This is a genomic window from Pseudomonas sp. Irchel s3h17 (genome assembly GCF_900187505.1).
Lineage (GTDB): Bacteria > Pseudomonadota > Gammaproteobacteria > Pseudomonadales > Pseudomonadaceae > Aquipseudomonas.
On record NZ_FYDL01000006.1, the window covers coordinates 113646 to 216592 of the forward strand.

General features: G+C 61.5%; 84 protein-coding genes and 1 pseudogene. 60 read left to right on the forward strand and 25 right to left on the reverse strand.

Translation table 11 applies throughout. The annotated features are described in order from the left end of the window. The first annotated feature begins 275 nt into the window (after positions 1-275). From mexE to CKW25_RS10225, 5 genes are all read left to right on the forward strand, one after another. A complete protein-coding gene (gene mexE / locus CKW25_RS10200) occupies positions 276-1529 on the forward strand; it encodes a multidrug efflux RND transporter periplasmic adaptor subunit MexE (protein WP_095079053.1) in 1254 nt (417 codons plus the stop codon). 15 nt (positions 1530-1544) lie between these two features. Next, on the forward strand, positions 1545-4724 hold the full coding sequence (locus tag CKW25_RS10205; protein ID WP_095079054.1) for an efflux RND transporter permease subunit: 3180 nt from the start codon (positions 1545-1547) through the stop codon (positions 4722-4724). Continuing rightward, a complete protein-coding gene (locus CKW25_RS10210) occupies positions 4721-6142 on the forward strand; it encodes an efflux transporter outer membrane subunit (RefSeq protein ID WP_095079055.1) in 1422 nt (473 codons plus the stop codon). The genes CKW25_RS10205 and CKW25_RS10210 overlap by 4 nt, the downstream gene beginning before the upstream one ends. Positions 6143-6811: 669 nt before the next feature. Beyond that, on the forward strand, positions 6812-7711 hold the full coding sequence (locus CKW25_RS10220; RefSeq protein WP_095079057.1) for a bestrophin family protein: 900 nt from the start codon (positions 6812-6814) through the stop codon (positions 7709-7711). 75 nt (positions 7712-7786) lie between these two features. Then, complete coding sequence (locus CKW25_RS10225) at positions 7787-8842, forward strand: tetratricopeptide repeat protein (protein WP_095079058.1); 1056 nt, start codon at positions 7787-7789, stop codon at positions 8840-8842. A 66-nt stretch (positions 8843-8908) separates the two neighbouring features. On the opposite strand, the gene CKW25_RS10230 is transcribed toward CKW25_RS10225, so the two are convergent. From CKW25_RS10230 to CKW25_RS10245, 4 genes are all read right to left on the reverse strand, one after another. Further along, positions 8909-9286, reverse strand: a complete 378-nt coding sequence (locus CKW25_RS10230) for a response regulator (protein WP_095079059.1) — start codon at positions 9284-9286, stop codon at positions 8909-8911. A gap of 78 nt (positions 9287-9364) precedes the next feature. Next, a complete protein-coding gene (locus CKW25_RS10235; protein WP_095079060.1) occupies positions 9365-10546 on the reverse strand; it encodes a hybrid sensor histidine kinase/response regulator in 1182 nt (393 codons plus the stop codon). Beyond that, the gene (locus CKW25_RS10240; RefSeq protein WP_095079061.1) at positions 10540-11394 is read right to left on the reverse strand and encodes a protein-glutamate O-methyltransferase CheR; all 855 of its coding nucleotides are present in this window, start codon (positions 11392-11394) and stop codon (positions 10540-10542) included. The genes CKW25_RS10235 and CKW25_RS10240 overlap by 7 nt, the downstream gene beginning before the upstream one ends. Beyond that, complete coding sequence (locus CKW25_RS10245) at positions 11367-14840, reverse strand: response regulator (protein ID WP_095079062.1); 3474 nt, start codon at positions 14838-14840, stop codon at positions 11367-11369. The genes CKW25_RS10240 and CKW25_RS10245 overlap by 28 nt, the downstream gene beginning before the upstream one ends. A gap of 261 nt (positions 14841-15101) precedes the next feature. Between CKW25_RS10245 and CKW25_RS10250 the strand changes: the two genes are divergently transcribed. Then, entirely contained in the window at positions 15102-15467 is a 366-nt protein-coding gene (locus tag CKW25_RS10250) for a response regulator (RefSeq protein ID WP_095079063.1), read from the forward strand. Between the two features lie 98 nt (positions 15468-15565). Next, positions 15566-16861 carry a glycosyltransferase gene (locus tag CKW25_RS10255; protein WP_095079064.1) on the forward strand — a complete coding sequence of 432 codons (1296 nt, stop codon included), beginning with the start codon at positions 15566-15568 and terminating at the stop codon, positions 16859-16861. Between the two features lie 140 nt (positions 16862-17001). Here the strand turns inward: CKW25_RS10255 and CKW25_RS10260 are convergent, their stop codons facing one another. Then, the gene (locus tag CKW25_RS10260; protein WP_095079065.1) at positions 17002-18303 is read right to left on the reverse strand and encodes an OprD family porin; all 1302 of its coding nucleotides are present in this window, start codon (positions 18301-18303) and stop codon (positions 17002-17004) included. Positions 18304-18634: 331 nt separating this feature from the next. Between CKW25_RS10260 and CKW25_RS10265 the strand changes: the two genes are divergently transcribed. The 3 genes from CKW25_RS10265 (at position 18635) to eco (ending at position 19978) form a co-directional block, all read left to right on the forward strand. After that, positions 18635-18898 carry a DUF2790 domain-containing protein gene (locus tag CKW25_RS10265; protein WP_095079066.1) on the forward strand — a complete coding sequence of 88 codons (264 nt, stop codon included), beginning with the start codon at positions 18635-18637 and terminating at the stop codon, positions 18896-18898. A gap of 91 nt (positions 18899-18989) precedes the next feature. Then, complete coding sequence (locus tag CKW25_RS10270; protein ID WP_095079238.1) at positions 18990-19388, forward strand: hypothetical protein; 399 nt, start codon at positions 18990-18992, stop codon at positions 19386-19388. Between the two features lie 110 nt (positions 19389-19498). Then, positions 19499-19978 carry a serine protease inhibitor ecotin gene (gene eco / locus CKW25_RS10275; RefSeq protein WP_095079067.1) on the forward strand — a complete coding sequence of 160 codons (480 nt, stop codon included), beginning with the start codon at positions 19499-19501 and terminating at the stop codon, positions 19976-19978. 14 nt (positions 19979-19992) lie between these two features. Here the strand turns inward: eco and ilvA are convergent. After that, positions 19993-21000 (reverse strand): annotated as a pseudogene (gene ilvA, locus CKW25_RS10280) (threonine ammonia-lyase, biosynthetic); the annotation flags it as partial. A 247-nt stretch (positions 21001-21247) separates the two neighbouring features. Between ilvA and CKW25_RS10285 the strand changes: the two are divergent. Next, entirely contained in the window at positions 21248-21583 is a 336-nt protein-coding gene (locus tag CKW25_RS10285; protein ID WP_095079069.1) for a DUF2834 domain-containing protein, read from the forward strand. A gap of 26 nt (positions 21584-21609) precedes the next feature. Here CKW25_RS10285 and CKW25_RS10290 read toward each other — a convergent pair whose 3' ends face one another. The 3 genes from CKW25_RS10290 to lpxO all read right to left on the reverse strand — a co-directional run bounded on the left by CKW25_RS10290 (position 21610) and on the right by lpxO (position 24251). After that, positions 21610-22755 carry a PQQ-dependent sugar dehydrogenase gene (locus CKW25_RS10290; protein WP_095079070.1) on the reverse strand — a complete coding sequence of 382 codons (1146 nt, stop codon included), beginning with the start codon at positions 22753-22755 and terminating at the stop codon, positions 21610-21612. A 50-nt stretch (positions 22756-22805) separates the two neighbouring features. Beyond that, positions 22806-23183: a hypothetical protein gene (locus tag CKW25_RS10295; RefSeq protein ID WP_095079071.1), complete on the reverse strand. Its 378-nt coding sequence runs from the start codon at positions 23181-23183 to the stop codon at positions 22806-22808. A gap of 168 nt (positions 23184-23351) precedes the next feature. Beyond that, positions 23352-24251: a lipid A hydroxylase LpxO gene (lpxO, locus tag CKW25_RS10300; RefSeq protein WP_095079072.1), complete on the reverse strand. Its 900-nt coding sequence runs from the start codon at positions 24249-24251 to the stop codon at positions 23352-23354. Positions 24252-24998: 747 nt separating this feature from the next. Here lpxO and CKW25_RS10310 point away from each other — a divergent pair. From CKW25_RS10310 to gltS, 6 genes are all read left to right on the forward strand, one after another. Beyond that, a complete protein-coding gene (locus CKW25_RS10310) occupies positions 24999-26102 on the forward strand; it encodes an AI-2E family transporter (protein WP_095079074.1) in 1104 nt (367 codons plus the stop codon). Between the two features lie 18 nt (positions 26103-26120). Beyond that, the gene (locus CKW25_RS10315) at positions 26121-27662 is read left to right on the forward strand and encodes an efflux transporter outer membrane subunit (protein WP_095079075.1); all 1542 of its coding nucleotides are present in this window, start codon (positions 26121-26123) and stop codon (positions 27660-27662) included. Further along, entirely contained in the window at positions 27655-28779 is a 1125-nt protein-coding gene (locus CKW25_RS10320) for an HlyD family secretion protein (protein WP_095079076.1), read from the forward strand. The genes CKW25_RS10315 and CKW25_RS10320 overlap by 8 nt, the downstream gene beginning before the upstream one ends. After that, on the forward strand, positions 28769-29791 hold the full coding sequence (locus CKW25_RS10325) for a DUF2955 domain-containing protein (RefSeq protein ID WP_095079077.1): 1023 nt from the start codon (positions 28769-28771) through the stop codon (positions 29789-29791). The genes CKW25_RS10320 and CKW25_RS10325 overlap by 11 nt, the downstream gene beginning before the upstream one ends. Positions 29792-29801: 10 nt before the next feature. Next, entirely contained in the window at positions 29802-30251 is a 450-nt protein-coding gene (locus CKW25_RS10330; protein ID WP_095079078.1) for a potassium channel family protein, read from the forward strand. Between the two features lie 179 nt (positions 30252-30430). Beyond that, positions 30431-31645 (forward strand): sodium/glutamate symporter, encoded by a 1215-nt coding sequence (gene gltS, locus CKW25_RS10335; RefSeq protein WP_095079079.1) that lies wholly within the window; start codon positions 30431-30433, stop codon positions 31643-31645. A 116-nt stretch (positions 31646-31761) separates the two neighbouring features. Here the strand turns inward: gltS and CKW25_RS10340 are convergent, their stop codons facing one another. Then, the gene (locus tag CKW25_RS10340) at positions 31762-32445 is read right to left on the reverse strand and encodes a helix-turn-helix domain-containing protein (protein WP_095079080.1); all 684 of its coding nucleotides are present in this window, start codon (positions 32443-32445) and stop codon (positions 31762-31764) included. 104 nt (positions 32446-32549) lie between these two features. On the opposite strand from CKW25_RS10340, the gene CKW25_RS10345 reads away from it, so the two are divergent. The 10 genes from CKW25_RS10345 (at position 32550) to CKW25_RS10390 (ending at position 45895) form a co-directional block, all read left to right on the forward strand. Then, on the forward strand, positions 32550-33491 hold the full coding sequence (locus tag CKW25_RS10345) for a carbon-nitrogen hydrolase family protein (protein WP_095079081.1): 942 nt from the start codon (positions 32550-32552) through the stop codon (positions 33489-33491). A gap of 72 nt (positions 33492-33563) precedes the next feature. Next, positions 33564-33998, forward strand: coding sequence for a GFA family protein (locus CKW25_RS10350; RefSeq protein ID WP_095079082.1), 435 nt, complete (start codon positions 33564-33566; stop codon positions 33996-33998). Between the two features lie 250 nt (positions 33999-34248). After that, complete coding sequence (locus tag CKW25_RS10355) at positions 34249-34614, forward strand: YcgJ family protein (protein WP_095079083.1); 366 nt, start codon at positions 34249-34251, stop codon at positions 34612-34614. Between the two features lie 296 nt (positions 34615-34910). Further along, a complete protein-coding gene (locus CKW25_RS10360) occupies positions 34911-35177 on the forward strand; it encodes a DUF1652 domain-containing protein (protein ID WP_095079084.1) in 267 nt (88 codons plus the stop codon). A gap of 201 nt (positions 35178-35378) precedes the next feature. Next, on the forward strand, positions 35379-37655 hold the full coding sequence (locus CKW25_RS10365; protein WP_095079085.1) for an EAL domain-containing protein: 2277 nt from the start codon (positions 35379-35381) through the stop codon (positions 37653-37655). Further along, a complete protein-coding gene (locus CKW25_RS10370; RefSeq protein WP_095079086.1) occupies positions 37652-39520 on the forward strand; it encodes a bifunctional diguanylate cyclase/phosphodiesterase in 1869 nt (622 codons plus the stop codon). Before CKW25_RS10365 ends, CKW25_RS10370 begins: the two co-directional genes overlap by 4 nt. A gap of 26 nt (positions 39521-39546) precedes the next feature. Continuing rightward, positions 39547-40500 carry a cytochrome-c peroxidase gene (locus CKW25_RS10375; RefSeq protein ID WP_095079087.1) on the forward strand — a complete coding sequence of 318 codons (954 nt, stop codon included), beginning with the start codon at positions 39547-39549 and terminating at the stop codon, positions 40498-40500. After that, positions 40497-42311, forward strand: a complete 1815-nt coding sequence (locus CKW25_RS10380; RefSeq protein ID WP_095079088.1) for a DAHL domain-containing protein — start codon at positions 40497-40499, stop codon at positions 42309-42311. The genes CKW25_RS10375 and CKW25_RS10380 overlap by 4 nt, the downstream gene beginning before the upstream one ends. Before the next feature lie 621 nt (positions 42312-42932). Further along, a complete protein-coding gene (locus CKW25_RS10385) occupies positions 42933-44522 on the forward strand; it encodes an ABC-F family ATPase (RefSeq protein ID WP_095079089.1) in 1590 nt (529 codons plus the stop codon). A gap of 170 nt (positions 44523-44692) precedes the next feature. Continuing rightward, positions 44693-45895, forward strand: a complete 1203-nt coding sequence (locus tag CKW25_RS10390; protein ID WP_095079090.1) for an MFS transporter — start codon at positions 44693-44695, stop codon at positions 45893-45895. 3 nt (positions 45896-45898) lie between these two features. On the opposite strand, the gene pssA is transcribed toward CKW25_RS10390, so the two are convergent. Beyond that, on the reverse strand, positions 45899-47242 hold the full coding sequence (pssA, locus tag CKW25_RS10395; RefSeq protein WP_095079091.1) for a CDP-diacylglycerol--serine O-phosphatidyltransferase: 1344 nt from the start codon (positions 47240-47242) through the stop codon (positions 45899-45901). A gap of 238 nt (positions 47243-47480) precedes the next feature. On the opposite strand from pssA, the gene CKW25_RS10400 reads away from it, so the two are divergent. The 9 genes from CKW25_RS10400 to CKW25_RS10440 all read left to right on the forward strand — a co-directional run bounded on the left by CKW25_RS10400 (position 47481) and on the right by CKW25_RS10440 (position 55481). Continuing rightward, a complete protein-coding gene (locus CKW25_RS10400) occupies positions 47481-48044 on the forward strand; it encodes a TetR/AcrR family transcriptional regulator (protein ID WP_095079092.1) in 564 nt (187 codons plus the stop codon). A 56-nt stretch (positions 48045-48100) separates the two neighbouring features. Further along, the gene (locus CKW25_RS10405) at positions 48101-48580 is read left to right on the forward strand and encodes a DUF1348 family protein (protein ID WP_095079093.1); all 480 of its coding nucleotides are present in this window, start codon (positions 48101-48103) and stop codon (positions 48578-48580) included. Positions 48581-48735: 155 nt separating this feature from the next. Next, complete coding sequence (locus CKW25_RS10410) at positions 48736-49410, forward strand: DUF3313 domain-containing protein (RefSeq protein ID WP_172736478.1); 675 nt, start codon at positions 48736-48738, stop codon at positions 49408-49410. 321 nt (positions 49411-49731) lie between these two features. After that, on the forward strand, positions 49732-50571 hold the full coding sequence (locus tag CKW25_RS10415) for a transcriptional regulator (protein ID WP_095079095.1): 840 nt from the start codon (positions 49732-49734) through the stop codon (positions 50569-50571). Next, positions 50568-51050, forward strand: coding sequence for a hypothetical protein (locus CKW25_RS10420; RefSeq protein WP_095079096.1), 483 nt, complete (start codon positions 50568-50570; stop codon positions 51048-51050). The genes CKW25_RS10415 and CKW25_RS10420 overlap by 4 nt, the downstream gene beginning before the upstream one ends. A 261-nt stretch (positions 51051-51311) precedes the next feature. After that, positions 51312-52949 (forward strand): EAL domain-containing protein, encoded by a 1638-nt coding sequence (locus CKW25_RS10425; protein WP_256577953.1) that lies wholly within the window; start codon positions 51312-51314, stop codon positions 52947-52949. A gap of 132 nt (positions 52950-53081) precedes the next feature. After that, complete coding sequence (locus tag CKW25_RS10430) at positions 53082-53588, forward strand: porin family protein (RefSeq protein ID WP_095079098.1); 507 nt, start codon at positions 53082-53084, stop codon at positions 53586-53588. Positions 53589-53655: 67 nt separating this feature from the next. After that, on the forward strand, positions 53656-54615 hold the full coding sequence (locus CKW25_RS10435) for a helix-turn-helix transcriptional regulator (protein ID WP_095079099.1): 960 nt from the start codon (positions 53656-53658) through the stop codon (positions 54613-54615). Positions 54616-54701: 86 nt separating this feature from the next. Further along, on the forward strand, positions 54702-55481 hold the full coding sequence (locus tag CKW25_RS10440; protein WP_095079100.1) for a TSUP family transporter: 780 nt from the start codon (positions 54702-54704) through the stop codon (positions 55479-55481). On the opposite strand, the gene nudC is transcribed toward CKW25_RS10440, so the two are convergent. The 4 genes from nudC to CKW25_RS10460 all read right to left on the reverse strand — a co-directional run bounded on the left by nudC (position 55449) and on the right by CKW25_RS10460 (position 60105). After that, positions 55449-56279: an NAD(+) diphosphatase gene (nudC, locus tag CKW25_RS10445; RefSeq protein WP_095079101.1), complete on the reverse strand. Its 831-nt coding sequence runs from the start codon at positions 56277-56279 to the stop codon at positions 55449-55451. The two genes, CKW25_RS10440 and nudC, sit on opposite strands and share 33 nt — an antisense overlap. Before the next feature lie 6 nt (positions 56280-56285). Then, positions 56286-57143, reverse strand: coding sequence for a crotonase/enoyl-CoA hydratase family protein (locus CKW25_RS10450; protein WP_095079102.1), 858 nt, complete (start codon positions 57141-57143; stop codon positions 56286-56288). A 160-nt stretch (positions 57144-57303) separates the two neighbouring features. Continuing rightward, positions 57304-58587 carry a Zn-dependent hydrolase gene (locus CKW25_RS10455; RefSeq protein ID WP_095079103.1) on the reverse strand — a complete coding sequence of 428 codons (1284 nt, stop codon included), beginning with the start codon at positions 58585-58587 and terminating at the stop codon, positions 57304-57306. Positions 58588-58617: 30 nt separating this feature from the next. Then, positions 58618-60105 (reverse strand): NCS1 family nucleobase:cation symporter-1, encoded by a 1488-nt coding sequence (locus CKW25_RS10460; RefSeq protein ID WP_095079104.1) that lies wholly within the window; start codon positions 60103-60105, stop codon positions 58618-58620. Between the two features lie 620 nt (positions 60106-60725). On the opposite strand from CKW25_RS10460, the gene hydA reads away from it, so the two are divergent. From hydA to CKW25_RS10480, 4 genes are all read left to right on the forward strand, one after another. Continuing rightward, positions 60726-62165 carry a dihydropyrimidinase gene (gene hydA, locus CKW25_RS10465; RefSeq protein ID WP_095079105.1) on the forward strand — a complete coding sequence of 480 codons (1440 nt, stop codon included), beginning with the start codon at positions 60726-60728 and terminating at the stop codon, positions 62163-62165. A 163-nt stretch (positions 62166-62328) separates the two neighbouring features. Then, complete coding sequence (locus tag CKW25_RS10470; RefSeq protein ID WP_172736480.1) at positions 62329-63696, forward strand: NAD(P)-dependent oxidoreductase; 1368 nt, start codon at positions 62329-62331, stop codon at positions 63694-63696. Further along, positions 63697-64971, forward strand: coding sequence for an NAD-dependent dihydropyrimidine dehydrogenase subunit PreA (preA, locus tag CKW25_RS10475; RefSeq protein WP_095079107.1), 1275 nt, complete (start codon positions 63697-63699; stop codon positions 64969-64971). It abuts the gene before it with no gap. A gap of 300 nt (positions 64972-65271) precedes the next feature. Beyond that, positions 65272-66255: an RHS repeat-associated core domain-containing protein gene (locus CKW25_RS10480; RefSeq protein ID WP_256577954.1), complete on the forward strand. Its 984-nt coding sequence runs from the start codon at positions 65272-65274 to the stop codon at positions 66253-66255. A 55-nt stretch (positions 66256-66310) separates the two neighbouring features. Here CKW25_RS10480 and CKW25_RS10485 read toward each other — a convergent pair whose 3' ends face one another. Both CKW25_RS10485 and CKW25_RS10490 read right to left on the reverse strand, forming a co-directional pair. Next, entirely contained in the window at positions 66311-66931 is a 621-nt protein-coding gene (locus tag CKW25_RS10485; RefSeq protein ID WP_095079109.1) for a TetR/AcrR family transcriptional regulator, read from the reverse strand. Between the two features lie 119 nt (positions 66932-67050). After that, a complete protein-coding gene (locus CKW25_RS10490) occupies positions 67051-67851 on the reverse strand; it encodes a sulfite exporter TauE/SafE family protein (RefSeq protein WP_095079110.1) in 801 nt (266 codons plus the stop codon). Positions 67852-68012: 161 nt separating this feature from the next. On the opposite strand from CKW25_RS10490, the gene CKW25_RS10495 reads away from it, so the two are divergent. Further along, the gene (locus CKW25_RS10495; protein ID WP_095079111.1) at positions 68013-68876 is read left to right on the forward strand and encodes an MBL fold metallo-hydrolase; all 864 of its coding nucleotides are present in this window, start codon (positions 68013-68015) and stop codon (positions 68874-68876) included. A gap of 30 nt (positions 68877-68906) precedes the next feature. On the opposite strand, the gene bkdR is transcribed toward CKW25_RS10495, so the two are convergent. After that, on the reverse strand, positions 68907-69395 hold the full coding sequence (bkdR, locus tag CKW25_RS10500; protein ID WP_095079112.1) for a Bkd operon transcriptional regulator BkdR: 489 nt from the start codon (positions 69393-69395) through the stop codon (positions 68907-68909). A 185-nt stretch (positions 69396-69580) separates the two neighbouring features. On the opposite strand from bkdR, the gene CKW25_RS10505 reads away from it, so the two are divergent. The 5 genes from CKW25_RS10505 (at position 69581) to CKW25_RS10530 (ending at position 75877) form a co-directional block, all read left to right on the forward strand. After that, positions 69581-70816 carry a 3-methyl-2-oxobutanoate dehydrogenase (2-methylpropanoyl-transferring) subunit alpha gene (locus CKW25_RS10505; RefSeq protein ID WP_095079113.1) on the forward strand — a complete coding sequence of 412 codons (1236 nt, stop codon included), beginning with the start codon at positions 69581-69583 and terminating at the stop codon, positions 70814-70816. Position 70817: 1 nt separating this feature from the next. Beyond that, positions 70818-71876 (forward strand): alpha-ketoacid dehydrogenase subunit beta, encoded by a 1059-nt coding sequence (locus CKW25_RS10510; protein WP_095079114.1) that lies wholly within the window; start codon positions 70818-70820, stop codon positions 71874-71876. After that, a complete protein-coding gene (locus tag CKW25_RS10515) occupies positions 71877-73160 on the forward strand; it encodes a dihydrolipoamide acetyltransferase family protein (protein WP_095079115.1) in 1284 nt (427 codons plus the stop codon). A gap of 3 nt (positions 73161-73163) precedes the next feature. Beyond that, entirely contained in the window at positions 73164-74549 is a 1386-nt protein-coding gene (gene lpdA, locus CKW25_RS10520) for a dihydrolipoyl dehydrogenase (RefSeq protein WP_095079116.1), read from the forward strand. Positions 74550-74857: 308 nt separating this feature from the next. Next, positions 74858-75877 carry a branched-chain amino acid aminotransferase gene (locus CKW25_RS10530; protein ID WP_095079117.1) on the forward strand — a complete coding sequence of 340 codons (1020 nt, stop codon included), beginning with the start codon at positions 74858-74860 and terminating at the stop codon, positions 75875-75877. A gap of 71 nt (positions 75878-75948) precedes the next feature. Here CKW25_RS10530 and CKW25_RS10535 read toward each other — a convergent pair whose 3' ends face one another. After that, positions 75949-76836, reverse strand: a complete 888-nt coding sequence (locus CKW25_RS10535) for a LysR substrate-binding domain-containing protein (protein ID WP_095079118.1) — start codon at positions 76834-76836, stop codon at positions 75949-75951. Between the two features lie 105 nt (positions 76837-76941). On the opposite strand from CKW25_RS10535, the gene CKW25_RS10540 reads away from it, so the two are divergent. Further along, on the forward strand, positions 76942-77550 hold the full coding sequence (locus tag CKW25_RS10540) for a LysE family translocator (protein ID WP_095079119.1): 609 nt from the start codon (positions 76942-76944) through the stop codon (positions 77548-77550). On the opposite strand, the gene CKW25_RS10545 is transcribed toward CKW25_RS10540, so the two are convergent. Further along, positions 77547-78320 (reverse strand): helix-turn-helix transcriptional regulator, encoded by a 774-nt coding sequence (locus tag CKW25_RS10545; RefSeq protein WP_095079120.1) that lies wholly within the window; start codon positions 78318-78320, stop codon positions 77547-77549. The genes CKW25_RS10540 and CKW25_RS10545 overlap by 4 nt on opposite strands. An 80-nt stretch (positions 78321-78400) precedes the next feature. Between CKW25_RS10545 and CKW25_RS10550 the strand changes: the two genes are divergently transcribed. Further along, entirely contained in the window at positions 78401-79534 is a 1134-nt protein-coding gene (locus tag CKW25_RS10550) for a cytochrome P450 (RefSeq protein WP_095079121.1), read from the forward strand. Between the two features lie 6 nt (positions 79535-79540). On the opposite strand, the gene CKW25_RS10555 is transcribed toward CKW25_RS10550, so the two are convergent. Together CKW25_RS10555 and CKW25_RS10560 are read right to left on the reverse strand one after the other, a co-directional pair. After that, entirely contained in the window at positions 79541-79879 is a 339-nt protein-coding gene (locus CKW25_RS10555; protein ID WP_095079122.1) for an FKBP-type peptidyl-prolyl cis-trans isomerase, read from the reverse strand. Continuing rightward, on the reverse strand, positions 79876-81120 hold the full coding sequence (locus CKW25_RS10560; RefSeq protein WP_371854965.1) for a diguanylate cyclase domain-containing protein: 1245 nt from the start codon (positions 81118-81120) through the stop codon (positions 79876-79878). Before CKW25_RS10560 ends, CKW25_RS10555 begins: the two co-directional genes overlap by 4 nt. A gap of 219 nt (positions 81121-81339) precedes the next feature. Between CKW25_RS10560 and CKW25_RS10565 the strand changes: the two genes are divergently transcribed. Together CKW25_RS10565 and CKW25_RS10570 are read left to right on the forward strand one after the other, a co-directional pair. Continuing rightward, positions 81340-83148, forward strand: a complete 1809-nt coding sequence (locus CKW25_RS10565) for a monovalent cation:proton antiporter-2 (CPA2) family protein (RefSeq protein WP_095079123.1) — start codon at positions 81340-81342, stop codon at positions 83146-83148. A gap of 18 nt (positions 83149-83166) precedes the next feature. Beyond that, positions 83167-84261, forward strand: a complete 1095-nt coding sequence (locus CKW25_RS10570) for a DNA alkylation repair protein (protein WP_095079124.1) — start codon at positions 83167-83169, stop codon at positions 84259-84261. 34 nt (positions 84262-84295) lie between these two features. Here the strand turns inward: CKW25_RS10570 and CKW25_RS10575 are convergent, their stop codons facing one another. Then, positions 84296-85192, reverse strand: a complete 897-nt coding sequence (locus CKW25_RS10575) for a LysR family transcriptional regulator (protein ID WP_095079125.1) — start codon at positions 85190-85192, stop codon at positions 84296-84298. Between the two features lie 133 nt (positions 85193-85325). On the opposite strand from CKW25_RS10575, the gene CKW25_RS10580 reads away from it, so the two are divergent. The 7 genes from CKW25_RS10580 to CKW25_RS10610 all read left to right on the forward strand — a co-directional run bounded on the left by CKW25_RS10580 (position 85326) and on the right by CKW25_RS10610 (position 94260). Further along, positions 85326-86972, forward strand: a complete 1647-nt coding sequence (locus tag CKW25_RS10580; RefSeq protein ID WP_095079126.1) for a GMC family oxidoreductase — start codon at positions 85326-85328, stop codon at positions 86970-86972. 97 nt (positions 86973-87069) lie between these two features. Further along, positions 87070-88692 (forward strand): MFS transporter, encoded by a 1623-nt coding sequence (locus CKW25_RS10585; RefSeq protein WP_095079127.1) that lies wholly within the window; start codon positions 87070-87072, stop codon positions 88690-88692. A 149-nt stretch (positions 88693-88841) separates the two neighbouring features. Continuing rightward, a complete protein-coding gene (locus tag CKW25_RS10590; RefSeq protein WP_095079128.1) occupies positions 88842-89060 on the forward strand; it encodes a DUF4287 domain-containing protein in 219 nt (72 codons plus the stop codon). Between the two features lie 596 nt (positions 89061-89656). Then, positions 89657-89947, forward strand: coding sequence for a hypothetical protein (locus tag CKW25_RS10595; RefSeq protein ID WP_095079129.1), 291 nt, complete (start codon positions 89657-89659; stop codon positions 89945-89947). Positions 89948-90231: 284 nt separating this feature from the next. After that, complete coding sequence (gene mgtA / locus CKW25_RS10600; protein ID WP_095079130.1) at positions 90232-92946, forward strand: magnesium-translocating P-type ATPase; 2715 nt, start codon at positions 90232-90234, stop codon at positions 92944-92946. 97 nt (positions 92947-93043) lie between these two features. Then, positions 93044-93397 carry a DUF2493 domain-containing protein gene (locus tag CKW25_RS10605; protein WP_095079131.1) on the forward strand — a complete coding sequence of 118 codons (354 nt, stop codon included), beginning with the start codon at positions 93044-93046 and terminating at the stop codon, positions 93395-93397. Positions 93398-93480: 83 nt separating this feature from the next. Next, positions 93481-94260 (forward strand): hypothetical protein, encoded by a 780-nt coding sequence (locus CKW25_RS10610; RefSeq protein WP_095079239.1) that lies wholly within the window; start codon positions 93481-93483, stop codon positions 94258-94260. 15 nt (positions 94261-94275) lie between these two features. On the opposite strand, the gene CKW25_RS10615 is transcribed toward CKW25_RS10610, so the two are convergent. Both CKW25_RS10615 and CKW25_RS10620 read right to left on the reverse strand, forming a co-directional pair. Beyond that, positions 94276-95679: a heavy metal sensor histidine kinase gene (locus CKW25_RS10615; protein WP_095079132.1), complete on the reverse strand. Its 1404-nt coding sequence runs from the start codon at positions 95677-95679 to the stop codon at positions 94276-94278. After that, positions 95676-96350 carry a heavy metal response regulator transcription factor gene (locus CKW25_RS10620; RefSeq protein WP_095079133.1) on the reverse strand — a complete coding sequence of 225 codons (675 nt, stop codon included), beginning with the start codon at positions 96348-96350 and terminating at the stop codon, positions 95676-95678. The genes CKW25_RS10615 and CKW25_RS10620 overlap by 4 nt, the downstream gene beginning before the upstream one ends. 557 nt (positions 96351-96907) lie before the next feature. Here CKW25_RS10620 and CKW25_RS10625 point away from each other — a divergent pair. The 3 genes from CKW25_RS10625 (at position 96908) to CKW25_RS10635 (ending at position 102582) form a co-directional block, all read left to right on the forward strand. Then, on the forward strand, positions 96908-98104 hold the full coding sequence (locus CKW25_RS10625; protein ID WP_143497297.1) for a TolC family protein: 1197 nt from the start codon (positions 96908-96910) through the stop codon (positions 98102-98104). Between the two features lie 78 nt (positions 98105-98182). After that, positions 98183-99385, forward strand: coding sequence for an efflux RND transporter periplasmic adaptor subunit (locus CKW25_RS10630; RefSeq protein WP_095079134.1), 1203 nt, complete (start codon positions 98183-98185; stop codon positions 99383-99385). A 26-nt stretch (positions 99386-99411) separates the two neighbouring features. After that, positions 99412-102582, forward strand: coding sequence for a CusA/CzcA family heavy metal efflux RND transporter (locus CKW25_RS10635; protein ID WP_095079135.1), 3171 nt, complete (start codon positions 99412-99414; stop codon positions 102580-102582). Positions 102583-102947: the final 365 nt, after the last annotated feature.

A 102947-nucleotide genomic window follows, 5' to 3' on the forward strand; every position in this document is an offset into this window, starting at 1 on the left:
GTGTTTTTCTGCGAGTTGCCTGCATTATCAACAATTCAAGAAAGACTTCTGTGGTGGGTTTGGGGCTGTTGCACAGCCCAGCGCGAGCAAGCTCGCTCGCCACGGGGCCTGCGTACGACGATCCCTCCCCCATAACTGCGCAACATGACCCTCCTAGACGGCTCGACTGCCGCTCATATCATTCCGAATGATAGTTACCTTTGCCTCATTCGATTCGTGAGATAGAGACTCGCGAAGCATCATCCGCCCATCTCAATACATTGGCGGATGCATCCATGGAACAGTCACTCAAACATTTGCGCTTGCCCTTGGCCGCCTTGGCCTTGCTGGTGATGAGCGCCTGCGGCAAGACGCCGGATTCGGCCGCCGCCATGCCTGCTGCCAAGGTCAGCGTGGCCAAGGTGCTGGAACAACCGGTCAACGAGTGGGACGAGTTCACCGGCCGCCTCGAAGCACCGGAAACCGTCGAGATCCGCCCACGGGTCTCGGGCCAGATCGATGAAGTGGCCTTCACCGAAGGCGCGCTGGTGAAACAGGGCGACCTGCTGTTCCAGATCGACCCGCGTCCGTTCCAGGCCGAGGTCCGCCGCCTCGAAGCCCTGGTCACCCAGGGCCGTGCCAATGCGACCCGCAGCGAAAACGAAGCCCGCCGTGGTGAACGCCTGCGCACCAGCAACGCGATTTCCGCGGAACTGGCCGACTCGCGCACCAGCGCCGCCCAGGAAGCACGGGCAGCGGTCGGTGCCGTCCAGGCGCAACTGGACCTGGCCAAACTGAACCTGAGTTTCACCCGGGTAACCGCGCCGATCAGTGGCCGCGTCAGCCGCGCCGAGATCACCGCCGGCAACCTGGTGACCGCCGATGTCACCCCACTCACCAGCGTGGTCTCCACCGACAAGGTCTACGCCTACTTCGACGCCGATGAGCGCGTGTACCTCAAGTACACCCAGCTCGCCCGCCAGGGCCAGCGCGGTCAAACCACCCCGGTTTACCTGGGCCTGTCCAATGAAGACGGCAACCCGCACCTGGGCCAGATGAACTTCATCGACAACCAGGTCAACCCCAAGACCGGCACCATCCGTGGCCGCGCGGTGTTCGATAACAGCAAGGGCGAATACACCCCTGGCCTTTACGCGCGCCTGAAACTGGTGGGCAGTGGCACCTATTCGGCAGTGTTGATCACGGACGAAGCGGTGGGCACGGACCTGGGCAAGAAGTTCGTGCTGGTGATGGACGCCGACAACACATCGGTCTACCGCGCCGTTGAGCTGGGGCCGAAGATCGAAGGCTTGCGCATTGTGCGCAGCGGCCTGAACAAGGACGACACGATCATCGTCAAGGGCCTGCAACGGGTGCGCCCGGGATCGCCGGTGACCCCTGAAGTGGTCCAGATGGCCAGCCAGGAAACCCTCGCGGCCCTTGCACAACAACGCCAGGCGCTTGAAGCCAGCAACCTGCCCCAAGTCGCGCCCGCCAAGGTTGCGCCGGGCACGGCTGTGAAACTCGCCGCTGCGACTCCACGCGGTTAAGGGATACAGACTCCGATGAATTTTTCCCAGTTCTTCATTTCACGGCCGATCTTCGCTGCGGTGCTATCGCTGCTGATCCTGATCGCCGGCAGCATCTCGCTGTTCCAACTGCCCATCAGCGAATACCCGGAAGTGGTACCACCGACAGTGGTGGTGCGTGCCAACTTCCCGGGGGCCAACCCCAAAGTCATCGGTGAAACCGTCGCCGCGCCCCTGGAGCAGGCCATCACCGGCGTCGAGAACATGCTGTACATGTCCTCGCAGTCCACCGCCGACGGCAAGATCACCCTGACCATCACCTTTGCCCTGGGCACCGACCTGGACAACGCCCAGGTGCAGGTGCAAAACCGCGTCACGCGCACCGAGCCCAAGCTGCCCGAAGAAGTGACCCGGATCGGCATCACCGTGGACAAGGCCTCGCCCGACCTGACCATGGTGGTGCACTTGACCTCGCCCGATAAACGCTACGACATGCTCTACCTGTCCAACTACGCCCTGCTCAACATCAAGGATGAGCTGGCGCGCCTGGGCGGCGTCGGCGATGTGCAACTGTTCGGCATGGGCGACTACTCGCTGCGGGTGTGGCTGGACCCGAACAAGACCGCTTCGCGCAACCTGACCGCCACCGATGTGGTCAATGCCATTCGCGAGCAGAACCGCCAGGTGGCCGCCGGTGCACTGGGTGCGCCACCGGCACCGAATGCCACCGCGTTCCAGCTCTCGGTCAACACCCAGGGGCGCCTGGTGTCCGAGGAAGAGTTCGAGAACATCATCATTCGTTCCGGCGACAACGGTGAGATCACTCGCCTGAAGGACATTGCCCGCGTCGAACTGGGCTCCAGCCAGTACGCCTTGCGCTCCCTGCTGAACAACCAGCCGGCGGTGGCGATCCCGATCTTCCAGCGCCCGGGCTCCAACGCCATCGAGATCTCCAACGAAGTGCGCGGCACGATGGCCGAGCTGAAGAAGAACTTCCCCGAAGGCATGGACTTCAGCATCGTCTATGACCCGACGATCTTCGTGCGCGGCTCCATCGAGGCAGTGGTGCACACCCTGTTCGAAGCGCTGATCCTGGTGGTGCTGGTGGTGATCCTGTTCCTGCAGACCTGGCGCGCCTCAATCATCCCGCTGGTGGCGGTGCCGGTATCGCTGATCGGTACCTTCGCCGTGATGCATATGTTCGGCTTCTCGCTCAACGCGCTGTCGCTGTTCGGCCTGGTGCTGGCCATCGGCATCGTGGTGGACGACGCCATCGTGGTGGTGGAGAACGTCGAGCGCAACATCGGCCTGGGGCTGACCCCGGTGGAAGCGACCAAGCGTGCCATGCGTGAAGTAACCGGCCCGATCATCGCCACGGCGCTGGTGCTGTGTGCGGTATTCATCCCGGCGGCGTTCATCTCCGGGTTGACCGGTCAGTTCTACAAACAGTTTGCCTTGACCATTGCCATCTCGACCGTGATCTCGGCGTTCAACTCGCTGACCCTGTCGCCAGCATTGGCGGCGGTGTTGCTCAAGAGCCATGACGCGCCGAAAGACCGTTTCTCCAAGGTCCTCGACACGCTCTTCGGCGGCTGGTTGTTCCGTCCGTTCAACCGCTTCTTCGACCGCGCCAGCCATGGCTATGTCGGCACTGTGACCCGCGTGATCCGCAGCAGCGGTATCGCCCTGCTGCTGTACGCCGGCCTGATGGTGCTGACGTTCTTCGGTTTCTCCAACACGCCGACCGGTTTCGTGCCGGCCCAGGACAAGCAATACCTGGTGGCGTTCGCCCAACTGCCGGACGCGGCGAGCCTGGACCGTACCGAAGAGGTGATCAAGCGCATGTCCGACATGGCGCTCAAGCAGCCGGGCGTGGAAAGCGCGGTGGCCTTCCCCGGCCTGTCGATCAACGGCTTCACCAACAGCCCCAACGCCGGCATCGTGTTCGTCACCCTCAAGCCCTTTGACGAGCGCAAGGACCCGAGCGAATCCGCCGGGGCCATCGCCGGGGCCTTGAACGGCCAGTACGCCGATATCCAGGAAGCCTACATGGCGATCTTCCCACCGCCGCCGGTACAGGGCCTGGGCACCATTGGCGGGTTCCGCCTGCAGATCGAAGACCGGGGCAACCTGGGCTATGAAGAGCTGTACAAGGAAACCATGAACATCATCAACAAGAGCCACAACGTGCCGGAACTGACCGGTTTGTTCACCAGCTACACGGTGAACGTGCCCCAGGTCGATGCCGCCATCGACCGTGAAAAGGCCAAGACCCACGGCGTGGCCGTCAGCGACATCTTCGACACCCTGCAGATCTACCTGGGGTCGCTGTATGCCAACGACTTCAACCGCTTCGGTCGCACCTATCAGGTCAACGTCCAGGCCGAGCAGCAGTTCCGCCTCGAGCCGGACCAGATCGGCCAGCTGAAAGTACGCAACAACAAGGGCGAGATGATCCCGCTGGCGACCTTCATCAAGGTCAGCGACACCTCGGGTCCCGACCGCGTGATGCACTACAACGGCTTTATCACCGCTGAAATCAACGGAGCCGCCGCCCCTGGCTACAGCTCGGGCCAGGCGGAGAAAGCCATCGAGAAGCTGCTCAAGGAGGAACTGCCCAACGGCATGACCTACGAATGGACCGACCTGACCTACCAGCAGATTCTGTCCGGCAACACCGCGTTGTTCGTGTTCCCGCTCTGCGTGCTGCTGGCGTTCCTGGTGCTGGCGGCCCAGTACGAGAGCTGGAGCCTGCCGCTGGCGGTGATCCTGATCGTGCCGATGACCCTGCTGTCGGCCATTACCGGGGTGATTGTGTCCGGTGGCGACAACAACATCTTCACCCAGATCGGCTTGATCGTACTGGTGGGCCTGGCGTGCAAGAACGCGATCCTGATCGTCGAGTTCGCCAAGGACAAGCAAGAAGAAGGCATGGACTCGCTCAGTGCGGTGCTGGAAGCCTGCCGCCTGCGTCTGCGGCCGATCCTGATGACCTCGTTCGCCTTCATCATGGGGGTGGTGCCCCTGGTGTTCTCCAGCGGCGCCGGTGCCGAAATGCGTCACGCCATGGGTGTGGCGGTGTTCTCCGGGATGCTCGGGGTGACCTTCTTCGGGCTGCTGCTGACGCCGGTGTTCTACGTATTGATCCGCCGTTATGTGGAGCGCAGCGACGCCCGCAAAGCGGCCCGTGCCCTGAAACTGGAGGCGCAACAATGAGCCTGAAAGCCTTCCTGCCAAGCCTGCTGGTGCTGGCCCTGAGTGCCTGCGCCGTCGGCCCGGACTACAAGACCCCGGAGACGGCAGCGGCCAACATCACGTCCGCGACCGTGGGGGCCAACGGCGAGCAGAACTTCGACCGCGCCCGCTTCGAAGGGATCTGGTGGCAGCAGTTCGAAGACCCGATCCTCAACCAGTTGGTGAACACCTCGCTGCAGGGCAACCGTGAGTTGCGGGTAGCCTTTGATCGCCTGCGGGCTGCCCGGGCGTTCCGTGATGATGTCAGCAATGACGCCATGCCGGTGGTCACCAGCCGGGTCAGCAGTGACTTGGCCAAGGGCCAGATTCCCGGCCAGACCACCGACCGGGTCAGCAGCGAACGTTATGACCTGGGCCTGGACATGGCCTGGGAGATCGACCTGTTCGGACGTATCCAGCGCAACCTGGAAGCGGCCGACGCCGACACCCAGGTGGCCGCGGCCGACCTGTACCAGCTGCAAGTCACGATGATTGCCGAACTGGTGGACGCCTACGGTCAACTGCGTGGCGCGCAATTGCGGGAGAAGATCGCCCTGGCCAACCTGCAGAACCAGCAGGAGTCGCGCAAGATCACCATCAGCCTGCGCGACGCCGGGGTCGGCGACCAGCTCGACGTGGTTCGCGCCGACGCACGCCTGGCGTCGGTCGAAGCCAGCGTGCCGCAGTTGCAGGAAGTGCAGATTCGTCAGCGCAACCGCATCGCTACCCTGCTGGGCGAGCGTCCGGACAAGCTCAGCGTCGACTTGAGCCCCGCCAGCTTGCCGGCGATCGCCAAGGCCCTGCCGATCGGTGATCCGGGCGAGTTGCTGCAGCGCCGTCCCGACATCCTCAGCGCCGAGCGCAAACTGGCCGCGGCCACGGCCCGGATCGGCGTGGCCAAGGCCGACCTGTTCCCACGGGTCAGCCTCAGCGGCTTCCTCGGTTTCACCGCAGGACGTGGCTCGCAGATCGGCTCATCCGCTGCCAACGCCTGGGCGCTGGGCCCCAGCATTACCTGGGCCGCCTTTGACCTGGGCAGCGTCCGTGCCCGCTTGCGGGCCGCCGATGCCAACGCCGACGGCGCCCTGGCCACCTACGAACAGCAAGTGTTGCTGGCCCTGGAAGAATCGGAAAACGCCTTCTCCGACTACGGCAAGCGCCAGCAACGCCTGATCTCGCTGATTCGCCAAAGCGAGTCGAGTCGCGCCGCCGCCGACCTGGCGGAAATTCGCTACCGCGAAGGCACCGCGGACTTCCTGGTGCTGCTCGACGCCCAACGCGAACGCCTGGCGGCCGAAGACTCGCAGGCCCAGGCCGAAGTCGACCTCTACCGCGGCATCGTCGCCATCTACAAAGCGTTGGGTGGTGGCTGGCAACCCGAAACCGTCGCCAGCAACTAAGCTTACAAGTGCTCCTTTGGTTGGCCGCAACCAACCAATTCTTTGCCCCGCGCCTCATTCGGTCGCGGGGTTTTTTTTGCTTCTTCACAGGGCTAAACGGCACATCGCGGAGGCCGCGATTGCGCATGGACCCTGCCTTTGTGGCGAGCGAGCTTGCTCGCGCTGGGCACGTAGTGGCCTTGGCGGGTGATTGCGCTCTTTCAGGCAAGGCGCGGCGATCTTTTTGGGGTTGCTGCGCAACCCAGCGCGAGCAAGCTCGCTCGCCACGAACAGTAAGTCGCAGCGGCTGCGATTGCGCATGGACACTGCCTTTGTGGCGAGCGAGCTTGCTCGCGCTGGGCCGGGCTGGCGCTCCAGCACGTAGTGTCCCTGGCCGGGTGATTGCGCTCTTTCAGGCAAGGCCTCGGCGACCTTTTTGGGGTTGCTGCGCAACCCAGCGCGAGCAAGCTCGCTCGCCACGAACAGTAAGTCGCAGCGGCTGCAATTGCGCATGGACACTGCCTTTGTGGGGGTCGATGTTGTTTGCCACATCAGTGTGAAGCTGATCACAGCTGTCTTCGTCATAGAGCCCATCGATCACTCCGTCAGCCAAAGCAATTGGACAGGCCAGGCACAGGCCACTAGCCTTTATCCGCTACGCCAGCACCTGACCGACTGAAGCCCCCCACCATGATCGTCCGCCCCAAACCCAACCTGATTGGCCTGCTGTTTTCCCTCAAGGGTTCGATTGCCAAGCGCATTGCCCTGCGCTGCCTGCTGGTGACGCTGCTGGCGTCGGTCATTGTGCTGGTGGAAACCTGGCACCCGGCCTACTTCTCCAGGGTCAATGTCACACCTTTCACCCTGCTGGGTTTGTCGCTGTCGATTTTCATGAGTTTCCGCAACAACGCCTGTTACGACCGTTGGTGGGAAGGTCGCAAGCAGCTGGGGCAGATGATCGTCGAACTGCGCTCGCTGATTCGGCAAACCCAAATGCTCAAGGACGACAGCCAGCGCGAACCGCTGCTCAGAGCGCTCTGCGGCTTTGCCCATGGCCTGGTCGCCCGCCTGCGACTGGAGGATGAAGCGGCCGCCATCCAGCCCTGGGCGGACACCACCCCGGACCGCCGGCACCCGAACCTCACCGACCGCCTGCTGCAACGCATCGGTGCGCGCTGCTTGCAGCTCGCCGAGGATGGACGAATCAGCGAATGGCGCTACACCCAACTGGAAAACCGGCTGGTCAGCCTGAGTCAGGTCCAGGCCGCCTGCGAACGGATCAAGTTCACACCGCTGCCGTTCCCCTACACCCTGTTACTGCATCGCACCATTTACCTGTTCTGCATCCTGCTGCCGTTCGCCATGGCCGGGCCGCTGGGCTGGCTGACACCGGTGATTACCGCCATCGTCAGCTACACCTTTTTCGGTCTCGACGAAATTGGTGACGACCTGGAGGACCCGTTCGGCTTCGATGAAAACGATCTACCCTGCAATGCCATCCTGCGCACCCTGGAACGCGAAGTGCTGGCCGCCCTGGGCGTTGACGATCTTCCACCGACACTGGCACCGGTCAATTACGTGTTGACCTGACCCCGGGTTTGACTCACGACGCCAGCTGACCGAAGCTTGCACCCTTGCACACGTTGTCAGCGCCCGGATTACTGCATGCCCAAGCCTCGCCGCTATTTGATCATCAGCCTGCTTGCCCTGTTTGCCATCACCGTCGCCTGGTTTTCCCTGCGCAATTCGGCCCCCCAGGTGCCTGAGACCATCAAGCGCGGCTACAGCGAAGCCCTGGAACGGGCGCGCAATGGCAAGCCCGGTGCGGCCCGAGTGCTTTATCAGCAACTGGCCCGCCCGGACATCTCGGACAAGCGGCGCGTCTGGCTGCATGCCGAACTGCCCAATTACCCGAGCCCTCAGGCGTTGAAGCTGGCGGATGCGGACTTGCTCAACCCATCGGTAGCGGTCCGCCAGGCCGCAATCAAGAGCATCGTCGGGCTGGTCCCCAGCGGTCAGCGCAGTCTGTTGCTCGGCCCGTTGCTCGACGACAGCGAGCAAGCCGTGCGTTTTGCTGCCGCCAACGCCTTGCTTGGCCTGTCGCCCGATGACCTGGGGTTATATTTCGGGCCCTTGCAGCAAGTCATCGATGAATATGAGCAGTCGCTGAAAAACCAGCCCGTCACCGCGCAAAGCCAGTACCAGCTGGCACGCCTGCACCTGCACAACGCCGAACTGAAGCAAGCGCAGCAGGCGCTCGATGCCACCTTGCGCCTGGACCCGGGGAATCTGCCGGCACTGGTGCTGCAGATCGACGTGCTGGATAAGCAGGGGCAAAGCGAAGCGGCCCAGCAGTTACTGGCCAGGCAGCTCAAGGCCCAACCCGATTCGGCTTACCTGCAGCACGCCCTGGGGATGTGGCTGCTGCATCACGGGCAGAACGAGTTCGCCCTGCTGGGGCTGTCCAGGGCTGTGGAGCTGGAACCCAATAACAAACAATATCGCTACGACCTGGCGACAACCCTGCATGAGGAGCAGGAGTTGGAGGCGGCGCAAAAACAGCTACAAGAGATCGTTCAGCGCCATCCCGCCGACCGCAAGGCCCGGGTACTGCTGATCAACTACTGGAAGGAAAGCGGCCAGCTGCAGAATGTCCAGGTATTGCTGGCACAGCTTGAGCAGATGAATCCGGACGACCCCGCCTTGCAGCAAGGCCTGTAATCGGCCGAGGTACAACGCAGGCGGCGGCACTCGATCAGGATCAAGTGCCGCCACATGGGGAGTGGTTCAGGACAGCATTTCCTGCATCAATTCCTGCAACTCGTCGAGGTCGAAGGGTTTGGCCAGGATCGGTGCCTTCTGCGCAATGGGACTGCCCGACTCGCGAATTTCCTGCGGATATCCACTGATGAAGATCACCTTCAGCTCCGGTCGCAGCTTCACCGCGGGCTCGGCGATTTGTACCCCCGAGATGCCACCAGGCAACCGGTAGTCGGTGATCATCATGTCCAGGTGGGGTTTGCTGGCCAGAATCGCGAAGGCCTCCTCGCCATCCACGGCCTGCAACACCCGATAACCCTCACCCGACAGATACGCGGCGAGCACCATCAGGATCGAAGGATCATCCTCGACAATCAGTACGACATCTTGTGCATCTTCACTCATGGGAAGCCTTTGTTCGGTCAATAGCTGCTATTACGACCCTGAGGTCATGCATAGGTTGCGTTTTTTTTGCCCGTCTTGCTACAGAGGCAAGCAAACACGGAACAACGCCCCTTGATCAATCTTGCTCTCGACACGGATGGTGCCACCGTGGGCCGTCACGATCTGCTCACAAATGAACAACCCCAAGCCAAGGCCGGCCACCCCATTCCTGGCACTCACCCGCTCGAACTGCTGGAAAATCCGCGCCTGGTTATCCTCGCTGATTCCCATCCCGCCGTCACGCACCTCGACCCGGGCCTGACCATCCCGAAGATAGACATGCACACTGATCGGCGCCTTGCCACCGTATCGCAAGGCATTGGTCAGCAAGTTGGACACCACCTGCTCGATTCGAAACTCATCCCAACGGCCTTCCACCGGCGGCCCGGCAACCAGCGTCACCGAAGCCTCGGCGGCTTCGATCTGGGGGGCGAAACTGTGCACCACCCTGCCCACCAGTTGCGCCAGGTCGAAACGACTCGGACGAATGGACAACTTACCCGTGCGAATCCTCGACACATCGAGCATGTCTTCGATCAAGTGGATCAGGCTGTTGATTTGCCGTTCATCGCGATCGACCATCGCGTGCATCTTGTCCAGGGTGAAGGCGGCAGCGTTGTCCCGGGCCAGGTGCATCTTGCGCAACTGGGTTTCCAGAATCAGCCCATTGAGAGGAGTGCGCACCTCATGGGCCACGATCGACATGAAGTCATCGCGCATGCGCACCGCACGCTCCAGTTCACCTTGTGTGGCTTGCAGTTGCTCGAGCAAGGTTTCCTGCTCGCGGCGGCTTTGCTCCAACGCCTCCAGCTGCAACTTCATCGCCTTGCGCTGACGGTACAGGTCGACAAACACCTTGACCTTGCTTTTCACCGCGCAGGTGTCCAGCGGCTTGTGCAGGAAATCCACGGCACCGCTTTCATAGCCTTTGAACGCGTAGTTCGTTTCCCGACCGGCCGCACTGACGAAGACAATCGGGATGTCCCGGGTCTTTTCGGTACCGCGCATCAACTCGGCCAACTCGAAACCATTCATACCCGGCATCTGCACATCGACAATGGCCAGGGCGAACTCGTGTTGCAGCAACAGCGACAGGGCTTCGTCGGCCGACTGCGCCGGGTAGACAGTATGCTGTTCACCGGCGATCAGTGCCTTGAGTGCCAGCAGGTTTTGCGGCAGGTCATCGACGATCAGCACGTTGGCCTGGATCTGACTCAGCATTTTCGGTAGATCCGTTCTGGTTTGACCAAGGGCTCGAACTGCTGGCCGTAGGCGGAGAACTCAAGGGTCTCCTTGCTACCCAGCGCCAGGAAGCCGCGATGGCACAGCGATTCATGAAACAAGCCAAAAGCCCGATCCTGCAGCTTTTTATTAAAATAAATCAATACATTACGACATGAAATGAACTGGACTTCGGAGAACACGCTGTCCGTTGCCAGGCTGTGATCGGCAAAGGTCACGTGCTCGCACAGGCTCTTGTCGAAAATCCCGTGGTCATAGGCGGCCGTGTAATAGTCGGCGAACGAGCGCCGGCCACCGGCCTGCTGATAATTCCGGGTGTAGGCGCGGATGTTGTCCCCGGAGAAGATCCCCCGCCGGGCCTTTTCCAGCGACCGCGGGTTGATGTCGGTCGCGTAGATGAGGGTGCGTTCCAGCAACCCCTCCTCGCGCAACAGAATCGCCAACGAATAGACCTCTTCCCCGGTGCTGCAACCGGCGATCCAGAGTTTGATCGAAGGGTAGGTCTTGAGCAGCGGCACCACTTCTTGGCGAATGGCCAGAAAGTGCGCCGGGTCACGAAACATCTCGCTGACCGGAATCGTCAGCAGTTGCAGCAACTGCATGAACGCGGCCGGGTCGTGCAGCACCCGCTCCTGCAAGGCCGAGATGGTCCTGCACTCGAACTGAGGCAGTGCGTGGTTGACCCGACGCTGAATCGACGCAGCGCAATAATCACGGAAATCGTAACTGTACTTGAGATAGATCGCTTCGATCAGCAACCGCAGTTCGATCTCGCAAGCGGTGCCTGAGCTGCGCTCCACTAAACTCTTTCCATCTTCGGTAGCCATACGCGAACCAGCGAGAACAGGCGATCCAGGTCAATGGGCTTGGCCAGGTAGTCATTGGCACCCGCTTGCATGCAGCGCGCCTGATCATCCTTCATCGCCTTGGCGGTCACGGCAATGATCGGCAGCTTGCGCCAGCGCGGCTCCTGGCGAATCCGGGCCGTGGCTTCAAGCCCGTCCATCTCCGGCATCATCACGTCCATCAGCACCAGGTCGATGTCCTCGACCGCATTGAGCTTTTCCAGCGCCTCGCGGCCATTGCGGCCAATGACCACGACGGCACCCTTTTGCTCCAGGGCACTGGTGAGGGCAAAGATGTTGCGCACGTCGTCATCCACCAGCAGCACCTTGCGACCCTCGAAGGCCCTGTCATGGCTGCGGGCAGTCTTGAGCATCCTTTGCCGCTCATGGGACAAGCGGGATTCGACTTTGTGCAGGAACAAGGTCACTTCATCCAGCAAGCGCTCGGGAGAACGCGCGCCCTTGATGATGATCGAGCGTGAATAGCGGAGCAGTTCCGCCTCTTCATCACGGGTCAGGTTGCGCCCGGTGTAGACGATGACCGGCGGGAACGAGCAGATGTCTTCGCTGGACATGCGCTTGAGCAGATCGTTGCCGAGCATGTCTGGCAGTTTCAGGTCGATGATCATGCAGTCGTAGAGGTTGTCGCGCAGCAGGTCCAGCGCGTCCTGGGCAAACCCCACGGCAGTGATCTCGATGTCATCGTCGCCGATCAGGCGGGCAATGCTGTCGCGTTGCAGGTCGTCGTCTTCAACCAGCAGCACCCGCTTGACCTTCTGCGTCAGCTTGGCCTCCAGGCGTGCAAACACGCCCTTGAGCTCTTCGCGGGAGGTCGGCTTGACGGCATAGCCGACCGCGCCCATCTGCATGGCGGCCTCGACGCGGTCCTCGACCGAGATCACATGGACCGGAATATGCCGGGTGTCGGCCTGTTCCTTGAGACGCTGCAACACGGTCAGGCCGGAGTGGTCCGGCAAGCGCATGTCCAGCAGGATCGCATCGGGCAGGTACTGTGTGGCCAGTTCATAGCCCTCGTCGGCACCATGGGCCACCAGGCATTGATACCCCAACTCATGCGCCAGGTCGTAGAGGATATGCGCAAAGTTGACCTCGTCCTCCACCACCAGAATGCACCGGCTGGCAAATGGCGCGTTGTCGCGGTCATCGGCGCAGCGTGGCGCCTGCGGTGCGCCATCCCGGGGTTTGGCGAGCGTCGCGGGTGCAGGCACTGCGGTCATCGATTGAGTCTGCCGCGCATCGTCCTCAACGTAACGCTCAGGCAGCACCAGGGTGAAGACACTGCCCTGTCCCGGCTCGCTGCTGACGCTGATCGATCCACCGAGCAAGGCCGCCAGGTCCCGCGAGATCGATAATCCCAACCCCGTGCCGCCGTAACGACGATTGGTGGTGCCGTCGGCCTGGCGGAACGCCTCGAAAACACTTTCAAGTTGATCGCTGGCGATACCGATCCCCGAATCGCGAACCACAAAACCGATCCTGGCGTCCGGCTGGTGGATGACGGTCAGGCTGACCGTGCCGGTTTCGGTGAACTTGATCGCGTTCGACAACAGGTTCTTGAGCACCTGCTCCAGGCGCTGGGGATCGGTGAACAGCATCGGCGCTGCATCCGCCTGCACGTGAGCCGTGAACACCAGTTGCTTGTCGGCGGCCAGGGGCACGAACATCCCGCGCAGGCCATCTACCAGCCGCGCGACACGGGTGTTCTGCGCCCGTATCTCCAGCTTGCCGGCCTCGACTCTGGAAATGTCGAGGATGTCATTGATCAGCTTCAGCAAGTCGTTGCCGGCCGAGTAGATCGACTCGGCGTACTGCACTTGCTCGGCACTGAGGTTCTCATGGGGGTTCTCGGCCAGCAGTTTGGCCAGGATCAATGAACTGTTCAGCGGTGTGCGCAGTTCATGGGACATGTTGGCCAGGAACTCGGACTTGTACTTGCTCGAGCGCTGCAGTTCTTCGGCACGCTCTTCGAGCTGCGCCTGGGCCTGGTGCAACTCGGTGTTTTTCAGGTCCAGGACATCGCGCTGCTCGGCCAGGGTGAGTGCCTGGTCTGCCAGTTGCTCGTTGGTCTGCTCAAGCTCGACCTGCTGGGTTTCCAGGTGGGCCTGGGACTCCTTGAGAATCCGCGACTGCTCCTCCAACTCTTCGTTGGCCGCCTTGAGTTCTTCCTGCTGCACCTGCAACTCTTCGTTGAGCTGCTGGGTCTCGGCCAGCACCTCCTGCAGGCGCTGGCGATAGCGCGCCGCCTCGAGCGAGGTGCCGATGTTGCCGGCAATCATCTCCAGCAGTTCGATATCGCGCTCGTCCAGGGCACGCAAAAAACCCAGCTCGATCACCCCGTTGACCTGGTCGTCGTTCGTGGCAGGCACCACGAGCACGCTGCGGGGCATCCCTTCGCCCAACCCGGAGCTGAATTTGAAATAGTCGCCCGGGACATCGTCCAGGCGGATCAAGCGACCTTGCCGGGCCGCCTGTCCGGCAAGGCCTTCGCCGTTGGCGATCGATTGTCCGCGCGCTTGCTGCTCACTGGAGAAACCATAACTGGCCACCCGGACAAGGCCGCCATGATCGTCCTTCACATACAGGGCCGCGACGACACTGCCCAGGTACTGGGCACAAAACTGCAGGATACTGCGACCCAACAGGTTCAGCGTCATCTGGCCGAGGACCTGCTCGGCCAGTTCGGTCTGCCCCTTGCGCAACCAGGCTTGCTGCTCCAGGCGCCGGGCGCTCTTTTGTTGCGCGGCGAGGTTGGCACTGTAGCTTTTCGAAAGGCTGACCAGGTCCCGGCGCCCGACGTAGGCCAGCAAGCCACTGATGCCGACGATGAACAGCACGTACAGGGAGATGCTCCAGATCGTCGTGCGACGAACCTCTTCGTTGCGTGTGGCGCGCAGCTGTTGCTCCATGCCGGTGACGTCTTCGTACTGTTTGCGGATTTCGTCGGTCAGGCGCTTGCCACGACCGACCTTCACCGCCGCGCGGTAGTCGCCGCTGCTACGTTGCAGGTCGATCATCGTTTGGGCATAGGCATTCCACTCGGTTTGCAATGCCTCGATCCGACGCAACCGGTCAAGCTGTACCGGGTTGTCCGCCGTCAGCTCCTGCAAGGTGTTGAGCGCCACGATGATCCGCGGCTTTGCCGTTTCATAGGGGTCAAGGAAATGCGCGTCACCGGTCAACAGATAGCCGCGCATGCCGGTTTCCAGGTCAACCGTCAGCTTCACTGCTTCGTTGGCGTTATTGATCACCCGGTCGGTCTGCTCGACCTTCTGCATGACCGACATCAGGTAGGTGATCAGGGAGACAAAGAACACGACGCTGAGGACACCCAGTCCCAGCGGCAAACTGACGTTACGACTCAGGAGTTTGCGAAAGCTTTGCTCATCAACCGAAGACGAAGCGTTCATTGAGAGGCCTTGGTGAACTGTCACAAGAGAAGGAGTTTGCCCCAAAAGCGAATGTGGGATCCATGTTTCTGACAGCCTAGCCAGCAATTGCCGGTATTGCCCTCTAATGATCCCGAGACGCGCAAGATCGCCGCCGATTCCTGTACATTAACAGCTTTGCTGTACAGCTTTGCGAACGTGTCGGGTAGCGCTAATCATTGATGAAGATGCCGGACATTGTGATGGCCCCGGTCACCGAACGCCCTTTCGAGAACAGCCCTTATGTCCGTCACCACCACCATCCTAGTCGTCGAAGACGACGCCATCGTACGCATGCTGATCGTCGATGTACTGGAGGAACTGGCGTTCAAGGTGCTTGCGGCCGAAGGCAGCACTGACGCCTTGATCCTGCTGGAAAACCAGGCGAATACGATCGACCTGCTGATGACCGATGTGGGTTTGCCGGAAATGGATGGCAAGGAACTGGCCATGCGCGCCCGCGAACTGCGCCCCAACCTCCCGGTTCTGTTTGCCAGTGGTTATGCCGCAAGCATTGAGGTGCCTGACGGCATGTCGGTGATCGGCAAGCCGTTCTCCATCGATCAACTGCGCGACAAAGTCAAAAGCCTGTTGGGCGACGCCTCCTAGAGGGCACTGTCGCCGCCCGGCCTGCAAATGCCTGGGCTGTGGTTTAATGGCGCCCCCGCACTTCCCTGCCCACCTGCCGCTTCAAGGAAATACCGCTCATGAGTCCGTCTCGCGCAACCAAGGTCCTGGTCATTGGTTACGTCTGGCCCGAACCGCGCTCATCCGCCGCCAGCGGTCACGTCATGCAAATCCTCGAAACCTTTCTCCGGCAGGGTTGGGACATTACCTTCAGCAGCCCCGCAGGCGTCGGCGAGCACAAGGCCGACCTGCTGTCGATGGGTATCAAGGAACAGCCCATCGAGCTCAACAACAGCAGCTTTGATGCCTTCGTCAGTCAATTGGCACCGGATATCGTGCTGTTCGACCAGTTCATGATGGAAGAACAGTTCGGCTGGCGCGTTGAAAAACACTGCCCTGATGCGCTGCGGGTCCTGGAAACCTCGGACCTGCAAAGCCTGCGTCACGCTCGCCACCAGCGTTTGAAAGACCGCCTGAAGGCCAGCGACGACCACAATGATTTTGCCTCGCTGTTTGCCCCTGCACTGGCGCAGGAGTTTGCCCTGATGGCCGACACTGAGCTGGCCAAGCGGGAAATTGCCGCACTGTTGCGCTGCGACCTCAACCTGATGATCTCGGAAGTGGAAATCCAGTTGCTGGTGGAGCATTTCTCGGTGCCACGCAGCAGTGTGCATTGGTGCCCATTGATGCTCGACCCGCCGACGCAAGCTTTCGTGCCATTTGAAGACCGTGCGCATTTCCTCAGCATCGGCAACTTCCGCCACGCACCGAACTGGGACGCCGTGCTCTGGATGAAAACCGCCATCTGGCCGCTGATCCGCCAACAGTTGCCCGGTGCGCAACTGCACATCTACGGTGCCTACACCCCACCCAAGGCCACGGCCTTGCACAACCCGGCACAGGGCTTTCATGTCATGAACTGGGCCGAAGACGCCCTGCAGGTCATGTCGGCCGCGCGCATCTGCCTCGCGCCCCTGCGCTTTGGCGCAGGGATCAAGGGCAAGATCTTCGATGCGATGCTCTGTGGTACACCGAACATCACCACGCCGACCGGCGCTGAAGGCATGTCCGGGGATATGCCGTGGGCCGGTGAGATTGCCGATAGTGCCGAGGCCATCGCCCAGGCGGCGGTGCGCCTGTACCAGGACAAGGCACTGTGGACCCGGGCCCAGGATGCCGGCGTACACCTGCTCGACGCCCGTTACCGGCAGAGCGTCCATGGCCCGGCGCTGATCGACCGGTTGCAGCACTGCCGTGACAACCTGCTGGCGCTGCGTCGGCAGAACTTTATCGGTGGCATGCTGCGTCATCATCAACACAAGAGCACGCAATACATGTCGCAGTGGATTGAAGAGAAAAACCGCAACACACGCTAACCACCTTCTCACCCGACCAGGCCCCGGCCCATGGTGAAATTGACCTCACTGGGCGTTCGCCTTTCTCGGGTTGGAGGGACGACAGAGCAGCACCAGGTCGGCCAGCGATAGCAATCGCTATTCACGCCGCTACCCCACGCTCACAGCAGCGAAAAGTTGTAGCTGACGATCAACCGGGTCTCATCCACATCCCGGGCGAACTGTTCGTAGTTGGTGCGGTAGGTCGCACTGCGCAGGCGCAGGCTCACATTCTTGAACGTCCCGCTTTGCACCACGTACTTGAGCTCGCTGTCGCGCTCCCATTCCTTGCCTTCCTGCTCGCTGCCGGCGACCTTGATGTGATCGCCGGTCACGTAGCGGGTCAGGAAGCTCAAGCCATTGATACCGATGGCCTTGAAGTCGTAGTCGTAACGCAACTGCCAGGAGCGCTCCTGGGCCGCTGCGAAGTCGTTGACCTGCACATAGTTGACCAGGTAGGGGTTGCTGCCATCCAGGTACGGCATCGAGTTATCGCCGATCATGCGCTGCCAGCCGGCACTGAAGGTGTGGCCGCTGATGGCATATCCCAGCATGCCGCTCAGGGCGCGGTTGTCGATGGAGCCGGCACGGGCCGCACCGCTGTCGGCACTGCTGAGCACCCGCAGGTCGCCCTTCAATGAGCCCGCCGCCAAGGGTTGATTGGCCAGGATGCCCAGGTAGTGCTGGCGATAGATGTCTTCCAGTTCGGCATACTGGTACTGGGCGCTCAGGCGGTCATTGAGCCTGTACTCCACGCCGTACAGATCGAAGTGATCGGCCGTCACGTTGCAGGCGTAGCGCTTGTTCTTGCAGTGCAGGCGAATGTCCTGGGCGTCCGTGGAATCCCGGGCGGTGTACCGGTTGAGGCGGGCACCGGTAAAGGTCAGGTTCTTCAGCTCCCTGGAGGTGAGCAGCGCACCGTTGAACATCGTCGGCAACAAACGACCGTCGTTGTACTTGAGCAGTGGCAGGTCCGGCAGCAGTGCGCCGTACTTCAATACGCTGCGGGACGCCCGGACCTTGGCGGTCAAACCCAGCTTGGCATATTGGTCTGCGGAACCGCGCGGGTCATTGCCCGACGACGGCAACAGGCCGCTGTTGCTGCTGTCGGCACTGGAGTCGAGCTTGAAGCCCAGCATCCCTAGCGCATCGACGCCAAACCCTACGGTGCCTTCGGTGTACCCCGACTGCAGATTGAGAATGAAGCCCTGGGCCGACTCTTCGCGCTTCGACGCGCCCTGTGGGTTGGAGGTGTGACCATCACGAAAGTCGCGATTGAAGTACACCGTGCGTGCCTCGACGGAGGCACTGCTGTCTTCAATGAAACCACTGGCCTGGCCCTGAGTGGAAAAACCGGCGCACAACAAAGCGGCGCCGACGCCCAGGACCGGGCACGACGTGATAAGGGGAAACGGGGGACGCATGACAAAAGCTCCAGCAGTGCATCTTTGCGACGGGACAATCGGCCAACACAAATAGCGTTCATCCAGCAAACCACTGCCTGCCGGAATGAAATGAAAAGTTACAAGGTGATCGCCAATGGTGGCATATGGCCCCGCCTCGCTACAGGCGACTTTAGTCTGAAACCACCGCCACCTATCCGGGCAGCCTCATCGCGCGTGCCGGTCATCTATGCTTAACCCTGCTACCCAACAGTGGCTGAACCGCGTTCGTGCCAGACATTCCGACACCCTGCGCGGCAGGGCCGGCATCTGCGGATGTCGTGCCAATCCTGGTCTGCTCCGGAGATGTGTCATGAACATGCGCACCCTGCTGGCTATTGCGGCCCTCACCTGCACCGGATACGCCGGGCTGGTACTGGCCGACACCACACCGTCCCAAGCCGTGTCCTATCACTACGGCATGCCGCTGCACGTGAACAAAGTGCTTTCAATGACCGAACCCACCACACCGGACTGCAAGGTGGTAACCGCCGAAATGACGTTCATCGACAACGCCGGCAAACAGGAGAGCATCCGTTATCAGAAGCTCTCGGAGGCCTGCAGTTACCAGAGCTGAGTGAAGCGGGTCACGACGACTATTGATGATGGGCGAGCGCCGGGCCAAAGGTTATGCTTTGGCCTGCCCTCCACTGCCGCAAGGATTCGCCATGCAGTTGTCATTTCGTACCCTCGCCACCCTTACTACCGCACTGTGTTTTGTCCTGGCGCTGATCTGGGGCTTGATCCCCGAGTTCATGCTGTCGATCTGGGGGGTTGCCTACGACAACACCGCCGGCTTGATGGCCAGGCGCGGGGCCATGTTGTTCGTGACCCTGGGCGTGATGTTCTTCATGGCGCGCCATGCACCGCCCTCCATAGCCCGCACCGCCATGAGCAGTGGTGTGGTCATCGGGCTGCTCGGTCTGGCAGTACTGGGCTTTAGCGAATGGCTCAACGGCCGCGCCGGTCCCGGCATCCTGCTGGCGGTAGTGGTCGAGATCGCGCTGGGCGCGGCCTTTCTCCAGACTCGGCGCGACTGCGTCGAACTCACGCAATCCGTTGATTGAACCGCCTGAACGCCTGACACTCAAGCCCGTCAATGCACCCGGTTTGCATTGGCAGGCCCATGGGGCAGAATGCTCGCGTTTTTTGAATCAACCACAAGCAAGGAGGCGTCATGCGCTCATCTACCCTTACCGCCACGACTGCACTGCTGATCGGCCTGTCCACCCAGGCCGTTGCGGCCAAACTTGAAGACGTTGCGCCCTTTCCCAAGGCTGAAAGTGGCTTTACCCGCCAGGTCATTCATCTTGCCCCGCAAGCCCGTGAGAACAATTACCAGGTCGAGATCCTCGCTGGCAAAACCCTCGACGTGGACTGCAATCAGCAACGTTTGGGCGGCATCCTCGAAGAGAAAAACCTCGAAGGCTGGGGCTATCCCTTCTATCGCATGGATAATGTCATCGGCCCGATGAGCACCCTGATGGCCTGCCCCGATGGCAAGCGCACGCAGGACTTCGTACCGGTGGTCGGCGATGGCTTCATGTTGCGTTACAACAGCAAGCTGCCGATCGTGCTCTACGTGCCCAAGGACATCGAAGTGCGCTACCGGATCTGGTCGGCCGCCGACAAGGTTGAAAAAGCGACTCACGAGTAAAGCGCCCCGTCTCCCCGCGCGCCGCTCAATGCAGCGCGCTCGGCCACGTGACGCAAGCTGTCGAAGTTGATATTGGCGCCTGAATCGATCGCCACCAGCGTCTGCCCCCGCACGCCCTGTTGCGCGACATACTGCTTGATGCCCGCCACGGCCAACGCGCCGGAAGGCTCGGTGATCGAGCGGGTGTCGTCATAGATGTTCCTGATCGCGGCGCACAGCTCATCATCGCTGACGGTCAACACCTGGTCGACGTAATCGCGACAGACCTGGAAGCCATACGCGCCGATCTGCGCGACCGCGACCCCGTCGGCAAAGGTCCCCACACTCGGCAGCACCACCCGCTCTCCCGCTTGCAACGCTGCCTGCAGACACGCGGAATGCTCGGACTCGACACCGATGATGCGGATATCCGGCCGCAGGTATTTGACATACGCGGCGATCCCGGCGATCAGGCCGCCTCCCCCCACCGGAACGAAAATCGCATCCAGCGGCCCCTGGTGTTGGCGCAGGATTTCCATGGCCACGGTGCCCTGGCCGGCGATCACATCCGGGTCGTCGAAGGGCGAAACGAAGGTGCGACCGGTTTGCCGGGCCAGGTTCAAGGCGTACTCCAGGGCGAACGGGAAACTGTCGCCATGCAACAGCGCATCCGCGCCACGGCTACGCACTCCGATGACCTTGAGCGCAGGGGTTGAGGTAGGCATGACGATGGTCGCCTCGATCCCCAGTTCCCGTGCCGCCAGCGCCACACCTTGCGCATGATTGCCGGCCGACGCCGTGATCACGCCACGGGCCTTTTGTTCGTCGCTGAGTTGCGCCAGCTTGTTGCAGGCACCCCGAATCTTGAAGGAAAAGGTCGGTTGCAGGTCTTCGCGCTTGAGCAGAATCTGGTTGCCCAACGCCTCGGACAATGCCGGCGCGACCTGCAACGGCGTGCGCACCGCCAGTTGGTAAACCGGGGCGGCGAGGATTTTTTTCACGTAATACTCAAGCAGGGCCTGAGCGGTCGTCGGGGTGTCCATCAACGTCTCCTGGTGGTGTTCAAGGCCCCCGGAGACAGAAAATGAAAACCCGCCTCAAGGGCGGGTTCGGTGCAGCCGTCAGCTAGCCCGCCAAATCAGGAATGGCGGTAATAATGCTTGGCTGGCAACGCAGTACAGTGAAAGTCATGACTGGAAATTAGCTGCGCGCCGATGGCAAGTCAATGGCCAGTTTTGTGTACGGTGGGTTAGTCTGCAAAAACCACTCATTGACCCAAGGAAGGCCTCCATGAAGTCTGTCGCGCTACCGTTGATTGCCCTGCTCGCCTTTGCCGGCTACACCCTCGCCGTGATGCTCCAGGCCGAACAGTCATTGATTGATTTCGGCATCGGCCTGATGTCCCGCCCGGACACGGCCCAGGTGGTGATCGACCTCTATCTGCTGGCCACGCTGGCGGGTGTATGGATGTACAAGGACGCTCGCGGCCGAGGACAGTCGGGGCGGTCCGTACTGCCGTACCTGCTGCTTACCGCCGTGTTCGTTTCCGCGGGGCCGCTGTTGTACCTGGTGGTGCGCGGCCTTCGCACCAGCAAGACCTGCCCGGCCGCTACGCAACAGGCGTGATGGACCGGCGGGGTTTGCACAATCACCTACAGACCAACCTTGTACAACGCCCCGTCCTCCTCATCCGTGAGCACATAGAGATAACCATCCGGCCCTTGGCGCACGTCGCGGATCCGGGCCTTGAGCTCGCCCAGCAAGCGCTCCTCATGCACCACCTTGTCGCCGTCCAGTTGCAGGCGAATCAACTCCCGGGTCACCAGGGCGCCAACGAACAGGGTGTGCTGCCAGGCCTGGAAGCGGTCCGCGTCGTAGAACGCCATGCCACTGATACCCGGCGACTGCTCCCAGACATGCAGAGGCCCCGCGGTACCCTCGGCGGTTGTGCCCCTGGCTTCGGGGATGGGCAATCCCGAGTAGTCGATACCGTGGGTCGCCGTGGGCCAACCGTAGTTCGCGCCTCGCACAATGAGGTTGATCTCATCGCCGCCCCTGGGGCCGTGCTCGTTTTCCCAGAGCTCGCCACTCCAGGGGTTCAGCGCCGCACCTTGCGGATTGCGCTGGCCATATGACCAGATTTCCGGGCGCACGCCGGCTTGACCGACAAAGGGGTTGTCCTTCGGCACCTGCCCGTCGGGATGGATTCGCACGACCTTGCCTTGCAGCTTGTCGAGGTCCTGGGCGGTCTCCCGGACATTGTTCTCGCCCAGGGTGATGAACAGGTATCCGTCGCGATCGAACACCAACCGCGAGCCGAAATGATTGCGGGTGGAAAGCTTGGGCTCCTGGCGGAAAATCACCCTGAAGTCGTTGAGCGTCGTCAGGTCCGCGGATAACCGGCCGCGCCCCACCGCCGTGCCGGCCTTGCCGTCCTCGCCACCGCCTTCGGCGTAGGACAGATAGACCATGCGATCGACCTTGAACTGCGGCGACAACACCACGTCGAGCAAGCCCCCCTGGCCTTTGGCCCAGACTTGGGGCACGCCACTGAGCGGTGCCGAACGCTTGCCGTCGGCACTGACCACTCGCAGGTCACCGGGCCGTTCGGTCACCAGCATGCCCTGCTGGTCTGGCAGGAACGCCAATGCCCAGGGATGCACCAGGCCCCGAGTGACTTGCGTGACCTTGAGGGTGCCCTGCTCACTCGGCATCTGTTGGGTTTGCGCGGCGAGCAGCGGCATCGAGGTCAGCAGCGCGCTGGCGCACAAGGTTGCCAGAAGCGATTTACGCAACATGTTCAGTTCCTTTTGAAATGGATGTTCGACATGCGGTGAGCCACCCCCTTTCAGCGGTTGCTGGTGTCCGGGTCTCTGCGGGGAGGTGCCGGGGAAACATAGGGCTTCACCGTCGGCGACGTAGCACCGGGCCGTGGATAGCCATTGCCGATGCCGCCGTTATCCAGGGTCGGCGGGCGGGGAACCGGTACGGTGTTGGGGGCGCGAATCGCCGGCATGGCGGGCTGGGTGCCCTGCATGCTGTTGGGGTTAACCCGGCGAATCGGACTGTTGTAGGGATTGTTTTGGGGGCGGCCCGGAAGGTTCTGCGCCAGCAGTACGGGATACCCCGCCACCTCGGCCCCGGTGTCGCCCCCTGCGCCCGCCAACGCCAGTGAACCCAGCAGGCCTGAGGTCAGCGCGGCGATACCCAAGACAAACCTGTTCATGGTGGAGGTCCTCCAATACATGCAGACACGTTGTTCGATACCACGCTACGCCCAGGGTTCGACGCTGTGAAGGAAATACTCCCAAAGAAGATGTAACACCAACGAACCCTGCCCTCGCAAACCGCCGTGTCTGGCGCCAACGATTCGACGCCAGGACACGGGATCGCCTCAGATCAGTACGATAATGGCCAGCACCCCACCGAATATCGCCCACTTTTCCAGGTAGTAGAGCGTGCGATTGCTCTTTTTCAACGCCTTGCCCCGCAGGCGTATCTTGTAGATCTTGCCGAATGCCCGATTCAAGCCACCGGTTCTGTCACCCGCATCGTTGGGGGCACCGGCAGCCGACATCACGGTGCGGCTGAACCAGCCATTGAACGCGGCCGCCCAGCGGTATTTCAGCGGGCGCTCGATGTCGCAGAACAGAATGATGCGGTTCTGCCCGGTGGTGTTCTCGGCATAGTGGATGTAGGTCTCGTCGAACATCACGGCCTCACCGTCGCGCCAGTGATAGCGCTCGCCGTCGACGTCGATGTAGCACCCTTCATCATTCGGCGTTTCCAGGCCCAGGTGGTAACGGTAACAGCCGGCATACGGATCCCGATGGCGAACCAGCCTGGAGCCCGGCGGCAACTCGGCGAACATCGCGGCCTTGATCGAGCCGATGCTTTGCACCAGCTCCGTGGTACGAGGGCACAACTTGGCGGCCGAGGGGTGACTGTCACCATACCACTTCAGATAGAAACGCTTCCAGCCGGTCTTGAAGAACGAGTTGAAGCCCACGTCGTCGTACTGATCCGAACGCTTGATCTCCCCGGCCCGCAGCAGGTTCTGTCCTTCGTCGCGGATTGCCTGCCAGTTGGCCTGCAAAGGGCTCAGGTCCGGAAAGTCAGCGGGGTCCAGATACGGCTTGTTGGGGAGCCTGGAACACAGATAGAGCAAGCAGTTGATCGGCGCCAGGAAGCTTGAGTGATCGCTTAGCTGGCGACCCAGCTTGTGTCGGACACGGCCACGCAGGTGCACATACGCGATGGATAAAACGTAGAGGGAAACAAGGATGAGTTTCACGGGAAATCGTCACACGTCAGAGAAATACCTGCTGCGCACCGCGGGTGCTGATCGGAACGCAACGTCTGAAATTCGATTGCCGGGGCTGAGCAAAAGGCCAGCTCAAGGCTCTCGGCCGGCATTTTAGCCATACTTTTTAACCCAGGGTTAACAGGCCGGTGTGAAAAACCTTACGGTTTTGTGTCGCCGGGGCGTCTGTTCGTCGCGACCGACACCGCGCGCTCCCGCCGCCTGCCCCCGATCATGGAAGATACTCTGCCGGCCTTCGATACGCTGGCCCGGCACCTGCCGACACCGCCTTGAGGCGCTCCGCGCGCCCTTTAAATAATTGTTTTTGATAAAGATTGATTGGGCATCGAGCGCGTTTGTCGCCCTAATGCGCGCCGAGGACGGTCAGCGGGGGAGCCAATGGAAGAGACACGGCTGTTCCGCCCGGGCGCTCTACGAGTACCGGCGGGTGCTGATCCTCCTCACTCCTTCTTTTCTTGAAATTTTTTGCCCTGCGCAAGCGAAAGCACACGCGGGGCATTTTTTTGTCGGTCTCGATGCCCATGGACGTGTTTGATGATTTGTGACGCCCCTCCCTTCCTGACAGTCCCACCATCGCTTCCTGACAAAGAGGTCGCGATCAAGCGACTGATCACTTATTCCGATTCCCGCACATATTCGCCATCCAGTACAAGCTGAGCGTCTATGCTGCATTTACCCACCTCACACCTTTGCTGACCGCCGTCGGAGGCCTTCCCCATGATCCCCTCGCCCATCACCGAGAAGACGTTGTCCCGGAACATGCTTGATGTACTGATTCGAGCAGGACTACTCACCATTCTGGCGATGTTCTGCTTCCGCATTTTCAGTCCGTTCCTGGATTTGATGATGTGGTCGATCATCCTGGCAATCACCCTCTACCCACTGCATATCAAGTTCAAGAACCGACTGGGTATCAGTAACGGACACACCGCCACCCTGCTCGTACTGATCGCCGTTGCCATCCTGATGGTACCGATCTATCTGCTGGGTACGTCCCTGGTGGACTCGGTGGAAAGCGCCATCGCCGTCGTCAAGAGCGATACCGTTCAGGTACCACCACCACCCGAGGCCCTTGCCGGCTGGCCACTGGTAGGCAAACCCCTGAATGCCCTGTGGATGCAGGCCTCCAATGACCTGCCCCTGCTGATTCAAAAGTACATCCCGGAAATCAAGAGCTTCAGCCTCTCGCTGCTGGGCAAGCTTGCCGGAGCCAGCATGGGCTTCCTGATTTTCATCTTCGCCCTGATCATCGCGGGCATCTTCATGGCCTATGGCCAAGCCGGTAGCCGGAGCGCGGTGAGCATTGTTTCGCGCATTTGCGGTCCTGACCGGGGCCCTAGCATCACCGTACTGTGCACCGCCACCATTCGCGCAGTGGCGCTGGGTGTGATCGGTATCGCCTTCATTCAAATGCTGCTGGTGGGTGCCGGCCTGATATTCAAGGGCATTCCCGGTGCAGGCCTGCTGGCCCTGGCGGTACTGCTGCTGGGTATCATGCAGTTGCCCGCGACCCTGATTACCATTCCGGTGATCATCTTCGCCTTCGCCACTGACGGTCCGACTACCGGGACCATTGTGTTCTCCATCTTTGTGTTTGTCGCAGGCCTGGTCGACAACGTGCTCAAGCCACTGCTGCTGGGACGTGGTGTCGATGTACCGATGCCGGTGGTGTTGATCGGCGCATTGGGCGGCATGGTTACCGGCGGCATCATCGGTCTGTTTATCGGCCCGGTCGTGCTGGCGGTTGCCTATCAACTGTTCTGGCAATGGGTCGGTGACCAACCCCAGGAGAAGGGGTCGAGCGACCAGACAAAGGCCTGACGCGACATGGCGCATAGCATGTCCCTATCCGGTCCCGGGCGATTACTGCTGATTGGCACACTTGGCCTCAGCGGTTGCATGCAGGTGGGACCGGACTTCAAGCCGCCGGCCGAGCCGTGGATGGAGCATTGGAACAGCCCGCCGATCGAGCGGGCCAGCCAACGCGCACAGAACCCGGACTTGCGCCAGTGGTGGCAGATATTCACCGACCCGGTGCTCGATCGCTTGATTGCCGAGTCGGACGCCCACAACTCGAACCTGAAGATTGCCGGCTTGCGGGTGATGGAGGCGCGCGCGCAACTGGGTATCACCCAAGCCGGGCGCTACCCGCAGGTGCAACAGGTCGGCGCCGACAGCCTGTATGTTGATCGCGACCAGTCGGCGGGCCGCAACCCGCAGGACAGTCACTACTGGCAATACAGCGCCGGCTACGATATTGGCTGGGAGATGGATTTCTGGGGGCGCTTCAGTCGCGCCATCGAGTCATCCGATGCCAGCTACTTCGCCGCCCAGGCCAACTATGAGGACGTCCTGGTGCTGTTGCGCGCACAAGTGGCCGACACCTACTTCGCCTTGCGCACCACCGAAGCCCGGCTGCGTGTAGCCCGCGAGAACGCGGACCAACAAAAGCGCAGCTTTGAAATCACCGAGAAACTGTTCCAGAGCGGGCAAAGTGCCGAGCTCGACGTGCAACAGGCCAAGACCCAGTACCTGGGTACCCTGAGCAGCATTCCCAGCCTGGAAGACCAGGCGTTGCGCGCCCGCAACGCGCTGGCCGTACTCATTGGCCAGCCGCCCAGCGCCCTGTCCATGCTGGTGACCAACACCGGCCTGATCCCGCTGGTTGACCGGGCGGTGCTGCAGGACGTGCCGGCCGAACTGCTGCTACGCCGACCGGACGTGCGCGCCGCCGAACTGAACGTCGCGGCCCAGTCAGCCCTGATTGGCGTGGCCGAGTCCGACTTCTATCCTTCGTTGTCGTTGCTGGGCAGCATTGCCTGGTCCGCCAACTCGCTGGGTGGCACCTCCAACAGTCTGGACCTGGTGGGCGGCCCCAGCTTGCGCTGGAATGTCTTCGACTTCGGGCAGATCAGCAACAACGTGCGGGTGCAGGATGCCCGCCTTCAACAATTGATCGAGGCCTATCGTGACAAAGTCCGCCAGGCCGCGCGCGAGGCCGACGATGCCGCCACCGGTTTGAACAAGGCACTTGAGCGCGAGCGCATCTTGCGCGAGTCGGCGCTGGCGGCCAAGCGTTCGCTGGTGCTGGCCAATGCCCTGTATCGGGAAGGCTACTCGGACTTCCAGCGGGTGCTGGACGCCCAGCGTGCCCTGCTGCAGCAAGAGGACAACTACCTGCTCAGCCGCGCCGATGCCGTGAGCAACCTGATTGCCCTGTACAAGTCGCTGGGTGGCGGTTGGTACAGCGCCCTGCCGAAAGTCGATCCCGGCACTCGCCAACTGATGGAAAAACGCACCGACTGGGGCGACATGCTGGATGAGTCCACCCCTGCACCACCGTCCCCTCTCGCGCCAAACAAGGTAAACGACCATGACTGAAGCCCCCCAGCCCGCCGCCAAGACACCCGAGCCGGTGGCCGATCCGGTGAACAAGGGCGTCAAATGGGTGTTGCTGCTGATTGTGCTGAGCCTGGCCTGGTACCTGCTGGCCGACCGCTTCACCCCCTATACGCAGCAGGCCCGCGTGGGGGCCTTTGTGATTCCGGTCGCCTCGGAGGTCTCGGGCCGGGTGATCCGGGTCAATGTCCGCAACAACCAGGACGTCAAGGCCGGCGATGTGCTGTTCGAGGTGGATCAGCAGCCGTACCAGATCGCCGTCGACCGCGCGCGCTCGGACCTTGACTCGACTCGTCGCCAGATTGCTGCCAGCACGGCCGGGATTGCCTCGGCACAAGCGTCCTTGCGCGCAGCCCAGGCCAACGAACTCAAGACCAAGCAGGACAACCAGCGCCTCGAGGGCCTGTATCGCCAGGACCCCGGGACAATCTCCGTACGCCTGCTGGAAGTTTCGCGGGCCAATCGTGAACAGGCGGTCAGCCAGGTCGCCGCCGCGCGGGCCGAAGTGCAACGCGCCCGCGAAACGGAAGGTGGCAGTGACGAAGACAACGCGATGCTGCGCAGCGCCACCTCGGCCCTGGAGAAAGCCCAGCTGGATCTGGCCAACACCCAGGTGCGCGCCAGTTCCGCCGGGTTGATCACCGACTTGCGCACCGATGTCGGGCAATTTGCCGCCGCCGGCAACCCGGTCATGACCCTCATCGCCATCCACGACGTATGGATCAGCGCCGACATGACCGAGAACAACCTGGGCCTGGTGGCCCCGGACACCCCGGTCTCGATTGTCCTCGACGCCCTGCCTGGCGAGGTCTTCGAAGGCCGGGTGCGGAGCATCGGCTATGGCGTGAGTGTCGGCCAGAGCACGCCCCCCGGCTCGCTGCCGACGGTGCAGAACAGCCGCGACTGGTTACGTCCGGCACAGCGCTTCCCGGTGATCATCGAGTTCGCCCCCGGCGCACTGGACCAGCTACGCGATCTGCGCGGCATACGTTCCGGCGGGCAGGCCGAAGTGATGGCCTTCCCTAGTCCCGGCAACCCGCTGAACCCGATTGGCCGTGCATTCCTGCGGTTCATGAGCTGGCTGTCCTATGTCTACTAAGCATGATCCTCGTGCCCAACGTACTCTGCGCCTGGCGACAGGCACGGCGTTGTGCCTGGCGATCAGCTTCGCGATGGGACTCTCGATCCCCTTCCTCGCGCCGGTGCTGTGCCTGCTGCTGGGCATGGCAAACCGGCCGCTATCCTTCAAGGCCGGGGTCGGCCTGGCACTGGCCGTGATGTTGACCACCGGCTGCGGTCTGCTGCTGATCCCGGTACTGGTTTACTACCCCGCGACCGGTGTCCTGTTGATCAGCCTGGGGTTGTTCCTGGCGTTCCGCCACGGCTTGCAAGGGGGCAACAACCTGATCGTCACCTTCCTGATGATTGGCTTGACCATGATTTCGGCAGCCGGTGTCGCCGATTTCGGGTCGGCGGTCGCGGTCATCGCCGCGCTGATCACTGGCTTGTCGCTTGCCGTGATGGCCGTAACGTTCAGCCATTGGCTGTTTCCCGAACCGGCCCAGCCCGCGCGACCACCCGCCACAGCCACCATGCCGCCCGAGGAAGTCAACCGAGTGGCGTTGCGCGCCACCTTGATCGTGATCCCTACCTTCCTGCTGGCCCTGATCGACCCGAGCAAATACCTGCCGATCATCCTCAAGGCGGTCAGCCTGGGGCAACAAAGCTCCACCACAAACACCCGCAACGCCGCTCACGAACTCCTGGGGTCTACCCTGCTCGGCGGCGTGCTGGCCATCGCGTTCTGGTGCGCGCTCAGCCTGTTCGTGCACTTATGGATGTTTTTCCTGTGGATGCTGCTGTTCGGCTTACTGGTCGGGCGCAAGCTGTATCGCCTGAGTCCGACGTTGCAGACCCCAGGCTTCTGGCTCAATACCCTGATCACCATGATCATCCTGCTGGGTCAATCGGTGCAGGACAGTGCCGCCGGCAAGGACGTCTACACCGCGTTTGCCATGCGTATGGGGCTGTTCATCGTCGTCACCCTCTATGCCTGCCTGATGGTCTACTGGCTCGAGCAACGCCGACCCGCTCCCAAACGCGCCCACTGAGGAAATTGCAATGCTGCACAATCTGCTGGCCGGTATACCCGTGATGTTGCTCTGCCTGCTGCTGCAAGGCGTTTTCGTGACCGTCTGCCTGCGCCAATACGTGAGAATCCGTGAAGACCATGCCGGACGGATCTCGCAATGGATGAACATGGTCCTGTTGTCGACCGCGATGCTGCTGATGCTGATCGGCAACTTTGTGCAAATCGGCATCTGGGCCGCGCTGTTCATGCTGATCGGCGAATTCGATGATTACACCACTGCCGTGTATCACTCAGGCGTCAACTTCGCGACCCTGGGTTACGGCGACATGGTCATGTCCCCGCCCTGGCGCCTGTTGGGCCCCATGGAAGCGGCCAACGGCATCCTGATGTTTGGCGTCTCGACCGCCGTGATGACCGCGGCGGTCATGGACGTGATCAAGCACACCGTGCAAAGCCTGGAAAAACGCTCCGGGCGCTAACTGATGTGGCAGCACCCGCTGGACGATACAACCTGTCTGTTGCATAGACGGGTTGAATCCACAGCCAGAAACGGGCTGCACCACGTCCCGCCACTACCTGCACTTTCATTGATAAATGTCTGGGTATTGTTCGGCCGGGTCTGAATAATACTTTTTTCAGGCTCTTAAATAGGCTACTGATGACCGCCCAGCTTTTTCCTGTTCATGGTCTCGTGAGCTTCACGCTCGCCATCGTGCTGCTGTTTCTTGGCAAGACCATCGTCCAGCACACCACCTTGCTGCGCCAATACTGTATTCCCGAATCGGTCGTCGGTGGCTTCATCTGCGCAGCGGTAACTACCCTGCTCTACTACGGTCTCAACATCCAGATCGAATTCGAGCTGCAGGTACGCGACACACTGCTGCTGTATTTTTTTGCCGGCATCGGCCTCAAATCGGATGTACGCCAACTGATCAAGGGCGGGCGCCCGCTGCTGATCCTGGTCGTGCTCGCCGGCGTGTTCATCGTCCTGCAAAACCTCCTGGGCATGAGTGTGGCCGAGGCGTTCGGGCTGGATCCCAAGGCGGGCCTGATGGTGGGTTCGATCGCCCTCACGGGAGGCGTTGGCACCACGCTGGCCTGGGCGCCGCTGTTCGTCGAAAAGCTGGGCATCCAGAACGCGCATGAACTGGGAATCGCCAGCAACACCATTGGCCTGATTGCCGCTTGCGTGATCGGTGGCCCTATCGCCAACCGTTTGATCCGCCGTTATCAGCTAACGCCTTCAAAGGATCTCGCACTGGAAGTCGGCATTCTCGAGACACAGCCGAGTAAGCCATTGGATTACTACGATGTGCTCTGGGCCTGGATGTGGCTCAACCTGACCCTGATGCTCGGCTACGGACTCAACCTGCTGCTGGTCAAGGCCGGGGTCACTCTCCCCAACTTCGTCAGCTGCCTGTTCGCGGGCATCGTCATTCACCACCTCGTGTTGGCCCTGATCGGCGAACAGCGCCTGAAAACCTGGAGCGGCGCCAGCCAGGGCTTGTCGCTGATCTCCGATATCTGCCTGGGGATGTTTCTGACCATGGCCCTGATGGGCCTCCAGTTATGGCAACTCAGTGGCGCGCTGATGTTTATCCTGTGCACATTGACCCTGCAGATCACATTGAGCATTGCCTATACGCTACTGGTGGTCTTCCGCTTCATGGGCCGTGATTACGAAGCCAGCGTGATCGCCTCGGGATTCGGAGGCATTACCCTCGGCTCCACGGCGACCGCCATCGTCAACATGACGACCGTGACCCAGAAGTACGGTGCGGCTAACCAGGCCTTCCTCATCGTACCGTTGGTGTGCGGCTTTTTCATTGACCTGCTCAACGCCTTGATCATCGGCCTGTTCAGTGGCCTTTAGCGTCTGTCCAGGCGGTATCGAACGGCTGCGGCCAAACGTGCCTCGGTAGAATCCGGGGGGCTGATGGCCGTGTTTGTCGACCGTGGGTGATGGATTCGCGACGGCCGCCGCCAGGGCTAGGGTACGGCGCCGCGAGTACCGGCGAACGTGCTCGTGCCAAGCCAGCGCCAGAGGTTTTGCGCATCCTGCGCGGCACCGTCTACACGCAGCTCTCGCGATTGAAGCACCTCCTGCGGTGTGCGGTCGCCAGTCCACACCTCGGTCAACGCCCGCACGCTAGAGTCCACGACAAGCGTCAGGTCGCGTCCGGGGTCGTCGCGGCACAGGTCTGCCACGCCCTGCTCGACCACCAGCCACCACGCTTGCTCGCCGGGCCGCGCGTCGCGGAACCTGAAGTGGATGACCACCGGTCGGGACGGGAACGCCTCAATGTGCGCAAATCGGCGCACGTCCCACATGAGCAGGCCCGCGTCGAGTTCGTCGTCGCGAAGGCGACTGCCGATCCAGCGCGCCCCCCAATGGCCGAGCGCCATGATAATGGGGCGCAAATCCTCGCCCGCCTCGGTCAGGCTGTACTCCCAGACTTTGCCGGCGGCCGTGCGGTGCACGACACCGATACCTTCCAGATGGCGCAGCCGCTGTGCCAGCAGGCTGGTGGACATCCGTGGTACGCCTCGGTGCAGTTCATTGAAGCGCTTGCTACCGCACAGCAGCTCGCGCACGACCAAAGGTGTCCAGCGCTCGCACAGTGCTTCAGCACCGCGTGCGACCGTGCAGAACTGACCGTAGCTATCTTCCATCGCCAGGACTCCACCACTCCAACGCTTCAGATTCTGAACTAGCCTCGCGACCTCGTCACGCGCACGCTGAGACCTTCGAAAGCCAACCGCCACAGGAGAACGCCATGACGATGATCGCCATCATCCAGCGCCCGCCAGTGCTGCTCGATCGCAGCGCGACAATCGCCCGGGCCGTGCAATCGGTCGCCGAGGCCGCGGCTGCGGGAGCCTCGCTGATCGTTTTGCCCGAACAGTTCATTCCAGGTTACCCGTCATGGATCTGGCGGCTGGCGGCGGGAAGGGACGGAACTGTAATGGGCCAGTTGCATGCGCGGCTACTGGCCAACGCCGTCGATATCGCGAACGGTGACCTCAGCCAATTGTGCGAAGCCGCCAGGGTTCACGCCGTGACAATCGTATGCGGCATGAATGAATGCGAGCGGTGTCATGGCGGCGGCACGCTCTACAACACTGTAGTCGTTATCGGCGCGAACGGCGAAGTGCTCAACCGACACCGCAAGCTGATGCCAACCAATCCCGAGCGCATGGTGCATGGCTTCGGTGATGCAAGCGGGTTGCGCACGGTCGATACGCCGGTCGGCCGCGTTGGTGCGCTCATCTGCTGGGAAAACTACATGCCGCTGGCACGCTATGCACTGTATGCCCAAGGGGTGGAGATCTACGTCGCACCCACGTACGACAGTGGCGATGGCTGGATCAGCACGATGCGCCACATTGCACTCGAAGGCCGCTGTTGGGTGATCGGCAGCGGCACGTTGCTGCGCGGCAGCGACATCCCCGACGACTTCCCGGCGCGTACGCAGCTGTTTCCCGATCCGGACGAATGGATCAACGACGGCGACTCGGTGGTGGTCGATCCCCAAGGCCGGATCACAGCCGGCCCGTTACACCGGGAGGCAGGCATCCTGTATGCGGACATCGACGTCACACTCGTGGCGCCAGCGCGACGGACACTCGACGTCACCGGGCACTACGCGCGCCCTGATATTTTCGAACTGCAGGTGCGGCGCACACCGGCGACAGCGGTGCACTACATTGACGAGTGAAGGTGGGCAACGTTCAGACGATCCATGCCACGTCCAGTGGCATGGCCTGACAATGGGTCAAGGAGTCATTCCATGAGTATTGAACAGTCTTACAAGGGCAGCTGTTTCTGCGGCGCAGTCGAGTTCACAGTCAGCGGCGAGCCGGCCGCGATGGGCTACTGCCATTGCGAGTCGTGTCGGCATTGGTCGGCAGGGCCGGTCAATGCCTTCACGCTATGGAAACCCGAGGCGGTGCAAGTGACTCGGGGTGCCGACAACATTGGCACCTACAACAAGACGCCGCAGAGTTACCGCAAGTGGTGCAAGACGTGCGGCGGGCACCTCTTCACCGATCACCCGGGGATGGGGCTCATCGACGTGTATGCCGCAGTCATCCCGGATCTCGCGTACTCACCAGGCGTTCACGTCCATTATCAGGAGACTGTGCTGCGCATCAAGGATGGATTGCCCAAGCTGAAGGATGTCCCCAGTGAATTAGGGGGATCGGGCATCAGCGTGGACGAATAGCGCTAGCAAGGTAAGCGTGCGGCGAGCACACCGCCCTGCTCCCAACGCCAAGGACGATGGTGTCCGCGCGATTCAGGTGGACACCCCGTCCGGGCTTGGCGGAGCCGGCTGGATGACTTTGCCCGACGCATACAGTTGCTGGCCTGAAGGGACACTCGTGTTAGCGTTGGCTGTAAAACTCGAATCAGAGGTAGACGATCCCAGTCACATTGTGGACCCTATGCACCCGATCAGGAGGCTTAGCCAGCGTATGAACAAACCGTATCTCTCGATTTCCCTATCCCTGTTGTTGGCTGCGAGCGTGATGCCGACCGCTCACGCCAAACAACCAGCCGCCAACCAGTCGCCGACGCCAGGCGTGCTCTGCGACCGCTATGTATGCGCCGACGACAAAGGGATTTCCCACGAACTGACAGAAAAGTATCTCGGCAAGAAAGCCGCCGCGAACACGCTGTTCGCAATGCCCGACGTCGACCTGACCGAGTTCACGTTTGCCAACGGGATTTTCTGCGACGTGAAGGAGCGGCTATGCCGGGAGGATCGCTACTATGGCGCGAACGGAAAGCGCTCAGGGGCCATCTCCAAGAAATACACCAAACTGCTGTTCGGCGAATAACCGTAGGGGAAAAAACCTGGAGGCGTGCCAGCTGAAGTCGTGGATGACGTGTTAGCCAAGTGGGCCGAGATCCTCGAAGACGGCACCAGCGGGTATCTCGGCGGTTGATCAACATGTGCAACATTGCCAGGCGCGAGAACTAAACGATCTAATCCTTCGGGCCGCTCAGGTGCATACTGAGTGATGGGCTCTTGGCCAATGAGTTTAGGGAGTCCACCACGTATCTACTTTCCAGGAGCTTGCACCTTCCTTTCTGACAAAAGTCACTTGGCTGACTCCCGTCGAGGCAAGTCACCATGTTATCGACTTTAGAACTACGTCACCTGGTAGAGCAAAGCTTCCTCCCGACCCGCTGCGAATGCATGGTTGACCCAACGGCAGCATTGACCGTACGTTTTTTTCAAGGTACCTCGAATCAAGAAATGCTCGTTGTCACCGGAATCTCGATTGCCCCGCTCAACAACGGTTTTGCCATCGCGAGCCTGATCGCGGATCTTCGTAAGGAGCTCGAACGTGCCGGCTCAGCCCCGCTGTACCTGGCACATTATTCTGCCAACACGTAGATCGCAACGCAGCCAGATCCCTCCCTCCTCCTACCCTGCGATGACTTGCAGTACTTCGGCATGAGTTCGACACCCATCGATTAGCGCTTATAGCAGAGCCTGACTATGCTCAAGCCCTGAATGGATTGCGTACCCGATAGGCAGGAAGGGAAACCAGATGAGCCTATACCTTGAATCCCCGCGTTTGGCTGGAGTACGGCGATGATGCCGTCGACGCACCGCACCAACCGGCGAATCCTGATTGTTGACGACACTGCGGCGATCCACGAAGACTTCCGCAAGATTCTTGCGCCCGGTGAGAAAACCGAAGATACCCTCAGCAGTGCCGAAGCCACCCTCTTCGGCGCCCCTGTGAGTTCCGCGCTGGAGCATTTTGTCCTGGACTCGGCATTCCAAGGCCAGGAAGCGCTAGCCAAGGTGCAAGCCGCGCTGGATTGCGAGCAGCCCTATGCCATGGCCTTCATCGACATGCGTATGCCTCCCGGCTGGGACGGTCTGGAAACCATAGAACGGCTGTGGCAGGTCGACCCCAAACTGCAAATCGCGCTGTGCACAGCCCATTCCGACTATTCCTGGGAAGATATCGCTGAGCGCCTGGAGCTGAGCGACAGCTTGCTGATCTTGAAAAAACCCTTCGATGCCATCGAAATTCGGCAGATGGCCAGCGCACTGACCGTCAAATGGCAAATGACCGAAGACGCAGCGCTAAAGCGGGACCAACTGGAAAAGGCGGTCGAGGAGCGTACCCGAGAGTTGGCCGACGCCAACATCATCGTCCAGAACAGCCCCACCATCCTCTATCGCTTGCGGGGCGAGCCTTCGTTCGCGCTGATGTACATTTCCCACAACATCACCAAGTTCGGCCATATGGCGGCGCAGTTGGTGGCCTCGACCGACTGGGCTCAGGCACTGATACACCCGGACGACCAGGCCAAAGTCGAGAATGCCATGCTCCGCGCCCTGGATCGTGATGTCGCAGGAGCGTCGATCGAATTCCGCATGCGCATCGGTGATGGCACCTTTCGCTGGGTGGAAAACCGCTATGTCCCCGTACGCAACGACCAGGGCCAACTGGTCGAAGTGGAAGGGATCATCCTCGATATCACCGAGCGAAGGCTGGCCGAAGAAAAAATCGCCCTGCTGGCACGCACGGACGCACTGACCGGACTGGCCAACCGAGCGACCCTGATCGAACGCCTGCACCAGGCCTTCGCCGCGGCCCGAAGAGGTGCTGCGCCCTTTGCGATGTTTTACCTGGACCTGGACCACTTCAAACGCGTCAACGACACCCTCGGTCATCCTGTCGGCGACTTACTGTTGCAGGGGGTGGCCCGACGTATCAGTTCCTGCACCCGGGAAAACGACGTGGTAGCGCGCCTGGGCGGCGATGAATTCGCGATCCTGCAACTGGAGGTCGGTGAGGCCACGAACTGCGCTGCGCTGGCGGTGAAAATCCTCGACACCCTGATGCTCCCCTTCTCACTAGAAGGCAACGAGATGCGGATCTCAGTGAGCATCGGCATCAGCCTCTACAACCCACAGACTCTGAGCGCCGACAGCCTGCTAGCGCAGTCGGACATGGCGCTGTATCGCTCCAAAGACAAAGGACGTAATCAGTTCCACTTCCACAGCGAGGAGATTAACCAGGAAGTGACGGAGCGAGTGGCCCTGACCAATGACCTGAAACTGGCCTTGGAACGTAATGAACTGCACCTGCATTACCTCCCCGAGGTCGACCTCGGCACCGGCAAGATCCTCGGCATGGCCACCCAGGTGCGTTGGCTCCATCCCCAGCGCGGCTGGCTCGAGGCCAAAGACTTTGTGCCCGCTGCCGAGAAGACCGGAATCGTCGTTGCCCTCGGTCACTGGCAGCTGGACCAAGCCTGCCAGCAGATGCGCGCCTGGCGCGACCAGAACATGGCGCCTCCGCTGATTGCGATCCACTTGTCCCTGGTCCAGCTCAAGACCGGCCCGGAACTCATTTACGACGTTTTGCGCACCACCGCGCGCTGGAACCTGTGCCCGTGGGACCTGAGATTCGATGTGACCGAGGGCACGCTAGCCCAGACCAAGTGGACCCACAACGATATCCTGCCCCGGCTTTGCGAGCTGGGCGTGAAGATCGCCATCGATGATTTCGGCACCGAGTATTCATCGTTCGATTACCTCAAGACCTACAGGGTCAACCATCTGAAGCTAACCCAACGCTTTCTCGACAGCGCCAGCAGCAACTCGGACAACGCCATGACGCTGCGGGCCATTCTCAATTTCGCCAGCGAGGCAGGCATCGGGGTCACTGCAGAAGGAGTGGAAACCCAAGAGCAGCGCGGCACCCTGATGTCCAGCGGCACACAGCTGGGGCATTCCGTCGGTATGGCAGTCGACAGCGACCAGGCTGGCGAACTACTCAAGGTCAAGTCTGCTGCTGTGGACGACAGCACCTGGTCGGCGGATTCAACGTCGGAGAATCTCAGGTGAACCCCCTTTGCGTAGCAACCAATCGACGTATCCTGATCATCGACGATACGCCGGCGATCCATCAGGACTTTCGAAAGATTCTCAGCCCCGAAGATGATGGACTCCTGAGCAGCACAGAAGCCCTGCTGTTCGAGGCTACCCGTATACCCCATCTGAACTTTCAGCTTGACTCCGCCTATCAGGGTGAAGAAGCCGTGGAACTGGTCAGACGGGCCCAGGCGGAAAGCAGGCCGTATGCATTAGCGTTTATCGACATGCGCATGCCACCGGGCTGGGACGGCCTGCAGACTATCGAGCATCTCTGGAAAGCCGACCCTCAACTGCAGATCGCCTTATGCACGGCATTCTCCGATTACTCCTGGGAAGCCATGACCGAACGCATCACATTCGGTGATCAGTTGTTAATCCTGAAAAAGCCATTCGACAGTCTGGAGATCCGCCAGATGGCCAGCGCCCTGACCTGCAAATGGCAGTTGGCGCAGGACGCAGCCAGCAAGATGCGCTACCTGGAGCAAACCATCGAAGAACGGGTTCGGGAGCTGCTGAGCGTGTCACGACTACTGCATTACGATGTGCTCACTGAACTACCCAACAGTACGTTGCTGGGCGATCGCTTGACCCAAAGCCTGTCCCAGTCCCGTCGCCACGACCGAAAGGTAGCGGTGATTTTCATTGGCCTGGACCGTTTCAAACGCATCAACAATGCACTCGGGCACCCGGCGGGAGACACAATGCTCAAGCACGTAGCGCACAGTCTGGCGAGCGCCGTGCGCGAGTCCGACTCGGTGTTTCGCTACGGTTCGGATGAGTTCGTGGTGATTCTGGGCGACATCCTTCATCCACAGCAAACCAGGGTTGTTGCCGAAAAACTGCTGGCGGCCATCAGCACGCCTCATTCCGTGGCGGGTCACGACCTGACGGTTACCGCCAGCCTGGGCATCAGCGTCTACCCCGACGACGGCTTCGATGCGGTAACGCTGATCAAAAACGCCGAGACCGCCATGCGCAGTGTCAAGGATTGCGGCTCCAACGACTTCAGTTTTTTCATCGAAGACATGAACCTGCGTGCCCGGCAGCAGCAGACCCTGGAAACCGCCCTGCGCCTGGCATTGCAACGTGAAGAGTTCGTCCTGCACTACCAACCCAAACTGGATCTGGCCCGGGGCACCGTGGTCGGTGCCGAAGCGCTGGTACGCTGGAACCGGCCCGGCCATGGCAGGGTGTACCCCTCGGACTTCATCACGATGGCCGAAGACTGCGGACTGATCGTCGCGTTGAGCCAATGGGTGTTAAGAAGTGCCTGCCTGCAATCGCAGACCTGGCAGAAACAGGGCCTGCCCCCCATCTGCATGTCGGTGAACGTGTCGGCCATCGACTTTCGTCAACGCGACTTCGTCGAGCGCGTCACCCGCACTTTGACCGAGACCGGACTCGACCCAACGCTACTCGAACTGGAAATTACCGAAAGTGTACTGATGCAGAACGTTGACGCCACCATCTCCACGCTCCAGGCGATCAAGCAGTTGGGGATACGGCTGGCCATCGACGACTTTGGTACCGGCTACTCGAGCTTGAGCTATCTACAGAAGTTTCCGGTCGATGTGCTGAAGATCGATCAGTCGTTTGTGCGCGACCTGAGCACCGACAGCAACGACGCTAAACTGGTCAGCAGCATCATCGACCTCGGAAAGAGCCTGAACCTGAGCATCATCGCCGAAGGTGTGGAGACTGCCGAACAACTCGACTTTCTCAAGCGCCATCACTGCGAGGAAGGTCAAGGCTTCTACTTCAGCAAAGCCGTGGAACCCGAGGCATTCGCCCGCTTCCTAGTTGGATCTCTACAACATGATCCGCCCCGCTCATGAAGTTGTCCTTGGTAAGGATACCGGCCATGTTTTCACTCGCATTGCTCCTTTCAGCCGGCCTGCTGCTCGCTGCGGGTGCCGAAGCTGCACCACTGGAAGGGCCGCTGAAACCTCTACCCGCGGTGCCGACGCTAAACAGTAAACGGGTCGAACTGGGACGCCAGCTGTTCAACGACCCTCGCTTGTCGGTTAACAACAGTCTGTCCTGTTCCAGCTGCCATAACCTGAACCTTGGTGGTAGCGACGACAAACCACTGTCGCTCGGCTTTGACGGCAATCCCCTGGAGGTCAATACGCCGAGCGTATTCAATGCCAGCTTGAACTTCCGTCAGTTCTGGGACGGCCGGGTCGAGACCCTGGAAGAACAGGTACATATCGTAGTGCAGAGCCCCACTGAAATGGGCAGCGACTGGAGCGCTGTGGTGCAGAGCATCGCTAGCGATCCGACCTATCGCACGGCGTTCGCTGATGCCTACCCCGACGCCGTGACCAAGGCCAACATCAAGAACGCCCTGGCCGATTACGAACGCACCCTGCTCAGCGCCAACTCACGCTTCGACCAGTACCTGGCGGGAAACACCGAGGTCCTGACCATAGAGGAAAAGTACGGTTATCAGCGCTTCCAGGACTACGGCTGCATCGCTTGCCACCAGGGGGTGAACATCGGCGGCAACATGTTCCAGAAGTTCGGTGTGTTTGGTGATTACTTCAAGACCCGGGGCAACCCTACCGAGGCCGACCAGGGTCGGTTCAACGTCACGGGAGAGGAAGAGGACCGCAATGTGTTCAAGGTGCCGAGCCTGCGTAACGTCGCCGTCACTGCACCGTACTTCCACGATGGCTCGGAACAGACCCTTGAGGGGGCCGTGGCGGTAATGTTCAAGTACCAGTTGGGGCGCACTCCATCCGAGAAAGACAAGGATCTACTCGTCAAATTCCTCAAGACTCTGACCGGCGAATGGGAAGGCAAGCCGCTATGAACGTATCCCGTCGCACTAGCCTGGTAATGCTGGCAGGCGTCGCTCTCGTGTTGGTGTCGACTCTACTATTTCTGTACCTCAGTTCGAGATCGGGACAGACCGTCACCTACACAAAGTCCCGGGACCTGATCCGCCAGATCATGCAACAGAACGCGCAGTGGGAGAGCGAAATCCTCAAGGCGCGAGTCGCTATCAGCCACAACTACGACCCGCTGGTATCCCCCCTGGTCGAAATAACGCAACTGTGGCGAACCTTCGACTCGCTGGTGTCGCAAAACAGGCTCAACCAATCGCCGATGTGGCGTTCCACGCTGGACGCCTACCTGAACGCCATGAAGGAAAAGACCCGGGTTGTGGAACAGTTCAAATCCCACAATGCCGTGCTACGCAACTCCTTGGCCTTCCTGCCAGCCGCTGAAGACGACATCCAGGCGCAACTGGCCCGGATGACCGACGCTGACAAACTGCAAATACAGAATACCGCCACCGACATTTACCACCTGTTGCTCAGCAGCATGGAATTCGCCCAGGTCACCTCCGCAGACCGGGCCGCAGACATCCTGGTGGGTCTAAACACACTTCAAGTGGACAAGGAACGACTGCCGCCGGAACTTCGCGAGCCTATCGACATTCTCGGCAACCACATTTCGCTGATCCTGCGCGAACAACCCAAAGTCAACAGCTTGCTTGACGAGATAGACGTGATACCGGTCGCCGAGCGCTTGGATGACATCACCAACATGCTCAACCGCGACCAGCAGGAAGCCGAAGCCAGCGACCAGAAATACCATCTTTCTCTGCTGCTGTTTTCAGCGCTGCTGGTGCTACTGCTCATCTGGCTGGCCATTCACCTGATCCGCAGCTTTACCGAAATTAATCGGATGAACCGAGCCCTGGTGGCCGTCAACGACGAACTCGAACAACGAGTCGAAGAACGTACTCGCCAACTCAAAGACACCCAGGGCGAACTGCTCGACACCGCTCGCCGGGCCGGCATGGCGGAAATTGCTACCAACGTCTTGCACAACGTCGGGAACGTCCTCAACAGCGTGAACATCTCCGCCGAGCTGGTCAGCCGCAAGTTGCGAAACAGCAAAGCCCAGGGACTGGGTAAGGCGATGCATCTGATCAACGAACGCCAGCAGGACTTGGGTAGTTTTCTCACCGAGGATGAAAAGGGGAAATTGCTGCCCGGTTACCTGAACCAACTGGTCGAGGCTATCAATCATGAACAGCAAGGCATGGCAGAGGAGCTGACGCAACTGAGCAAAAGCGTCGATCACATCAAGGACATTGTCGCCACCCAACAATCCTACGCAGGCGCCAGCAATTTCTTGGAGTCCCTGTCGATCAGCGAGTTGCTCGAAGACGCGTTGCGCATGAATTTCGGCGCCCTCACCCGCCATAATGTGACGGTGCTCAAGGAGTACGCCGATATCCCACGGATCATGGGCGACAAGCACCGTCTGCTGCTGATCCTCATCAATCTGATCAGCAACGCCAAGTACGCCATGTCCAATGTGTCCAATCACGAGCGGATCATGACCTTGGGTGCGACCATCATCGACGGCGAGACCTTGCAGATTAGCGTACGCGACAAAGGCGAAGGCATCGCCCCGAAGGATATGACCCGCATCTTTGCCCACGGTTTCACCACCCGCAAGGAAGGCCATGGGTTTGGCCTGCACAGCTGTGCGCTGGCGACCATCGAGATGAACGGCCACCTGAACGCCTACAGCGACGGGCCGGGGAAAGGCGCGCTGTTCGTCCTGCAAGTTCCCCTGATAGCCGCCGAAGGTGAAACTCCATGAAACGGCGCATACTGCTGATCGACGGTACCTTCACGATCCACGACGACTTTCGTAAGATCCCGACGCCCACGATCGGCGACAGCACCGATCCGGGCTCGCTCCATCTTGTGCACGTGGCGGGTTGCAGTGAGCCTGGAAAAAAGGACTGCCCACGTCTGCCGCGGGATAGCCTGGGGGGGAATGGTGCAGTGTGCAAACACTGGCGACGATCGTTTTGTTCTGCTCAACGAACGAGCAGAACAACGTCCTGAAGGTCACCAATCAGTACGTAGAACGTCGGAAAAAGGGACAGGAAGGTCCTTGCCCCCCCCTTTTATCTTTCCGCCATCCAGGAACAGCGAGTCCATCATGCAGACGTCAGATCTGCACAAGCAGTGACGACCGGCCCTCCAGGCGCCCGGTATCCCTTGTCGGTCGCCGTACAACTGCGGTCGTACTTATGCGACAATATGCTCAATGTCCAACATGAACCTCGCCTTCATCGCTCAGCAACTTGGCCACAGCGTCCAGATGTTGCTGTCGACGTATGCGCGTTGGCTGAAACCGGAAAGGCTCCAGAGTGGTATCGAGTCGGTATCAGGCAAACACGTGCAGCCCGCAACCCATTGATAGGTAAAGTAATTGATCTCCACAGCTAACATCACGATGCAGTTCGGCGCCAAGCCGTTGTTCGAGAACGTTTCGGTCAAATTTGGCGCAGGTAACCGCTACGGCCTGATCGGCGCCAACGGTTGCGGCAAGTCGACCTTTATGAAAATCCTCGGCGACGACCTCGACCCGTCCGGCGGCCAGGTGATGCTCGAGCCGAACGTGCGTCTGGGTAAATTGCGCCAGGACCAGTTCGCCTACGAAGAATTCACCGTGATCGACACCGTGATCATGGGTCACGAGGAGCTGTGGAAGGTCAAGGCCGAGCGCGACCGCATCTACTCGCTGCCGGAAATGACCGAAGCAGACGGCATGGCCGTCGCCGAGCTGGAAACCGAGTTCGCCGAGATGGACGGCTACACCGCCGAATCCCGCGCCGGCGAACTGCTGCTGGGCCTGGGTATCGGTATCGAGCAGCACAACGGCCCGATGAGCGAAGTTTCGCCAGGCTGGAAACTGCGCGTGCTGCTGGCCCAGGCCCTGTTCTCCGATCCGGAAGTGCTGTTGCTCGACGAACCGACCAACCACCTGGACATCAATACTATCCGCTGGCTGGAAAACATTCTGACCCAGCGCAACAGCCTGATGATCATCATCTCCCACGATAGACACTTCCTGAACAGCGTCTGCACCCACATGGCTGACCTGGACTACGGCGAGTTGCGCCTGTTCCCGGGCAACTATGACGAGTACATGACCGTGGCGACCCAGTCCCGCGAGCAACTGCTGTCGGACAACGCCAAGAAGAAAGCACAGATCAGCGAGTTGCAATCGTTCGTCAGCCGCTTCTCGGCCAACGCCTCGAAAGCCAAGCAGGCTACTTCCCGTGCCAAGCAGATCGACAAGATCCAGCTGGCCGAGGTCAAGCCTTCCAGTCGCGTCAGCCCGTTCATCCGTTTCGATCAGACCAAAAAGCTGCACCGTCAGGCAGTCATCGTCGAGCGCATGGCCAAAGGCTTTGATGGCAAGACCCTGTTCAAGGACTTCAGCTTCACCGTTGAAGCCGGCGAGCGCGTGGCGATCATCGGCCCGAACGGTATCGGTAAAACCACCCTGCTGCGCACCCTGGTCAACGAACTGAGCCCGGATGCCGGCACAGTGAAATGGACCGAAGCCGCGGAGCTGGGCTATTACGCCCAGGATCACGCATCCGACTTCGAAGACGAGTCCAATCTGTTTGACTGGATGGGCCGCTGGACCAAGGAAGGCGAACAAGTGGTTCGCGGTACCCTGGGCCGCATGCTGTTCTCAAACGACGAAATCCTCAAGTCGGTCAAGGTCATCTCCGGTGGTGAGCAAGGCCGCATGCTGTTCGGCAAGCTGATCCTGCAAAAGCCAAACGTGCTGATCATGGACGAACCGACCAACCACCTGGACATGGAATCCATCGAAGCGTTGAACCTGGCGCTGGAGAACTACCCGGGCACGCTGATCTTCGTCAGCCACGACCGTGAGTTCGTATCGTCCCTGGCCACTCGAATCATCGAGTTGAGCCCAAGCGGCGTAACCGACTTCAGCGGCACCTACGACGACTACCTGCGCAGCCAGGGCGTGGCGTTCTAAGAACAGCCACACGCCTCAAGCTGCAAGCTCCAAATAAAAGCCCTGTCTTCGTGACGGGGCTTTTGCGCTTCTGGAGCCGGGATATATTATCAGTCACACGAATAAAACTTTGTCTCGGACCGTTATGCCTATAACGTTTCAGATCGCACACCTTTCATGGAAGATTTCACATGCCTACCCCATCGGCCACCTCCGATGCGCCGCTAACCGACTCAGCCTTCGACCTGCGCCCGCTGATGTTCGCCAACATGGCCTGCACCATGGCGATGATGGCGTTCGTTTCGCTGATCGGCCCCATCTCGCGGATACTCGGGCTGGCCACCTGGCAAGCCGGCGCGGCGGTGACCGTGTCCGGGGTGCTGTGGATGGTCCTGGCCCGGCCGTGGGGCCAGCTCAGCGATCGCCTGGGCCGTCGCCATATCCTGTTGCTCGGCACCGCCGGGTTCACCCTCGCCTACTGGGCGCTGTGCCTGTTCATCGATGTTTCGCTGCGCCTGCTGCCCTCGGCGCTGCTGGGGTTCATCGGCTTGATGCTGGGGCGCGGCATCATCGGGGTGTTCTACGCGGCGATTCCGGTGGGTGGCAATGCACTGATCGCCGACAACGTCGAACCTCAGCACCGAGGTCGCTCCATGGCCGCGCTGGGGGCGGCCAACGCCTGCGGGCTGGTGATGGGACCGGCCATTGCCGCGCTGCTGTCACGCTACAGCCTGAGCTTGCCGTTCTACGCCATGGCGCTGCTGCCACTGCTGGCCTTTCTGGTCCTGCGCTACAAGCTCAAGGGCCAGGAACTGCATCTCAAGCACGCGTCCCGCACCGTTCGCCTGAATGATCCACGCCTGCGCCGGCCCATGGCGGTGGCGTTTGTCGCGATGCTCTGCGTGTCGATCGCCCAGATCACCGTGGGCTTCTACGCCATCGACAAGCTGGGCATGGGGCCGGCCGATGCCGCACAAACCGCCGGCATCGCCCTGACCATGGTCGGCCTGGCGTTGATTTGCTCGCAGTTGATCGTGCGCCGGCTGGACTGGTCGCCCCTGCGCTTGATCCGCGTGGGGTCGGTGATTGCCGGCACTGGATTTGCCGGCAGCATGTTCGCCGACACAGCCTGGGGATTATGGCTGTGCTTCTTCGTTTCGGCCGGCGGCATGGGCTGGATATTTCCGTCCTTCGCCGCCCTGGCCGCCAATGCGGTGGACGCCTCGGAACAAGGCGCCACGGCCGGCAGCATCGGTGCCGCCCAAGGGTTTGGCGTGGTGATCGGTCCCCTGGCGGGCACCTTGATCTATGCCCTGGAGCCACGCCTGCCCTATCTGGTGGCCGCGGGGTTGTTGCTGCTGGTCGCCGTGTGGCCCGCCAGCAAACCCCGCTGATCCTTAAAGGATACGGTAAAGCAGGCGCTCGATGCGTACCCGGCTGACTCGCCGCAGAAACTTGCTCACCGCCGGGGGATACTCCGGCAGCGTCTCCAGGTGCTGATAGTTTTCGATACGGCGGGTGTGGCGGAAAATCTCTGCCAGCTCGCCGCGCCGGGGCTCGCTCAACTCACCCTTGGGATCGTCGATCAGCAACGCGTTTTCCAGGTCCAGGCGGAACGCGCGCGGATTCAGGTTGTTACCCGTCAACAGGGTGTAGCGCTCGTCGACCCACATGCCCTTGAGGTGGTAGGTGTTTTCACCGTCGCGCCACAGATGCAAGTTGAGCGCACCGCTGTCGATTTCGCGCTGATGACGTTTGGCGAAACGCCGCAGGCTGATCTCGTAGAGATACGGCAATGCCGCGATCACCTTGAATGGTTCGCTCGGCGGGATGTAGAAGTCGTTGGCAGTCTTGTCGCCAACGATGATGTCGACCTTCACCCCACGCGCCAGCGCCCGGTTGATTTCCCGGGTCACCGGCAAGGGCAGGTTGAAATACGGCGTGCAGATCGTCAGTTGATACCGGGCACTGGCGATCAACTCGCAGATCACCCGGCTCAATGGGTTGTTCTTGCCGACCCCGAGCAACGGGCTGACGGACAGTTCGTCCTTGTTCAATACACCCTGGGCAGTGTCGTAGGTCGCGTGCTTGAGGCGACTGCGCAAGTCGCCGATATCGTTGCGCAGGCTGCGCGTGGTCGGCAGGTCGGGCACGTCCAACCGATGCACGGCCCTGGAGGCGATCAGGCCATGTTGCACCAGGTGCTGCATGGAGTCGGCCAGCGCCTGGTTGCGCAGCAGGTGATAACGGTCGAAACGGTACTTGTCGAACTTGTGCAGGTAGACGTTATTCAGGCTGGCGCCGCTGTAGATCACGCAGTCGTCGATCACAAAGCCCTTGAGGTGCAACACACCGAACAGCTCGCGGGTCTGCACCGGTACGCCATACACCGGCACTTCACTGCTGTGCTCGCGGGTTTGCTGCTGGTACCAGGCCGAGTTCCCCGGCTGCTTGCCGGCACCGATCAAACCCCGTTGTGCCCGCAACCAGTCGACCACCACCACCACGTCCAATTCCGGGCGGGCAGCTTTGGCCGCGTGCAAGGCATCAAGGATTTCCTGGCCGGCTTCATCGTGTTGCAGGTAAAGCGCAACGATGTAGATACGATGGGTCGCCTGGGCGATCTGCTCCAGCAGGCACCGACGGAACTCGGCCGCGCCGTTGAGAATGGAGACGGCATCGGCGGCCAGCGGAAAACTGCGCAGTCTGGGCAACAGGGAGCGTTTGAAAAGCGACGGCATAGGGCTCGCAAATGGGTCTAATCCGAAGAACCCGTGAGCTTACACCATGTGCGACGAACGGGCTTGCTCCCGTGGCCCGGATAGACGCCGAAATTACGCAAAATGTGATATTCGATTCACAGCACCGCCCGCTCTCAAGCCCCGTCTTGCAGACTCGCGGAGGCCTCCATCCCGCGCCACCATCGACACTTTTAGAATTTATCTTGACCAAGGAGAACGATCATTCTACTTTCGCAACATGAACGAGATAACTAGCCACGACACACGCGACATCATTCTGGACGTCACCGAAAAGTTGATCTACAAAAGTGGCATCGCCGCCACGGGCATGGATCTTCTGGTGAAAACCGCCGGTGTTTCCAGAAAAAGTATCTACCGCTACTTCGCCAACAAGGACGAGCTGGTCGTCGCCGCCCTGCTACGCCGTGATGAGCGCTGGATGCACGGGTTCATCCGGCAAGTGAACCGGGCCCCAACCCCGGGACTGCGCTTGCTCAACCTGTTCAGCGTGCTGAAGGACTGGTTTGCCAGTGACGGTTTTCGTGGCTGCGCCTTCATCAATACCAGCGGTGAAACTGGCGACCCGCAGGATCCGGTACGTCTCGTGGCGAAGGCACACAAACAGAAACTGCTCGCCTACCTGGGCGAGCTGTGCACCGAACATGGCGTACAGGATCCGCAGGCCATGGCCCCGCAGCTGCTGATTCTGATCGATGGTGCCATTACCGTTGCGCTTGTCATGGGGGATCACAGTGCTGCCGATAATGCGCAATGCATGGCGCGAAAGTTATTGGACCTGTGACACTTCAAACAAGAGCAACTTGCCGTTTGAACATCCACCTCCCCCGGAGACTTTAAATGTCATCTGATGCCCAAGTTCGCCCTCCCTTGCCGCCATTCACTCGCCAATCGGCCATTGAAAAGATCCGCCTGGCCGAAGACGGCTGGAACTCTCGGGACCCACAGCGGGTTTCACTGGCCTATACCCTGGACACAAAGTGGCGTAACCGCGCCGAGTTCGCCAACAACCGCGAAGAGGCCAAGGGCTTCCTCACCCGCAAATGGGCGAGGGAACTGGAATACCGATTGATCAAGGAACTCTGGGCCTTCACCGGCAACCGCATCGCAGTGCGTTACGCCTATGAATGGCACGACGACTCCGGCAACTGGTATCGCTCATACGGCAATGAAAACTGGGAGTTCGACGAACATGGACTGATGTCCAACCGTCACGCCTGCATCAACGATCTGCCCATCCAGGAATGCGAGCGCAAGTTCCACTGGCCCCTGGGCCGGCGCCCGGATGACCATCCTGGATTGACCGAACTGGGCCTCTAGGCCCCCCGGGGTGCAGGCCCGCGCCCGATACCTGTACCGGTCCGCCCGGCGCGGGATTGGGTTACGCCCCTGGGCTCGCAGTTTTCGGATAGCGCGGCCCGCCAGGGCCGCGCACCCTATTGCCCCTTCAGTCAAAATCCATGGGTCATTCAGTGATGCGCTTCTCCCGCCTGTTTGCAGCGGTACTTCTTGTCGGCATGGCCGGTTGCACCACCATGCCGGCCCCTGAAACACGGCATTCCGGTTTTCTGAATGACTACAGCCGCCTGACCAAGGATCCGCAATGGCCCCAGAGCGAGTACTGGGTCAAGCCGTCGCTTGAGATCAAGCAGTCCTACCAGAAACGGATTTACCTGGAGTCGCCGCGCCTTTACGTCACCGGCAAAGACCTTGACCAGACCATGAAAAGTCCAGCCGACACGGCTGCGATGCTCAACTACCTGAAGCAGGCGATTCTCTACCAGTTCCTGACCTCGGGCTATGAAGTCACCACCCGGCCCGAGCCCGATACGCTCCTGCTGCGCACAGCCATCACCGGCAGCGAACGGACGCCGCGCGACCCGTCCACTCCCGAGTACCTCCCTATTGGCATGGTGGTGGGTGGTGTGATGCAACTGACCGGCACTCGAGACGAAAGCCTGCGCATCTACTTTGAAAGTGAAATGCGCGACGCAACATCGGGCGAACTGCTGGCGCAATCCGTCAGCGCCACCACGGGCAACGAACTCTCCCCGTCTGCCACGGCCAAGGTAGAAGACAGCTACCCGGCCCTTGATGCCTGGGCCAGACAGTTGCGCGAACGGGCCGACAAGGCCTTCGCCCAGCCGTGAGCGACACAGGTGCGACAGCGGGCACCAGGCCCGCTTCGCCACCTGGAAAACAGCACCACCCACACCCTCGCCCCTGGTGCTCAAGACACCCGCCAATCTGACGCCCAGGTAGATCGGCCATCGAGCTGCATCGACCTGGCGACACCTGGAAACGTCCCGGATGATCCCGCCCGTCAGCCCCGACAAGGATTTGGCGCTATCGTCAGCGCCGCTTGCCTGATAAAATTAGGAGTTACCTTCCCACGTCTGCATGCTGCGCCCCCCGCCTGAGCAAAACGATCCTGGCACAAAGACTGAACATATCCGAATGGAGAATTAACCATGAGCTACTCTTTTAAGTTGAAAAATGGCTCGATCGCCATTTTCGACCCAGAGAACTCACTGCTATCCATCACGACGCCGCTCGGAGAGGTTCAAGACACCACACTGGGCAGAGCAGAATCACGTCTTTTAGCGTTGCTATTGGCAGAACCCGGCGTTACCAAGACCCGCGATGAAATTGTCGAATACACCTGGAATGATCGGGTCGTCGCGTCCGGCAGTTTGAACCAGGCCATCTTTTCCCTGAGAAACAGCCTTAACGACAGTCGCGATCACGAGATTGTGATGACCATCCCCCGGCGTGGTTATCGCTTCAATCAAAATCATGTCATCGACCCACAGGCCGAGCTGGCGACGCCACCTGAGAGCGAACAACTTGTCCCTGCGGATGAAATCGAAGCGGACTCGACCGTAGCGCCTTCAATCGATGACACCCCCGCTACCCCGGCAGCACCTGAGCAACCAAGACCCGGGTTTATTATCAATAAACTCTTTATCGGTTATGCCGCGACCGTTGCCCTGTGCGTGGCCACCCTGATGCACCTGGGCTTTCCATTCAACCGGCCCGAAATCAAAGTCGTCAATACGCAACTCCACAACATCACTTTGAACACTGTCGGCAACAGCCTCGACGAAGCCCGGGCACTCGGTGACGCCGTGGCCAAACAACTCGAGAAGTCACCGGCCAGCTTGAAGGGACAGATCTGGCTCAGCCAGTCCAAGTCAAATTACACACTGGCTTGCATCCGTGCGGATCAAAGCACCCACAACTATCAATTCAACAGCCAACAAAAAGAACTTCCCGCCATGATCCAACAGTGCCTGGAGACAGCGCTATGAGCCTGCTGAAAAAACCGGCCACTCAATGGGTAGTGTTAGGGCTGATCAATGCCGCCTGTATTTTCGCGTTAGTCTCTCCGCCCATCGCTTTCAAGAAAAACGTTGGCTACCACACCAACAGCCATCAATGGCTTGAAGACCAGAACCAACTGAACACTGAAGAGTATCTCACCATAGGCGAGGATCGGCTCACCCTGTCCGCCATCGAAAGCCTGAATGGAAAACTGCGTAATGCAACGGTGTCCGCCGACATCATCCGTTCGAACCAGAGCAACATAGAAATTAAAATAGCCAGCACTAAACTGAGCCAGGACAGCGAACTCTTTGCCATCGACAAAATGCCCGACCTGTTTTTCAGGCGCCAGTACATTGGCCAGGAAGGCTCTACCCTGAACTACAGCTTTCTGCCGACCGCCGACGCAAACACCGTCTGCTTCTATATCCACGAATTCGGTCGCCTGCGCTGCATGAATAACTGACCGCCAACGCCTGGCACCGCCATTTCCAAGGTGACACGTCGCCGAAAAATGGCCTTGCCAGGCGCGTCATCGTCACGCCATCTCCCGCAAAATAACGATTAATAATTTCCCTTCGCCCCACCCCCGCATCACCCTGACTTATCTCTGTCAGCAGGTGAATAAGCATGCGCCTCCTTCTTCAGTTAAACACTCTGCCGCTCAAGCAAAAGATACTGCTGTGTGCCCTCGCCTATATCAGCGGCATCGCGCTGGGATTTGTGATTGATCCCTGATGCGCCGTGCACCGCCGCCCACTTCCTGCACAAGAAACCATTTGCCGAGGGTCGCTTGAAAAGCTCACTTCGAAGATCAACGCTGGTGTTATCCGGATCGATTGCAATGGGATGGCTCGCCTGGCTTGCTGCCGGAACGATTGCGGAGCGGCGTATCGCGCAACAGTTTAATAACGTGCATGAAAAGGTGAGCACTGCGCTCATTGAACCACGCAGGCAACTCGACGATGTATTCGCCAGCCTTGAGTCTTTCGAGCGTTCAATCCCGGATTGCTCCAGCGAACTGTATTCAATGCTTGCCGAGAAGGTCGAAGAGAACCGATATATCTATCAGGCCGCCGTCAAACTTCAGAACCGGAAAGTCTGCTCATCTTACGGTCGAAAACTGCTCTCCCCCTTGCAAGGTGATGAGCGCGGCTATCCAGCCGCCGATGGCCACACCAATTGGTTCCACCCTGATTTCAACAAGTCCGCGGACACTGACTTTATTATCGTCTCGGATTCATCGATTTACGTCTGGCTCAACAAAGCGATTCTCCTGAAAAGCCTGGGCATCCCGCCAGGCGTCCAGTTGGACCTGATAGACGCAAACGACAAGGAATCCGTTGTTTCCTCCCATCGGCGGTCCCTGACCCTTGAGCAACCGCCGGGCATTGGACAACTCACGGTCTCGGCCGACCGGGTCTTTATGGCATATGCCAACAGCCGCAATGCACTGGTACCGGTCATCTCACTCCCCGCCAGCCACTTGAGTAGCTTGAAGATGAATGTATTTATCGCGCTGATCCTCGTCGGCGCCGCACTGCTCGGTGCCGCGCTGTATATCGCCCGACGCACGCATCAGCACTACAGCTCTACCGCGGTAAAACTGCGGCGGGCCTTGCGAGACGGTGAACTGCAGGTCAACTACCAGCCTATCGTTGATATGCGAACCGGTTGCCTGGTCGGCGCAGAAGCGCTGTCACGCTGGAAACTCGACGATGTCAGTATTTCGCCGGAAGTGTTCATTGGCGCCGCCGAGAAGTCCGATCTGATTTGCGAACTCACACGCTACGTCATTCAGCGCATTGCCGAGGATTACAGCACCTACCTTTGGGCCTGCAAGAATTTCTACATCACCATCAATGTTTCCGCCCGCGACATCCTCGACGAAACCTTTCCGGACTTTGTCGCCGAGGTTCTGGCCCTGCACGATATCCCGGCATCCAACATTGCCTTCGAAGTCACCGAAAGCACCCTGTTCGAGCAGACCATAGCCGCCGCACAACTGCAGCGCCTGCGAGCGTGTGGGCATCGGATTGCCATCGATGACTTCGGTACCGGCTACTCCAACCTCTCCCTGATCCATTCACTGCCCATCGACATCCTGAAGATCGATCGCTCATTCATTGAAGGCGAGAAAGTCGCAGCGGTGGATGCACTCTGGCAACACATCGTCAACATCGCCCGGGACCTGAATTTCCAGGTCGTCGCCGAAGGTGTGGAAACCCCGGAGCAAGTGCAGCACCTGACATCCGGCGGCGTCCGGTTTGCCCAAGGCTGGCTGTACTCCAGGGACGTAACACCTGAAGCGCTGGCCAAACTGTATTTTTCGATTTCAAGCGAAGAACAAACCCTGTGCGGGTGAGCCTTGCGCTGGAAATACAGATTAATGACTTTGATCAATTGCAGCCCCTGCCAATGATCAGGCACCGAAACGACGTGCCACGGCACAACTTTTTGACTAACCGGAAATCCCCGCACAAGGAATCCACCGCACATGCAATTCAGAAACCTAGCAATCGCCTCGCTGCTTTCCCTGCTGTCCTTTCAGGCAATGGCCGCTGGCGATGACAAAGGACTGTACCTAGGCGCTGGTGTTACCAGCATTGAAACCGACGAGAGCGATCTGGATGGTGATGACAACAGCTACAAGGTGTTCGCCGGTTATCGTTTCAACGGCAACCTAGCGATCGAAGGGGCCTACGTCGACCTGGGTGAACTCGAGGATAACGACCGCAAGTTCGAGGGTAAATCGATGCAAGCGGCCGCCCATCTCGGCTTTCCGATCGGCGACCGCATCCGCCTGTTCGGCAGTGTCGGTGCTCACGCATGGGATTCCGACGGCAACGTCGAAGACGATGACACCGGTGTTGACCTGACCTACGGTGCCGGCGTCGAGATGGACGTGTTTCGTAACATCGGCATCCGCGCCGAGTACGAAGTGCTGGAAGTGGGCGACCTGGACTTGAACCAGACCACCGCTTCCGCCTACGTGCTGTTCTAAGGCACCTGTATCGAGCGGCCAGCCCGGCCGCTCCTTGCATCGAATGACCCGATGAGCCCCGAACCCCATGAACAGCTTTGCGCCTCCCCGGTTTCTTGAGCTGGAGTCCGCCCCCCTGGACGAGTTGAGCGGACGCAAGGATCATTGGGACATCGACTTGTCTTCTGTCGAGCAGGCAGCCCTCATCCAGCATTTCAGGCACATACGTGGCCCGCAACTGCGGCACAGTCGTTTCGATTTCAATGCCTGCGTCACCGCCGTCGGCGCCATTCCCGACGGATTCGTCACCTTCGCCATTTCCAGTCTGACCGCTGGCCGGCCGACCTGGAACAACCAGCGACTGCAACCCAACGAGATTGTCGTACTGCACGGCGGCGAGTCGGTGCACTACCGCTGCGAACCGAATGAAGCCCTGTTTACCGTGACCACGACGCTCGAACACTATGAGGCGTGTCGGGAACGCCATGGCGCCATTGATCTGCTCAAGGCTCGCAAGGAACACCGTTATCAAGCTGAAAGCCATCAGCCCATACGGTCAGCATTCAAACTGATCGGCGACTCGCTGGCAGCGCTATCGCCCACCACCCTCGCCTCCCGCCACCCAGGCTGGAACAGCCAATGGGAATCGACCGTGCTCGGTGCGCTCCTGCAAGCGCTGACACCTGATCACCCCAGGGTTCGGGACGTCCCCACACGCCGGAAAGTGGCGGCACGTGCCATTGAGTACATTCATGAGCATGCGCATAAGCCGATCACCCTGCTTGACCTGGCCGAACGGCTCAACACCACGGGTCGCAGCTTGCACCAGGGCTTTATCGAGTCCTTCGGCACCACCCCCATGGCCTACCTGCGCAACATTCGGCTCTCAAACGCTCGACAGGACCTGATCAGGCACACCTGGCCGTCGGTGACCGAGACGGCGATGCAATGGAATTTTTTCCATCTGGGGCGTTTTTCCAAGGACTACCAGCACGCATACGGTGAGGCGCCTTCGCACACCTACCGGCGTCACCCCCTCACGCCCTAGACGTTAGTGCGGTCGCCGGAGGCGGCGGTTATGGGTAAGATGGCGCCCTGCCGTTACCCCTCTGCCCCACCGAATAAGTCGACCCCATGCCTTTCGAACTCAGCGTAGACCTCACCACTCTGGCCATACTGGCCATCGTCGCGTTCATTGCCGGTTTCATTGATGCCATTGCCGGTGGCGGCGGCCTGCTGACCACTCCGGCACTGCTCACCGCTGGCCTGCCGCCGCACTTGGTGCTGGGCACCAACAAACTGAGTTCCACCTTCGGCTCGGCCACCGCCAGTTTCACCTTCTACCGACGCAAGCTGTTCCACCCACGGCAATGGACCCACGCGATTGTCGGCACCCTGGTGGGTGCGTTGACCGGCGCGGTCGTCGCGCACTACCTGCCGGCGGAGTGGCTGAACAAGATGCTGCCGGTGATTGTGTTTGCCTGCGGCCTGTACCTGTTGTTCGGCGGCACGCCGAAAGCGCCCCTGGACAGTGACGCACCGATCAAAAAGAAATGGCAGTCGAGCCAGGGCTTCAGCCTGGGTTTCTATGATGGCGTGGCCGGGCCCGGTACGGGCGCGTTCTGGACCGTCAGCAGCCTGCTGCTCTACCCGATCGACCTGGTCAAGGCCAGCGGTGTGGCGCGCAGCATGAACTTCGTCAGCAACATCGCGGCGCTGTCGGTGTTCATCTTTTCCGGGCAAGTGGACTGGATCATCGGCCTGTGCATGGGCCTGTCGGTCATGGTCGGTGCGTTCTTCGGCGCACGCACCGCCATCAGCGGAGGGGCGAAGTTCATTCGCCCGGTGTTCATCGCGGTGGTGCTGGGGTTGACCGTACGCCTAGCCTGGCAGCACTGGTTCAGCGTGGCCTAAGCGCCGCGCGACATAGACGTCGATCAGGTACCGGGCAATCGAGCGCGACGCCGGCAACGGCGGCAGCGCATGAATGTTGAACCATTGGGCGTCTTCGATTTCGTCCGCCTGCGGGACGATCTCGCCACCGGCATACTCGGCATGAAACCCTAGCATCATCGAGTGCGGGAACGGCCAGCACTGGCTGCCCAGGTACTGGATGTTGCGCACCTCGACCTGCACTTCTTCGCGCACTTCCCGGACCAGGCAATCCTCGGCGGACTCCCCCGGCTCGGCGAAGCCCGCCAGGGTGCTGTAGACCCCGGCGACAAAGCGTGGCGAACGGGCCAGCAGGATTTCGTCACCACGGGTGATCAACACAATCATGCTCGGTGAAATCCGCGGGTAGCTGCGCAGGTCACAGGGTTCGCAGTACATCGCCCGCTCGCGCGACACCTGGATCATAGGCTGGCCACAGTTGCCACAGAAACGGTGCTCGCGGGCCCAGGTGCCGATCTGCGCGGCGTACCCCAACACCTTGTACAGCGTGTGGTCGCCGTCGAGCATGAAGGCCCGCAGCCCCTTCCAGTCGCAACCCGACACCTCGCTCGACGCCCTGAGTTCCAGCAGGTACACCGGCTCGCCGTCCAGGTAGCCGATGCCGTGCTCGGCGAGAATCGACAGGCCCTGGCGCTTGAGCCATTCACGCGGGAACAGCGCGCCATTGTCATCGAACAGAAAACCTTCGGGGCTGCGGGCCACGGCCCAGCCGCCTGCTACGTCAGTGTCGAGTACCGCGGTGGTCCAGCGTAAAGTCATGTGTGCTCAGTCCAGGAATTCGGGTTTCCGTTTGCTCATGTGGGCGGCCATGGCCACGCGCAGATCATTGGACTGCAGCATGGCGGCGTTCCAGATGGCGATGTATTCCAGGCCGTCGTCGATGCCGTGATCGCGCATGTAGCTGATCATCTCCTTGGTGCCGGCGATGGCGATCGGCGACTTGCCCGCGATTTCACGGGCGATGCCCATGACCCCGTCCAGCAGGCTGGCGGTGTCCGGGTAGACACGGTTGACCAGGCCGATCGCGCGGGCCTCGTCGGCACCAAAGGTGCGACCTGTGTAAGCCAGTTCACGCAGCATGCCGTCACCGATGATCCGCGGCAAGCGTTGCAAGGTCCCGACGTCGGCGGCCATGCCGATATCGATTTCCTTGATCGAGAATTGCGCGTCCTCGGCGGCATAGCGCATGTCGCAGGCAGAGATCAGGTCGATGGCGCCGCCCAGGCAGTACCCCTGGATAGCGGCCAGTACCGGTTTACGGCAGTTATCCACGGCGTTGAACGACGCTTGCAGCGCGAGAATCTTGCGCCGCAGCAGGCGCGCATTGCGTCCCACGTCCTTGCCCATTTCGTTGGCGACCGAGGCCAGCATCATCAGGTCGATACCCGAAGAGAAGTGCTTGCCGGCACCGCTGATCACCACCGCCCGCACGGCGTCGGTGTCATCGATCCACTGGAAGATCTCGATGATCTCGGTCCAGAACGCCGCGTTCATCGCATTGATCTTCTCCGGACGATTGATCTGCACATGGGCGATGTTGTCGTTCAGTTCGACACGAAAGGCCTTGTACTCGGGGAGAATGTTGTCCTTCAGATCGACGCTGAGGTCCTGGAATTCGGACATGGTGGTGGTCCTTGCTGGCGCTGGAAATGAGACCGGAACTATAACAAGCCCACGCACATCACCCCAGGCAGTGCATCGGCCAAAAGCAGGACGCTCATACAAAACCCGGGGGAACGCGCCTGGATGATCGCTCCCACGCGGGAACGATCACGCCTACGGTTCAGGGTGCCGGTGTGCCGCTGGCAACCGTCTTCGAGGCCGCCAGCATCGCCCGCAACAACACGGCGCAGCCGGCAGCCAGGTCATCCGGCGCGGCGTTTTCGATTTCGTTGTGGCTGATGCCGCCTTCGCACGGTACGAAGATCATCCCGGCCGGCCCCAGTTCGGCGAGGAAGATCGCGTCATGCCCCGCGCCGCTGACGATGTCCATGTGCGACAGCCCCAGCCCTTGCGCGGCGCTGCGCACGGCCTCGACGCAGTCCTTGTCGAAGTACAGCGGCGGGAAGTCGGCGGTCGGGGTCAGTTCGAAGCTCAGGCCGTGCTCGTCGCAGGTGCTGTCGATCACCTGGCGAACGTCGGCAATCATCGAATCCAGCCGTGCCGGCTCCAGATGCCGGAAGTCCAGGGTCATGCGCACCTCGCCGGGGATCACGTTGCGCGACCCCGGATAGGCCTGCAGGCAACCCACGGTGCCACAGGCATGGGGCTGATGGCCGAGGGCCGCGCGGTTCACCGCCGCCACCACCGCGGCTGCGCCTACCAGTGCGTCCTTGCGCAAATGCATCGGGGTCGGCCCGGCATGGGCCTCGACTCCGCGCAGTTTCAGGTCGAACCACTTCTGCCCCAACGCCCCCATCACCACGCCAATGGTCTTGCGCTCATCCTCCAGGATCGGCCCTTGTTCGATGTGCGCCTCAAAGTAGGCCCCCACCGGGTGGCCGCTGACCTTGCGCGGGCCGGCATAGCCAATGGCATTCAATGCCTGGCCGACGGTGACGCCGTCGGCGTCGGTCTTGGCCAGGGTCTCTTCCAGGGTGAACTTCTCGGCAAACACCCCCGAACCCATCATGCACGGGGCGAAACGCGACCCCTCTTCGTTGGTCCAGACCACCACTTCCAGCGGTGCCTCGGTTTCCACACCCAGGTCGTTGAGCGTACGCAGCACTTCAACGCCGGCCAGCACCCCGAAACAGCCGTCGAACTTGCCGCCGGTGGGCTGGGTGTCGATGTGGCTGCCGGTCATCACCGGAGGCAACGCCGGGTTGCGCCCGGCCCGCCGGGCGAAGATGTTGCCGACCCCATCGATGCTGACGGTGCAGCCCGCCTCCTCGCACCAGGTGACGAACAGATCCCGGGCCTGGCGGTCGAGGTCGGTCAGTGCCAGGCGACAGACACCGCCCTTGACCGTGGCACCGAGCCGGGCCAGTTCCATGAGCGACTGCCACAAGCGGTCGCGATTGATGTGCTGGTGGCTGGACTGTAGAACCTCAACGGCAGCGTTCATGATCATCTCCTCTGGTGTTCTTCTGTTCGCTCACACAGGCGTCTTCACGGTCACGGCTTGCGCCCCGCCCATCGAACACAGCCCGTAATAAATCAGGCCGCCCAACGCCGACCCGGTAAACCAGCCGTAGCTGTAGAACCAGCTGAAGGCATCGCTGCCCAGCGACAGCACGGTCAGCGCCACCGGCACGCCGAAGGCGATGAAGCCGTACCAGTTCCACGCCGGGTACACGTCATCGCGGTACAGGCCGGCCAGGTCCAGTTGCTGTTTCTTGATCAGGAAGTAGTCCACCACCATGATCCCGGCGATGGGCCCAAGCAGGCTCGAGTAGCCGAGCAGCCAGTTGGAATAGACCGACTCCAGGCTGATGTCGGAGACGATCCAGCCGAGCTTCTTCAGCAGTTCGTGCCCCATCAAGGCCAGTCCGACAAACCCGGTGAGCATCACGGCGCTGGTGCGGTTGATCAGTTTGGGCGCCAGGTTCTGGAAGTCGTTGGTGGGCGAGACAATGTTGGCGGCGGTGTTGGTGGACAAGGTGGCAATGATGATCAGGGCCATGGCCAAGGCAACCCAGACCGGGCTCTGGATATGCCCGATCAGGGTCACGGGGTCGGACACCGTGACCCCCACCAGTTGTTCCGAGGCGGCGGTCATGACCACGCCCAGGGAGGCGAACAGGAACATGGTCAACGGCAACCCGATGATCTGCCCGACGATCTGGTCCTTCTGGCTCCTGGCGTAGCGACTGAAGTCCGGGATGTTCAGCGACAGGGTGGCCCAGAAGCCGACCATGGCGGTCAGCCCGGCAAAAAAGTAGCCCCACAGGCTGGCGCCTTCCGGACGTTTCGGCGGCTGGGCCAGCAACTCGCCGAGCGACACGTTCGGCATGGCCCAGACCAGCAGGCCCAGCCCCACCAGCACCAACAGCGGCGCCGAGAGGGTTTCCAGCCATTTGATCGACTCGGCGCCGCGCAACACCACCCACAGGTTCAGCGCCCAGAACAGCATGAAGCCGATGACTTCACCGGTGCCCCCCAGGGACTTCCAGCCCTCGAAGATCGAACCGAGGAACAGGTGAATGGCCAGCCCGCCGAACATCGTCTGGATGCCAAACCAGCCGCACGCCACCAGGGCGCGAATCAGGCAGGGGACGTTGGAGCCGATCACCCCGAACGACGAACGCAGCAGCACCGGAAACGGGATGCCGTACTTGGTGCCGGCGAAGGCATTGAGGGTCAGCGGAATCAGGACGATGACGTTGGCCAGCAGAATCGCCAGCAACGCCTCGCCAACGCTCAGTCCAAAGTAGGCGGTGAGCACCCCGCCCAAGGTGTAGGTCGGCACGCAGATCGCCATCCCGACCCACAGGGCAGTGATGTGCCATTTGTTCCAGGTGCGTTCGTGCACCTTGGTCGGCGCGATGTCGTGGTTGTACCTGGGGCTGTCAAGGACGTCGCTGGCGGCGTCCAGTTCGTACAACCCGTCGCGCTCGATGACTTGCGATGTGTTCTGCTGCATGGCCGCTCCACTGTTCTTTTGATTATTGTGCTCATCGGTGACCCGCTACGGGACCGCGGGCCGGACGATGGCCGGAGAACTGACAACTACTATCGACCGGCCAAAGTGTCAGCGGCGCCAATCAATAACCATGCCGGACACGTTGCCGATGCGCTGGGCGCGTCAATAAGATCCATGTAAAGCACTGAAGTTAATCAGTTTTAGTTCAACAACCGATCCACTCACAAACACTTGCCTGGGCACTCAGGCCAAATACCAGGCACGTTATCCGAGCCGTCAGGGTTCAATCGGGTGCGCTACAGTTAACGTGAAATTTCCTGTCGGCCACAGGCGCACCTCAAATAGCTGATTTCACATAGAAAATCTTGACCATATTTCGTTCCTGTCAAGTGCGTCAAAATGGTGAGCGGCTCTACCCTATTGCTGACTTTTGCTTTTTGTTATTTAAAAACAATCAGTTAATACAGTTATAAGCTTATAAAAAATATTCTTGCCCAATCCATTAACTACAGCTAGCGTTTAATCCTGACAGTGCTGACAGGAATACAACTTCCTTAGCCTGCTACATATAACAACACTTAGAACCGGCATCAGCCGGTCATGCCTGCGAGGAAACCGGAATGGCTCTGTTGATCCGTGGCGCCACCGTCATTACCCATGATGATAGTTACCGTTCCGATGTCTTGTGCGCCGACGGGGTGATCAAGGCCATTGGCAATAACCTGGATGCCCCCCCAGGCTGCGAAGTACTCGATGGCATTGGCCAGTACTTGATGCCGGGCGGCATCGACCCGCACACCCATATGCAACTGCCCTTCATGGGCACCGTGGCCAGCGAAGACTTCTTCAGCGGTACGGCGGCGGGACTGGCCGGCGGCACCACCTCGATCATCGACTTCGTGATTCCCAACCCGCAGCAGTCGTTGCTCGAGGCCTTCCATCAGTGGCGCGGCTGGGCGGAGAAATCCGCCTCCGACTACGGCTTTCATGTGGCCATTACCTGGTGGAGCGAACAGGTTCGCGAGGAAATGGCCGAGCTGGTACGCCTGCACGGGGTCAACAGCTTCAAGCACTTCATGGCCTACAAGAACGCGATCATGGCGGCCGACGACACCCTGGTGGCCAGTTTCGAACGCTGCCTGGAACTGGGCGCGGTGCCCACCGTGCACGCGGAGAACGGCGAACTGGTCTACCACCTGCAGCGCAAGCTGATGGCCCAGGGCATCACCGGCCCTGAAGCCCACCCGCTGTCGCGCCCCTCGCAAGTCGAGGGCGAGGCCGCCAGCCGGGCAATTCGCATCGCCGAGACCCTGGGCACGCCGCTGTACCTGGTCCACGTCTCCACCAAGGAAGCGCTGGACGAAATCACCTACGCCCGCAGCAAGGGCCAGCCGGTCTACGGTGAAGTGCTGGCCGGGCACCTGCTGCTGGACGACAGCGTCTACCGCCACCCCGACTGGCAAACCGCCGCCGGTTACGTGATGAGCCCGCCCTTCCGCCCGCGCGGGCATCAGGAAGCACTGTGGCATGGGTTGCAAGCGGGCAACCTGCACACCACCGCCACCGATCACTGCTGCTTCTGCGCCGATCAGAAAGCCGCCGGCCGTGACGATTTCAGCAAGATCCCCAACGGCACCGCTGGCATCGAGGATCGCATGGCCGTGCTGTGGGACGAAGGGGTCAACAGCGGGCGCCTGTCGATGCAGGAATTCGTGGCACTGACCTCCACCAACGCCGCGAAGATCTTCAACCTCTACCCGCGTAAAGGCGCGATCCGCGTCGGCGCCGATGCCGACCTGGTGCTCTGGGACCCGCAAGGCAGCCGCACCATTTCCGCCAAGACCCACCACCAGAACGTCGATTTCAACATCTTCGAAGGCAAGACCGTGCGCGGCGTACCCAGCCACACCATCAGCCAGGGCCGCCTGGTCTGGGCCGACGGCGACCTGCGAGCGGTACGCGGGGCCGGACGCTATATCGATCGCCCGGCCTACCCGGCGGTGTTCGACCTGTTGCGCAAGCGCGCCGAGCTGCACAAGCCGACGGCCGTGAAACGCTGAATTCCAGGCCTTCGCGGATAAGCGAAGCACAGCCCGGCGCGCTCCCACACTCGTAAGGTATTCCTCCCGTGGGAGCGGGCTTGCCCGCGAAGAGGCCCGCACCGGCAACACAACATCAATGCCCGTCAGAGGCACTTCCTCAATTAACCGTGAGGCCAATACCGTGATCCCGACCCTGAGCCACTTGCCCCATCCCCCGGAGGACGGGGCCACCCTCGCCGGCCACTTCACCGACCTGGCGCCCCCCCTCAATGCTCGCCAGGCGCACCTGGAGGCCTCGCGGTGCCTGTACTGCTACGATGCCCCGTGCGTCAACGCCTGCCCGAGCGAGATCGACATTCCCTCGTTCATCCGCAACATTCATCAGGAAAACGTCCAGGGCGCGGCGCAAAAGATCCTCTCGGCGAACATCCTCGGCGGCAGTTGCGCCCGGGTCTGCCCGACGGAAATCCTTTGCCAGAAAGCCTGCGTGCGCAACAACGCCGAGGAATGTGCGCCGGTGTTGATCGGCCTGCTGCAACGCTACGCCATCGATAACGCCCATTTCACCGAGCACCCGTTCACGCGCGCAGCGCTCACCGGCAAACGTATTGCCGTGGTCGGTGCCGGGCCTGCCGGGTTGTCGTGCGCCCACCGCTGTGCCATGCACGGCCATGACGTGGTGATTTTCGAGGCCCGGGCAAAGGCCGGTGGCCTCAACGAATACGGGATCGCCAAGTACAAGCTGGTGGATGACTTCGCCCAGCATGAGCTGGGGTTCCTGCTGGAAATCGGTGGCATCGAAATCCGCCATGGGCAACGGCTCGGCGATAACCTGAGCCTCGGTGAACTGCAGCAGCAATTCGATGCGGTGTTCCTCGGCCTCGGCCTGGCCGCCAGCAAACGGCTGGGCCTGGCCCATGAAGACGCTCCGGGGTTGCTGGCCGCCACCGACTACATTCGTGAACTGCGCCAGGCGGATGACCTGAGCCAACTGCCGCTGGCCGAGCATTGCATCGTCCTGGGCGCCGGCAACACGGCCATCGACATGGCCGTGCAAATGGCTCGCCTGGGGGCTCATGACGTCAACCTGGTGTACCGCCGCGGCCTCGAAGACATGGGCGCCACCGGCCACGAGCAAGACATCGCCAAGGCCAATCAGGTGCGGCTGATGACCTGGGCCCAACCCGAGGAAGTCTTGCTCGACGATAAAGGCCAGGTGCGCGGCATGCGCTTCGCCCGCACGCGCCTGGACAAGGGTCGCTTGATCAGCACCGGGGACACCTTTGAACTGGTCGCCGATGCGATCTTCAAGGCCATCGGCCAGACCTTCGACGACAGTGCGTTGAGCGATCCCCTGGCCCGGGAACTGAAACGCCAGGGTGACCGGATTCTGGTGGACGAACAGATGCGCACCAGCATCCCGGGGGTCTACGCCGGCGGCGATTGCACCAGCCTCGACCAGGACCTCACCGTACAGGCAGTCCAGCACGGCAAACTGGCCGCACAAGCGATCCATGCCCGACTCATGCTCACTGTGGAGGCTGCGTAAATGGCCGATCTCTCGATTGTCTTCGCCGGCATCAAGGCCCCCAACCCCTTCTGGCTGGCCTCCGCGCCGCCCACCGACAAAGCCTACAACGTCGTCCGCGCCTTCGAGGCCGGCTGGGGTGGCGTGGTCTGGAAAACCCTGGGTGAAGACCCGGCGGCGGTCAACGTGTCGTCGCGTTACTCCGCGCACTTTGCCGCCAACCGCGAAGTGCTGGGCATCAACAACATCGAGCTGATCACCGACCGCTCGCTGGAAATCAACCTGCGGGAAATCACCCAGGTCAAGAAAGACTGGCCGGACCGCGCCTTGATCGTCTCGCTGATGGTGCCCTGCATCGAAGAGTCGTGGAAAAACATCCTGCCGCTGGTGGAGGCCACGGGGGCCGACGGCATCGAGCTGAACTTCGGCTGCCCCCACGGCATGCCGGAGCGCGGCATGGGGGCAGCCGTGGGTCAGGTGCCGGAATATGTCGAACAGGTCACCCGCTGGTGCAAGACCTATTGCTCGTTGCCGGTGATCGTCAAGCTCACGCCAAACATCACCGACATCCGCGTCGCCGCCCGGGCCGCCCATCGTGGCGGCGCCGATGCGGTGTCGCTGATCAACACCATCAACTCGATCACCAGCGTCGACCTCGACCGCATGGTGGCCCTGCCCATCGTGGGCACCCAGAGCACCCATGGCGGTTATTGCGGCTCGGCGGTCAAACCCATTGCCTTGAACATGGTCGCCGAGATCGCCCGCGACCCGCAGACCCGAGGCTTGCCGATCTGCGGCATCGGCGGCATCGGCAGCTGGCGCGACGCCGCCGAATTCATGGCCCTGGGCAGCGGCGCGGTGCAGGTATGCACGGCCGCGATGCTGCATGGCTTTCGCATCGTCGAGGACATGAAGGACGGCCTGTCGCGCTGGATGGACAGCCGGGGGTATGCCCACGTGCAGGACTTCGCCGGGCATGCGGTGGGCAACACCACCGACTGGAAGTATCTGGACATCAACTACCAGGTGATCGCCAGGATCGACCAGGAGGCCTGCATCGGCTGCGGCCGTTGCCACATTGCCTGCGAAGACACCTCACACCAGGCCGTGGCCAGCCTGAAACAAGCCGACGGGACCCATCGATATGAAGTGATCGACGACGAATGCGTGGGCTGCAACCTGTGCCAGATCACCTGCCCGGTGCAGGACTGCATCGAGATGGTGCCCGTGGACAACGGCAAGCCGTTCCTGGACTGGAACCATGATCCGCGCAACCCGTACCACATTGACGGGTGAAATCAGCGCGGTCTTGCCGGACGCCATCGCGAGCAAGCCCGCTCCCACACAGGGTCTCTGGTGTTCACAAGATCCCTGTGGGAGCGGGCCGGGCGGCGCTCCGCTTGCTCGCGATGAGGCCGACAGCCACGCCACAGCACAATGGATCGTTCCCACAACCTGGCAGATCTGCTAGCTAGACGGCACTGAAGAAATGTCCGAGGCTCAGACAAACCCAACCAGCCAACGAGCCCCCTGCCCATGCCCCCCTCATCATTGAAGGTACTGTCCCGGTATCAATACGATCCACTGGACCGTCTCATGGGCGTGGGACTTCTGGAGCGCGCAAGCACACGGCGCTTCTATCAGGAGAACTACCTGGCGACCGAACTGGACGACCAGGGGCAACGATCGATCATTCGCCATGCAGCTCAACCGTTGGCGCAGCAACAAAGCATGGCCGGTGTCAGCGAAACAACGCTACTGGCAACCGACCGAGCACATTCGCTGCTGCACACCTTGACCGGCACCGACCTGCGGCAAATGGCCTATACGGCCTACGGCCATCACCCTGCCGAAAGCGGTTTAAGTCGCTTGCTGGGATTCAACGGTGAGTGTCCGGACTCAATAACCGGGCACTATTTGTTGGGACAGGGCAAGCGTGCTTACAACCCTGTATTGATGCGTTTCAATAGCCCGGACAACTTGAGTCCTTTTGGTGAAGGGGGGATTAATTCGTATGCTTATTGCGGAGATGATCCAATTAATTTTGTTGACCCAACAGGCAGCATAAAAATGAGCATACTTATGCGAGGAAGAAGCCTAACAAACGTTCCAGAAATCGTCACAAACCCACAATTCAAGATAAAAAAAACCGCTACCACCATAGCTAAGGCTGATATTTCACAGAACAATCCGATGCGCTCATCACCAACAACGAGTATTTCAACATTGACATCAAATAGTGATTCTTTTTCAGGGCGACCATCTAAAACAGGCAGCCATACAAATACGGCTAAAACAAGAATAAGCAAAGGTGTCCGGCCAGCACGAGCGCAGTTGTATAATGATGCACGAGAGTACGATGCGCTCAGCCCAAAGCACCCAGACATCAACATCCAAAAAAATTCTAACTTAATGAAAAAAATCGAAGAAATAAAAGCAGAAAGAGATGCTGATATAAAAGCAGGAAGACATACCAAAACCCCCGTCCACACTGAAAGAATCAATCTCGTAAATAAACGCATCAAACAAATGCAACTCGAAGAGCTTAGAGAGAAAATTCGCACCACTCAATCTAATTAATATGTAAAACTCATTGAGAACTTAAAAGTAACTGCACATAGAAACATGCCGCACACTACGGCTCCAACCCGATCCCCCGCAAAATCACACTCGTCACCGTCTGCACCGCCCGCTCGAACTGCATGTCCGACAGCGGCTGATGGTCGTTGAGGATGTTCACCTGATGATCGAAGTCGGCGTAGTGCTGGGTCGAGGCCCAGATCATGTACAGCAGGCTGGAAGGCTCCACCGGCAGGATGCGTTTGTCTTCCACCCACTGGCGAATCTTCGCTTCCTTCATCTTGGCCCAGTCATAGAGGCTGGCATCCAGGGCTTCGCCCAGGGTCGGTGCACCGTGGATGATTTCATTGGCCCAGACTTTCGAGCCGTAGGGGCGGCTGCGGGAATGGTTCATCTTGGCGCGGATGTAGCTGCTGAGCACCACCCGGGGGTCATCGAACATTTCGAAGCACAACGCGTCCTGCTTCCACACCTCCAGCAAGTCCAGGAGCACCGCGCTATAGAGCTCGGTCTTGGTGCTGAAGTAGTAATGCAGGTTGGAGCGCGGCAACTGCACTTCCCTGGCAATGTCGCCCATCGCCGTGCCGCCGAAGCCTTTTTCGGCAAAGACCTTTTCGGCGGCCAACAGGATTTTATCGACGTTACTGCGACGGATCTCGATCTTGTGATTGCCCATGAGGGCTCCCTGGCAGCGGCATGGGTCAAGACTAGCATTCGCCACCAACGAAACGAAACGTCCCACGGCACGTACAGCAGAGGTCGATTTTCGCCGCTCTGCCCAGCACCGGCAGCGCCTTACGCCTTGAGCAGCATGTAGCCGGCCAGCAGCAGGCACACGCTGGCAAACCCCACCTGCAGCGCGCGGGCGGGCACGCGGGCACACAGGCGACGGCCGATCACCATGCCGACGATACTGGCGCCAATGAACGCGATACCCTGGCCATCGATCCTGACGCCGGCCTGCAAGGCACCGATCACCCCGATCGCCGAGATCAGGCTGATCACCATCAGGGAGGTGGCGACAATCCCGCGCATCTGGACGTCGGTCAGTTGCTTGAACGCCGGGACGATCAGAAACCCGCCGCCCACGCCCAGAAGCCCCGACACCACACCGGTCACCGCCCCGAGCGCGGCCAGGGTCGCGGTGCATTTGGCGGTCCAGGAAAAGCGCCCGGTCTGTTGATCGAGCATGCAATTCTTCTGGCCCCAGTTGGCGTGGCCATGGTCGCTCGGCCCCGCCTCCCGGCGTTCGCGACGCAACATCCGCCAGGCCACCATGATCATCAACAGGCTGAACAGGATCATCAGGATGTTCTCCGGCATCTGGTGGGCAAAGTAGATGCCCAACGGGGAAAACACCGCGCCCAGCAAGGCAATCAGCAGCGCCGCGCGGTACCGCACCAGGCCGTGGCGCAATCCGTCGATGGCGCCGACCGCCGCGGCACTGCCCACCGCGAACAACGCGACAGGGGCGGCCTGGGTCATGGTCCAGCCCAACCCCAGTACCAACGCCGGCACGGCAAGAATGCCGCCACCGGCACCGGTCAACCCCAGTAACAACCCCATCACCACGCCAAAAAAACTCGCCAGCAACATAAAACACTCGTGATCTGCGAAAAAAGCCGGGAGCGCCCGGTATCGATGCCAGACAGGATAGAGCCCCGCAGGCTTTTTTCCTTCATTGAATTGCATGGGGGCTGGTCAGCACAGGGAAAATGCCACTACGCTCAAGGCTTGTCCTGAATGAATCGCCCACCATGCCCGCCTTGATTGAAGCTTTTTTCGACCCCGCGTCATCGACCTTTACCTACGTCATCTATGACCACGACGGCGGGGCCTGCGCCATCGTCGATCCGGTGCTCGACTACGACCCGGCGGCCGGCCGGACTGCAACGACCCAGGCCGACCGGGTGATCGCCTTCGTGCGCGCGCACCGGCTACAGGTGCAATGGCTGCTGGAAACCCATGCCCATGCCGATCACCTGTCCGCCGCGCCTTACCTGCGCCGCGAACTGGGTGGCAGGATCGCAATCGGCGAATCGATCAGCAAGGTTCAGGGGGTGTTCAAGCGTTTGTTCAACCTTGAGCCGGAGTTCCGTATCGACGGTTCGCAGTTCGATCACCTGTTTGCCGCGGACGAGTCATTCATGATCGGCACGCTCAAGGCCACGGCCCTGCATGTCCCCGGTCATACGCCAGCGGACATGGCCTACCTGGTCGACGGCGACGTGATCCTGGTGGGCGACACGTTGTTCATGCCCGACGTGGGTACCGCCCGTTGCGACTTCCCCGGCGGCAACGCCAACCAGCTATTCGCTTCGATCCACAGGCTGCTGGCCTTCCCTGCCTGCGTGCGGCTTTATGTCTGCCACGACTACCCGCCCGAGGGCCGGGAGGCACAATGCCAAACCACGGTGGGCGAGCAGCGCCAACGCAACATTCATATCCACGACGGCATCGACGAAGCCGCGTTTGTCGCCATGCGCACCCAACGTGACGCCGGGCTGGACATGCCCAAACTCCTGCTGCCGGCGATCCAGATCAATGTGCGGGCGGGCAATCTGCCGCCCGCCGAAGACAATGGCGTGACCTACCTGAAAATCCCGATCAACCAGTTCTGAGCGTTTCTGGAAACTGCCACGAGCACCCACTCAGAGGGCCAGGGTCAACCCGTTGGCCGGCAGCGGTAGCGCGGTTTTGTAGCGCACCTGCTTGAGCGCAAAACTCGAGCGGATGTTCGCCACCCCCGGGACCTTGGTCAAAAAGTCCATCATGAAGCGCTCCAGCGACTGAATGGTCGGCACCAGCACCCGGATCAGGTAGTCCGGGTCGCCGGCCATCAGATAGCACTCCATCACCTCCGGGCGGTTGGCAATCGCCGCTTCGAACTGCGCCAGGGCCTCCTCCACCTGCTTCTCCAGGCTGACGTGAATGAACACGTTGACGTGCAGCCCCAGCAAGTCGGCATCCAGCAGCGTGACCTGCTCGCGAATCAGGCCCAATTCCTCCATCGCCTTGACCCGATTGAAACAAGGAGTCGGCGACAGATTCACCGAACGCGCGAGGTCGGCGTTGGTGATGCGCGCGTTCTCCTGAAGGCTGTTGAGAATGCCGATATCCGTACGATCCAGCTTACGCATGAGATAAAACCACCTGTTTTTTGTGTTTATTCAGATTTTTTATCCTCAAACAGCCTAAAGCGCAATGAAACAGAGAGAAATATTCTTCTTGGGCCGGCCTATGATTGTTGTAGGACAAGATTTCTTTCACCGAAGAATGACCGTCAGCTCACTACAAGAAATTCACAAGATCGAGCGTAGAAGCCATGAACCAAGCGTACGAACCGCTGCGCCTGCACGTTCCCGAACCATCGGGCCGTCCTGGTTGCAAAACCGACTTCTCCTACCTGCACCTGACCGATGCCGGCACGGTGCGCAAACCCCCAATCGACGTTGAGCCCGCCGACACCGCGGACCTTGCCCGTGGCCTGATTCGCGTGCTCGACGACCAGGGCAATGCCCTGGGCCCATGGGCCGAAGGCGTGCCGGTGGAGATTCTGCGCCAAGGCATGCGCGCCATGCTCAAGACGCGGATCTACGACAACCGCATGGTCGTCGCCCAGCGTCAGAAAAAAATGTCGTTCTACATGCAGAGCCTTGGCGAAGAAGCCATCGGCAGCGCCCAGGCCCTGGCCTTGAACATCGACGACATGTGCTTCCCCACCTACCGCCAGCAAAGCATCCTGATGGCCCGCGACGTGCCGCTGGTGGACCTGATTTGCCAGCTGCTGTCCAACGAGCGCGATCCGCTCAAGGGCCGTCAGCTGCCGATCATGTACTCGGTCAAGGAAGCCGGTTTCTTCACCATTTCCGGTAACCTCGCCACCCAGTTCATCCAGGCGGTGGGCTGGGGCATGGCCTCCGCCATCAAGGGCGATACCAAGATTGCCTCGGCCTGGATCGGCGACGGCGCCACCGCCGAGTCGGACTTCCACACCGCCCTGACCTTTGCCCACGTGTACCGTGCGCCGGTGATCCTCAACGTGGTCAACAACCAGTGGGCCATCTCCACCTTCCAGGCCATCGCCGGTGGTGAAGCCACCACCTTTGCCGGTCGTGGCGTGGGCTGCGGCATCGCCTCCCTGCGGGTCGACGGCAACGACTTCATCGCGGTCTACGCTGCCTCTGCCTGGGCCGCCGAACGCGCCCGCCGCAACCTCGGCCCGACCATGATCGAGTGGGTCACCTACCGTGCTGGCCCGCACTCGACGTCGGATGATCCGTCCAAGTACCGTCCCGCCGATGACTGGAGCCATTTCCCGCTGGGCGACCCGATCGCGCGCCTCAAGCAGCACCTGGTGAAAATCGGCCAGTGGTCCGAAGAGGAACATGTCGCCCTGAGCGCCGAACTCGAAGCCCAGGTGATTGCCGCACAGAAAGAGGCCGAGCAGTACGGCACCCTCGCCGGTGGCCAGATCCCGAGCGCCGCGACCATGTTCGAAGACGTCTACAAAGAGATGCCAGAGCACTTGAAGCGCCAGCGCCAAGAGTTGGGGATCTGACATGAACGATCACAACAACACTATTGAGTTGGATACCGCCATGACCACCACCACCATGACCATGATCCAGGCCCTGCGCTCGGCCATGGACGTGATGCTCGAGCGCGACGACGACGTCGTGGTGTTCGGCCAGGACGTCGGTTACTTCGGCGGTGTGTTCCGTTGCACCGAAGGCTTGCAGAACAAGTACGGCACCTCGCGGGTGTTCGACGCGCCGATCTCGGAAAGCGGCATCGTCGGCGTGGCGGTGGGCATGGGTGCCTACGGCCTGCGTCCGGTGGCCGAGATCCAGTTCGCCGACTACGTCTACCCGGCGTCGGACCAGATCATCTCCGAAGCCGCGCGCCTGCGCTATCGTTCGGCGGGCGAGTTCACCGCCCCGATGACCCTGCGCATGCCGTGTGGCGGCGGTATCTACGGTGGCCAGACCCACAGCCAGAGCATCGAAGCGATGTTCACCCAGGTCTGTGGCCTGCGCACGGTCATGCCGTCCAACCCCTACGACGCCAAGGGCCTGTTGATCGCCGCCATCGAAAACGATGACCCGGTGATCTTCCTCGAGCCAAAACGCCTGTACAACGGCCCGTTCGACGGCCACCACGACCGCCCGGTAACGCCGTGGTCGAAACACCCGGCCGCCCAGGTGCCGGACGGTTACTACACCGTCCCGCTGGACGTCGCCGCCATCACTCGCCCGGGCTCGGCCGTCACCGTCCTGACCTACGGCACCACGGTGTATGTGTCACAAGTGGCCGCCGAAGAGACCGGTATCGACGCCGAAGTCATCGACCTGCGCAGCCTGTGGCCGCTGGACCTGGACACCATCGTCAAGTCAGTGAAGAAAACCGGACGCTGCGTGGTCGTCCACGAAGCCACCCGGACCTGCGGTTTTGGCGCCGAACTGGTGTCGCTGGTGCAGGAACACTGCTTCCACTACCTGGAAGCGCCGATCGAACGCGTGACCGGTTGGGACACCCCCTACCCCCACGCGCAAGAGTGGGCGTATTTCCCTGGCCCGTCCCGTGTGGGCGCGGCTTTGAAACGGGTCATGGAGGTCTGAATGGGCACGCACGTTATTAAAATGCCGGACATTGGCGAAGGCATTGCAGAAGTTGAACTGTCGGCGTGGCACGTCAAGGTTGGCGACATGGTGGTCGAAGACCAGCTACTGGCCGATGTGATGACCGACAAGGCGATGGTCGACATCCCGTCGCCGGTACACGGCAAGGTGATCTCCCTGGGCGGTGTGCCCGGCGAAGTCATGGCCGTTGGCAGCATCTTGATCAGCATTGAAGTCGAAGGCGCGGGTAACTACAAAGAGTCCGCGCAGCCGGCCGCCGCTACCGAAGTCCAGGCCGAGGCGCCGAAAGCCGCGCCCGCGCCGGCCCCCAAGGTCGAGACCGTGGCCGCCAGCAAACCGGCACCTGCCTGCCGCCCAGCGCTCCAGGCACCCGTAGCTCGCGAAGCCGACGAACGTCCGCTGGCATCGCCGGCCGTGCGCAAGCACGCACTGGACGCTGGCATTCAATTGCGCCTGGTTCAGGGCACCGGTCCCGCCGGGCGAATTCTGCACGAGGACCTTGAGGCCTACCTGACGCAGGGTCCTTCGGTAACACCCGCTGCGGGCGCGGCCTACAGCGAACGCCATGACGAAGAGCAGATCCCGGTCATCGGCATGCGCCGCAAGATCGCCCAGCGCATGCAGGACGCCACCCAGCGCGCCGCGCATTTCAGTTATGTCGAGGAAATCGACGTCACCGCGGTGGAAGAGCTGCGTGCGCACCTGAATGAAAAACACGGGGCCACCCGCGGCAAGCTGACCTTGCTGCCGTTCCTGGTGCGCGCCATGGTCGTTGCCCTGCGCGACTTCCCGCAGATCAACGCCCGTTACGACGACGAAGCCCAGGTCATCACCCGCCTCGGCGCCGTGCATGTGGGCATCGCCACTCAAGCCGACATCGGTTTGATGGTGCCCGTGGTGCGGCACGCCGAAGCGCGCAACCTGTGGGACAACGCCACGGAAATCGCCCGCCTGGCCACCGCCGCACGCACTGGCAAGGCCGGCCGTGACGAGTTGTCCGGCTCGACCATCACCCTGACCAGCCTGGGTGCCCTGGGCGGCATCGTCAGCACCCCGGTGCTGAACCTGCCGGAAGTGGCCATCGTCGGTGTCAACAAAATCGTTGAACGTCCGATGGTGATCAAGGGCCAGGTGGTGATCCGCAAGATGATGAACCTCTCCAGCTCCTTCGATCACCGGGTGGTCGACGGCATGGACGCGGCGCTCTTCATCCAGGCCATTCGCGCTCTGCTCGAACAACCCGCCACCCTGTTTTTGGAGTAAGACATGCAACACACTCTGAACACCACGTTGCTGATCATCGGCGGCGGTCCTGGCGGTTATGTGACGGCGATCCGCGCCGGCCAGTTGGGTATCTCGACCATTCTGGTCGAAGGCCAATCGTTGGGCGGCACCTGCCTGAATATCGGCTGCATTCCCTCCAAGGCGCTGATCCATGTCGCCGAGCAGTTCCACCAGACCCGGCACCACAGCCAGGATTCGGCCCTGGGGATCAATGTCTCGGCACCGACCCTGGACATCGGCAAGAGCGTCGAGTGGAAGGACGGCATCGTCGATCGCCTGACCACCGGCGTCGCGGCCCTGCTGAAAAAGAACAAGGTCCAGGTGATTCAAGGCTGGGCCAAGGTCATCGACGGCAAAACCGTGGACGTCGGCGACACCCGCATCCAGTGCGAGCACCTGGTGCTCGCCACCGGTTCGACCAGCGTCAACCTGCCGATGCTGCCAATCGGCGGAGCAGTCATCTCCTCCACCGAAGCGCTGGCGCCGAACAGCGTGCCCAAGCGCCTGATCGTGGTCGGCGGCGGCTATATCGGCCTGGAACTGGGGATTGCCTACCGCAAGCTCGGTGCCGAGGTCAGCGTGGTCGAGGCGCAGGAGCGGATTCTGCCGGCCTACGATGGCGAACTGACGCAGCCGGTACACGAAGCGCTCAAGCAACTGGGCGTGAAGCTGTACCTCAAGCACAGCGTTCAAGGCTTCGACGCGGCCACCCACACCTTGCAGGTGCGCGACCCGAATGGCGACACCCTGACCCTGGAAACCGATCGGGTGCTGGTGGCCGTTGGTCGTAAACCCAATACCCTGGGCTGGAACCTGGAAGCGCTGAACCTGGACATGAACGGATCGGCCATCAAGATCGATAACCGCTGCCAGACCAGCATGCGCAACGTCTACGCCATCGGCGACCTGAGCGGCGAACCGATGCTGGCGCACCGTGCCATGGCGCAAGGTGAAATGGTTGCCGAGCTGATCTCGGGCAAACAGCGCGAATTCAACCCTGCCGCCATCGCCGCCGTGTGCTTTACCGACCCGGAACTGGTGGTGGTCGGCAAGACCCCGGACGAAGCCAAGGCCACGGGCCTGGACTGCATCGTGGCGAACTTCCCGTTCGCGGCCAACGGCCGGGCGATGACCCTGGAATCGAAAAGCGGCTTCGTGCGGGTGGTGGCGCGACGTGACAATCATCTGATTGTTGGCTGGCAAGCCGTGGGCGTCGGCGTGTCCGAGCTGTCCACCGCGTTCGGCCAGTCCCTGGAAATGGGCGCACGCCTGGAAGACATCGCCGGCACCATCCACGCGCATCCGACCCTCGGCGAGGCGGTCCAAGAGGCAGCATTGCGTGCCTTGGGGCATGCGCTGCACCTGTGACCGAATAACCCCTGTGGCGAGGGAGCTTGCTCCCGCTGGGCTGCGTAGCGGCCCCAAACCGGTCTCCACAATATGCCTGATGCACCGGGGAGCCAGATTTTACGGGTGCTTCGCACCCGAGCGGGAGCAAGCTCCCTCGCCACAAAGGGGTAAAAAACAGAGGGATCGGCAAGCAAGCTACAACTTTTGCCAATCCCTCCATCGTCCGGGCTGCGAAACCACCCCGGAATGAAGTATTGTTGTGCCCATCCAGTAAAACGCCAGAAGCCTTGAACCGTTCAGGCGATTGTTAAGTGATAGAGGGTGTCATGGGTAACGAGAGCATCAATTGGGACAAGCTGGGCTTTGACTACATCAAGACAGACAAGCGTTATCTGTCGCACTGGCGTAATGGCGAGTGGGACGCAGGCACCCTGACCGAAGATAACGTGCTGCACATCAGCGAAGGCTCGACCGCCCTGCACTACGGTCAGCAATGCTTCGAAGGCCTGAAGGCCTATCGCTGCAAGGACGGCTCGATCAACCTGTTCCGCCCGGACCAGAATGCCCTGCGCATGCAGCGCAGCTGCGCCCGCCTGCTGATGCCACAGGTGGACATCGAGCAGTTCGTCGAGGCCTGCAAGGCCGTGGTCCGCGCCAACGAGCGCTTCATTCCACCGTACGGCACCGGCGGCGCGCTGTACCTGCGTCCGTTCGTGATCGGCGTGGGTGACAACATCGGCGTGCGCACCGCCCCGGAGTTCATCTTCTCGATCTTCTGCATCCCGGTCGGCGCCTACTTCAAGGGTGGCCTGACCCCGCATAACTTCCTGATCTCCAGCTATGACCGTGCTGCCCCACAGGGCACCGGCGCGGCCAAGGTCGGTGGCAACTACGCCGCCAGCCTGATGCCTGGCTCCCAGGCCAAGAAGGCGCATTACGCCGACTGCATCTACCTGGACCCGATGACTCACTCGAAAATCGAAGAAGTCGGCTCGGCCAACTTCTTTGGCATCACCCACGACGACACGTTCGTCACGCCGAAATCCCCTTCGGTACTGCCGGGTATCACCCGTCTGTCGCTGATCGAACTGGCCAAGACCCGCCTGGGCCTGGACGTGGTCGAAGGCGACGTGTTCATCGACAAGCTGTCGGACTTCAAGGAAGCCGGTGCCTGCGGTACCGCTGCCGTGATCACGCCGATCGGTGGGATCAGCTACAACGACCACCTGCACGTGTTCCACAGCGAAACCGAAGTCGGCCCGATCACCCAGAAGCTCTACAAAGAGCTGACCGGCGTGCAAACCGGCGACATCGAAGCGCCAGCGGGCTGGATCGTCAAGGTCTGATCAACGCCCCCGGGTACTGAAAAACCCACCCTTCGCGAAAGCGTCGGGTGGTTTTTTTTATGCAGCTGCGCCTACAGTGCCATGCCGCCCTGGGCGAGCAGCCAGTCCACAAAGACCCGCGTGCGCGCGCTGGCGTGCGGCGCAACCCCGTAGTAGTAACGCGGCAACGGCATGCGCAGCCCGGGCAGCGGGCAGACCAGGCGTCCGCTCGACAGGTGGGTGCCCAGCAGGGAGGTCGGGCACAAGGCAATGCCCTGCCCCGCCACGACGGCGTCAAGCACCAGGTGCATGTGATCGAACTGCCGGGTCAACTGGGTGGCTGCCGGTGGCTGACCACCATGCAGGGCCCAATGGTGCCAGTCTTCGCGGCGCGCCTTGGCGATCAGCAGCGTGTGCCGACCCAAGGCGTCGAGGTCATCCAGCGCCAGGCGCGCCAGCAGCGAGGGCGCGGCAACCAGCACCAACTCATCGGCAAACAGGCTGTGCGCCTCGATACTCGGCGCCCAGTCATCACGACCGCGACGAATGACAATGTCGAACCCGTCGCGCGCAGGATCGGGGGCCTGGGTCTGGGTCATGACCTGCGGCGTGATCTGCGGGTGTTGCGCGGTGAAATCCGCAAGCCGGGGTGCCAGCCACAGCATGGCGAAGGACGGACGGACGTTGATCGTCACCGTCGGCTGCGCGGCTTGCTGTTTCAGCGCGGCGGCGGCCTCGGCGATCTGCGCCAGCCCGGCGCTGACCTGCTCATAGAAGCGCTGGCCGGCCGGGGTCAGCAGCGATTGGCGGATACGCCGCTCGAACAGCAGCACACCCAGGTGCTCTTCAAGCCGCTTGATGTGCCGGCTGACAGCGCTGTGGCTGACGTGCAGTTCCTCGGCCGCCAGGCTGAAACTCTGGTGGCGAGCCGCAACGGCAAAGGCACGGACAGCGTTCAGGGGAGGGAGTGAATTTATCATGGGTCTAATTTTGTCACATATGCGCTGCATTTAAAGCGTTTGTCACGCCCTCGTCACCACGCCAATCTGCCGACACACAGCCAGCGCCCCCTGACGGAGCAAGACATGAACAGCTACGGACTCTTTTTACTTTTCGCCACCCTGACCATTCTGAGCCCCGGCCCTGGTGTGATCCTGACGCTGTCCAACGCCCTGCGCCACGGCTGGGCCGGCGCACTGCCCGGGATCCTGGGGATCGCCTCGGGGGCGTTTGTGGTCGCCGCCATCAGTGCCACCAGCGTCGGCCTGATACTCGCCACCTCGGCGCACGCCTTTACCGCATTGAAGTACGCAGGCGCCGCCTACCTGCTGTACCTGGGCTACAAAAGCTGGCGCTCGGACCGTTTCAGCGCACTGCTGGACACACCCGCCGCCAGCCCTGGCTATCGCTTCGTCGAAGCGGCTTCGATCCAGTTGTTGAACCCCAAGGCGGTGTTCTTCTTCCTGGCGGTGTTCCCGCAGTTCATCGACACCTCGGCGCACTTCTACGCCCAGTTTTTCAAGCTGGTCAGCTCCTACGCTGTGCTGGTGATCCTGGTCCATGGCAGCTATGCGCTGCTCGCCAATGCCGCCAAGGGCTGGTTGTCGAGCCCGAAGGGTTCCTGGCTGGCGGCAAAAGTCTCGGGCGTGACCTTTGCCGGCTTCGGCGTGCTGATGGCCACGGCCAGCCGTTAAGGCACAGGACTGGCGATCGTTTGGCAGCGGGTGTGGCGGGTCGTGTGGGGGGCTGTCGGTAACTGGACCGGCAGCTCGATTGCAAACCGACGGCTGATTTCCTTACGCCCCGTCGCCGTCAACGCCAGCGCCCGGCTGTCCAGGTCCTGAGTGAGCCATTTGCGCTTGATCGCGATCGTCAGCAAGGCCGCCCCCAATGCGCCGCCCAGATGAGGGCGGCGCATGCTCCAGTCCAGGCACGGACAGGCAAAACGCCGGCGCAATGTGCTCAAGTCCTTGACCTCGATCCCCAGCCCTTCGAACAACGCCTCGCCACTGTCGCTCAACCGATACGCCTGCTGATCGGTCACCAACAACCACCCGGCCTCGAGCATCCGGTCGTGCAGCAAGACCGCCAGCGTGCCCGCCATATGGTCGTAGCAGGTCCGGGCGAATTGCAGGCGATCCGGGGTGCGCGGGCTGAAGGTTGGCGCAGCGTCCTGGCCGATTACCATCAGCGCTTCCAGTGCCTGGGCGACGCGCTGGTCCGCAAGACTGTAGTAACGATGACGACCCTGGACGTGCAGGCGCACCAACGCCAGTTCCTTGAGCCTGGCCAGGTGGGCGCTGGCCGTGGACGCGCTGACCTGGGCAATGCTCGCCAGCTCGGTGCTGGTGCGGGCGTGGCCATCCATCAACGAGCACAGGATTTTTGTCCTGGCAGGCTCGGCAATCGCGGCGGCGACCTGCGAGACGCCGACGTCGTGTTGCTCTGTGTTCGATACGCACATATTTCGCTCCCGGACGAATCGTCGCCCTGTCGAACCGCAGAGAATAGCAACACTTTCCACGACGAATAAGGCAGCACTGCATGGACCCGATCACCGCCGCGACCCACGCTGATCCCTACCCTTACTACGCCAGCCTGCGGGCCGCCGGCGGATTATCCTTTGATCCAGGCCTGGGCCTGTGGGTGGCCAGCAGCGCCGGGGCCGTCGCCGCCGTAATGGTCCATCCCGACTGCCGGGTTCGTCCGGCCCATGAACCGGTGCCCAAGGCCATCGCACAAGGCCCGGCCGGCAAGGTGTTCGGCCTGTTGATGCGGATGAACGACGGTGAACGCCAACGTTGCCCTCGATCCGCCATTGCACCGGGACTGGAGATTATCGACAGCGCCCGCGTCCGTGATCTGCTCCGCACCCGTTTGATCACTCCGACCGCTGACGGGCTGCACCATGCCATGTTCACGGGCCCGGTGTGGGTGGTTGCCGCATTGCTCGGTTTCACGGCAAGCGAAGGCCGGATACTCAGCCAACTGACCGCCGATTTCGTCGCCTGCCTCTCGCCCCTGAGCACGCTCGAGCAACTGGAGACGGCCCACCGGGCCACCGAACACTTGAGTCATTACTTCAGCGCACGCCTGAGCGCCGATGACGGCCAACGCCCGTTGCTGGAAGGCATTCGCCAGCGCCTGAGCGAGCGCAACACCTTGCTCGCCAACCTCATCGGCCTGTTCTCTCAAACCTATGAGGCCAGCGCCGGGTTGATCGGCAACGCAGTGCTGGCGCTGATTCGCAACCCGGCGCTTGCGCGTGAAATGCGCTGCGATCCCGGGCGAATCGACGATCTGCTGGCGGAGGTCCAGCGCTTTGACCCGCCCGTACAGAACACTCGACGTTTTGTCGCGGCCCCGTGCCAGATCGAGGGCGTGAGCCTCAACCCCGGCGATACCATTCTGGTGCTGCTGGCCTCGGCCAATCGCGACCCGCAACTCAACGACCAGCCGGACACCTTGATCCTCGAGCGCCCGCAGCGGCGCAGCTTCACCTTTGGTGCCGGCCGCCACCAATGCCCGGGCCAACCACTGGCCATGCACATCGCCAGCAGCACCGTCGGTGAACTCCTGAGACAGGGTATGGCACTGGACTCATTGGCCTGGTCCTACCGCCCTTCCTTGAACGGACGCATCCCGTTGTTCAGCGAGCGACAACCGGCCCAATCATGATTGCCATCAGTCGTCGCGGGTCAACACTTCCAGCAATTCAATCTCGAACACCAGGTTCGAGTTGGGCGGGATGGCCCCCATGGTCCGCTCGCCATAAGCCAGGTGCGCCGGCACCCACAGTTTGCGCTTGCCGCCGACCTGCATGCCGATGATGCCCTGGTCCCAGCCCTTGATCACCCGGCCGGTACCGATCACGCACTGGAACGGCTTGCCGCGAGACCAGGAGGAATCGAATTCGCTGCCGTCCTCCAGGCAGCCACGGTAGTGGGTGGTGATCAGGGCGCCTTTTACCGCGGCTTTGCCGGTACCCACTTGAAGGTCGATGACCTGTAATTCGTCGTTCATTGCCGCTCTCGTCTGTTCGCTGGCCCGATCGGGCGTTGAGGCGCAGGGTTTTCCCAGAAAACCGGCCGGTTGGCAACCTCAGGTGCCCTGTCTATCGGTAACGGGTCGCCGGAACCGTGCCATGCCGGTGCCGTCCAGGTGGTAACGATGCCTTCGACCGCTGTTCCCGCGGGCGGGCTTGCCGACTGCCGCCCCAGCCGGTACTGATTGTTGCCACTGCGCTTGGCCTCATACATGGCGAGGTCGGCCATGTGCAGCAGCGTGTCCATGCTCGGCGCGTGATCGGGGAATACCGCAACCCCGAGGCTGGTGCCGATCTGTCGCTGGTCCTTGCCGACGTTGATCGGCCGGGAAAGCTCGCTGAAGATTTTCTGGCAGATGCTGCGGGCCTCGTCTTCCAGGCTCTTGCCTTGAGGCAAGCCTTCAAGGATGACCACGAATTCATCGCCACCAATCCGTGCGACGGTGTCACAGGCCCGCAGGATATGCTTCAGTCGACTCGCGGTGGCCACCAGCACCTGGTCACCGGCGGCGTGCCCGAAATCGTCGTTGATCGCCTTGAACCCATTGAGGTCGACAAACACCAGCATCACCCGCGTGGCACTCAGGCGCGCCTGCTCCAGCGCACTGGCCAGGCGTTGTTCCAGCACCAGGCGGTTGGGCAGCCCCGTCAACCGGTCGAAGTGCGCCAGGCGTTGCAACTGGTTGGCACTGGCTTTTTCGTCGGTGATGTCGCGCACCACCCCCATCATTTTCACAATGGACTGCTCCGGCGTCTTCACCACATTGCCGGTTTCCCGTAGCCAGTGGACGCTGCCGTCCGGCCAGACCACCCGGTACTCTTCGTCATGATTTTCACCTGTCGCCAGGCACCGTAACTCGCCGGCGCGCACCCGCTCCCGATCATCAGGGTGCACGCAGGAACAGAACAGTTGATAGCTGGGCACTACCTCCCCCACCTTGAAGCCGAACATGCCGTAGATGGCATCGGACCAATAGAGTTTTTCGGTGTCGACATCCCAGTCCCAGGTGCCGATGCGGGCGAAGTACTGGCTGCGCTTGAAGCGTTCGACGTCGTCCGGCTCCCTGGGCGCGGGCGGCTCCTCCATGGCGGGCCGGTCGGGCAACCCGTCAGGCATGGCGCGGTAGTGCGCCGTGAGTTGACGCCAGCGGCGCTCACGAACGATCAGGACGGCGATCAAGACAACGATCACCCCGATGGCGCAGAGACCAAGCCACATCGGGATCATTGATAAGTTGCCGTCATAGCGATTGTGATCCTGACCAGTAGTGGCGGTTGGCTATGTTAATCCAGCCTCTCCATGGCGGTACACTGTCAGATTTACCGCGCACTGCGCCCTATCCACGGATGCAGCCGATGCGCCACCCCCTTACACTGCGCGTCGAACATGGCGGCGTCGGCGCCGTGCATTCAAATGTCGAGAATCCAGGAGTGATCCATGCCACATGAAGGCAACCTGCTGCAGGCCGCAGTGGTTTTTTTGTTCGCGGCCGTGCTCACCGTGCCTCTGGCCAAGCGCCTGCAACTGGGGGCGGTGCTGGGCTACCTGCTGGCCGGGGTACTCATCGGGCCTGCCGTGCTGGGGTTGATCGACAACCCGCAAAGCGTCATGCACATTTCCGAACTCGGCGTCGTGCTGCTGCTGTTCATCATCGGCCTGGAACTGTCGCCACGACGCCTGTGGGTGATGCGCAAATCGGTGTTCGGCGTCGGTCTGGCGCAGGTGCTGCTGACCGGTTCAGTGATCGGAGTGCTGGCGTACTACACCTTTGGCCAGCCACTCAACAGTGCCGTCGTGCTCGGCCTCGGGCTGGCGTTATCGTCCACCGCCTTCGGCCTGCAAAGCCTGGCCGAGCGCAAGGAGTTGACCAGCCCCCACGGGCGGCTGGCGTTTGCCATCCTGCTGTTCCAGGACATCGCGGCGATCCCGCTGATCGCCATGGTCCCGCTGCTGGCCGGCGTCGACCACAGCACCAGCACGGCCGAGAACCTCGATCATGGCCTGCGGGTACTGGGCAGCATCGCCGTGGTGGTGGTCGGTGGCCGTTACCTGTTGCGCCCGGTGTTTCGCATCGTCGCCAAGGCCAACCTGCCGGAAGTCTCCACGGCCACTGCCTTGCTGGTGGTGATGGGCACCGCGTGGCTGATGGACGAAGTTGGCGTGTCGATGGCCCTCGGTGCATTCCTCGCCGGCCTGCTGCTGGCGGACTCCGAATACCGGCATGAACTGGAAGCCCAGATCGAACCCTTCAAGGGCCTGCTGCTGGGGCTGTTTTTCATGAGCGTCGGCATGGGCGCCAACATCAGCCTGCTGTTCAGCGCCCCGGCGACCGTGCTGGGCCTGACCCTGTTGTTGATCGCCCTCAAGTTGCCCCTGCTGTACCTGGTCGGGCGCATGGCCGGTGGCCTCAATCGGCTGAGTGCCGTGCGCCTGGGCATCGTACTGGCCGCCGGTGGCGAGTTCGCGTTCGTGGTGTTCAAGATCGGGCGCGATCACGGTTTGTTCGACACCCGGCTGTACGACATGCAAGTGTTGACCATCACCCTGTCCATGGCGCTGACGCCGCTGTTGCTGCTGATGTGCGCACGCCTGGTGAAAAACCGGGTCGAGCCGGTTGCCGTGCCGCCGCACCTGCGGGAAATCGACTCCGATACCCCGCGCGTGGTGATCGCCGGCATGGGCCGCATGGGGCAGATCGTGGCGCGGATCCTGCGGGCACAAAAGATCAGTTTCGTGGCCCTCGACACCTCGGTGGAAACCATCGAGTTGTCCCGTAGCTTTGGCGGCGTGCCGGTGTTTTACGGCGACCCGATGCGCCCGGAGATCCTCAGCGCGGCCAAGGTCGGCCAGGCGGAATTCTTTGTGATCGCCACCAATGACCCGGAGACCAATATCAAGACCGCCGCCTTGGTGCGCAAACTCTATCCCCACGTCAAGATCATCGCCCGGGCCCGTAACCGCCAGCACGTGCACCGCCTGATGGACCTCGGCACCGAGGCCGTACGGGAAACCTACTACTCCAGCCTGGAAATGAGCCGCCGCACCCTGATGGGCCTGGGGCTTAGCCAAAGCCAGGCCGATGCGCGCATCGAACGCTTCAAGCACCATGACGAACAAGTGCTCGAGACCCAGCATGCGATCTACGATGACGCCGCCAAAGTCATGCAGACCGCACAACAGGCTCGTGCCGACCTGGCGCGCCTGTTCGAGGCCGACCAGATTGAAGAACAATCGGGCAAGGGTTGAACCGATGAGGACCCACGGATGAGTGACGCCGCCCCCGCGCTGAAGGAAATCTTCAACGCCGAACGCTTCGAACATATCGCCACGCAATTGTGCGCGGTGTACCCGCCGTTCGACGCCGGGGCATTCCTGGCAATGGCCAACGACGGCCTGGGCGAGTTGTCGGTGATGCAACGCATGGCGCGGGTGGGTGACTGCCTGCATGCGGTATTGCCGCTGAACTACGAGCAGACCCTGGACATCCTGCATCCGCTGGCACCGCGCCTGAACAGCAGTTTTGTCAGCATGTGCCTGCCACAGTATGTCGCCACCTACGGGATGCACGCCTACGAGCCGTCAATGGCCGCGCTGAAGTACTTCACCCGCTTCGGCTCCTCGGAGTTCGCGGTCCGGCACTTTCTGCGCAGCGATTTCGAACGTTCCATAACGCTGATGCACGACTGGTCGCTGGATGCCAACGAACACGTACGTCGCCTGGCCAGCGAGGGTAGTCGCCCGCGCCTGCCCTGGTCGTTTCGCCTGGAGCGGGTGCAGGCCGACCCGACCTTGGCGGCGGCGATCCTCGACAACCTCAAGGCCGACAACAGCCTCTACGTACGCAAGTCGGTGGCCAACCACCTCAACGACATCACCAAGGACCATCCCGAGTGGGTGCTGGGCCTGATCGAAGGCTGGTCGCTGGAGGATCCGCGCACGGCATGGATCGCCAAACATGCCCTGCGCAGCCTGATCAAACAGGGCAACCGGCGGGCATTGGCGATCATCGGTGCCGGTGGCAAGCCTGAAGTGCGGATCATCGACCTGAAGGTCAACCCGCCGGTGATTGCCCTGGGGCAAACCATCACCCTGTCCTATGCCATCACATCCACGACCGAGAGCAGCCAGCGCCTGGTGATCGACTACGCCATCGATTACGTCAAGGCCAACGGCAGCACCTCGACAAAGGTATTCAAGCTCAAGGTCCTGACGCTTCCCGGCAACGCCTGCGAGACCATCGCCCGTGCCCAGTCCATCAAGGCACTGACCACCCGAAAGCATTACCCGGGCCTGCACGCGGTGCATGTGCTGGTGAATGGCGAACGGCTGGCCAGCAGCGCGTTCGAACTCCTTCCTTGAAACACCCCGCCCTGCAGGCGCGAACGTGCCGCGTCTACAGGGCAACGGGGCCCAGCAACAGCGCCTGCTCGCTGTCGCACAGCTGCACCACGTAATCCCACAACACCCGCAACCGTACCGACTTGTGCAGCTCGCGGCGGGTGCTGATCCAGTAACTGCGCTGCAGACTTTCGGCGGGCAGCAGCGGCACCAGGCCCGGGTCGTTGCTGGCCATGTAGCATGGCAGGACGGCGATCCCCAGCCCCGCTCGCGCCGCCTGTTGCTGGGCAATCACGCTGGTGCTGTGGAACACCACCTGCGGACTGCGGCAGAAACTGTTGAGGAACATCAGCTCCTGGCTGAACAGCAGGTCGTCGACGTAGCCGATCCAGGCATGCCGCGCCAGGTCTTCGCGACTGCGCAACGGTGGCGAGCGGTCCAGGTAGTCCTGGCTGGCATACAGCGCCAGGCGGTAATCGGTCAGCTTGCGGGTCACCAGCATGTCGGCGGCCGGGCGCTCCAGGTGGATGCTGATTTCGGCCTCGCGGTTGAGGATGCTGACAAAGCGCGGCACCGCCACCAGCTCCACCTCTAGCCCCGGATAACGATCGAACAGCCCTTTCATGCGGCTGGCGAGGAACATGATGCCCAGGCCCTCGGTCACACCGACGCGGATCTTGCCCAACGGCGCCGTGGACTGAGTGATCTCCTCCTGCGCCAGCAAGGCGACGTTCTCCATGGCCTCGGCGTGCTTGAGCAGCGCTTCGCCGGCCGGGGTCAGCTCATAACCCTGGGCCTGCTGGACGAACAGCGCCGTCCCCAGGCTCTTCTCAATCGCCTCGATATGCCGGGCCACGGTGGCGTGGGTGGTTTTCAGGCGCCGCGCGGCGGTCAGCAACCGCCCACTGCGTTGCAACTCGAGAAAAAACCGCAAGTCATTCCAGTCGAACATCTGCCTTCCTTGATCCCAAGCCTGAGGATCGCTGTTTAAAAACGCACAGCGGGTGAGCAAAAACTAACATTCTTTTACCGAAAACTAACAACTAGGATGGATCCCAATAAGAACAACAGCTGCGAGGTCATGGATGCAACCTGCCGTTGATGCATACGATTACATCGTGGTCGGCGCCGGGCCGGCCGGTTGCCTGCTGGCCAATCGCCTGAGCGCCAACCCGCAGCACCGGGTGTTGCTGCTCGAAGCCGGCGGGCGCGACAACTATCCGTGGATTCACATACCCGTGGGCTACCTGTTCTGCATCGGCAACCCGCGTACCGACTGGTGCTACAAGACGCAAGCACAAGCCGGCCTGCAGGACCGCAGCCTGAGCTACCCGCGGGGCAAGGTGCTGGGGGGCAGTTCCTCGATCAACGGCATGATCTACATGCGTGGCCAGGCCACCGACTACGATGGCTGGGCCGCCGAGGGGAACCCCGGCTGGAGCTGGAACGACGTACTGCCACTGTTCAAGCGCAGCGAAAACCACTTTGCCGGCGACTCGGACTTTCATGGCGCCGCCGGGGAATGGCGGGTCGAACGCCAGCGCCTGTCATGGCCGATTCTCGATGCCTTCCGCACGGCCGCCGAACAAAGCGGCATCGCCAACATCGATGACTTCAACCAGGGCGACAACGAAGGCTGCGGCTACTTTCAGGTCAACCAGAAAGCCGGGGTCCGCTGGAACGCGGCCAAGGCCTTTCTCAAACCCATAGCCCAGCGTGCCAACCTCACCGTGCTGACCGACGTCGAGGTCGACCGTGTGCTGCTGGAGAACGGCCGGGCCAGCACCGTCATGGCCCGCTGGCAGGGCCAGGCCACCTCATTCAGCGCCCGCCGGGAAATCATCCTCAGCGCCGGCTCCGTCGGCTCGCCGAGCATCCTGCAACGCTCCGGTATCGGCCCTGCCAGCCTGCTAAAGCGCCTGGGGATCGGTGTCGTTCATGAACTCAACGGCGTCGGCGGCAACCTGCAGGATCACTTGCAACTGCGGTTGATCTACACATTGGAAAATGCCCGCACCCTGAACCAGATCGCCGGCAGCGTGTGGGGCAAAATGGGCATGGGCCTGCGCTACCTGTACAACCGCAGCGGTCCACTGTCGATGGCCCCCAGCCAACTGGGCGCCTTTGCCCGCTCCGGGCCGGAGCAGACTTCGGCAAACCTTGAGTACCATGTCCAGCCGCTGTCGCTCGAGCGTTTCGGCGAGCCCTTGCACCCCTTCCCGGCATTCACCGCGTCGGTTTGCGACCTGCGCCCGCACAGCCGTGGCCGGGTGGAGATCGGCTCCGCCGACCCGCAACAAGCGCCGTTGATCCAGCCCAACTACCTGAGCCACCCCGAAGACTTGCGGGTGGCCGCCGATGCCATTCGCCTGACCCGGCGCATTGTCGCCGCACCGGCCCTGCAGCCATTCAAGCCGGTGGAATACCTGCCGGGCGCGGCCTTGCAGACAGAAGAGCAACTGCATGAAGCCGCCGCGCGGATCGGCACCACCATCTTCCACCCGGTCGGCACCTGCCGCATGGGCCACGATGCCGAAGCCGTGGTGGACGCCCAGCTACGGGTGCACGGCATTCCCGGCCTGCGCATCGCCGATGCCTCGATCATGCCGCGCATCACCTCCGGCAACACCTGTTCACCCACGCTGATGATCGCCGAGAAAGCGGCGCAGCTGATTCTCGCCGCATCGACAAGGAGCACCGCCCCGGACAAACACCTGACCGCACTGTCTTGAAACACCTGCTCGCTCGCCAATGGAATAGCGGCGCCCGCCCACAAGGCCGGCGCTGACAGTGGAACAACAATAAATAAACACTGTGAGGGAAACCGATATGTCAGAACAGGCTCAAGCTGTCGCCGGAACGCTCAGCGCCGGCACCAGCAAGGATACGCAGAAAGTCATTTTCGCCTCGTCCCTGGGGACGGTCTTCGAGTGGTATGACTTCTTCCTCTATGGCGCCCTCGCGGCGGTCATCAGCAAACAGTTCTTTGCCGGGGTCAACGACACCACCGCCTTTATCTTCGCCCTGATGGCGTTTGCCGCCGGTTTCATCGTGCGCCCCTTCGGCGCCCTGGTGTTCGGCCGCCTGGGGGACATGATCGGGCGCAAGTACACCTTCCTGGCGACCATCGTCCTGATGGGGGTGGCGACCTTCTGTGTCGGCCTGTTGCCCAACTACGCCAGCATCGGGATTGCCGCGCCGATCATCCTGGTGCTGCTGCGCATGCTCCAGGGCCTCGCATTGGGTGGCGAATACGGCGGGGCCGCGACCTACGTCGCCGAGCACGCGCCCATGGGCAAGCGCGGCTTCCACACCAGCTGGATTCAGTCCACCGCCACCCTCGGCCTGCTGCTGTCGCTGCTGGTAGTGCTCGGCTGCCGTTACTTCACCGGTGACCAGTTCGAAGTCTGGGGCTGGCGCATTCCGTTCCTGCTGTCGATCGTGCTGCTGGGCATTTCCACCTGGATCCGCCTGAGCCTGCATGAGTCGCCGGCGTTCCTGAAGATGAAGGAGGAAGGCAAGTCCTGCAAGGCACCGATCCGCGAATCCTTCGGCAACTGGGAAAACCTCAAGGTCGTCCTGATCGCCCTGTTCAGCATCAACGCCGGGCAAGCGGTGACCTTCTATGCCGCCCAGTTCTACGTGCTGTTCTTCCTCACCCAGTTCCTGAAAATGGACCCTGCCCTGGCCAATACCTTGCTGATCGTCAGCGTGGTGATCGGCGCGCCGTTCTTCGTGTTCTTCGGCTGGCTGTCGGACCGGGTCGGCCGCAAGCCGATCCTGATGCTCGGCCTGCTGCTGGCGACCGTGCTGTACTTCCCGATCTTCAAGACCCTGGCCCACTACGCCAACCCGGCGATCGACCGCGCCAGCCAACAGGCGCCGATCACCGTGCTGGCCGACCCGGCAACCTGCACCTTCCAGTTCGACCCGGTGGGCAAGGCACGCTTTGACAGTCCTTGCGACAAGGTCAAGACCTTCCTGGTCAAACAGGGCCTGCCCTACAACAGCGAAGCCGCGCCGGCCGGCAGCAACGTGCAGGTGAGCATCGGCGAAGTGAAAATCGACGGCTACGACGAAGCCGCCCTGCGCGGTGCCGTGACCCTGGCCGGCTATCCGCAGACCGCCGACACCCAGCTGATCAACAAACCGATGATCGTCGCCCTGATCGTCGCCCTGATCATCATCTCGGCCATGTGCTACGGGCCGCTGGCGGCGCTGATGGTCGAGCTGTTCCCGACCCGCATCCGCTACACCTCGATGTCCCTGCCCTATCACATCGGCAATGGCTGGTTCGGCGGCTTCCTGCCGACCGTCTCGTTCGCCTTGGTGGTGTACACCGGGGATATCTTCTACGGGTTGTGGTACCCGGTGCTGATCACCGGGGTCAGCCTGGTGGTGGGCCTGCTGTGCCTGCGTGAAACCAAGGATGTGGACCTGAACAAGAACTGATTCAGGACACGGGCCCGCCCACTCATGGCAGTGGGCGGGCTTTTTTTGCCGACGCGCACCGATCGCGCCAACCAGCCGGATGGCTGCAATCAGGAAAAACCCGTCTAGGATTGATGCCATTCCTTTGTGCATCCAGGAGCTGCCACCTCATGTCCTTCCAAGCCTATCTGGACAACATCCAGGCCAAGACCGGCAAATCGCCGGCCGACCTCAAACAACTGGCGAACGAAAAGGGCTTCGCCGAAGACGGTAAATTGAAAGCGGGCGTAAAGGCCGGCCAGATCATCGAATGGCTCAAATCCGACTTCGACCTGGGCCATGGGCACTCCATGGCGATTTACGCACTGCTCAAGGGTAAAGAGTCCTGACTACCCAGGCCGACTGACTGAAAAAACCACCCAGGTTAATGCCGATCAGTTAAGCCAAAGACCAGCCGAACATAGAACCCGTGGCGAGGGAGCTTGCTCCCGCTGGGGCGCAAAGCGGCCCTGCTTTGGGGCTGCTACGCAGCCCAGCGGGAGCAAGCTCCCTCGCCACGGGTTTCGTGTTCGGCTTTATTTCTCTTAACTGACCGGCATTAACCACTCAGGCCCATGATAATCAGCGGCACTTTCATGGGCGCCGGGTGGAACAACATCGTTATATATCGACTGTTCTTAACACCCCTACTTGCGTCCATCCAACTCTCACCTGTCTGATACCTGAATAATATGACTTCCAAGGTTGACTTCATTAAGTCGCCTGCGTAAATTGCGCGGGCCGGTTATTCCGGCCTTTTTTCAACTCACAAAAGAATCCAATGGACACAGTATCTAGACGCTGTCTGGCTGATGCGAATGTGCAGAGCCGGGCACTTAACCCAAATATTGACGGGACTCGACACCTCGGTCGGGTAAGCTGCGCTAGAGCTTGACGCTCCGCCGTAACTTGCCTCTCCGGCGCCAGTCCGGTCGCGAGGCATGTTATGCACTTCACATCCACGGTAATGCCCGGTGTCCGCGCCTTCGCCAACGCGATGCGCGCCAAGCGGTGCCACGCGCAAGCAGCCATGGCCCGCGCCACCCTTTCCGCCCCTCCTTCGCGCATGCAGCATCATCTGCGTGCCCATTGGCGCGTCTGTCCCCTGAGCGGGCAACTCCAGCAACGCTGGCGCCTGGACGCAAGCCAGGAACCACCGAACCGCCGCTTCGCGCATCTGTTGCAGCAGGTCGGCCTCGTGCTCGGCCTGAACTTTGGCGCGCACACTTTCAGTTGACCTGAAAGTTCTACGGACTCTTTAACCGGCGTTTTCCTTATTCAGGAATTCGGCAACTTTCTATTGCCTGCTTAAACATAAAAACAGTGGATACCACCATGGACGAAGCCAGTAGACGGTTCGCTGCATACCTGTTGTTGCCCGGCATGCAGCGAACGTTAAAGCATAAGAAACATAACTCCCTGAATCGATCGCTTATGGGCGGCTCGACATACTTTCGCTCGTCTTTAATTAGCTGAGTTGTCGGTGTGTCGTGCCGCAAGCCAGCGGCAGGAGCACACGCTATGACCACCGTAAAAAAACCGAAGAAAACCACCCAGGGCGCCACGGCCGACGACACCCGGCTGTCGATGCGCGCGGCCCGTGAAGCACAGAACGGCCTGGCGGTGACCTTCGCCAACGTCAAGACCACCCCCGCCGGCCTGACCGAACTCGACGCCGAAGGCCGGCTGCAACGCGAAGGCTTCAACGAGGTCGCCCACGACAAGCCACCCCACGCCCTGGTGCAAGTACTCAAGGCCTTCAACAACCCCTTCATCTACGTGCTGATGACGCTGACCCTCATCAGCTTCATCACCGACTTCTGGCTGCCCCTGCAGGCAGGCGAGGAAACCGACCTGACCGGGGTCATCATCGTCCTGGTCATGGTCCTGGCCAGCGGCCTGATGCGCTTCTGGCAGGAGTACCGCTCCGGCAAATCCGCCGAAGCCCTCAAATCCATGGTACGCACCACCGCCACCGTGCTGCGCCGCGAGCAGGTGGGCAGCAAGTCGGTGCTGCGCGAAGTGCCGATGCGTGAACTGGTAGCGGGTGACATCATCCAGTTGTCTGCCGGCGACATGATCCCGGCCGATGTCCGGCTGATCGAATCCCGGGACCTGTTTATCAGTCAGGCGGTCCTGACCGGTGAGGCCTTGCCGGTCGAGAAGTACGACACCCTGGGCAACGTCGCCCAGAAATCTGCCTCCGCCACGGCAGCCGACCAGGCCAACCTGCTGGACTTGCCCAACATCTGCTTCATGGGCACCAACGTGGTCAGCGGCACCGCCCGGGCGGTCGTCGTCGCCACGGGCCCACGCACCTACTTCGGTTCGCTGGCCAAGGCCATCGTCGGCTCGCGGGTGCAAACCGCCTTCGACCGGGGAGTGAACAGCGTCAGCTGGCTGCTGATCCGCTTCATGCTGGTGATGGTGCCGGTGGTGCTGTTGATCAACGGCTTCACCAAGGGCGACTGGAGCGAAGCCTTCATGTTCGCCCTGGCGGTCGCCGTCGGCCTGACCCCGGAAATGCTGCCGATGATCGTCAGCGCCAACCTGGCCAAGGGGGCGGTGGCGATGGCCAAGCGCAAGGTGGTGGTCAAGCGCCTCAATGCGATCCAGAACTTCGGTTCGATGGACGTGCTGTGCACCGACAAGACCGGCACCCTGACCCAGGACAAGATCATCCTCGAGCATCACATCAACGTCGACGGACAGCGTGATGACTCGATCCTCGAACTGGCCTGGCTCAACAGCCATCACCAGAGCGGCATGAAAAACCTGATGGATCAGGCGGTGGTGCAGTTCGCCGAACGCAACCCGAAGTTCCAGCCGCCGTTCGCCTACAGCAAGGTCGATGAACTGCCGTTCGACTTCATTCGCCGGCGCCTGTCGATCATCGTCAAGGACAGCCGCGACGATCACCTGTTGATCTGCAAGGGCGCGGTCGAGGAGATGCTGAACATCGCCAGCCACATCCAGGAGGACGGCGTGGTCGTTCACCTGGACCCACAGCGACGCACCGAGTTGCTGAACAAGGCGTGCGAATACAACGAAGACGGTTTCCGCGTACTGCTGCTGGCCACCCGCAAGATCCCCAAGGCGCAGAGCAAGCACCAGTACACCACCAGCGATGAGCGGGAACTGGTGATCCGTGGTTTCCTGACCTTCCTCGATCCGCCGAAGGAAACCGCCGGGCCGGCGATTGCCGCACTGCGTGACATGGGTGTGACCGTCAAGGTGCTGACCGGCGACAACGCCGTGGTGACCTGCAAGATCTGCCGCGAAGTCGGGCTGGAGCCCGGCACGCCCCTGCTTGGGCAGGACATCGAACGCATGGACGAAGCGACCCTCAAGCGCCGGGTCGAAGAACGCACGGTATTCGCCAAGCTCACCCCGCTGCAGAAATCCCGGGTGCTCAAGGCCTTGCAATCGAACGGCCACACCGTGGGCTTTCTCGGCGACGGGATCAACGACGCCCCGGCCCTGCGGGACGCCGATGTGGGCATCTCGGTCGACAGCGGCACCGACATCGCCAAGGAATCGGCGGACATCATCCTGCTGGAAAAGAGCCTGATGGTGCTCGAAGAAGGCGTCCTCAAAGGCCGCGAGACCTTCGGCAACATCATGAAGTACCTGAACATGACCGCCAGCTCGAACTTCGGCAACGTGTTTTCGGTGCTGGTGGCCAGTGCCTTCATCCCCTTCCTGCCGATGCTGGCGATCCACCTGCTGCTGCAAAACCTGATGTACGACATCTCTCAGCTGGCACTGCCCTGGGACAAGATGGACAAGGAGTACCTGAGCAAACCGCGCAAGTGGGACGCCAAGAACATCGGGCGCTTCATGCTGTGGATCGGGCCGACCTCGTCGATCTTCGACATCACCACCTTTGCCTTGATGTGGTACGTGTTCGCCGCCAACAGCGTGGAAATGCAGACCCTGTTCCAGTCCGGCTGGTTCATCGAAGGGTTGCTCTCGCAAACCCTGGTGGTGCACATGCTGCGCACGCAAAAGATCCCGTTCTTCCAGAGCACCGCCGCGTTGCCGGTGATCCTGATGACCGGGCTGGTGATGGTGCTGGGCATCTACATTCCGTTCTCGCCGCTGGGCACCCTGGTTGGCCTGCAACCGCTGCCGTGGTCGTACTTCCCATGGCTGGTGGGCACCCTGCTCAGCTACTGCGTGGTCGCGCAGTTGATGAAGACCCTGTACATCCGCCGTTTCAAGCAATGGTACTGAGTGCCTGAACCCCACCACCGATGGGTCATGGGCCGCCTCACGGCCCATGACCCAGGGCACTTTCATGGAGCAACCACATGAAACAGGATCAAGCACCATGCGTGTGCTGATGTGCGCCGGGCGCCACTACGCCGATCGCCAAACCTGCCGCCAGGTGCTCAACGCCTACCAGCGCCTGCACAAGATCAGCGTGCTGATTCACGGCGGCCATCCGCTGCTGGGCGGCGAGGTCGAAGACTGGGCCCGGGAACAGGGCGTCGACATCGTGCGCTATCCCCCCAACTGGCAGTTGCACGGCAAGCAGGCCGAACGCCTGCGCAACACCTTCATGCTCAACGACAGCCGACCGGACATCGTCATCGCCTTGCCCGGCGGCGAAGACACCCAGGCCCTGCTGGCCCAGGCCAACGCGGCCAGCATTCAGACCCTGTCGATCAACGAACGGACTTAATCCCCGTTCACTCCCTGAATCAAGGAGGCACCCGCGCGCCCGCGCACTGCCTCCCTCCTCGAATGCATCACGCAGAGGTCAACATGCCAAAGCACCCTTCCCACCGCCGTACTCACTCATTCACCCACGACCTGCCGCCAGCCAAGCGCCGCATGCTGCGGCGCAACCTGATGTTCGTCGGCATGACCCTGACGGCCATTGCCGGCCTGTCACTGACCTCCAGGGCCAACGCCGCCGGCGGTGCCTACGTGGTCGACGACGGTGCCATCAATGCCCCCGGCGAATGCAACGTCGACCTGTGGCATCAGAGCGGCCGACACAATCATTCTGCCAACAACCTGGTGCTGTCCCAGGCCTGTACCTTCAAGGGGCTTCCCGGGATTCAACTCGGCGCCGCCATCGAGCACGGCCGTGACGACGGGGACGGCGAAACCCAAGTCAGCCCGCAACTCAAGGCACAATTGCTCAACCGCGAAGACCTCGGCCTGCAACTGGCCCTGGCCGCCAACGCCCACGTGGCCATTCACCGGGCGCACGCCTTCGACGGTGCCGACTTGAGCCTGCCCCTGACCTACACGCCGATCCAGGCCCTGCGCCTGAACCTCAACGCCGGTTGGGCCCATGCCTATGACGAAGGTGAACAGAACCACCGCTGGACCTGGGGCACGGGTGTGGAATACGACCTGGCCGACGCCCTGACCCTGATCGCCGAGCGCTTCGGCCAGAGGGGCGGCCAACAGGCGTGGCAGGCGGGTCCGCGGTTGCACATTGGCGAACGCCTGGATCTGGATTTAGTGGTCGGACGCGACCTGACCCAGGACCGCGATCAGTGGCTGACGACAGGGCTGACGTTGCGGTTCTAGCGCCGGGCGCCGGCCCTATCGATGGCCGTTGGGAAACACCAACCGAAACACCGTCACACTCCCCGGCAGGCTCTGCACCTGGGCCAGGCCCTGGTGCAGGCTCATGATCGAGCGCACGATCGCCAGCCCCAGGCCAGTGCCGCCTTCAGTGCGCGAGCGGCTGTGTTCGACCCGGTAAAAACGCTCGAACAGGTGCGGCAAATGCTGCGCCGCAATGCCGGCGCCGGGGTTGCCCACCAGCACCGAGACCTGCTCGGTATGGGACTCGATGACGATGGACACCTCGTTGCCCGCCGGGCAGTGGCGGATGGCATTGGACAACAGGTTGGACATCGCGCGCTGGATCATCAGCCGATCACCCAGGGTATACCCGGCGCCCGAGACTCGCAGGCTGATGCGTTTTTCTTCGGCCGTCAGGGAAAACAGGTCCACGACCTTCCGCGCTTCGTCTTCCAGCGTAATCCGTTCAAACGGCACCAGTGCCGCCGGATGGCTGACCTGGGCCAGGAACAGCATGTCGGAGACGATCCGGTTGACCCGCCCCAACTCCTCCGTACACGACTCCAGTACGGTCTTGTACTCGGTGCTCGGCCGCTCGCGCGACAGCGTCACCTGGGCCTTGCCCATCAGGTTGGTGATCGGCGTACGCAGTTCGTGGGCCAGGTCATCGGAGAACTGCGACAACTGCTGCACGCCGCTGTCGAGCCGGTGCAGCATGAAGTTGATGCCATGGGCCAGCTCGCTGAGCTCCTGGGGCATGTTGACCTCGGACAGGCGATGGCTCAGGTCCTGGGCGCAGATCATCGCCGCCACCTTGCGAAACTCGCGCAGGGGCGCAAGACCCCGCTGGACAATCGCCCACGCACTGAGGCCGATCAGGATCAGCAGCAACGGCAAGGCAATCAGGGTCGAACTCAAGTAAGCACTGAGCAGTGCTTCGTCATTGGAGCGATCGATCGACAACAGCACCGGCACCGAGTCGCCATTTTTCAACGCCACCAGTTGGGTCGCGGTGAGGAAGTGCCGGCCCTCACCGTCCGAGCGGCTGAAATACGAGACCCGGTCCAGGCTCGCAGTGGCGGCTTTGCGCCGGGCGAGTGCCGACGCTGGCGGTTCGCTGCCGACACTGAGCAACGGCGTGGTCGGGTTGTTCTTGTCGAGGATCGTCAGGTTCAGGTTGTCATGGCCCATCACCTGGTCCAGCAGCGAGTGCGGCTTGAGCGCGATATCGCCGGCGGTCAAGCCCATCGACAGACTGTGCTCGAGTTGCTGCATCTTTTTCTCGAGGCTGTTTTTCGCCATCGAGTCGAGCTCATGGGTCAGCGCCAGGAACGCCAGCACCGCCAGCAACACTACCAGCACCGCACCCAGGACGCTCACCGTCAGCCCCAACCGCATCGACAGGCTGGCCGGCTTCATTCCCTCGCCTCCAACACATAGCCGACGCCGCGCAAGGTGTGAATCAGCTTGCTGTCGAACGGGTCGTCGATTTTTGCCCGCAAGCGCCGGATCGAGACTTCGACCACGTTGGTGTCGCAATCAAAGTTCATGTCCCACACCAGGGAGATGATCTGGGTGCGCGACAGCACTTCACCGGACTGGCGCATCAACAGGTGCAGCAACGCGAACTCCTTGGTGGTCAGGTCGATGCGTTGTTCGCCGCGATAGGCCCGGTGCCGGCCCTGATCCAGTTCGAGGTCCGCCACCTTCAGCACCTGTGACACCGGCATCTGCTCGCTGCGGCGCAGCAAGGTACGCACCCGGGCCAGCAACTCGGGAAACTCGAATGGCTTGACCAGATAGTCATCCGCCCCCAGGTCCAGCCCCCTGACCTTGTCGGCCAGGCGTCCCCTGGCGGTCAACATCATTACCCGGGTGTTGCCACTCTTGCGGATCAACTCCAGCACGCCCCAGCCATCGATCTCGGGCAGATTCACGTCCAGTATCACCAGGTCATAGGCCTGTTGCCGGGCCAGGTGAAGTCCATCCGGACCGGTCGAGGCACAATCCACGACATAACCACTTTCACTCAGGCCTTGATGCAAGTACTCGGCGGTTTTTAGTTCATCCTCGACCACAAGGATTCGCATAAATATTTACCCTTAAACAAGTAACGATGGGATAACTTCAGAAAACTTAGAACACGTTAATCATTGAACTTTCTGATCGAATAACAACGATTTTCACGACGACATAGCGGGTAGATTTCCTACATAACAGGCCTGCCACGGTAAAGCCTGAAGTGACTTCAGGGTCAACGCAAAGCCCCGTGCTTGATAGCGGCAAATCGCTCTTCGCGACGAAATGCCGCAGCGCACTGTCGAAACGGACCGGTGCCCTCATGAATAAAACAACCTGGCAAGAGCACTTCAGCAGATAAGCCTAGAGCTTTTGTTTCGTCATGTTGCATATCCTACAAACACCCTCGCCTGACACTTCATATCCTAATGTAAAAAATGACCGCCAAACCGCGGATAACGTATTTGTAATTATCCAGTCACCTTGCTGATAAGTGCGGACTACTACAGTCACGCCAATCAATTTCCACTTTGAAGGAAAGACTAAAGTGCATGGGTACAGTGCGGTCATCCACCCCCCCAGGATCAGCAAATTAATAGCCCTTCCCGGTGTCCTGCTCATCACCGCGATGCTCCTTGGTACTTCGTTGCCTGCCGTTGCGCAGGGACCGACGCTGACCCTGGACCAGGCCCTCGACAGCGCCTTCGCCAACAACCCGGAGCTGGCGGCCGCGCAATGGGACGTGGGTATCGCCCAAGGTGAACGCCAACAGGCCGGGATGATCCCCAACCCGGAACTGTCCTGGGAAGCCGAGGACACCCGGCGCGAATCCCGCACCACCACGATGATGCTCAGCCAGCCCCTGGAACTGGGCGGCAAACGCGGCGCCCGAATCGAAGTCGCCAGCCGCGCGCAGGATGCGGTCAATGTCGACCTGGAGCGCAAACGCAACGGGTTGCGAGCCGATGTGATCGCCGCCTTCTATGGCTCGTTCACCGCACAGCAACGCCTGCAACTGACGCAACAATCCCTGCAATTGGCCGAGCGTGGCTTGAGTGTTGCCCAAGGGCAAATCAACGCGGGCAAATCGTCGCCCGTCGAAGCGACTCGCGCGCAGGTGCAATTGTCAGAGGTGCGTCTTGAACTGCGGCGTGCCGAACGGGACCAGGCCAACGCCTTTCAGCAACTGGCGCAAGTCACGGGGGCGCCACAGGCCGGTTTTTCCCGCGTCGAGGCCCCGGCCACCCCGCCGCCCGCCATTCCGCCTTCCCCGCTGTTGCTGGGTCGCCTCGCCGAGACTGCCGAGATGCGTCTGGCGCGGTTGAAAATCACTGAGAAAGAAGCCGCGTTGGACCTGGAAAGAGCCCGGCGCATTCCTAACCTGACGGTGAGCGTGGGTAGCCAGTACAGCGAAACCGACCGCGAGCGGGTCAATGTCGTCGGCCTGTCGATGCCCATTCCCTTGTTCGACCGCAACCAGGGCAACGTCCTGGCCGCCGCCCGCCGGGCCGACCAGGCGCAGGACCTGCGCAACGCCGCCGAGCTGCGCCTGCGCAGCGAAATCCAGTCCAGCCTTGACCAATGGGCCACCGCCAGCACCGAAGTGAAAGCCTTCAACCAGGTGATCCTGCCGGCCGCGCAAAGCGCCGTCGACACCGCCACCCGTGGCTTTGAAATGGGCAAGTTCAACTTCCTCGATGTACTCGACGCCCAGCGCACGCTGATCAGAGCGCGTAGCCAGTACATCCAGGCCATGGCCGATTCCACCGACGCCTGGGTACGCATAGAACGCATTTACGGCGATACCCGCGCCCTCACCCCCTGAATCCTTTTCAACCGACGTTTTTTCTCACCCGCGCAGTCGAGCCATGGCCCGCTTGGCGCCAGGGTGCAAGGAGTTTGCATGGACAAAAAAATATTCCTGGCCATCGCGTTGACCCTGATGGCCGGCGTCGGCCTGGGCTCATTGCTGATGGGCAAGGCTCAGCCCTCCGCCACCAACGAGCAGGCCCAGGCCGACCAGGGCGCTGCAGAGCCCGCCGGCGCCGACACCCACGATGAGGAGGAGCCCGAGGGCGAAGGTCACCTGGCGCTCAGCGATGAACAGATCAAGGCGGCCGGCATCCAGTTGGCCGAAACCCGGGCGCAGGCCATCGGCCTGGCATTGCCCTTTCCCGGCGAAATCCGTTTCGACGAAGACCGCACCGCGCACGTGGTGCCCCGCGCCACCGGCGTGGTCGAGCAAGTGCTGGTCAACCTCGGGCAGTCGGTGAAAAAAGGCCAGCTGCTGGCGGTGATCGCCAGCCAGCAGGTCTCCGAGCAGCGCAGTGAACAGGCCGCGGCCCAGCGGCGCGTGGAACTGGCGCGTACCACCTATGAGCGTGAACGCCAGTTGTGGCAGGACAGGATCTCCGCCGAGCAGGACGTCCTGCTGGCGCGCCAGGCCCTGCAAGAAGCAGAAATCGCCCTGAACAACGCCCGGCAGAAAATCAGCGCCCTGAGCGGCAGCACCACCGCCCAGGGCGGCAACCGTTATGAGCTGCGGGCGCCGTTCGATGGCGTGGTGGTGGAAAAACACCTGACCCTCGGCGAAGTGGTCAACGACACCACCAGCGTGTTGACCCTCTCCGACCTGTCGCGGGTCTGGGTGACCTTTGGCGTGTCGCCCAAGGATTTGAACAGCGTGCTGGTGGGCAAGTCGGTGACGGTCAACGCCCCGGAACTGAAGGCCGAAGTGACCGGCACCGTGTCGTACGTCGGCAGCTTGCTGGGGGAGCAAACCCGCACCGCCACGGTCCGCGTCACCCTGGAAAACCCCCAGGGCGCCTGGCGGCCGGGGCTGTTCGTCAACGTCCGGGTGAGCACCGACACCCGCCAGGCCAGGGTCGCGGTACCGGAAGCCGCGATCCAGACCGTCGAGGAGCAACCCACGGTGTTCGTGCGCACGGATGACGGCTTCAAGGCGCAACCGGTGGTGCTCGGCAGTCGCGCCGCCGGCCAGGTTGAAATCACCCAGGGACTGGAGGCCGGGGTGCTCGTCGCCACGACCGGCAGCTTCGTCCTCAAGTCAGAACTGGGCAAGGCCTCGGCCGAGCACGCTCACTGATCCACCACTGGCACAAGAAGGTCACTATGTTCGAACGCCTGATCCAATTCGCCATCGAGCAGCGCATTATTGTGCTGCTCGCGGTGCTGCTCATGGCTGGCCTGGGTATCGCCAGCTACCAGAAACTGCCGATCGACGCGGTACCGGACATCACCAACGTCCAGGTACAGATCAACACCACGGCCGCTGGCTTTTCACCGCTGGAAACCGAACAGCGCATCACCTTCCCCATCGAGACCGCGATGGCCGGCTTGCCGGCCCTGGAGCAAACGCGCTCGCTGTCGCGCTCCGGGCTTTCGCAAGTCACGGTGATTTTCAAGGAAGGCACGGACCTGTTCTTCGCCCGGCAACTGGTCAACGAACGGCTGCAGGTGGCCAGGGAGCACCTGCCCGACGGCGCGGACCCGATGATGGGACCGATCTCCACCGGCCTGGGGGAGATTTTCCTGTGGACGGTGGAAGCCGAGGACGGCGCGCTCAAGGAGGACGGCACCGCGTACACGCCCACCGACCTGCGGGTGATCCAGGACTGGATCATCAAGCCGCAACTGCGCAACGTTCCCGGGGTCGCCGAGATCAACACCATCGGCGGTTTCGCCAAGGAGTACCAGATCGCGCCGGACCCCAAGCGCCTGGCTGCCTATAAGCTGACCCTCACCGACCTGGTGACCGCGCTGGAACGCAACAACGCCAACGTCGGCGCCGGTTACATCGAGCGCAGTGGCGAGCAACTGCTGATTCGCGCGCCCGGCCAGGTGGCGAGCATCGAGGACATCGCCAATATCGTGATGGCCAACGTCGACGGCACGCCGATCCGGATCCGCAACGTCGCCAACGTCGACATCGGCCGCGAACTGCGCACCGGCGCCGCCACCGAGAACGGCCGTGAAGTGGTGCTGGGCACGGTGTTCATGCTGATCGGCGAAAACAGCCGCAGCGTCTCCCAGGCCGTGGCCGACAAGCTGCAACAGATCAACCGCACGCTGCCCAAGGGCGTGGTCGCGGTCACCGTCTACGACCGCACCACGCTGGTGGACAAGGCCATCGCCACGGTGAAGAAAAACCTCATCGAGGGCGCGATCCTGGTGATCGCCGTGCTGTTCCTGTTCCTGGGCAACATCCGCGCGGCACTGATCACCGCCATGGTGATCCCACTGGCCATGCTCTTCACCTTCACCGGCATGTTCACCAACAAGGTCAGTGCCAACCTGATGAGCCTTGGCGCACTGGACTTCGGCATCATTGTCGACGGCGCCGTGGTGATCGTCGAAAACGCCATCCGCCGCCTGGCCCATGCCCAGCAACACCACGGCCGCCTGCTCAGCCGCTCCGAGCGCATGCATGAAGTGTTCGCCGCGGCCAGGGAAGCCCGTCGGCCGTTGATCTACGGCCAGTTGATCATCATGGTGGTGTACCTGCCGATCTTTGCCCTCACCGGGGTCGAGGGCAAAATGTTCCACCCGATGGCGTTCACCGTGGTGATCGCCCTGCTGGGCGCCATGCTGCTGTCGGTGACCTTCGTGCCGGCCGCTATCGCGATGTTCGTCACTGGCAAGGTCAAGGAAGAGGAAAACCTGGTGATGCGCGGTGCGCGGCGGGCCTATGCGCCGGCACTGGACTGGGTCATGCGCCACCGCGCGCTGGCGTTTGCCCTGGCCCTCGGGGTGATCGCTGTCTGCGGTGTGGTCGCCAGCCGCATGGGCAGCGAGTTTGTGCCCAGCCTCAGCGAAGGCGACTTCGCCCTGCAGGCCATGCGAGTGCCGGGCACCAGCCTGACGCAATCGGTGGACATGCAGCAGCGCCTTGAGCAACGGGTACTGGAAAAAGTCCCCGAGGTTCAACGCATGTTCGCCCGCACCGGCACCGCCGAGATTGCCTCGGACCCGATGCCGCCGAACATCTCCGACAGTTACGTGATGCTCAAGCCGAAAGACCAGTGGCCTGACCCGAGCAAGTCCCGCGAGGCGTTGATTGCCGACATCCAGCAAGTGATCGAGCAACTGCCGGGGAGCAACTATGAACTGTCGCAGCCGATCCAGCTGCGTTTCAACGAGTTGATTTCCGGGGTGCGCAGCGACGTGGCGGTGAAAGTCTTTGGCGACGACATGGCCGTGCTGAACAGCACCGCGGCGAAAATCGCGGCATCGATGCAGAAGGTCGAGGGTGCCTCCGAGGTCAAGGTGGAACAGACCACGGGCCTGCCGGTGCTGACCATCGACATCGACCGCGACAAGGCCGCGCGCTACGGGCTGAACGTCGGCGATGTGCAGGACACCATCGCCGTCGCCGTGGGCGGGCGGTCGGCCGGCACCCTGTATGAAGGTGACCGCCGCTTCGACATGGTGGTGCGTCTTTCCGACGCCATGCGCCAGGACGTCGAGGGCCTGTCGAAGCTGTTGATTCCGGTGCCGGCCTTGCTCAATGGCAGCGCCGACCAGATCGGTTTCATTGCCCTGTCGGAAGTCGCCAGCCTCGACCTGGCGCCGGGGCCGAACCAGGTCAGTCGCGAAAACGGCAAGCGCCTGGTGATCGTCAGCGCCAACGTGCGCGGGCGTGACATCGGCTCCTTTGTCCAGCAGGCCGGCGTGCAGATCGAGCAGGACGTGGCCATCCCCGCCGGCTACTGGATCAGTTGGGGTGGACAGTTCGAACAACTGCAATCGGCGGCCAAGCGCCTGCAGGTCGTGGTACCCGTGGCCTTGCTGCTGGTGTTCGCCCTGTTGTTCATGATGTTCAACAACCTCAAGGACGGCCTGCTGGTGTTCACCGGGATCCCGTTCGCCCTGACCGGCGGCGTGATGGCGCTGTGGCTGCGGGATATCCCGCTGTCGATCTCGGCCGGCGTCGGCTTCATTGCGCTGTCGGGGGTGGCGGTGCTCAACGGGCTGGTGATGATCGCCTTCATCCGCAACCTGCGCGAGGAAGGACGCTCACTCAGCGTGGCAGTCAACGAAGGCGCCCTGACCCGCCTGCGGCCGGTGCTGATGACCGCCCTGGTCGCATCCCTGGGCTTCATCCCCATGGCACTGGCCACCGGCACCGGCGCCGAAGTGCAGCGGCCGCTGGCGACCGTGGTGATCGGCGGCATCCTGTCTTCCACGGCCCTGACGTTGCTGATACTGCCAGCGTTGTATCACTGGGCCCATCGACGGGATGAAGAGGAGCCCGGCATCTCCCTCACGGAGTCCGGCCACTGACCCAGCCGAACCAAACCACCGCCCCCGGTTATCGGTGGCGGTTATCCAACCCCTACCCCGTGGCAAGCGAGCTTGCTCGCGCTGGGGTGCGAAGCAGCCCCAAGACCGGTAACCGAGGTCTTTCTGACAAACCACCATCGCCTTCCCAGGGCCGCTGCGCAGCCCAGCGGGAGCAAGCTCCCTCGCCACGACGACAGCGTTCAGTCAAGGAAGTGGCGTCGTACGCAGGCCCCGTGGCGAGCGAGCTTGCTCGCGCTGGGGTGCGAAGCAGCCCCAAAACCGGTAACCGAGGTCTTTCTGACAGACCACCATCGCCTTCCCAGGGCCGCTGCGCAGCCCAGCGGGAGCAAGCTCCCTCGCCACGA

What these genes read in the sequence shown, in the direction of transcription:
- mexE (WP_095079053.1), top strand. Translation starts at nt 276, where the DNA reads ATGGAACAGTCACTCAAACATTTGCGCTTGCCCTTGGCCGCCTTGGCC.
- CKW25_RS10205 (WP_095079054.1), top strand. Translation starts at nt 1,545, where the DNA reads ATGAATTTTTCCCAGTTCTTCATTTCACGGCCGATCTTCGCTGCGGTG.
- CKW25_RS10210 (WP_095079055.1), top strand. Translation starts at nt 4,721, where the DNA reads ATGAGCCTGAAAGCCTTCCTGCCAAGCCTGCTGGTGCTGGCCCTGAGT.
- CKW25_RS10220 (WP_095079057.1), top strand. Translation starts at nt 6,812, where the DNA reads ATGATCGTCCGCCCCAAACCCAACCTGATTGGCCTGCTGTTTTCCCTC.
- CKW25_RS10225 (WP_095079058.1), top strand. Translation starts at nt 7,787, where the DNA reads ATGCCCAAGCCTCGCCGCTATTTGATCATCAGCCTGCTTGCCCTGTTT.
- CKW25_RS10230 (WP_095079059.1), bottom strand. Translation starts at nt 9,286, where the DNA reads ATGAGTGAAGATGCACAAGATGTCGTACTGATTGTCGAGGATGATCCT.
- CKW25_RS10235 (WP_095079060.1), bottom strand. Translation starts at nt 10,546, where the DNA reads ATGCTGAGTCAGATCCAGGCCAACGTGCTGATCGTCGATGACCTGCCG.
- CKW25_RS10240 (WP_095079061.1), bottom strand. Translation starts at nt 11,394, where the DNA reads ATGGCTACCGAAGATGGAAAGAGTTTAGTGGAGCGCAGCTCAGGCACC.
- CKW25_RS10245 (WP_095079062.1), bottom strand. Translation starts at nt 14,840, where the DNA reads ATGAACGCTTCGTCTTCGGTTGATGAGCAAAGCTTTCGCAAACTCCTG.
- CKW25_RS10250 (WP_095079063.1), top strand. Translation starts at nt 15,102, where the DNA reads ATGTCCGTCACCACCACCATCCTAGTCGTCGAAGACGACGCCATCGTA.
- CKW25_RS10255 (WP_095079064.1), top strand. Translation starts at nt 15,566, where the DNA reads ATGAGTCCGTCTCGCGCAACCAAGGTCCTGGTCATTGGTTACGTCTGG.
- CKW25_RS10260 (WP_095079065.1), bottom strand. Translation starts at nt 18,303, where the DNA reads ATGCGTCCCCCGTTTCCCCTTATCACGTCGTGCCCGGTCCTGGGCGTC.
- CKW25_RS10265 (WP_095079066.1), top strand. Translation starts at nt 18,635, where the DNA reads ATGAACATGCGCACCCTGCTGGCTATTGCGGCCCTCACCTGCACCGGA.
- CKW25_RS10270 (WP_095079238.1), top strand. Translation starts at nt 18,990, where the DNA reads ATGCAGTTGTCATTTCGTACCCTCGCCACCCTTACTACCGCACTGTGT.
- eco (WP_095079067.1), top strand. Translation starts at nt 19,499, where the DNA reads ATGCGCTCATCTACCCTTACCGCCACGACTGCACTGCTGATCGGCCTG.
- CKW25_RS10285 (WP_095079069.1), top strand. Translation starts at nt 21,248, where the DNA reads ATGAAGTCTGTCGCGCTACCGTTGATTGCCCTGCTCGCCTTTGCCGGC.
- CKW25_RS10290 (WP_095079070.1), bottom strand. Translation starts at nt 22,755, where the DNA reads ATGTTGCGTAAATCGCTTCTGGCAACCTTGTGCGCCAGCGCGCTGCTG.
- CKW25_RS10295 (WP_095079071.1), bottom strand. Translation starts at nt 23,183, where the DNA reads ATGAACAGGTTTGTCTTGGGTATCGCCGCGCTGACCTCAGGCCTGCTG.
- CKW25_RS10310 (WP_095079074.1), top strand. Translation starts at nt 24,999, where the DNA reads ATGATCCCCTCGCCCATCACCGAGAAGACGTTGTCCCGGAACATGCTT.
- CKW25_RS10315 (WP_095079075.1), top strand. Translation starts at nt 26,121, where the DNA reads ATGTCCCTATCCGGTCCCGGGCGATTACTGCTGATTGGCACACTTGGC.
- CKW25_RS10320 (WP_095079076.1), top strand. Translation starts at nt 27,655, where the DNA reads ATGACTGAAGCCCCCCAGCCCGCCGCCAAGACACCCGAGCCGGTGGCC.
- CKW25_RS10325 (WP_095079077.1), top strand. Translation starts at nt 28,769, where the DNA reads ATGTCTACTAAGCATGATCCTCGTGCCCAACGTACTCTGCGCCTGGCG.
- CKW25_RS10330 (WP_095079078.1), top strand. Translation starts at nt 29,802, where the DNA reads ATGCTGCACAATCTGCTGGCCGGTATACCCGTGATGTTGCTCTGCCTG.
- gltS (WP_095079079.1), top strand. Translation starts at nt 30,431, where the DNA reads ATGACCGCCCAGCTTTTTCCTGTTCATGGTCTCGTGAGCTTCACGCTC.
- CKW25_RS10340 (WP_095079080.1), bottom strand. Translation starts at nt 32,445, where the DNA reads ATGGAAGATAGCTACGGTCAGTTCTGCACGGTCGCACGCGGTGCTGAA.
- CKW25_RS10345 (WP_095079081.1), top strand. Translation starts at nt 32,550, where the DNA reads ATGACGATGATCGCCATCATCCAGCGCCCGCCAGTGCTGCTCGATCGC.
- CKW25_RS10350 (WP_095079082.1), top strand. Translation starts at nt 33,564, where the DNA reads ATGAGTATTGAACAGTCTTACAAGGGCAGCTGTTTCTGCGGCGCAGTC.
- CKW25_RS10355 (WP_095079083.1), top strand. Translation starts at nt 34,249, where the DNA reads ATGAACAAACCGTATCTCTCGATTTCCCTATCCCTGTTGTTGGCTGCG.
- CKW25_RS10360 (WP_095079084.1), top strand. Translation starts at nt 34,911, where the DNA reads ATGTTATCGACTTTAGAACTACGTCACCTGGTAGAGCAAAGCTTCCTC.
- CKW25_RS10365 (WP_095079085.1), top strand. Translation starts at nt 35,379, where the DNA reads ATGATGCCGTCGACGCACCGCACCAACCGGCGAATCCTGATTGTTGAC.
- CKW25_RS10375 (WP_095079087.1), top strand. Translation starts at nt 39,547, where the DNA reads ATGTTTTCACTCGCATTGCTCCTTTCAGCCGGCCTGCTGCTCGCTGCG.
- CKW25_RS10380 (WP_095079088.1), top strand. Translation starts at nt 40,497, where the DNA reads ATGAACGTATCCCGTCGCACTAGCCTGGTAATGCTGGCAGGCGTCGCT.
- CKW25_RS10390 (WP_095079090.1), top strand. Translation starts at nt 44,693, where the DNA reads ATGCCTACCCCATCGGCCACCTCCGATGCGCCGCTAACCGACTCAGCC.
- pssA (WP_095079091.1), bottom strand. Translation starts at nt 47,242, where the DNA reads ATGCCGTCGCTTTTCAAACGCTCCCTGTTGCCCAGACTGCGCAGTTTT.
- CKW25_RS10400 (WP_095079092.1), top strand. Translation starts at nt 47,481, where the DNA reads ATGAACGAGATAACTAGCCACGACACACGCGACATCATTCTGGACGTC.
- CKW25_RS10405 (WP_095079093.1), top strand. Translation starts at nt 48,101, where the DNA reads ATGTCATCTGATGCCCAAGTTCGCCCTCCCTTGCCGCCATTCACTCGC.
- CKW25_RS10410 (WP_172736478.1), top strand. Translation starts at nt 48,736, where the DNA reads ATGCGCTTCTCCCGCCTGTTTGCAGCGGTACTTCTTGTCGGCATGGCC.
- CKW25_RS10415 (WP_095079095.1), top strand. Translation starts at nt 49,732, where the DNA reads ATGAGCTACTCTTTTAAGTTGAAAAATGGCTCGATCGCCATTTTCGAC.
- CKW25_RS10420 (WP_095079096.1), top strand. Translation starts at nt 50,568, where the DNA reads ATGAGCCTGCTGAAAAAACCGGCCACTCAATGGGTAGTGTTAGGGCTG.
- CKW25_RS10430 (WP_095079098.1), top strand. Translation starts at nt 53,082, where the DNA reads ATGCAATTCAGAAACCTAGCAATCGCCTCGCTGCTTTCCCTGCTGTCC.
- CKW25_RS10435 (WP_095079099.1), top strand. Translation starts at nt 53,656, where the DNA reads ATGAACAGCTTTGCGCCTCCCCGGTTTCTTGAGCTGGAGTCCGCCCCC.
- CKW25_RS10440 (WP_095079100.1), top strand. Translation starts at nt 54,702, where the DNA reads ATGCCTTTCGAACTCAGCGTAGACCTCACCACTCTGGCCATACTGGCC.
- nudC (WP_095079101.1), bottom strand. Translation starts at nt 56,279, where the DNA reads ATGACTTTACGCTGGACCACCGCGGTACTCGACACTGACGTAGCAGGC.
- CKW25_RS10450 (WP_095079102.1), bottom strand. Translation starts at nt 57,143, where the DNA reads ATGTCCGAATTCCAGGACCTCAGCGTCGATCTGAAGGACAACATTCTC.
- CKW25_RS10455 (WP_095079103.1), bottom strand. Translation starts at nt 58,587, where the DNA reads ATGAACGCTGCCGTTGAGGTTCTACAGTCCAGCCACCAGCACATCAAT.
- CKW25_RS10460 (WP_095079104.1), bottom strand. Translation starts at nt 60,105, where the DNA reads ATGCAGCAGAACACATCGCAAGTCATCGAGCGCGACGGGTTGTACGAA.
- hydA (WP_095079105.1), top strand. Translation starts at nt 60,726, where the DNA reads ATGGCTCTGTTGATCCGTGGCGCCACCGTCATTACCCATGATGATAGT.
- preA (WP_095079107.1), top strand. Translation starts at nt 63,697, where the DNA reads ATGGCCGATCTCTCGATTGTCTTCGCCGGCATCAAGGCCCCCAACCCC.
- CKW25_RS10480 (WP_256577954.1), top strand. Translation starts at nt 65,272, where the DNA reads ATGGGCGTGGGACTTCTGGAGCGCGCAAGCACACGGCGCTTCTATCAG.
- CKW25_RS10485 (WP_095079109.1), bottom strand. Translation starts at nt 66,931, where the DNA reads ATGGGCAATCACAAGATCGAGATCCGTCGCAGTAACGTCGATAAAATC.
- CKW25_RS10490 (WP_095079110.1), bottom strand. Translation starts at nt 67,851, where the DNA reads ATGTTGCTGGCGAGTTTTTTTGGCGTGGTGATGGGGTTGTTACTGGGG.
- CKW25_RS10495 (WP_095079111.1), top strand. Translation starts at nt 68,013, where the DNA reads ATGCCCGCCTTGATTGAAGCTTTTTTCGACCCCGCGTCATCGACCTTT.
- bkdR (WP_095079112.1), bottom strand. Translation starts at nt 69,395, where the DNA reads ATGCGTAAGCTGGATCGTACGGATATCGGCATTCTCAACAGCCTTCAG.
- CKW25_RS10505 (WP_095079113.1), top strand. Translation starts at nt 69,581, where the DNA reads ATGAACCAAGCGTACGAACCGCTGCGCCTGCACGTTCCCGAACCATCG.
- CKW25_RS10510 (WP_095079114.1), top strand. Translation starts at nt 70,818, where the DNA reads ATGAACGATCACAACAACACTATTGAGTTGGATACCGCCATGACCACC.
- CKW25_RS10515 (WP_095079115.1), top strand. Translation starts at nt 71,877, where the DNA reads ATGGGCACGCACGTTATTAAAATGCCGGACATTGGCGAAGGCATTGCA.
- lpdA (WP_095079116.1), top strand. Translation starts at nt 73,164, where the DNA reads ATGCAACACACTCTGAACACCACGTTGCTGATCATCGGCGGCGGTCCT.
- CKW25_RS10530 (WP_095079117.1), top strand. Translation starts at nt 74,858, where the DNA reads ATGGGTAACGAGAGCATCAATTGGGACAAGCTGGGCTTTGACTACATC.
- CKW25_RS10535 (WP_095079118.1), bottom strand. Translation starts at nt 76,836, where the DNA reads ATGATAAATTCACTCCCTCCCCTGAACGCTGTCCGTGCCTTTGCCGTT.
- CKW25_RS10540 (WP_095079119.1), top strand. Translation starts at nt 76,942, where the DNA reads ATGAACAGCTACGGACTCTTTTTACTTTTCGCCACCCTGACCATTCTG.
- CKW25_RS10545 (WP_095079120.1), bottom strand. Translation starts at nt 78,320, where the DNA reads ATGTGCGTATCGAACACAGAGCAACACGACGTCGGCGTCTCGCAGGTC.
- CKW25_RS10550 (WP_095079121.1), top strand. Translation starts at nt 78,401, where the DNA reads ATGGACCCGATCACCGCCGCGACCCACGCTGATCCCTACCCTTACTAC.
- CKW25_RS10555 (WP_095079122.1), bottom strand. Translation starts at nt 79,879, where the DNA reads ATGAACGACGAATTACAGGTCATCGACCTTCAAGTGGGTACCGGCAAA.
- CKW25_RS10560 (WP_371854965.1), bottom strand. Translation starts at nt 81,120, where the DNA reads ATGTGGCTTGGTCTCTGCGCCATCGGGGTGATCGTTGTCTTGATCGCC.
- CKW25_RS10565 (WP_095079123.1), top strand. Translation starts at nt 81,340, where the DNA reads ATGCCACATGAAGGCAACCTGCTGCAGGCCGCAGTGGTTTTTTTGTTC.
- CKW25_RS10570 (WP_095079124.1), top strand. Translation starts at nt 83,167, where the DNA reads ATGAGTGACGCCGCCCCCGCGCTGAAGGAAATCTTCAACGCCGAACGC.
- CKW25_RS10575 (WP_095079125.1), bottom strand. Translation starts at nt 85,192, where the DNA reads ATGTTCGACTGGAATGACTTGCGGTTTTTTCTCGAGTTGCAACGCAGT.
- CKW25_RS10580 (WP_095079126.1), top strand. Translation starts at nt 85,326, where the DNA reads ATGCAACCTGCCGTTGATGCATACGATTACATCGTGGTCGGCGCCGGG.
- CKW25_RS10585 (WP_095079127.1), top strand. Translation starts at nt 87,070, where the DNA reads ATGTCAGAACAGGCTCAAGCTGTCGCCGGAACGCTCAGCGCCGGCACC.
- CKW25_RS10590 (WP_095079128.1), top strand. Translation starts at nt 88,842, where the DNA reads ATGTCCTTCCAAGCCTATCTGGACAACATCCAGGCCAAGACCGGCAAA.
- CKW25_RS10595 (WP_095079129.1), top strand. Translation starts at nt 89,657, where the DNA reads ATGCACTTCACATCCACGGTAATGCCCGGTGTCCGCGCCTTCGCCAAC.
- mgtA (WP_095079130.1), top strand. Translation starts at nt 90,232, where the DNA reads ATGACCACCGTAAAAAAACCGAAGAAAACCACCCAGGGCGCCACGGCC.
- CKW25_RS10605 (WP_095079131.1), top strand. Translation starts at nt 93,044, where the DNA reads ATGCGTGTGCTGATGTGCGCCGGGCGCCACTACGCCGATCGCCAAACC.
- CKW25_RS10610 (WP_095079239.1), top strand. Translation starts at nt 93,481, where the DNA reads ATGCCAAAGCACCCTTCCCACCGCCGTACTCACTCATTCACCCACGAC.
- CKW25_RS10615 (WP_095079132.1), bottom strand. Translation starts at nt 95,679, where the DNA reads ATGAAGCCGGCCAGCCTGTCGATGCGGTTGGGGCTGACGGTGAGCGTC.
- CKW25_RS10620 (WP_095079133.1), bottom strand. Translation starts at nt 96,350, where the DNA reads ATGCGAATCCTTGTGGTCGAGGATGAACTAAAAACCGCCGAGTACTTG.
- CKW25_RS10625 (WP_143497297.1), top strand. Translation starts at nt 96,908, where the DNA reads ATGCTCCTTGGTACTTCGTTGCCTGCCGTTGCGCAGGGACCGACGCTG.
- CKW25_RS10630 (WP_095079134.1), top strand. Translation starts at nt 98,183, where the DNA reads ATGGACAAAAAAATATTCCTGGCCATCGCGTTGACCCTGATGGCCGGC.
- CKW25_RS10635 (WP_095079135.1), top strand. Translation starts at nt 99,412, where the DNA reads ATGTTCGAACGCCTGATCCAATTCGCCATCGAGCAGCGCATTATTGTG.